A 98,171-nucleotide genomic window follows, 5' to 3' on the forward strand; every position below is an offset into this window, starting at 1 on the left:
GATGCGAGCGGCAACTTCTCAGTCGAAGTGCCAAACGCATTGGCTGAAGGGCCTTACAGCATTGAAGCGACTATTAGTGATGCGGCGGGTAACAGCACTGATATCACCGGCAGCGGTAACATCGATACCACCGCACCAAGTGTGAGTGTGGATGCACCAGCGCTCACCAACGACAGCACGCCAACTGTAACGGGCACCAGTGATGCACCCAACAGCACCGTCACGGTAACCTTTACCGATGCAGCGAACAACGTACAAACCCTAGATGTACAAACCGATGTCAACGGCAATTGGAGTGCGACACCAACCAGCGACTTAGCAGAAGGCAACTACAGTGTTAGCGCCAGCATCACTGATGCCGCTGGTAATACCGGTACAGGCACAGACAACGGCGAAGTGGATGTGACGCCACCGACTTTAGAGATCATTCCTTCGTTCTTACTTGGCAACCTAGTTTCTCTTTCTGGTGATTCTGATTTACCAGAAGGGTCAGTGGTCACCATTACCGAGTACCTTGTTGGCGGTGCTGTAGGCGCTACCTACACAGCAACAACGAATGCCGATGGCACATGGGGACTTGCCAACATAACAGTACCTCTGCTTAGTCTTGCGTATGTTACTGCAACTGCAAGTGATGCAGCCGGTAATGTTGTTACTGTCAACTCACTTGACTTTGATAATGAAGCACCAGCGCTTAGCGTTACTGTAGATGCATTATCGAATGATACAACGCCAGTGGTTTCTGGTACTACAGATATGGAGCAAGGAACCGAGATACAACTAACCGTTGTAGATAGTGAAGGTCAAAGCCAGCAGTTTACGGCCATTGTGCAGGCTAATGGAAGTTGGTCTGTTGAAGTACCAGCCGAGTTAGCGCAAGGGCAGTACACAGTTACCGCTGAGGTAAGAGACGATGTTGGTAATTTAACCTCTGAGCAAACACAAGGTGAAATAGACAGTATTGCACCCACGCTTAGTGTTAACCCTATTGACACAACTGCAGATACAACGCCAACCCTATCAGGCTCCAGTGATGCCATTGGAGCTGATGTAATAGTCAGCATTGACGGTCAAACTTTTGTTGCGGTAGTTGGTGTTGATGGCAACTGGCAGGTAGCGGTACCAGTTGCACTTACCGACGGTAATTATACGGCGCAAATTAATGTTGCAGACGATGCTAATAATATTACTAACACAACAATTGACTTAACAATTGATACCCAGATACCGATAGTCACTTTGGACGACATAACTGTGTTTAACACAGATACGCCAGTTATTAGTGGCACATCAACTGAACCTACTGGCACAAATGTAGATATTGTTATTACTGATAGTAATGGTGATACACACACGTTAGCAGCTACGGTTGATGTAGATGGTAATTGGCAAACAACAGCGCCTAATTTACCGCAAGGAAGCTACAGTGTTACTGCTAGCATTACTGATAATGCTGGTAATACTGGCTCTGCGACTGGAACAGGCCTTGTTGATACACAAGCACCTACTATTACCATTGATGCATTAGGTACAATTAATAACAGTACACCAACAATAACAGGTACCTCTAACGAGGGTGAGGGTACTTTAGTTACGGTAACAATTACTGATGGTGATAGCGTTGATACCTATACAACAACTGTGGGGAGTGGCGGACTATGGAGTGTTGATGTAACTACGCCGCTAATTGATGGACAGGTGACAGTCACAGCAAGCATTACCGATACTGCAGGGAACAGTACGCAAGTAGATACAACTGCTACGCTTAACACTAATGCGCCTACTATCAATATAAACACCATTGTTGATACAAACGATCAAACTCCAACACTTTCGGGTACAAGTAGTGCGGCTGATGGCGCTGAAATTACAATAGTTATAACGGATTTTAATAATGTTTCACACACATTAACTGCAACTGTGCTAAGCGGTGTTTGGAGTGTAGATGCGACAGATATACTTCCAGAGGGAGAGTTTACTGTTACTGCAAGCGTTACCGAAAATGGCTTAACAAGCAATACTACAACTAGTGGTGTTATAGACTTAACTGCACCAGCACTAAGTATTAACACGCTAATTACAGCCAATGATACAACCCCTACGATTTCGGGCACAACAACGGCACCACAAGGTGCAATAATTGTGATCTTAATTACTGATAGTTTAGGTGCTGAGCAAACAGTTAATGCCACAGTGGGAGCCAATGGCACTTGGTCAGTAGCTGTACCTACTGCACTTAGTGAAGGGGAATTCAGTGTAAATGCATCAACAACAGATACCGCAGGCAACCCTGTAAATACTAGCACTACCGGTGTGGTTGATATAACCGCGCCAGTGGTTAGCATTAACGATATTGTAGGCAGTACTGATTTAACACCTAGCGTGTCTGGCAGCGTAACAGGTGCAGCCTTAGGAGATGTGGTTGCTGTGGTATTTACAGACTTCCAAGGTAATGCGCATACTGTAAATACAACGGTGCAAGCCGGTGGGACTTGGTCAGTAGAGGCAAGTAATACTCTTTCACAGGGAGCATATTCAGTTGAAGTATTTATTACTGATAATGCCGGAAATACAGGTAGCAATACCACTAACGCTGATATAGATACAATTGCGCCAGAAATTAGTATTGATCAAAGTTCATTAATACTTACCCAAGACAGCACGCCATTAATTAGCGGCACATCAAACGAGCCAAATACAAACGTTATCGTTACGTTTACGGATTCAGTTGGTGCATCGCACCAAATTACTGTACAAACGGATGCAAATGGAGACTGGCAAGCCGCTGCCGATAACATTTTAGCTGACGGTGTCTACAGTGTTACGGCTACGATTACTGATAGTGCAGGAAATACCTCGGTAGATAGTAAAACGGGTGGCGAAGTAGATACAGTAGGGCCAGAGCTTACTATTGTGCCTTCGTTCTTGCTAGGGCAGCTCGTTTCTTTATCTGGTACATCTGATTTAGGTGAAGGCAAAACCGTTACGGTAACTCTAGAGCTTGCAGGTGATTTACTTGACTTAACATACGATGTTACCACCGATGCCAATGGTGATTGGGAATTACTAGGCCTGGCGGTTAATGTTATTGGCCTATCAGTTGTAGAAGCCTCTGCAACTGATGATGCAGGTAACACAACCACTATAACTACGGCTGATGTTGATGCGTCAACGCCATTACTTAATGCAGTGGTTGACTTTGTTACAGGTCAAGGGGATTTACCGATTATTAGCGGTACAACCGATCAAGCACCAGGCACCGAAGTACTTGTTGAAGTCATTGATAGTGATAACGTTGTGCAAGAACTCGTTGCGATAGTACAGGCAGATAACTCATGGGCAGTACAAGTTCCTCAATCACTTGCTGAGGGCGTGTTTACTGTAACTGTAAATGTATTAAGTGAAGTTGGGATCACAGCGACACAGCTAATTAGTAGTGTAGTAGATACCATCTCGCCAACACTTGATTTACAAGTAATTGGTACAACGTCAGATTCTACTCCAATCATTCAAGGAACCAGTGATTTAATTAATGGTGTGGTAGAGATTCAGTTAGACGGCGGCTCAGTACTAACCACAACAGTGAATGCAGCAGGTCTATTTTCACTAGAAGTCGATGCGCTGACTGAAGGGCAGCATGTTGCCAACGTGAGTATCACTGATGATGCTGGCAATGTAGTAACGCAAACGCTTGAGTTTGTTGTTGATACGTTAGTACCTGTGGTAAATATTTTACCGTTGAGCATTAGCAATACTGACATACTAACTATTTCGGGTACTTCAGAGGAAGCTCAGGGTACGGACATTGATGTAACTGTGGTAGATAGTAACGGCAACGCAACAGTATTTGATGCCCTTGTTGGGAGTGATGGCACGTGGTCGTTATTAACCACGAGTCTACCTGATGGTATATATAGTGTATTTGCAAGTATTACTGATGCTGCGGGTAATGTAGGCCAATCTGCTACTGAGCAAGTGACGATTGATACCATACCGCCATCGTTAGAAATAGATGCCTTTGGTGTACTTAACACGCTAACGCCAACTATTACTGGCACCAGTGACGAAGAGGCTGGTAGCTTAATTACGGTTAATATTACCGACTCTACAAACACACTTTATGAAGTTACTACAACAGTATTAGGCGATGGCACGTGGCTTATTGTTGCACCTGCACTTGCTGAGGGCGAATTAACCATAGAAGCCATTAGTATTGATGATGCAGGTAATATAGCAACGGTGACGCAAACGGGCGTTGTGAGCACCACTTTACCGAGTCTATTAATTAACCCAATAATAGATACAAGCGATACAACTCCTACTATTAGTGGTACTACCGATGTAATAAACGGTAATGTAGAGGTTGTTATTACAGATAGTAGTGGTAATGCAACAACCTATAACACTCAAGCTATTGCTGGTGTATGGACATTAATACCGACCACTCCATTAGCTGAAGGTGCGTTTACGGTTGATGCGACAGTCGAAAACTTAAACCTTACAAGTTCTACAAGCCTAAGTGGCACTGTTGATTTAACACCGCCAACAATTGAGGTTGACCAGTTATCCGTTACTAATAATCCGCTACCAACCATTACAGGTACAAGTGATGCACCAGCAGGTACAACACTGAGCGTGGTTATTACAGATGCTAATAATGATTCACAAACACTTACTGCCCAAGTTGCAGGCAATGGCACATGGTCAGTAACAGCGACTACTCCATTAAGTGAAGGTAGCTTTAGTGCTACAGCATCCATAAGTGATACTGCGGGTAACTCCGCTAGCGATACTATGGTGTCAAGTACAGACTACACAGCGCCAACTGTCGTCATAGACCCAATATCGGTAGGGCAAGATACTACGCCTACTGTTACAGGCTCAGTAACGGGAAGCTTCGCAGGCGCGTTAGTAGTCGTTATGTTTACTGATTCAGCGGGTGCCACTCACAGTGTTCAAACAACAGTTGGTCCTGATGGAACTTGGAGCGTGACCTCTGAAGAAGTACTTCCTGAGGGTAACTACAGCGTAGATGTAAGCATTGCTGATAGCGCAGGTAATACAGGTACGCAATCCACAAGTAGCGCAATTGACTCAGGTATTACAATTGACTCAGGGCTCGCTCTAACCGCGGATCAAAGTCCACTTGTTACAGGAACCGCTGGTGCTGGAGAAACGATATTAGTCACCTTTAGCGGCCCCATTGAGGTCACTAAGCAAGTAAACGCTGATGCATCCGGGGCATGGAGTGCTTCACCAGATACAGATTTAATTGATGGCGCATACACTGTAACAGCGGTAGCAACGGATACATCTGGCAATACAACTTCAAGCGGTAGCGTATCTGGGTTGGTTATAGATACCACACCAATTAACTTTACTGTTGAGCCTGAGTACTTACTTAATCTACTTGGTATAAGCGTATTAGTTGGTTACGAAGGTACATCTGATGGTGGAGAAGGAAGTAAAGTCTATATTGTTGACTCATTAGTTTTAGGCATTGATTTAGCGTTAACTTCAGCACCACATGCAGTAGTAGATGCACAGGGTAATTGGGATTCAGGAAACTTAGACTTAGGTGCTTTAGGGTTATTAGGTACAGGTCTTGAAAACACGTATTTCTACACTGTGGACGAAGCTGGTAATTACCAAGTTAAAAATGGTAATGATGTGTTTATAGAGTCCGGCAATATATATACCTCTGAATCAGGTGCTGGTGACACTATGCCTGCGTCATTTAGCGAAGAGTCAGCATTGGGTGATACGCAAGGTGAAGGTCTGTTGAGCACCGAAACCATCAACTTAGCAAACGCAGGGGCCATGACAAGTTCATCTGAGCAAGTTGTACAAGTAAGCGAAACAGAGCCACTTAATTTAAACGATGTAATTATTGACTCTGAAACAGAGCAATTGCTTGCATTAAATAACTTACTTGACGAAGAAGGCTCTGCAATTGCTTATAGCCCTGCACAAAGTGGAGGACGTGTTGATGAGGCAGCGCCAGCCGTTGATGTTCAAAACCAATCAGAGGAAATGATTAAACACTTAATTGAAAATGGTAACAATCAAACGGATATATAATACCAACCCGCAATAATACTTAATCATTTTGTGGGGCTAAACGTGTCGTTATCAGCGTTAAAAAATTCTCATTTAGAACAACTAAATAGCGAATTTTTTGCCTAGCTAACAACACGTTTTTCCAGCCTCAAAATAGATCACTTAATTACGCGGATTGGTATAAATGGAGTAACCACTTCAGTTAAATAACTGAAGTGGGGCACTAATACTCATTTTATTAAAAGGTGGTTTGTTTTACCTGAGAAACTTATAAAGCTGTTAGCGTTTTATTTAGCACGTTATAAAGGCTAAATATTTAAGACAACTGGTATTGTTTGGGTTAAATAGTAAACCTAAAAAAGCCCTTATTGAGACTTCAATAAGGGCTTTTTCAATAAATTTGGAAAAAGTAAAAACAGTTAAGCTTTTAGATTACGTACCAGCTTACTGTCGGTATTAACCACGCTACCGCCTTGATCGTAGGTCATACTAGTTGGGGCGCCTATTAAAATATCTTTAAGCTGTTTTACACTTAAGTGCGCTTGGCGGGCAGCGTGCGAGTTTACTTTATTTTGTTTTTGGCACTGCGCTAACTGCGCCTTAACTTGCGCTACTCGCTCAGTTACTTCAGGGGCATTTTCATGATTTGCAGCAAAAAGTTTATTCAACTCTTTATCAAGCTGCGTAAGCTTAGTTAAAAAAGACATTTTTTGTTGGGCAAGTTCTTTTAAACCTTCACCTCTACGAGAGGCAATAATACTAAGCTCTTCGTTTAACAGCGCATGCAACGAATCTAAGCAATTTACTTGTTCATTTAACTTAACGCTAATTAAACTATTGTGATCAGCCATATACGTTAAACTCAAAATCAGCCAAGTTTTTAGTCAGCTTTTCAGCATCGATTTGGTATTTACCTTCGGTAATCGCTTTTTTAAGCTCAGCAACTTTTTCACTGTCAAAGCCAGATGACTGCTGCGCTTTATCTTGCAGTGTTTTTAACTGCTGTGCTTGTGGTGTTAGACTCACTGAGTCACTCGCAGCTTTCGGCGAAGGGGTAGGTGCTGTCTGTGTACTTGCAGCATTATCTTTTTTAATATCAACTTGTTGCTGTTTAGCGTTAGTGAGCGCATTAGCTTGTTGATTACTGCCATTAACTTGATTAACCATAATAATAAACCTGTATATTACCCAACTTATGCCAAGTTATCGGCATATACATAGGATACTTTAGTATAAATCGAAATTAAATATTAACTTGCACAGACTCTACACCATCTACGCGTGCATTCAAAATTTTACCGGACTTTTTATTCTTAATCTGCACTTGTTCACCTAAAGTGCCATCTTCAAGTGCTATACCTGTTGTTTTTATCCTAAGTCCTTTAATACTCGCATAAATATTTACGGCATCGCCCTTACAAACCATGCAAATTTGATTAAGTAAAACGGGCATACCGCTGCGTATATTTCGTTTACTGCGGCTGCCAATAAGCATTAAAGGGTCATCTAAATATTGCACTCTAACAAATTGTGAAGGCTTCATTTGTACACTTAAATGAGACTCAGTAATAACCTCCCCACGGGCCAGGTTTTCCGTGGCAACCACAACGGGTGCCATTTTTACTATTCTTACATGAACATACTGAGTCCAGCTTTGCGCATCGTTACACTTTATTTGTACAGTCACCTGACGTGTAAATGGCGGCTCATTTGGCACAACCAACTCTGGGTCATTTTCGCACACTCTATCAGGAATACGGCTATCAAGCGCAAGCGCGGTGATCTCCACATTTTTCTCAAGAGGTACGGTAACTTGTTCAGCAATATGAGAAATTGCAATTTGTTGTAATAAATCTTTACTAAACACTTTTGCATGCAAAGGTGTTGCTAAGCAGAGGCTAGCAAGAAAATAAAAAACACTGTATCTTCTGACTTTTTTTAACAAACTCATAATGTTTCGACTATGCTTATGGTTTCAAACAGGGTATAAATATTTTGCGTCAAACTTTAGACGCTCCCGCGATGTTATGTAGCTTTATAAACAGAAAGCAATTATCGTTCCGCATTACTTGTTTTCTTTAGGAGATTTGAATGGCAGGCATTTTAGACTCAGTAAACCAGCGCACCCAGTTGGTTGGGCAGAACCGCCTAGAATTACTATTATTTAAGCTCAGAGGGCGTCAGCGTTTTGGGATCAATGTATTTAAAGTAAGAGAAGTACTGCAATGTCCTCCTTTAACGAGTATGCCAAAATCAAATGCATACATTCGGGGGGTTGCGCATATTCGTGGTCAAACTATTTCAGTTATCGACTTATCTATGGCCGTAGGCGGCCGCCCGATTGAAAATGTAAAAGATAGCTTCATTATAATTGCAGAATACAATCGTTCTGTGCAGGGCTTTTTAGTCGGCGGCGTTGAGCGAATTGTTAATATGAACTGGGAAAAAATAATGCCGCCCCCATCGGGTGCAGGGCGTTATTCTTATCTAACGGCTGTTACCGAAATTGAAAACGAATTAGTCGAAATTCTCGATGTAGAAAAAATCTTAAACGAAATTTGCCCGGTAAATACAGAGGTTAGTGCAGATCTGGCGGCCGATAGTGCTATACAAAAAGACTTAGGCGAGCGTATTGTATTTATTGCCGACGATTCAGCCGTGGCTCGTAACCAAGTAAAAAGAGCACTCGAGCCGCTTGGCGTGCAAACCGAGCTTGCAAAAAATGGTAAAGAAGCTTTAGTTAGGCTTAAAGAAATCGCCGAGCTTGATTGTAAAAATGATATTACTGAGCGTGTAGGTTTACTTATCTCTGATGTTGAAATGCCTGAAATGGACGGCTATACATTAACAGCAGAAATTAAAGCTGACCCTAAATTAGCGCCTCTACATGTTATTTTACACACTTCTTTGAGTGGTGTATTTAATCAGGCGATGATCGAAAAAGTCGGCGCGGATGACTTTATAGCAAAATTTAACCCAGATGAATTGGCAACAGCAGTTAAAAAATGGGTTCATTGTGATTAAGCAACAATAGGTGTTAATAATTTGAATAATAAAGATTTGCAGCAAAGTGACTACGATCAGTTCCGCTCTTTTTTAGAGCAGCAATGTGGTATTGTGCTAGGCGAAAACAAGCAATATTTAGTAAAAAGTCGGCTTGCTCCGCTTATGGCTCGTTTTAATGTTGAATCTTTATCACAGTTAGTGAGTAAAACGCTTGCCCCCCATGAGCGGCAACTTAGAGCCGCAGTGGTTGACGCCATGACCACAAATGAAACATTGTGGTTTAGGGATCAATACCCATTTGAGCTGTTAAAAAATAAATTGTTCCCTGAGTTCAAAGACACTCGCCGGCCAGTAAAAATTTGGTCAGCGGCCAGCTCTTCAGGTCAAGAGCCATACTCTATTGCCATGTCGGTTGCTGAGTTTCAAGCGCAGCAGCCGGGTGTGCTACGTATGGGCGCACAAATTATTGGTACTGATATTTCTAATACAATGCTCGATATGTGTAAAAATGCAGAATATGATGCGCTGGCATTAGCGCGAGGGCTCTCAGCAGAACGCCGTAAAAAGTACTTTATGGATAGCGGCAATGGAATGGCAAAAGTTGTCGATTCAGTCAGAAAGCAGGTGAGCTTTAGACATTTAAACTTGCTCGACTCTTATGCCTTAATGGGCAAGTTCGATATTATTTTTTGCCGCAACGTACTTATTTATTTTTCACCAGAGGTTAAAGCAAAAATTATTAGCCAGTTTGCCCAAGCACTAAACCCAAAAGGGTATTTGTTTTTAGGTGCATCAGAGTCAATGACTGGCTTAAGTAACGAGTTCGACATGGTTCGTTGTAACCCCGGAATCATCTACCAAAAAAAATAACGCCTCTTCCTTCCCATTAAAAAACGACGCTTTGTGCGTCGTTTTTTCTTTAATAACAACCTCCTATAAAAAAGTAACCTTATTCAAAACTACTGGCTTATTAATTGCTTTAACTTAGTTAAGTCAATTTTTTGGAGAATGTTATGGCTATCAGTTTTGATAAAGCATTAGGTGTCCATCCGCATGCGATGTTGATCCGCTCACAGCGGGCAGAAGTGCTTGCCACAAATATAGCGAATGCTGATACGCCTGGCTATAAAGCAAAAGATATTGACTTTGCCTCTGCATTAAAAGCGGCAAGGTCAACTCAGCAAAGCGGCAATAGCATGGTCACAACCAATGAAAAACACATTGCTGGCGGTACTCGCAGCGTAGGTGGTTCTGAATTATTTCGCACTCCAAATCAAGGAGATACAGGCGATGGTAACTCAGTTGATATACAGGTGGAACGAAACTTGTATACACAGAATGCGATGGAGTATCAGGCAAGCCTGCAATTTTTAAGTAGTAAATTTAAGGGCCTGAATAAAGCGCTCGGTAGTCAAGGGTAATAATTATGAGTTTATATAATGTTTTTGATATTTCAGGCAGTGGTATGAGTGCGCAAAATGTGCGCCTAAATACTACCGCGAGTAATATTTCGAATGCTAATACAATAAGTTCATCCCAAGACAAAACATACCGAGCTCGCCAACCTGTATTTGCTGCCGAGCTGACTAAAGCGTCTGCCTCAGCCAGTAACCCTCAGGGCTCCGCTGTTGGTGTTAAAGTGTTGGGGATTGTTGAGAGTAACAAACCACTACAAATTGAATATAACCCTAATCACCCAAGTGCGGATGAAAATGGCTATATCTATAAACCCAACGTTAATGTTGTTGAGGAGATGGCAAATATGATCTCTGCATCTCGCTCATATCAAACAAACGTGCAAGTTGCCGATGCAGCTAAGCAAATGTTAAGCAAAACGCTGTTACTTGGGCAGCGATAACCGAGGGTAGGTTATGAGTAACGATATTAGTACTAGTTCATCTTTTATGGACTCGATTACTTGGCAAGAGACTCAAGTAGCGACTTCCACTGAAGAGAGCGATGCGTTAACACAGGAAGATTTTTTCTCGTTGCTAACTCAGCAGCTATCGTATCAGGATCCGAGTAATCCGGCTGATAACGATCAGATGATTGCGCAAATGACTAATTTTACCATGGCGCAAGGTATCACAGATTTAAACACAAATTTTGAGTCGCTTGCCTCTTCAATGACTTCAAACTCTGCTTTACAAGCATCAACCCTGGTTGGTAAACAAGCGCTTTTAGAATCTAATACGCTTGAACTTGGCGAAAGCGGCGAGGCAAAAGGATCGGCAGTTGCTGAAGAAGCCGTTGATAATTTAAAAATTAAAGTCACAGATGCCTCTGGGCAACTGGTTAGAACTATCGATATGGGTTCGCAAGCAGCGGGGGCTGTGCGCTTTAGTTGGGATGGGAATAACGAATCTGGCGAACGCCTACCAGAGGGCGAATACACGATTACTGCAGAGGGCAGTACCAACGGCGAGTTTTCAAGCTTACCGGTAGCCACATTCAAAAACATTGAAAGCGTTAATATCAACGGCTCTAGTGGCATTATTATTAACACCAAAGAGGGTGCGGTTAGGTTGACAGATGTCGCAGAGATCGCATAACCATTTAAAAGTATTTCGCCTGCTAGCAGGCTATTAGATTAAAAGTTAGAGGTGAATTATGAGCTTTAATATCGCACTTACAGGCCTAGCTGCCGCTCAAAAAGACTTAGACGTAACAGCAAATAATATTGCTAACGTAAATACCACTGGTTTTAAAGAATCGCGGGCTGAATTTGCTGATGTATATGCTGCATCTGTGTTTAGCGCAGGTAAAACCAAAAATGGTGATGGTGTGCAAACTACCATGGTTGCACAGCAATTTCATCAAGGCTCACTGCAATTTACTAACAACTCGTTAGACTTAGCGATTACCGGCGAAGGTTACTTTGCAATGACCGATGATATTTCATCGCAAGATTTAACCTATACTCGTGCAGGTGCATTTAAGCTTAATCAAGACAATTTTATGGTTGACGCCAAAGGTAATTATTTACAAGCTTTTCCGGTTGATGCATCAAGTGGGGACACCACATCGGTAAGTCTAAGTACAACTAACCCAATTCAAATTCCTGATTCATCTGGTTCGCCTCGCGCTACAGAAAACGTATTTTTGTCATTTAATTTAGATGCAACAGCAGATGCTACAGGCCTTGCTTTTGACCCTACATCAAATGGTACGTATAACTCGTCAACGTCTACAACAGTTTACGACTCATTAGGTGAACCACATATTCTGCAATACTTTTTTGTAAAAGAAGAGGATGCCGCCTCGGGTGGTACTGATAACAGCTGGGAGGTATACGCAACCTTAGATGGGAAAGTTGTAGATGGTACATCAGGTGCAGAGCAAACTACTACACCTTATACACCGATTGCTACACTTGGCTTCGACTCTAGTGGTTTACCTGCGACAACCAACGGTATAGCAAATACTAACGCCACAACATTTGACGAAATTAATTTACCGGCAGGTGCAGGCACTGGTTTATCGTCAATGCTTGATAACGGCGCGACATTTCCAAGCACGGGTATTGAGTTAAATTGGCGCGATGAAAATAACACAGCAGGACGTATTCCCACTCAGTACTCAAGTGGTTTTGAAGTAAAAGCCCTTGACCAAGATGGCTCTACAGTCGGTCGTTTAGCGGGTATTGATATTGGCACAGACGGCAAAATTGTGGCCTCGTACAGTAATGGTGATTCAACCTACTTAGGGCAAGTGGCTATGGTACGCTTTCCAAACTCACAAGGTTTATCGCAAGTAGGCGATACCAGCTGGAAGCAAAGTATTGACTCTGGCGAGCCGGTAGCCGGTGAAGCAGGTTCGGGTACTTTTGGTAGTATTAATTCATCTGCACTTGAGCAATCAAATACCAACTTAACAAACGAATTAGTTGATTTGATTACCGCTCAACGTAACTACCAAGCAAACTCTCGAGCGCTTGAAGTTAACTCAACAATTCAGCAAAGTATTTTGCAGATTCGATAAGTTAACACTATTTTTGGTTAAGATTTTAAGGCTGCATTTTTGCAGCCTTTTTTATACCTAATACCACAAAAATAGCCTAGCTGAGCCGTTCAATACCTTCCTTATATTGCGTCAAATTTAATCTGGCACCTATTTTGCATTTATCAACTCAGAGATTTTTTATGTGAGTCGATGTTATGGACAAAATGGTCTACATTGCGGCCTCTGGCGCTAAGCAAAGCCTACAGGGGCTTGCACTTAAAGCCAATAATTTGGCAAACGCAAATACCACAGGTTTTAAAGCTGACTTCGCGCAAGCGCGTTCTATGCAAGCATTTGGCGAGGGCTTGCCGACCCGAGTGTTTTCTATGCAAGAGCGACCTGGTTCTAACATGACCTCTGGCGGCATAATAGAAACAGGGCGAGATTTAGACATTGCCATGAGCGATAACGCCTGGCTCGCTGTTCAAGATGAGTCAGGGAATGAAGCCTACACTAAAGTTGGTACGCTGAACATTACTGCACAAGGCATGTTAGTAACGAGCCATGGTCGTCAAGTTATTGGCGAAGGTGGCCCCGTAATTCTACCTGTCCCTATTGAAAAAATAAGCTTTAGTGCAGATGGCGCCATTCAGGTTCGCCCGCAAGGCGCACCAGCCAATTTTTTAGAAGAAGTAGACACGCTACGTGTTGTTGAAGGAAACAGCAGGCAGCTTGAAAAAGGTAACGATGGTTTATTTAGACCAGTACCTGGGCAAACCGTTGATACCTCTGAAAATGTAAAAGTATTAAGTGGTGCACTGGAAATGTCTAACGTTAATCCAGTTCACGAAATGGTCGATATGATCAACCACCAACGTCAATTTGAGTTACAAGTAAAACTAATGAAAACAGCTGAAGAGATTGACGAACGTCAAGATCAGTTGATGCGCATAGTTTAACTTTAAAATGAGGGCATACTTATGAATCCTGCATTGTGGATAAGTAAAACAGGGCTAGACGCTCAACAAACTGATATTTCAGTTATTTCAAATAATTTGGCGAATGCCAGTACCGTAGGTTACAAAAAGAGCCGCGCTATTTTTGAAGATTTACTGTATCAAAACATCAACCAACCTGGCGGGCGATCATCACAAGATACTGAGTTACCATCTGGCCTAATGCTTGGTGCCGGTGCAAAAGTGGTTGCTAACCAAAAAGAGTTTACGCAGGGCAATATGCTCACCACTGAAAACTCACTTGATTGGATGATCTCAGGCGAAGGCTTTTTTGAAGTGTTGCAACCTGATGGCAATATTGCCTATTCGCGTAATGGACAATTTACTACCGATGAAGACGGCCGCATTGTTACTTCAGGCGCTGGCTTTGTTGTTCAGCCCGAAATGAACGTACCGGATGATGCGCAATCAATTACGGTTTCTCAAGATGGTGAAGTATCTGTACGTGTTGCAGGGCAAGCCGATAATGTGGTGATTGGTCAGCTAACAATTAGCGACTTTATTAATCCATCTGGTCTTGAGCCAATTGGTCAAAACCTTTACACCGAAACGGCTGTTAGTGGTGCGCCTGTGCAAGGTAATCCAGGCGTAGAAGGGTTGGGTACTATTATTCAGGGCTCGCTTGAAACATCAAACGTTAATGTAACAGAAGAACTGGTAAACCTTATCGAAACACAACGTGTTTACGAAATGAATTCAAAAGTAATCTCAGCCGTTGACGAAATGATGAGCTACATCAATCAACAGTTATAATCGTGCACAAGGGGATAGTTATGCGTAAAGTTATTTTATTTGCTGCAGGCACCTTATTTTTAAGTGGCTGTGTTTCTACGCAAAATAGTGAAGTGGTTCAAGACGACCCATACTACGCTCCCATGTACCCAGAGCCCGTAGCAGAGCCCGTTGTTGCAACAGGTTCGCTATTTAATACCAACACATTTAATGACCTGTACTCTGATAAAAAAGCGCTTAGAACAGGCGATATCATCACCGTCAAGCTTGAAGAGTCAACACAAGCTACAAAAGCCGCAAAAACTGAAACTGACAAAGAAACCGACGCCAGTTTGGACCCCATTATTGGATTAGGTGGCTTACCTGTAAATATAGGTGGCGACAGTATTCAGTTTGGTATAGGTAGTGATTCATCATTTACTGGTGACTCTAAATCAAATCAGTCAAACAGTTTAGTGGGTGATATTTCTGTAAATGTTATGCGTGTTTTACCCAATGGTAACTTAGTTATCCGTGGTGAAAAATGGCTAACACTTAACACTGGCGAAGAGTTTATTAGGCTCGAAGGGCTAGTTCGCCCGCAAGATGTAAGCGCCGATAACACGGTTGAGTCGAATAGAATTGCGAATGCCCGCATTCAGTATTCAGGCAAAGGGCAAACACAAGAGGCGCAAAGCCCAGGGTGGTTGACACGTTTCTTCAGTAGCTCGTTATTTCCATTTTAAAGGATAGTAGTATGAAAAACATTAAAGCGTTTATTTTGATCATACTGCTAGGCTGGCAATTTACTGCCAGCGCGGAACGAATAAAAGATGTTTCTATGGTTGAAGGGGTCCGTGCCAACCAATTGGTTGGCTATGGTTTAGTGGTGGGGCTACCTGGCACAGGGGAGCAAAACTCTTACACGCAACAAAGTTTTAGGGGCATGCTAAACAGTTTTGGAATTACCTTACCTTCAACGCAAAGCCCTAAAATTAAAAATGTAGCTGCAGTGGCAGTTCATGCTGAGCTGCCGCCGTTCAGAAAGCCAGGGCAAACAATTGATATTACGGTTTCTTCTATTGGCAGTGCAGGGAGTTTACGTGGCGGCACATTACTACAAACTTTCTTGAAAGGGGTTGATGGTAACGTATACGCGATAGCACAAGGCAGCTTAATAGTAGGGGGTTTAGGTGCACAAGGGCTTGATGGTAGCAAAGTAGTAATTAATACCCCAACCGTCGGCCGCGTACCAAACGGAGCTACAGTTGAGCGCGAAGTTAAAAGTCCTTTTATGCAAGGCGACTACATTACGTTTAACTTAAATCGTCCAGACTTCACTACTGCAAAACGTCTAGAAAAAACAATTAATGATTTAGTTGGTCCTAATAGTGCACAGGCGATTGATGCAGCCTCAGTACGCGTTATTGCCCCGCGTGATGCATCGCAAAGGGTGTCTTATTTATCAACGCTTGAAAACCTAGAGTTTAAGCCTGCTGACACCTCTGCAAAAATCATTGTTAACTCACGCACAGGCACAATTGTCATTGGCAAAAATGTGAAGCTACAGCCTGCGGCAATAACCCATGGCGGCCTAACAGTTACGATTGCTGAACAGCAAAATGTAACGCAGCCTAATCCGTTAGCAGAAGGCGAAACCGTTGTTACACAGCAAAGTATTATTGACGTTAACCAAGATGATTCTCGTGCGTTTGTATTTAACCCAGGCGTCAGCTTAGATGACTTAGTGCGTGCTATAAACGAAGTAGGTGCAGCACCTGGCGATTTAATGGCTATTTTAGAAGCCCTTAAAGAAGCGGGTGCAATTAACGGACAGCTTGTTGTTATTTAAATTATTAAAAGCTCGGTGTTACAACAATGTAGCCGAGCTTTTTTAATAAAACCTGCCTTTAAAATGCCTTTGGCTTAATTTTTGCATTTATCGAAGTATTATTCATTTTTGTGTCAAAAAGCTGATGGAAACAAATCACCTCGATAAGCAAAACTTTTTTGATTTAAGTAATCTTAATACTTTACGTCAAGACGCCTTAAACAGCGGTGATGCATCTACTGATGCCTCTAAAGCGGCGCTTAAAAAAGCAGCGGCACAATTTGAAGCTATTTTTACGCAGATGCTTCTAAAAGGCATGCGTAAAGCTAACGAAGCATTTGAAGATGAAGACAGCCCATTTAATTCTAGCGGCGTAAAGTTTTTTGAAGAAATGCACGATCAGCAGCTCTCTTCTGAGCTTTCATCAAATGGGTCTTTAGGTTTGGCTGATTTAATTGTGCAGCAGCTCTCTCCAGAGGCTGAAAACTTTATGCCTGGCTCAGTGTTAAGAACAACCAACGACTTTATCAGTGATAAACGCGCAGGCTCTGAACTACCCCACGAAGAACTGAATAATGTTGAGCAAGTAAATAAAGACGACTTAGCCCTCAGCAGCGAAGCAACAGACACTAAAACCCCAACACAGCCTGTACAGCAACCGACATTTAATAATGCTGGAGAGTTTGTGAGTGCAGTGTGGGAGCATGCCAAAACAGCGGCCGAAAAAATAGGTTTAAACCCTGCAGTGATGGTCGCTCAGGCGGCCCTTGAGACTGGTTGGGGCAAGCATATTATTAATAAAAGTGACGGTAATAGCTCAAATAACCTGTTTAATATTAAATCAGATAAAAGCTGGGAAGGCGACAAAGCAAGTAAAGTAACGCTTGAATTTGAGCAAGGCACGCCTGTTAAAAAGCAAGCAAGTTTTAGAGCTTATGATTCTATAAAAGAAAGCGTAAACGACTTTGTCGATTTTTTAACGCAAAACCCACGTTACGAAGAAGCATTACAAAAAACAGCACAGCCAAACGAATTTTTAGATTCGCTACAAAAAGCAGGCTATGCAACGGACCCTAATTACGCGAGCAAAATAAAAAAAGTGCTAAATAGTAGTGAGCTTAAAAATATTGCAACAAGCGCGTTTACCCAAGGAGTGAAGTAATATGTCGTTTAGTTTATTAAATATTGCCAGTTCAGGGGTGCGTTCAAGCTCTGAACTGTTGCAAACGACCAGTAAAAACATCACCAATGTAAATACCGAAGGCTACGTACGTGAGCGCACTGAATTTACCACTATGGTAGATAACCAAGTAGGGCGCGGCGAAACATATCGGTTATTGAACGAATTTGCCCAGTCGCAGTTAAACCGCGATACGTCAAATAAATCGTTTTTTGATCAATTCGTAACAGAAGCCAACCGTGTTGATACTATTTTTTCGGAAGAGTCTAACAACTTATCAACCGGCATAAATTCATTATTTAATAACGTGCAAGAGGCGCTAAATCAGCCGTCTTCATCAGTTGCTCGTTCACTCGTAATGACCGATGCGCAAAGTTTAGTTGATCAAATGGACAGGCTCTCAGGTATTGTGCTTGAGCAACAAGGTATAGTGAATGAGCAGCTTGAGGTTTTTTCTGAAGAAGCCAACTCACTCATCCAAAATATAAATACGTTAAACCAAGAAATTGCAGTCGTAAATGGTACTAATAACGCATCAGACGCGAGTTCTATTTATAACCAGCGCGACTTAGCTATTCGTGAATTATCAGAGCTCGTAGATATAGAAACACTCGATGGCCCTAATGGCGAAAAACTCGTATTTATGGGCAGCGGTGAGTCTTTAGTTATGGAAAACGGTACATTTAACTTGTTTTCTTTGTCGGGCGACCCCGATCCTAATTTTAAAGAATTGACGCTTGATGTTAATGGCGGCAAAGCCGTGCCGCTAGAAATAGATGCAAGCAAATTAAAAGGCAAAATTGGCGGCTTGCTGGCTTTTAGAGACGACATACTTGTGCCTGCACAAAACCAGATTGGCCAAATGGGATTGGCAATTGCAGATGCGTTCAACGAGCAAAATAAATTGGGTATGGATGCTAACGGTGAGCTAGGCGGTGATATTTTTACCATACCTACCGTGGGCGCTTATGCATACCAAGATAATACCGGCGGTGCCAGTTTAACTGCCACGCTTGAGGCCGGTAAGGGCAGTGAACTGCCTGCCAGCGACTTTATTGTTACTTATACCGCTAATGCAAATGAAGTGAGCATTCAGCCCGTTGATAATAAAGGGGAGCCGATAGGCAGCGCTTCTTTAGCGACGATACCGCCATCTGGTGTTATTGACTCAGACGACATTACAAGTGGGGAGTCGTTTGGTTTACAAATTAATGTAACGGGTACAGGTAATACTGGCGATCAGTTTCAAATTAAACTTAACTCTGAGGCGGCGACCAGTATTTCTCTTGCGACAAGCCGCGGTGAAGACTTAGCTCTGGCATCGCCTATTCGTACAGCTAACAGTATAGATAATGTAGGCACTGCCACTATTTCAGCTGGAGAGGTAACAAGCGTTACATCGGGTGGCTTTACCACCGCCCCTGGTTTAGCCAATGGTGATATCACTCTTGTTAAAACGGGCGCTGCAAATGAATACCAAATTACAGATGCAAATGGCACCACAACCTTTACTATAACGCCACCGGCAGAGGGTATACTGGCTCAGGCTGGTGCACCTTATAGCAACTATGGCTTTGACTTTGACATTGAAGGCACGCCAGCCACTGGAGACACTTTCACCCTTGAATTTAACGAAGGCGGCTTTGATGATAACCGCAATGGTTTAAAGCTCGCTGATTTACAAAATGGCGAATTAGTGCGTAAAAATGTAGTGACAACAGCAGCAGCTGATAATCACGACACATTTAATCAAGCCTATTCGGGGTTAGTGAGTGATATTGGTGTAGTCACTGGTCAAGCCATTACCAGTGCCAGTGCATTTGATGCATTAGCCCAGCAATCTGAAGCCTGGTATGAATCACTATCGGGTGTAAACCTTGATGAAGAAGCTGCCAATTTACTACGTTTTCAACAATCATATTCGGCATCAGCTCAAGTATTGGCTGCTGCCCAAGAAGTTTTTGACACCTTATTAAGTGCGGCGAGGTAATTATGCGTTTATCAAATAACTTAATGTATCAAAACAACATTAATAAAATACTCGATAACCAACAAAGTGTTGCTAATGCACAAGAGCAAGTAACAACAGGTAAAAAATACTTAACTACCTCAGAAGCACCTGCCGCTATCTCGCAAGGAATGCTGTATTCAAATAAAATACAAACAAATGAGCAATATACTAAAAATATTGACCAATTAACTGGCCGACTTGAGACTGAAGAAACCATTTTACAAAGTATAAATACCAATATCCAACAAGCGCAAGAGCTAGCGATTCAAGCAGGTAATGGTGTTTATACTCAAGATGATTTAGAGTCAATCGCGGCTGAGCTGAGTGAAATACAAAAAACACTCGTCAATTTGATGAATACCCGCTCAGAAGATGGTAAGTTTATATTTTCAGGCTACCAAGACAGCACTCAACCCTATCAGTTTGACTCTACAACAGGTGAGTACACTTATAATGGGGATCAAGGCCAGCATGTTATAACCATTGCTGAAGGGGTGAGTATTAAATCAAGCGATAACGGTTTTGATACATTTGAAAAAAGCGATGCAAGGTTAGATGTTACAGATAATCAAGCTGCTATCCCGGTAACTACCCCTGCAAATAATATTACAGCGGGCACGGTTTATGTAGATGGTCAAACAGAGTTCGACCGTTTCCATCAAGATAATTACAATGCTGACCCAACCGCTGCGGCAACAGCGAACACGTATAATGTTATAATAACGCCAGGCGCTACCGCTAATGACCCCGATACTTATGAAATATTGCGTGACGGTGTGTCGCTAAGCCCTGCACAAGTTGGCGAGATAACGGATGAGCCAATCGATTTTGCTGGAATGAAAATCGAATTTGAAGGCGAAGCACCAGGCCAGCTTGATTTTACCCTCGAAAAGCCGCACAAAGAAAATGTGCTTAATACATTACAATCACTCATTACAGGGCTTAATGATGGCACACTGGATAACAATGATTTTCAGCAAGTGCTAGCTGATGGTGTAGTACAGCTTCAAAATGCAAGTGAGCAAGTCGTGTATACGCAAGCGAGCTTAGGCGGGCGTATGAATGCGGTTGAAAGTGTAAGCGACTCAAACCTTGCGCAAGATATACAAAACAAAAGCAACCTTTCTGATCTAGTAGAAGTAGATATGGCAGAAGCTATTAGTGACCTCACTAAACAAGAAACCGCACTTCAAGCCTCGCAAGCCACATTTGGCCGTTTAACTAACCTTTCATTATTTGATTACTTGTAAATAAATTATAAGCAGAAATACCTTGCCGCTTTAGTTAGCATAAAGCGGCAAAAACCTCCCTCATTAGCGTGGCAATAATTTGTCACTTTAATACCTAAACATTTAACGCTTCGTTAACTCTCCAACACTTTTAAAAAAGCCACTTAAAAACAACCGCTTAAATGTTTTTTAAAGTTGGCACAGTAAATGCTTTTCTAATGATAAGAAATTATCGAATAGTGGTTCCTGTTAAAACGTGTTGAACCACACTCTGTTTAAACCTAGGAGATGGTCAAATGGCATTAACAGTAAATACTAATGTGTCGTCACTAAACGCACAACGTAACTTAACAAAATCTGGCGAAGGCCTAGCAACTTCAATGGAGCGTTTATCATCAGGTATGCGTATTAATAGCGCAAAAGATGATGCGGCGGGCTTACAAATTTCAAACCGCTTAACCTCTCAAATAAATGGTTTGTCAGTGGCTCAACGTAATGCCAATGATGGTATTTCAATGGCGCAAACCGCTGAAGGTGCGATGAGTGAGTCGACCAACATACTTCAGCGAATGCGTGAACTTGCGCTGCAAGCGGCTAATGGTTCAAACTCAGCAGAAGATAGAGAAGCACTGCAAAAAGAAGTATCAGCACTTCAGGTTGAGCTAACCCGTATTGCAGAAACCACCTCATTCGGTGGTCAACAGTTACTAGATGGTAGTTACGGTAGTAAAACTTTCCAAGTAGGCGCTAATGCTAACGAAACCATTAATGTATCACTTTCAAGCGTTGCAGCTGAAAAAATTGGATCAAACCAATTAAACTTACAAGGTGTTGCAAATACAGGCTTTGGTACTGCCGTAGCGGCTGGCGCTACTGCACCTGCAAACTCAGTCGCTGCGGGTACATATACGATTTCAGGACGTGATGATTCAATAATTAATATTGAAGCAGGTACCACAGCAAAAGATGCCGCAGCTAAAATTAACCAAATGACGGGGACTACCGGCGTTACTGCGCAAGCGCGTACTGAGGCTGTTCTTGATATTGGTGGTGCAGCTACCGTTGCTGATGAAATAGTAAGCTTTGAGCTAAATGGCGAAAAAGTATCGTTTGTGGCCACTGCTAATGTAGACAGCGATGAGCAAGCAATGGCTGAAGCGATAAATGCGCGTACAGATGAGCACGGCGTTACAGCTGTAATTGAAAATGGCGTGCTAACTATCTCTAATAATCAAGGTGAAGACGTCGTAATCGAAGATTTTGAAACGACGGATGCTACAGGTACGCCGGTTGCTGCTACTTTAGCTGTTACCGCAGCTTCATATGATGGTAACCCAGATACCGCAGTAACACTTACCAGTGGTACTGGTACAGACTCAACACGAGTAATGGGAAGTATTCAGCTTAATTCTGCAGAAGTGTTTACTGCTACTGCAGATGATACATCTTTAGCTGCGACTACTAATGAGACCACCAGTAAACTTGAAAATGCAGCTGATATTGATGTGACTACTCAAAAAGGCTCTCAGGATGCGCTTTCAATAATTGATAATGCCATTGCCAATATTGATGAGCAGCGTGCGGGATTAGGTGCGGTACAAAACCGCTTTAGCTTTACAATTAACAACCTTGCAAACATTGAAGAAAATGTAACCGCATCGCGTAGCCGTATTCAAGACACCGATTTTGCAACGGAAACAGCAGAGATGACTAAAAACCAAATACTGCAGCAGGCAGGTACATCAATCCTTTCGCAGGCAAACCAAGTACCACAGGCTGCGATTAGCTTGTTAGGTGGTTAGTAATAAACGCTATTAATGAAACTGATAAAAAAGCACACCTTGATAGGTGTGCTTTTTTGTTTTTTGTCCAAAAATAGCACGCTGTACGTGAATTAAAAACTTTTTTAGGGGGAAGGTGAATTTATTATTTCCTTTAAAATTAGTTGTTTAGGTTTATTTTATTAATAACTTTAAAAATAAATCAAAATAACGCTAAAGATAAATTTTCTCCTGCCGTTAACTTAACCAGTACAGAGCTTGAACATACAATTGTGACAGCTCTTGGTTAAATCTAAACAGTCACATTACGAAAGTAATCAGGAGTTTTATTATGATTTCAGTAAATACAAATGTATCTTCATTAAACGCTCAGCGTAACCTTTCTACTTCAGGCTCTGACCTTGCAACGTCAATGGAGCGTTTATCATCAGGTATGCGCATTAACAGCGCAAAAGATGATGCGGCAGGCCTACAAATTTCAAACCGTTTAACATCGCAAGTAAATGGTTTAGCAGTAGCACAACGTAACGCTAACGATGGTATCTCAATGGCACAAACCGCTGAAGGTGCAATGAGCGAGTCTACAAGTATTTTACAACGTATGCGTGAGCTAGCACTACAATCTGCTAACGGCTCAAACTCTTCAGAAGACCGTGAAGCACTACAAAAAGAAGTGTCTGCATTACAAGTTGAATTAACACGTATTGCAGAAACAACATCATTCGGAGGTCAACAGCTTTTAGATGGTAGTTTTGGTTCTAAGTCTTTTCAAATTGGTGCTAATTCTAACGAAACAATTAATGTTTCACTTTCAAGTGTTGCTGCTGATAAAATTGGCACAAACCAAATAAACCTTCAATCAGCAGCAGCTGGAGGCTTTGGTCAAGCGACTACAGCAGCTGCAACGCTACCAGCAACTAGTGCTGTAGCAGGTAGTACAATTGCTATTTCTGGCCGTGAAGATTCAACAGTAAATATTGCAGCTGGCGCAACCGCAAAAGAAGCGGCTGCGGCAATCAATAGTGCGACAAGTACAACAGGTGTTACAGCGCAAGCAAGAACAGAAGCTAATTTAAGTTTTGCTGTAGCTGCTGCGGCTGATGAAACAGTAAGTTTAGATTTAAACGGAGAAAAACTTTCTTTTGTAGCAACGGGTAATGCTGATGGTGATAATCAAGCTTTGGCTGAGGCAATAAATGCTAAAACAGACGAACACGGTGTTTCAGCTTCTATCGATAACGGTGTGCTGTCTATTTCAAACAACGATGGTGATGACATTACTATTGAGAATGTTACAGATACTGCAGGTACTCCAACTGTTGACATTGCAGTGACACCTCAAGGTTATGATGGTACTGATGGAATAGCAACAAACTTGACTGATGCAACTGGTGCTACGCGAATTACTGGCGGTGTTCAAGTGAATTCATCTGAAGTATTTACTGTAACACCAGGTGATGCGTCTTATGCTCCAGCTGCAGAAACTACAAGTAAACTAGTTGATGTTGATTCAATTGATATTTTATCACAAAAAGATTCACAAGATGCACTAGCAATTATCGATAACGCAATTGCTAACATCGATGCTCAACGAGCTGGTTTAGGTGCGGTTCAAAATCGTTTTGACCACACTATCAGTAACCTTGCTAACATTGAAGAAAACGTATCTGCATCACGTAGCCGTATTCAAGATACAGACTTTGCAACTGAAACAGCAGAGATGACTAAAAACCAAATCTTGCAACAAGCAGGTACGTCAATCTTATCTCAAGCAAATCAGTTACCACAAACAGCACTTAGCTTATTAGGTTAATAAGTTAAACGTTATAGCTTAATGAATAGCTAGCTAGTACATAAAGTCAGTATTAGTTTTAAAACAAGGAGGTGGCTTTAGCTACCTCCTTTTGTGGTTTAAGGGTATAAATTAAGCTATTGTTAGTCTAATAATTATACAAGTTCGGCAGCTCTAGGAGGCGTTATGAACACCATTACTTCAAACGCAGAAGTTACGATAGCATCAACATCTTTAACTGGTGAAGATAAACAAGTAGGGCAGAGTGGATCAACATTGACTCAGCGCGCTGTTGATGACGTAAATAAAATGGATGAACAAGGCTCACAAAACCAGCTAAATAAACAATATACACAACAAAGCTCGGAGGACAATAGTCCGAAAAACCAACAGCTTGAACGTGAGCAGCTTGAAAAAGTGGCGCAGCAATTGCAGGAGTTTATGGGGGAGATGAACCGTACTCTGCAATTTCAAGTTGATGAAGACTCTGGGCGTGATGTAATTAAGATACTTGATAAAACAAGTGGTGATGTAATTAAGCAATACCCTTCGGAAGAAGTATTAAGTTTAGTGTCTAAACTATCTGAGTCTGCAGGTATTTTAATCGACCAAACAGTATAATCGCCGTAGTGTTGATATATTATTAGTTAAGTTTTTTGGGTTTAAAGAGGTGAAGTATGTCTATTTCGTTTAATGGTTTAGGCTCTGGTTTAGCGGTATCAGATATAGTTGATGCGCTAGTTAATGCTGAGCAGGCTCCAGCTGAGGCTCGTTTAAACACTCAAGAAAGTACACTAACTACTGATATTTCTGCTGTAGGTGCTTTAAAGTCTGCGCTACAGCAAGTACAAACAGCAATGGAAGCGCTAGGTGACGCTGATAACTATCAAAAACGTAGTGCATCAGGCAATGATGATTTTATCTCTATCAGTGCTGATGAAGACGCCCAGCCAGGTGGCTATTCTGTAAAGGTTAATAACCTTGCTACAGAGCATAAAATACTATCAGAAGCATTCGATGCTGACGCTGCAGTGGGTGAAGGTACTATGACATTCAGCTCCGGCGAGAATAGCTTTGATATTGAAGTATCAGATACCGCTACCTTAAGTGAAATAAGAGATGCAATTAACAATAGCAGCGATAACGACAGCATAAACGCAACAATAATAACGGATGATACCGGTCAGCATTTAGTGCTGGCAGCTAAAAATAGCGGACTTGAGAACGAGATTAAAGTCGAGGTAACCGATATTGATGGTAATAACACCGACACTAATGGATTGTCTCGTTTAGCATTTGATTCTGCTGGTGTTCAAAACGCCTCTGAAATTATTGCTGCAACCGATGCATCAATTACTATCGATGGCTCCCTCACAGTTAGTAGTTCTTCAAATACGTTTACTGATGTTATAGACGGTATAACAATCACCGCTAAAAAAGCTCAGGGTACTGACGATGATTTAAGTGATATATCGGTAACCGAAAATAATAACAATATCCAATCGGGCTTAAACAATTTTATTTCTAGTTACAATGAATTACTTGAACTTAGTAATAACTTAGGGGCATCAAGCGAAGATGGTGCTGGTGTAATGGCCGGTGATTCGTTACTACGCGGTGTAATGTCTAAGTTGCGAGAGCAGATTACCGACTCTGTAGATTTAGGCAATGGCAACTCATTATCACTTTCGCAATTAGGTGTTGAAGCCGATCGTTATGGAGTATTGACGCTTAATACCGAGACTTTAAATGAAAAAATTGATGAAGATGTCGACTTAGTGCAGCAGTTTTTTGTAGGCACTGATGAAGACGAAGGCGGCTTTGCCCAATCGTTTGATGAGTTAATGAGTTTTTATACTGACTCTGACGGCATTATCCAAAACCGTATCGACAGTAAAACAAATCAATTAGAAGATATTGATGAACAGCGCGAAAGCCTGACAAGTAAAATGGAATCGTTATCTGACAGGCTATACGCTCAATACAACGCCATGGATTTATTGGTAGCGAGCCTCAATTCGACAAGTAGTTACGTGCAAGCGCAGCTTGAAAATATGCCTGGTGTGGTGAGTAATAATTCTTAATTTTCCATATCAATTATGAACATAAAAAAACCGTTTAAAAACGGTTTTTTTATGTCTAAATATTGCCTTTAAGATGCCTAGTAAGTTTTAAAACTGCTAGAAGTAGCTATACCGATTTATAAGCCGAGATTGCTTTACCTGTTTTTTTTTGCTTAATTATGGCTTTAGATGATTCATTTTTTACAGCATTTGCCTGCTTGCTAATGTTGTTGATATTGGTTTGCACAGCCACAAGTTGCTCGGCGGTAGGCGGGTTATCGCTTTCGCACCAGCGCTTAAGCTCACTATTTAAAGTATCCATAATAGGGGGAGCTTCATCAGCGTTATTGCTTTGCACTAATAATTCGATTTTGCTGAGCAATTGATTAATATGCTCAGCTTTGCTTGTTTCCTCTAAAGCCATTAGCTTATACCGCAGGATTACGCTGATCGACAGGAATGCTATCCCACCCTTCTTTAATTTCTTTAATAATGCCAGCTACTTCAGAAATAATCTCAATATCATTATCAACATTTGCTTGCACAAGGCGTCTTTGGCAGTAGTCATAAAGTGCTAATAAATTATTTGAAATACTCGGATCTTGTTCCACTTCTAAATTAAGCGCGTCTTGTAATGCACCTAAGAGTAAAATACAGGCAGAGATGTTTTCGCCTTTTTTTTCTATTTCTTTGCGCTCAATAAACCCTTTAGTAGCGGCCAAGCGGCCAATTATGTTACTAAAAATAAGGTTAATTTGCTCATAGGGCGCCATTTCTGCGATGTTGCTGGCGCGCACTTGAGAATATTTTTTTAATGAAACATGAGCCATGGAAAATCCTAAATAAATATGTAAAATCGTCTGTACGTAACAAAAGCAATATTAATGCCAAGCATATTGCATTTATTTAGTTATCGGCATTGTTGCTTTCAACTTAAGTTAATTATAGTTTATATTTTTGACCTACGTAGATTCATACACTAAGAAAAAACAAGACATGGCATTAGCTTTAAGTATTAAACAACAAAACAATACTTAAGTTTTAATTATTAAGTATTATTGTTTTATAGCGATGTCTATTTTTTGGCGTTTATGTCAAAAAACCGCCGCTATTACTTGCATCCATACAGATCTCGCTTACAATTTAGCTAATAAAATGAATTAGTGAAATTATGGCTCGCTAACTATGATCTTGATTTTAGATAATAATAATAACCGTGCAATAGGATTACATGCATCACTTACCTTTATTGGGGAAGCTGTGCAGTTGCTTGATGAAAATGACTTTGAAGAAGTATGTAGTAAGTATCAACAGCAAGAATGCATTGTTATTTTAGGCGCATTACAAAGCTTAGATCATGAAGGCTTAATTAAACGCTACCCAACCCTGCCTTTTTTACTCATTGGTGAAACACTCAAGCCATTATTAAGCATTGCTAATGTAGTGGGACTAATTTGTGAGCCGTTTAATCACGAAGTAACCACACAGTTATTACACGACTGCCAACAGTACCAACGTATGCTTCCTGGAAGTCACAAGCATCATAAGCCACATAAAACATTTGATGGTTTAGTAGGGGAAACTGACGCGGTTAAAAACGTACGCTTTTTGATAGAGCAAGTGGCTAAGACCGATGCAAACGTGCTTATTTTAGGCGAGTCGGGTACGGGTAAAGAGGTGGTTGCGCGTAATGTACATTTATTATCTAAACGCAATACGGGGCCATTTGTACCAGTAAACTGTGGTGCCATTCCAGGAGAGCTTCTTGAAAGTGAGTTATTCGGCCATGAAAAAGGGGCGTTTACCGGCGCTATTTCTGCACGTAAAGGGCGGTTTGAATTAGCGCAAGGCGGTACGCTGTTTTTAGATGAAATTGGCGACATGCCACTGCAAATGCAAGTTAAGCTACTTCGCGTATTACAAGAGCGTAGCTACGAGCGTGTAGGTGGCACAAAAGCGATTCAAGCAGATGTACGTGTTATTGCCGCTACCCACCGCAACCTTGAGGAAATGATTGAAAAGGGCAGCTTTAGGGAAGATTTATATTACCGTTTAAACGTGTTTCCTATTGAAAACCCGTCACTTAATGAGCGTGCTGACGACATACCTTTATTACTTAAAGAGCTAATGCGCCGTGTTAATGAGCAAAGTGGTACGTCGGCTAAATTTACAGAGCGCGCAGTTGAGAGTCTCAAAGAACATGCTTGGCCTGGTAATATCCGTGAGCTTGCTAATTTAGTGGAACGCATGGTGATTATGTTCCCTGAAAAAGTAGTGGATGTACCCGATTTACCTAATAAATACCGCTACATCGAGGTAGATGCCTACGAGCCTGAATACCCTGAAGAGCTACTTGAAAAAGATGCCTTTAACGATATTTTTAGCTCAGGTTTTAGCGATTATGATAATGAACCAGAGCCTGAATTTAGCCAACAGGGATCTGGCGTATTACCCGAAGAGGGCATTGAACTTAAAGAGTATTTAGCCGAGCTTGAAATAAGCTTAATTACCCAAGCGTTAGAGCGTTTTGATTACGTTGTTGCGCGCGCTGCAGAAATACTAGGTGTAAGGCGTACAACACTTGTCGAAAAAATGAAAAAGTACAATCTGTCACGAGATTAGTAGTATGCAAATGCTGATAGGTTTTTCGTTATTTATTACTCATTTTTGAGGAATTAATTTACGGGCTTTGCCCGTCACGCAAGCAAGCTTGGCGTCTATAAGATAAACGCAAACTTAAACTTTGACGGTAGACGCTGAGCTTGCTCGCGTAAAAAGCGCAGCTTTTAATTACTTAGACCCAAAAAAACGAGGTTAAATGAGAAACCACAGTTAGCTTACACGTTAGTGCTCTAAAGCGAAGCGTCTCTTATCCTCTTTGTGAACAGATCACTTTTATGGTAATAAATCACTTATTAACCAAAAGCCTTTATAATTTCTTCTTTTCTAAAACAATCATTACTATGATCGTTTACCATGCCACAGGCCTGCATATGTGCGTACACCGTTGTAGGCCCTAAAAACTTGAAGCCTCGTTTTTTTAAATCTTTTGCAAATGCTTTTGATTCTTCGCTCATTGCAGGAGCGTCTTCATCACTATTTACATTATTAATAATTGGTTTATTGCCCACAAATCGCCATTGATAATGACTAAAGCCGCCAAACTCTTTTTGAATTTCGATAAACCGTTGAGCATTATTAATCGTGGCAGCTATTTTTAATCGGTTACGTACTATGTTCTTATCTTGCATTAACCGCTCTATATCACCGGCTGTAAAGTTAGCCACTTTTTGCACATCAAAGTTGGCAAATGCTTTTTTATACCCTGCACGCTTTTTTAAAATAGTGTACCAACTGAGTCCCGCTTGTGCTGACTCTAGCGTAATAAATTCAAATAATAGTGTGTCGTCATAAAGGGGCACCCCCCATTCTTCATCATGGTATTTCACATAGTCTGGTTTTGTGGTGTCGAGCCACGCACAACGGCATTTATTTTGCTCACTCATTATTATTCCTTTTTTTGTGCGTCATTTTTTTGTTACGCGTTATTGTAAGCTAACTAAATGAAAAATATATAAAATAATTTTGGTATAAATTCTGCATTAAGCCCTGTATCTACATCATTAAGAGATTTGATTATGGCCCTTGCGAGTGTACTTAAACCACAGTTTATTACTGCAAATCAGTATAACCCATGTTTACTTCAAGAAGAGTACATTGGTGAATTAAGTGATTTAAGACAACAAGCAAGTTGGCTGTCGCACTTAGTTGATACCATGCCAGCAGGTGTTGTTGTACTTGATGGCAAAGGCCTTATTGCAAAAGCCAATCAAATCGCGATTGATATGTTAGGCGAGCCGCTCGAAGGAGAGAAATGGTTTAACATTATTCAACGCTCTTTTCGTCCCCACCAAGATGATGGACATGAAGTGTCGCTCAAAGATGGCCGACTTATAAAACTTGATATTACTGCACTTGCGCCAGAGCCTGGTCAGCTTATATTAATGACCGATTTAACAGAAACCCGTCGTTTGCAAAAGCGTGTTGCACATATGCAACGTTTGAGTGCGCTTGGTAAAATGGTGGCATCGCTTGCGCACCAAGTGCGTACACCGCTTTCTGCAGCTATGTTATACGCGGCCAATTTGGGCTCTAAAAAGCTGCCTGAGTCATCGCGCGATAACTTTCAAACCAAGCTTATGTCACGTTTAAAAGATTTAGAAACCCAAGTTAACGATATGCTGCTTTTTGCTAAAAGTGGTGAGCAGCAAGTGGTTGAGCAAGTGTCTATGCAGCAGCTTTTAAACGAAGTAAAACTAGGTGCTGATGCAATGGTGGCCTTAAATAACAGTGAACTTGCTGTTGAGTTACCAGAGCCAGATATAGAAATCACCGGTAATAAAACTGCGCTGGCCAGCGCTATTCAAAACCTTATTCACAATAGTATTCAAATTATTGGCAGCCAAGCACAGGTGACATTAAAAGCGCAGCGCGATAGTAGCGAACCTGACACCGTACGTATTAGCGTATGCGATAACGGCCCTGGGGTAGAGCTGAGCCAAATAGAGAAAATTTTTGAACCGTTTTATACCACTAAAAGCCAAGGTACAGGGCTTGGGCTTGCTGTTGTAAGTTCTGTGGCAAATGCGCATCAAGGACGTGTTGAAGTGGTTAATAATGCCAATGGTGGTGCATGTTTTAGTTTATTGCTGCCCATATGCACGGCCTCAACGTAGGAGAAAACAGCATGAGCAATACAATACTGGTAGTTGAAGATGATGCAGGCTTAAGAGAAGCACTCATAGACACGTTAGAAATGTCAGGTATTGCCTGCGTTGCAGCGCAAAGTGCTGAGCAAGCCATGATCCAATTAAAGAAATCTGAGTTTTCATTGGTTGTAAGTGATGTGCAAATGGGCGCGATGAGCGGCCTAGATTTGCTCAGGAGCATTAAGCTTAACTACCCAGAACTCCCCGTATTAATGATGACAGCTTACGCAACGATTGATGATGCCGTAGAGGCAATGCGCTTAGGTGCAATTGATTATATGGCTAAACCATTTGCCCCTGAGGTGCTTTTAAATATGGTTAGCCGCTATTTACCCGAAAAACCAAAAGACACAGATGGCCCAATTGTAGCCGACCCCAGCAGTATTCAACTATTAGAGCTTGCAAGTAAAGTGGCTCGCTCAGATGCAAGTGTAATGGTGCTTGGCCCTAGTGGCTCAGGTAAAGAGGTATTAGCGCGATATATTCACGATAAATCAAACCGATGCGATGCGCCTTTTGTGGCAATTAATTGCGCGGCTATTCCCGAAAATATGCTTGAGGCCACCTTGTTTGGCTATGAAAAAGGCGCCTTTACTGGTGCAATACAAGCGTGCCCAGGTAAATTTGAGCAAGCCCAAGGTGGTACTATATTGCTTGATGAAATAACAGAAATGGACTTAGGGCTGCAAGCTAAACTATTAAGAGTATTACAAGAGCGTGAAGTTGAGCGTTTAGGTGCGCGCAAAACAATTTCACTCGATGTGAGAGTGCTCGCAACCAGTAACCGCGATCTTAAAGAAGCTGTTGCAGATAATAAGTTTAGAGAAGACTTATATTATCGCTTAAATGTATTCCCATTAATGTGGCGACCACTTAGTGAGCGCCCAGGCGATATAATTGTATTGGCTAAGCATTTAATAGAGCGCCATTTAGTTAAAAATAAAGAGCCGTTAGCAACGCTTGATAGCGATGCCGAGCAAAAACTATTGAGCCATACCTGGCCAGGTAATGTGCGCGAACTTGATAATGTAATTCAACGTGCGCTTATTTTGCGAACGGGCAGTGTAATTGGCGAGCAGGCTATTTTTATTGAAAATTTAATGCAAGCGTCGAGCACCACTGCGCCTACTCAGGTTATAGCGCCTGAGCAAGAGAGTACTCCCAGTGACGCATATTATGATGACAAAATAACGCCTGCAGAGGCGAGTAGCTCACTGCCGAGCGTAGATACTGGCAGCTATAAAGATGAGCTAAAAGATAAAGAGCATAAAATAATTTTAGAAACCCTCGCCCGTTGCCAAGGCAAACGTAAAGATGTTGCACAAACACTTGGCATCAGCCCGCGTACTTTACGTTATAAACTCGCACAAATGCGCGATTTAGGTATTTCACTACCCGCATAAACTAACTCTCCCTTCTGTACATAACCCTAAACTAACCACGCTTAGTTTAGGGTTGTCAAATCTCTGACTCTTAAAAATAATAGTTAACTGTATGTTATTAAAGGTTTATTTTTATGGCACGCTTTGTGCTTTAATCCCTTTATGAACGTTAACTGCATTTGCCAGAGAAAATTATGAAAATTCAAAACAGCGCGTTATTCCAAGAAATGCAATCAATGGCCTTAGAAGCAGGCCATACAAATCAAATTAATAAGCTACCCACGCAAGCTCAGCCAACGTCATCGGCTCAATTTGGTGACTTACTAAGCGATGCATTAAATACGGTTAATGGCCTACAACAAGATGCGAAACAAAAAGTCGTGGCTGTTGAAATGGGTGACAGAAGTGTATCGCTTGCTGAGGCAATGATTGCTTCGCAAAAATCATCAGTGGCATTTGAGGCTACAGTACAAGTAAGAAATAAACTTGTTGAGTCATACCAAGAAATTATGAACATGCCTGTTTAAGTAGGTAGTGGAGAATTATTGTGGCGCAATCTAATCAATCAACAGATCTTGCTCTTGCTGGCGGCGGTATTGACCAAAGTGAAGACAACGAGCAACAAGAACAAAAGTCGGGCTACTTAAGCGCCTTAAATGGGGTTGATGTGCTTCGCCAAGTTACCCTAATTATTGCGCTGGCTATTTGTTTAGCTATTGCCATATTTGTGATTATTTGGGCGCGCCAACCCGATATGCGTCCGCTTGGCAAAATGCCTACAGAAGAGCTGATCCAAACACTTGATTTTTTAGATGCACAAAAAATTGACTACGAGCTAGACGGCAACGTTATTTCGGTTGATGAAAGCGAGTATCAAAACATTAAATTATTGATGGCGCGTGAAGGCTTAGAGCAAGGTCCTACCTCAGGCACCGATATCATAATGCAAGATATGGGTTTTGGTGTGAGCCAACGGCTCGAGCGTGAGCGCTTAAAACATGGCCGCGAGCAACAACTTGCCCGCACTATAGAAGAACTAAACAACGTTACTCGCGCTAAAGTTTTATTAGCCATCCCAAAAGAAAACGTATTCGCACGCAGAGAGAAAAAGCCATCAGCCACAGTGGTATTGACTCTTAAACGTGGCCGTACGCTTGATGGTGAAGAGATTGATTCAGTCGTTGATATGATTGCCTCTGCAGTACAAGGTCTCGAGCCAGCACGTGTGACAGTAACAGATCAAAACGGCCGTCTACTTAATTCTGGCTCACAAGACTCATTAGCAGCACGCTCTCGTAAAGAGTACGACATTGAAAGAAAGCGTGAGCAAGAGTATTTAGAAAAAATAGACAGTATTCTTATTCCTGTAGTCGGCTTGGGTAACTACACGGCGCAAGTTGATTTAAACATGGACTTTAGCTCAGTAGAGGAAACACAAAAGCGCTACAACCCAGACTTACCAGCAGTCAGAAGCGAAACCACATTTGAAGAAAACAACATAGGTGGCTTAGCGGTAGGTATTCCTGGGGCACTTACTAATCAACCACCTATGAATTCAACTATCCCAGAAGTGGCAGGCCAGGGCAATGCTGGTACGGCAACCAATCCAAGCCGAGTGCATAAAGAGGCTACGCGTAATTTTGAGCTAGACACCACCATTTCGCATAAGCGTCAACAAACAGGGGTTATTCGCAGAATTAGCGTATCGGTAGCTGTTGATTATGTGCCCAAAGTAGGTGAAAACGGCGAAACAACCATGGCACCGCGCTCAGTAGAAGCTTTGTCAAATATACGTCGCCTATTACAAGGTGGGGTGGGTTTTGATATGCAACGTGGCGATGCATTAGAAGTGGTAACCGTACCATTTGTGCGTGAAGCAGTTGATTTAGACTTAGAAGTACCGCTGTGGGAACAAGATTGGTTTATGAAAATCATCCGCCTTGTGCTTGGCGCCTTAGTTATTATTGTATTAATTATGGCGGTTGTTAAGCCTATGCTTAAGCGCTTGATCTACCCAGATGATACGCTTGAAGAGTACGACGAAGATGCATTAAGCTCAGGGGTTGATATTGGCGATAGCACGCTAGATATGCTAAATAAAGACTTTGATTCTGCTGCTGTTGGTTTCTCAAGTGATGGTACACTGCAGCTGCCAGACTTACATGGCGACGAAGATTTGCTTAAAGCGGTAAGAGCACTTGTAGCGAACGAACCGGAACTCTCATCACAAGTAGTGAAAGCGTGGTTAACAGAAGATGACTGATCAAGAACAAAAACAACTCCCGCCAGCATTTGATGTTGACAAGTTAGATGGCGTAGATAAAGCCGCGATTCTTTTATTGAGCTTATCTGAAGAAGACGCAGCGCAAATCCTAAAGCACTTAGAGCCTAAGCAAGTGCAAAAGGTAGGTATGGCTATGGCTGCGTTAGATGACTTATCGCAATCTAAAATTAGCGCAGTTCATAATTTATTTATAGAGCAAATACAAAGCTTTAGTACTATTGGTTTCCAGTCAGAAGACTTTATTAAAAAGGCGCTCACCGCCGCATTAGGTGAAGATAAAGCAGCTAGTTTAATAGACCAAATTGTAATGGGCTCGGGCGCTAAAGGCTTAGATTCACTAAAATGGATGGACTCAAAGCAGGTTGCTAATATTATTCGTAATGAACACCCGCAAATTCAAACCATTGTTTTATCGTATTTAGAGCCAGAGCAATCGGCAGAAATCCTAGCGCAATTTCCTGAAAAAGTGCGCCTAGATTTAACCATGCGTATTGCAAACCTTGAAGAAGTGCAACCAGCAGCCTTACAAGAACTTAACGAGATTATGGAAAAACAATTTGCCGGCCAAGCAGGTGCACAAGCCGCTAAAATGGGTGGCTTAAAAGCTGCGGCAGATATCATGAACTACCTAGATACAAATGTTGAAGGGCAGTTGATGGATTCTATTCGTGAACACGATGAAGAAATGTCTCAGCAAATTCAAGATCTTATGTTTGTATTCGAAAACCTTATGGATGTGGATGACCGCGGTATTCAAGCCATACTACGTGAAGTACAGCAAGACGTACTCATGAAAGCAATTAAAGGCACTGACGAAGCGCTTAAAGATAAAATTTTGGGCAACATGTCTAAACGTGCTGCCGAAATGCTTGCCGATGACTTAGAAGCCATGGCACCAGTTAGAATAAGTGAAGTAGAAGCGGCCCAAAAAGAAGTGCTTTCAACAGCAAGGCGTTTATCTGACTCGGGTGAGATTCAATTAGGCGGCGGTGGCGGCGAGGAGTTCCTGTAAGCTATGTCTAAATTAAAAGGGCGCCCTTTGCATGCAGATGAAGCTGATGAGCTTTTAAAAAACTGGCCAATACCTGATGTTGCGCCTGATGAACGCAGTTTTGGCAATCGTTCGACGGCTTTTGGCACACCACTTTCTGATTTGTATAAAAAAGAAGTCGAAGAAGAAGCCATAGAGAACGAGCAGCCGCAAGAGCCTGAGCTGCCTTCTCTAACTATGGCGGAGCTTGAGCGCATTAGGCAAGATGCTTATGAGGAAGGCTTAAAGCAAGGGCACGAACAAGGCTATATAGATGGCTTTGAAAAAGGCGTTGGTGAAGGTAAAGAAGCAGGTTACAAAGAAGGGGTAGAGCTTGGTAAAACACAAGGCCAAGAAGATGTTAAGCCCTTAATAGAAGAGCAGTTAACCAGCTTGCGTAGTATTATCGATAACCTCAGCGCTCCGCTTGATAAAGTGGACGAACTGGCAGAAAAGCACTTAGTGCAATTAGCGGTTATGTTGGCTGAAGCTATAACCTATCAAGAAATAAAAACATCGCCCGATGTTATATTACATACACTTAAAAAAAGCATAGATGCACTCAATACTGAACAAGAAAAAGTTCGCGTGCATTTAAATCCGGACGATTTAGAGCTGGTAAAGCAAAGCTACGGTGAACAAACCATAGCAGAGAATAATTGGCAGCTCATTGCAGAGCCAACCCTTGAGCGCGGCGGTTGCGAAGTAAAAACGCCACAATCATCTTTAGATATGACCCTAAAAACCCGTGTCAAAGAAACGTTGGATAGCTTTTTGCATAATAGCGGTATCTAATCTTTTTTGTGGCGTGTTATGGCAGCTCAACGTGCACCTCTAAGCGAACGCTTAAATCAATACCAACAACATATTGCAGCGTTTAAACCTGCTGTAGCGGGTATTTTAACCCGAGTAGTCGGGCTAACCCTTGAGGCGAAAGGGCTACGTGCGCCTGTAGGCAGCCAATGTAAAATAGAAACTATGTCGGGCTTTGTGGATGCCGAGGTGGTAGGCTTTAGTGAGCAAACTCTATATTTAATGCCTAATGACCACATTTCCGGTGTGTTACCTGGTGCACGTGTTATTCCACAAGTAAATGATACAGGTTTACCCGTTGGTATGAGCTTACTGGGCCGTGTAGTGGATGGCTTAGGCCGCCCCCTTGACGGACTAGGAAAAATTAACGCAGAGCACTATTTAAAGTTTGCACAAAACCCTATAAACCCCCTCGCGAGAAGACCAATTAGCCAACCTATGGATGTAGGTGTACGGGCAATAAACTCAGTGATTACTGTAGGACAAGGCCAGCGTATGGGATTATTTGCAGGCTCTGGTGTAGGTAAGTCAGTACTCTTAGGTATGATGACCCGTGGCAGTGAAGCCGATGTTATTGTGGTTGGCCTAGTGGGAGAGCGTGGCCGTGAGGTAAAAGAGTTTATTGAAGAAATATTAGGTGTAGAAGGGCGCAAACGCTCTGTTGTGGTAGCCGCTCCTGCTGATGCATCGCCTCTTATGCGCTTAAAAGGTTGTGAAAGTGCAGTCACTATTGCTGAGTATTTTCGTGATCAAGGCTTAAATGTATTGTTACTGCTTGATTCTGTAACCCGGTACGCCATGGCGCAACGTGAAATAGCGCTTGCGGTGGGCGAGCCCCCTGCTACAAAAGGCTATCCGCCTTCTGTATTTGCCAAATTACCGGCGCTGGTGGAACGAGCGGGAAATGGCGGCGAAGGGCAAGGGTCTATTACTGCGTTTTTTACAGTGCTCAGTGAAGGCGATGATATGCAAGACCCTATAGCCGATGCAGCACGTGCTATTTTAGATGGGCATATTGTACTTTCGCGTGACTTAGCCGATAGCGGTCACTATCCTGCAATAGACATCGAAAAATCAATTTCTCGTGTTATGCCGCAAGTGGTATCTGAGCCGCACATGCAGCAGGCCCGCGTATTAAAACAAGTGTATTCAATGTATCAGCAAAATAAAGATATGATCACCTTAGGTGCGTATCAAAAAGGGGCTGATCAAATGCTTGACCAAGCTATTAATATGATGCCGCGCGTTAATGCATTTTTACAGCAAGGTATGCGTGATGTAATAAGCTATGACGATGGTTTACACGGCCTAGCTCAATTACTAGGACAAGCATAATGGCAAAAAACAAGCTCGATTTACTGCTTAAGCTCGAAAACGACAAAGAAGAAAACCTGCGCATGAGCTACTTACAAGCCAATCAAAATTTACAAGCTAACCAACAAAAGCTGCAAGGGTTAAACAACTTTAGATTAGAATACTCTCAGCAATTACATGTGAAAGGAAAGTCCGGTTTATCAAGCGCGGGCTTTGGCCAGTACCATGCCTTTATAGCAAAAATTGAAGAAGCAATTCGCCAGCAAGCCAGTACGGTAAATACTGCTAAGCAAGTTGTATCACAGCGTAAAGCTTTATGGTTAAAGCAGCAGGTAAAAGCAAAAGCCGTGGCAAAACTAATTGAAAAACAAAACCTAAAAGCGGAGGCGTTAATGGCAAAAAGTGAGCAAAAAATGCTGGACGAGTTTTCTGCTAATCAATTTTTTCAGCGCCGTAGAAGTTTATAACTCTGGCGCGTTTATTGCTTTATTGGTAGGTGGTAATTAATTTTGGCAAAGTGCGGTGGCAACTTGCCGCAGTGCTGTGTAGGTGAATTATGGCAATAAACGATATTTCAATGTTGGCAACAGCTGAAAAAGACTCTTTTTTAGCATTTAAAGACAATAACTTACCTGCAGGTAACGAATCTGGTGATGCTTTTTTAAGCCAGCTACAAGATGCAGATAAACCCTTTGTGTTGCCTGCTAATTCTGAGGCTCCTAACCAAACAGGTGCTTTATTGCCATCTGATGATAAGCAGCTAGCCAATGGCAAAAAACCGACAGATTCATCGAGTGATGACACACAAGATACGCTATTATCTGGCGACAGCGTTTTAGCACAAATAAACTCCTCGCAAGTGATTGACGTAAGTGTAAAAAAACACGGCAGTAGCGATAGTGACTTTAGCGAATTAAGTGCACAAAAGAGTGATAAAAGTGTTAGCTTTTTAGCTTCGCAATTAGGTGAAACTAATGAAACCGACGCCATAACGACTAAAGCCGATGATACTCTTTTAACTGATAATAATAGCAACGGCAAAAAAGGCGCGTTTACAAACGCTGAGCTTGAACCTAAAGCGACTAAGCAAAGCGCTGTAGAAAATTTAGCCCCTTCGTTAAAAAATGAGAGCCTAGCAAGTAGTGCTGCTAAAAACCCAGTAGCAGAAGCAGTGCAAACACAAATCAATAAAACTAATAGCAACGCGGCTATTGTAAATAGTGACGGTGAAGGTGCTGAAAATACAAAAGCGCCAGGCACTGCGTCAAATGCTGAAGGTGCGCTGCCTATAAGCGATGCAGACATAGAGCAATTAGCCAAAGAACTGACTCGTACATCTACGCAGTCAGAGCTATCAACGACATCTAAAGTACTGAACTCATTAAGCGAAGCGCAACGTGCACAGTTAAACGAGCAAGTTAAAAACTCATTTACTGAAACCACGCCAAGTGAAGGTGATGATCGCGCAAGCGCCATTAAACAATTACTTACAGAGTTTGTCGTACAAAACGAAAAACAGACAAGCACGCGCAGTGAGCTAATTCAATCTCAGTTAAAAAGCTTAAATAGCGATGAAAAGCAGGCACTACTTAGTCAATTAAAAAGCTATGTGAGTAACGAGCAACCGACAGGTGATACGCTCAAAAAAGTAAATGAAACAATAAGTAACTTACAAACTATGCTTGATACGCAGCTTAGTGAGAGCAAAGCGCAAAGTGTCTCAAGCTCTGCAAATGTGGCTTTAAATGCACAGCAAGCTAGTAATGCTGCAATAAATGCGAGTACACCGCAAAATAAAGCCATGATTAATGCTGACCCCCCTTCTAGTATTGAACAAGACGCTGTAACTCCAGAAGAGTTAAACACCTTAGAAGCCGAGCTGGAAAGCTTACTTAAAGAGGCTAAAACAAGTACTGGTTTGCCCCGTGTAGCCCAGGTGTTTACGCTGATAACCGATGCAATGAATAACACGCAGGCACAAATAAATGCTCAGTACGACAGCGCTCGTTATGAGCAGTCTATTTTAGAGAGCCAAGCTATACAGTCGCAGCAATTACAAAGTAGTAACGCGCAAATTAAGCAGGTGAATATAGATGCAAGTATGATGCAGGCTATTAATATTGTTAAAAGTGATGCAGCTAAAATGCTTCAAGAGCGTGTATCTTCAATGCTAAGTATTAGCAATAAAGAAGCTGAAATTCGCTTAGATCCACCAGAAATGGGTAGTATGCAAATTCGTATCAGAAGTGATGCTGAGCAAGCACAAATAAATTTTGTGGTGCAAAATCAGCAAGCTAAAGAAGCACTCGAACAATCAATGCCGCGTTTACGTGAAATGTTAGCCGAGCAGGGCATTGATTTAGGCGAAAGCTCTATTTCTTATGGGCAATCAGGTAATGAGCAAAGCGATGAAGGCGAGGAGCGCTCGCAAGGTCAATCGGCTAATAAAAATACACAGCACGATAAAAATGATGAGCAAGATGGGGGTAACCCACAAAGTTCTCGACAACAAACTTCATCATCAATAGATTACTATGCATAAGTACTGCTATTATAATAACTAAAACAAGCAAGTACCTTTGCTAAAAAAGGAATCACAATGGCCGAAGAAACAAGTTTAGAAATAGAAGAAACCGGTAAAAGCAAAAAAAAGCTGATCATAATCATAGTGGCAGTGCTGCTTGTTGTTGGCGGTGGTGCTGGCTATTTTTTTATGGCGGGCGATGATGCACCCGTTGAAACATTAGATGAAGAGACAACCACCGCGGCGCAAAGCGACTCGGCCGCTCCTTCAGGCTCTTCAGCTGAAATGGGCAGTGCTTTGTATGTTGCTATGCCAAGACCCTTCGTATTTAATGTACCTGGGTCAAGCAGAGATAGAATTGTACAAATTAAAGTGCAGTTACTTGTGCGTGGCGATGTAAATGAAGAAACCGCTAAAAAGCACATCCCTTTAATTGAAGGCACCTTATTAAGCGTGTTTTCAACCACCACCGCTGATGAGCTCAGCACAAGTGCTGGTAAAGAAACACTGCGCTTTACAGCGCTTGAAAAAGTGCAAGCCGCACTGAATGATGTTGAAGGCACGAAAGTAATTGAGCGGGTATTATTTACCGGCTTTGTGATGCAATAAGGGGCTAGCGTGAGCGATTTATTATCCCAAGACGAAATTGATGCACTCTTACACGGCGTTGATGAAGTCGAAGAGGAAGATATACACGAAGGTGAAGACAGCGAAGGTAGTACACTACAGTACGACTTTTCTTCGCAAGATCGGATCGTGCGTGGTCGCATGCCGACCCTGGAAATTGTTAACGAGCGGTTTGCTCGTCATATGCGAATAAGCTTATTTAACATGATGCGCCGCACTGCAGAGGTGTCGATTAATGGCGTACAAATGATTAAATTTGGCGAATATATCCATACCTTATTTGTGCCAACAAGTTTAAATATGGTGCGTTTTAGACCGCTAAAAGGCACTGGCCTCATTACCATGGAAGCACGACTTGTGTTTATTTTGGTAGATAACTTTTTTGGTGGTGATGGACGTTACCATGCAAAAATTGAAGGCCGCGAATTTACCCCTACCGAACGCCGAATTGTGCAAATGCTACTAAAAATTATCTTTGAAGATTACAAAGAAGCATGGGCGCCAGTTATGGACGTATCGTTTGAATACCTCGATTCTGAAGTAAACCCAGCAATGGCTAATATTGTGAGCCCTACTGAGGTTGTGGTTATTAGCTCTTTTCACATTGAATTAGATGGCGGTGGTGGCGATTTTCACATTGCACTACCGTACTCAATGCTTGAGCCAATTAGAGAGCTGCTTGATGCGGGTGTGCAATCGGATACAGAAGATACCGACTTGCGTTGGAGCAAAGCGTTACGTGATGAAATTATGGATGTTGAAGTTGATTTATCAACACAGCTTCTTGAGGTTGACTTGTCGCTCAAGCAGATAATGGAACTTAAAGCGGGCGATATTATTCCGGTAGAAATGCCAGAGCATATTACGGTATTTGTTGAAGAGTTACCTACATTTAGAGCTAAAATGGGTCGCTCTCGCGATAACGTTGCGCTGCAAATTAGTGAAAAAATTAAACGTCCTGATTCAGTTAAATCTGAGCTGCATGTATTTACCAAAGGCGGCAAGAAAATTGATTCAGATGCAGAATTAGCAGAACTAGAAGATGATCTACACCTTTCTGACGGTGTAGACTTAGACTGGTAATTGATTAAAAGGTTAAAAGTATGAGCGATGATCAAGACACAATGGACGAATGGGCAGCAGCCCTAGCTGAAGCCGAAGGCGGTGATGATGGCGCAGAGGCGCAAGTTGCCGAGCTTGATGAGTTAAGTGATGATAAACATGAACTTAGCGGCGACGAAAAACGCAAACTCGATACAATTTTAGATATTCCTGTAACAATTTCTATGGAAGTAGGGCGTTCTAAAATAAATATCCGTAATTTATTGCAGCTAAACCAAGGCTCTGTTGTTGAGCTAGACCGCGTAGCCGGTGAACCATTAGACGTACTGGTAAATGGTACGCTCATTGCCCATGGCGAAGTGGTTGTAGTAAACGATAAGTTTGGTATTCGTTTAACGGACGTTATTAGCCAGGTAGAGCGGATCAAAAAATTACGATGAATACACTTGTAGCTCTAACCAGCTCAGTATTTACCAAAGCAGACGCCGTAACGCCTACGGCCGATATTTTGTCTATGGTGCTGTCGTTGATAATGGTGCTAGTACTGATTGTGGTGCTGGCATTTTTTGTTAAAAAGCTTAATCCAAACTTAGCCAATAGCGACGAGTTTAAAGTAGTGCGAAGTTTACCACTTGGCTCGCGAGAGCGGTTAATGGTGGTTGAAATAGATAATGCACAGCATTTATTAGGGGTGACCCAACACAGCATTAACTACTTACATAAACTTGAAACGCCGTTAAGTGAAAAAGAGTTGCCAGAACTTGCTAAGCGATTTAGCAAACTACTTAACCCGCAAACGAATCAAAGTAAAAAGAATTAACCCTATGATAAAGTGGCTGCTGATTATTTTAGCTATGTTATTTGTACCTGCTGCAAGCAGTGCAGAGGGCATAGACGCACTAACTATTACAACCAATGCCGACGGGACGCAAGATTACTCTGTAACCTTGCAAGTACTGGCAATTATGACGGCGCTGAGCTTTATTCCTGCCGCCATAATTATGATGACCTCGTTTACCCGTATTATTGTTGTACTGGCCATTTTACGCCAAGCCATTGGTTTACAATCAACACCTTCAAACCAAGTTTTATTAGGGATGTCGCTATTTTTAAGTATTTTTATTATGGCGCCTATTTATCAGCAAGTTAATGAGCGCGCCATAGAACCCTACTTAAATGAGCAAGTTACTTCGGTACAAGCATTAGAGCTTGCAAAAGAGCCAATGAAAGCCTTTATGCTCTCGCAGGTGCGATTAAAAGACTTAGAAACGTTTGCCAAAATAGCAGGTTATGAGCAGCTTGACTCGCCAGAGGCTACGCCGCTAATTGTGTTAATACCTGCGTTTGTGACCAGTGAACTGCAAACTGCGTTTATTATTGGTTTTATGTTTTTTATCCCTTTTTTAATAGTCGATTTGGTGGTTGCCTCAGTACTAATGGCCATGGGTATGATGATGCTATCGCCCATGATTGTGTCTTTGCCTTTTAAAATAATGTTATTTGTACTGGTTGACGGCTGGAGCCTTGTAATGGGCACACTTGCTAAAAGCTTTGGTTTAGGGACATAAACCATGTTTTACATTCGCACTTTTAAACACTAGGGGTACAACATGGAACCGGAAATTTTTGTTGATATTCTCAGTGATGCACTGTTTTTAGTGATTAAACTGGTTTCAGCTATTGTGGTACCTGGTTTACTTGTAGGGTTAGTGGTGGCGGTGTTTCAGGCGGCAACCTCCATTAACGAACAAACCTTAAGCTTTTTACCGCGTTTATTAATTACCATAGGGGCACTTATTGTTGGCGGACACTGGCTAACCCAAGAGCTAATGGACTTTTTTAACCGCCTAGTATTACTCATTCCTGAAATTGCAGGCTAACTGTGGAATTTCCTTTTTCTGTTGTTATTCAATGGTTAAGTGATTTCTTACTGCCTCTAGTTCGCATCAGCTCAATGATCATGATTATGGCGGGCTTAGGCGCACAAAACGTACCTACACGCATTAAGATGGGGTTAGCGGTAGTGGTCACGTTTTTAGTTGTGCCTGCGCTGCCCCCTGCAACATTTACTAACTTATTTTCTTTTGAAATGGTGCTGGTGGTCATTCAGCAAATGTTGATAGGTGTTGCGATAGGGTTTGCCTCTACACTTATGCTAAATACTTTTGTGCTTGCTGGACAAATACTAGCAATGCAAACCGGTTTGGGCTTTGCTTCCGTTATTGACCCCTCAAATGGTGCAAGTGTGCCCGCAGTTGGCCAGTTTTATTTAATTTTAGCGACCTTGTTATTTTTTGTTTTTAATGGTCATTTAATGATGATTCAAATGGTTGTACATAGCTTTGAAGTACTGCCAATAAACGGCGATTGGTGGGCTGTTGATCATTACTGGGACATAGTAACTTGGGGCAGCTGGATGTTTACCACAGCACTAGTATTGGCTTTAGCGCCTCTTACTGCCATGCTCATCATTAATATTTCATTCGGTATTATGACGCGTGCAGCACCACAGTTAAATATTTTCTCAATAGGTTTCCCGTTCACATTAGTTGCCGGTTTGATGATTATTTGGGCTACCTTGGGCAATTTTGTTACCCAGTTTGAATTTCAATGGTTAAAAATGATTGAGCTTATGTGCAGCCTAGTTGGCTGTACGGTGTAGGAGGGGCGATGGCTGAAGATTCAGGACAAGAAAAAACAGAAGAACCCACCTCCAAAAAGCTCGAAGACGCTAAAAAGAAAGGGCAAATAGCGCGTTCAAAAGAGCTAGGTACTATGTTTGTACTTATTTTTTCTGCCATTTCGTTATTGTTGTATGGCCCAGAGATAGGCAAAGGTTTGTACAATATAATGGGGAGAATGCTGTCTTTAAATCGTACTGAGACTTACGATACCACTAAAATGTTTGCAGTGTGGAGTGAGGTGGCCAGTGCGCTGCTGTTTCCTATGGCGATGTTTGTTTTAATTATTGTTATTGCGGCCTTTATTGGTAATACCTTACTCGGCGGCTTTAATTTTAGCTGGGAAGCTGCAGCACCTAAGCCTAGTAAAATGTCGCCAATGAAAGGCTTTAAACGCATGTTTGGCCCTCAAGCCGCGATAGAGCTGGTAAAATCCATATTAAAGTTTTCGCTGGTGGCTATTTTTGCGGTGTTTTTAATTCAAACTTTTTTTGATGAGATTTTACATTTAAGTATTGAAAGTGCACCGAGCAATATAATTCATGCTCTTGAAATACTCTCATGGATGTTTTTAGGCTTGTCGTGCACTTTGGTGATTATTGCCGCAATAGATGCCCCTTATCAAAGTTATAACCACAACAAACAACTTAAAATGACCATGCAGGAGATCAAAGACGAGTACAAAAACTCAGAAGGTGATCCGCAAATTAAAGCGCGCATTAGACAAACACAAAGGCAAATGTCGCAGCGAAGAATGATGCAAGATGTCCCCGATGCCGACGTAATTGTAACCAACCCTACCCACTATTCTGTAGCGTTAAAATACGATACTGAGCGTGCAGGTGCGCCAATTGTACTTGCCAAAGGGATAGATGAAATGGCTATGCAGATTCGTAAAATAGCCAAAGGTAACGAAGTACCGATTGTAGAATCCCCAATGCTTACGCGGGCACTTTACCATACCGCTGAAGTGGGCCAGCAAATACCTGATCAATTATTTACGGCGGTAGCACAGGTTTTAGCTTATGTATTTCAGCTTAAACGCTTTAAAAAAGGACGTGGTAAACGACCTATTCCGCTTAAGTCTAAACTGCCTATACCCGATGACTTCAAATATGATTAGAGTGTGTTGAGCTAACTACACTTTAAGGGGGCGCCTTGGTAAACACCAACACGCCACTGCAAATTCAAACCAAAATGCCAATACGCTCTTGTCTCTAACCAGCTTTAAAATTTACATCAATAATTAATGAATCTATTGATGGCTCTATACTTGGAATAGTTATTGCAATTTCAGGCCAGTGTCAATTTATTGAATTGTAGAGTTATGGATTTTAAAGCGGTATTACAACAACTTAACAAAGACAAAAAAGAGTATGCCAAAGGCGTAGGCACACCGCTATTAGTACTTGCAGCGCTGGGTATGGTTATTTTACCGTTGCCACCATTTCTTCTTGATATCTTATTTTCATTTAATATTGCCCTTGCTTTGGTTGTTTTACTGGTGACAGTTTACACCATGAAACCGCTCGAATTTGGCATGTTTCCCGCGGTATTGTTAATCGCTACTATAATGCGTTTAGCCCTCAACGTTGCCAGTACGCGAGTTGTGCTTCTTGAGGGGCATAACGGGGGGGATGCCGCTGGTAAAGTAATTGAAGCATTTGGCTCAGTGGTAATTGGCGGGAACTACGCGGTTGGTTTAGTGGTGTTTTTAATCCTTATCATCATAAACTTTGTTGTAATAACCAAAGGTGCTGGGCGTATCTCGGAAGTATCAGCTCGTTTCACGCTAGATGCTATGCCGGGTAAACAAATGGCGATAGATGCCGACTTAAACGCTGGCTTTATTAGTGCAGAGCAAGCACGTGAGCGCCGTAGCGAAGTAACCCGAGAAGCTGACTTTTATGGCTCTATGGATGGGGCGAGCAAGTTTGTAAAAGGCGATGCCATTGCCGGTATCGTGATATTAATTATTAATATTGTTGGCGGTTTATTTGTGGGCATGATACAGCATGACTTGAGCTTTAGCCGCGCAATGGAGGTGTATACTTTACTTACCATAGGTGACGGCCTTGTTGCGCAGCTTCCTTCATTACTGCTCTCTATTGGTACTGCTATTGTTGTTACCCGCCAAAATGAATCGCATAACATGGGTGAACAATTTAAAACCCAGTTAGGTAACGAAAAATCTTTATTTATTGCCTCAGGCATTTTGATCATTATGGGTTTAGTCCCGGGTATGCCTCACATTGCCTTTTTAAGTTTAGGGGCATTACTTGGCTACTTAGCTTACTTTACGCAACAACAAAAACTAAAAGCCGCCGCGTTAGCAGAGCAAGAAGCACAAAGTGGTGCTGCACCCGGTACTGGTGTAGCGAATAAACAAGAACAAAAAGAGCTTGGCTGGGACGATGTACAACAAATAGATGTAATAGGTTTAGAAGTTGGTTACAGACTTATTCCACTGGTTGATCAATCTCAAGGTGGTGAGCTGCTTAATCGCATTAAAGGAGTGCGTAAAAAGTTATCTCAAGAGCTTGGTTTTTTGGTGCCACCTGTGCATATACGCGATAACCTAGAATTAGACCCTAATGCATACCGCATCACCATGATGGGTGTTTCAAGTGGTGAAGGCGAGCTTAAACATGGCGATGAAATGGCCATCAACCCTGGACAAGTCTTTGGTCCTATTAAAGGGGTTGAAACCAAAGATCCTGCGTTTGGCTTAGATGCGGTATGGATAAAGCCAGATCAAAAAGACGAAGCACAATCACTTGGTTATACCGTGGTTGACTCAGCCACTGTAGTAGCCACTCACATTAGCCAATTACTAACAAACAGTGCTGCATTATTGCTAGGCCATGAGGAGGTTCAAAACCTACTTGATATGCTAGCTAAAAGTCATCCACGTTTAGTCGAAGGCCTAGTGCCAGAAGTGCTACCACTGACAACTGTTGTAAAAGTGCTGCAAAATTTATTAAACGAAGGTGTGGCTATTCGTGATATGCGCTCTATTGTTCAAACCCTTGTAGAGTACGGACCACGTAGCCAAGATGCAGATGTATTAACCGCTGCAGTGCGTATTTCGCTGCGCCGTTTAATCGTACAAGACGCTGTGGGCATGTCATCAGAAATCCCTGTCATAACCTTGGCGCCTGAGTTGGAACAGATGTTGCATCAGTCATTACAAAATGCAGGCGACGAAGGTGCCGGAATAGAACCAAGCCTTGCTGAGCGACTTCAAACATCATTAAACGAAGCGCATCAGAATCAAGAAATGGCCGGAGAACCTTCAATATTGCTAACGTCAGGAATGTTACGCACTGTGTTATCTCGTTTTGTTAAGTACACCATACCGGGTTTAAGGGTGATGTCTTATCAAGAGGTACCAGATGAAAGACAGATCAAGATTGTCAGCTCAGTAGGCCAACAATAAAGATTTTAACAGGGGTTGAACCATGAAGATTAAACGTTTTTTTGCTAAAGATATGCGCACCGCACTGAAAGAAGTTAAAGATGAGTTAGGTGTTGATGCCGTTATTATGTCGAACAAAAAACTCGCTAATGGTGTAGAAATTGTTGCCGCAGTAGATTATGACAAAGCAGCCCCTAAAGCCGCAGCGCAACCACAGGCAGCGCCAGCTCCGCAAAGAGCTGTTCAACAAAACGCTCATAACTTTGTAAAGCCAGAGCCGCAGCGTGCGCAACCTGAGCCACAAGCAGCAGTCGCCGATAGCTTACAAGCGTTATTAGAGCGTCAGTCGCCGCGTCCTCGCTCTCCTGAGCTTGCTTCTATGTTTTCGCAATCAGGTATTGATACATCTGAGCATTATCAAGAGCCAGCACAGCCACGTACTACAAATATGTTTGCACGCGAAAATGAAGCGCCAAAACGCATGCAAACCCAAGCTGACAGCTTAGGCTTTGATGACCTAGATCAAGATTTTGACGAGCTAGATACGCCGGTTGCACCGCGTAGCCAAGCTAATAATAACGAAAGCGCTCAAATGAGCGCAATGCGTGATGAAATGAACGCAATTCGCCAGTTACTAGAGCACCAAGTATCGGGTTTAATGCAGCAAGATATGGCGCGTCGCGACCCAACACGTGCATGCATGATTGATCGGTTAGTTGGCATGGGGATAGATAAAGACGTTGCAGAGCAAATGGCGTGTTTTATTCCTGATGACGTATCCCGCCAGCAAGGTTGGAAGGCATTATTACAAATGGTTGAAGATCAAATGCAGACCACCAATAATGAAATTCTTCGCCAAGGTGGTGTGTACGCACTTGTAGGGCCTACTGGTGTCGGTAAAACAACCACAGTTGCTAAACTTGCAGCATTAGGGGCACAAAAATATGGCGCCGACAAAGTCGCCCTTATAACGACAGATACTTACAGAATAGGTGCTTATGAGCAGCTTGCTACGTATGGCCGTATTATTGGTTGTGGTGTTAAACAAGTAAAAGATGCCAATGAATTAGCTGAAGTTTTATATCATTTACGTAATAAGCGTCTAGTATTAATTGATACAGCGGGTATGAGTCAACGTGATTTACGCCTAACAGAACAGCTAAACACTTTAATGCGTAACCAACGAGTAGATATACGTAGTTATTTAGTATTAAGTGCTACTGCACAAATAAATGTTCTACAAGAAACGGTGAGACATTTTAAAAAGGTTCAGCTAAGCGGTTGTATTTTCACTAAGTTAGATGAATCATTAAGTTTAGGTGAGATTATTAGTATAGCGATTCAAAATCGTCTTCCGATAGGGTATCTTACTAATGGTCAGCGTGTACCAGAAGATATTCGCGTTGCAAATGCTGAAAAACTAGTAAAAAAAGCTGAGCAATTGTATTTAAAAAGAGCAAAAGCACAACATTCAAGGCACCAAGCGGTGGCGCCAAGCACAGTAGGGATGTATGATTAACACAGTATTAGATCAAGCAAGCGGCCTGCGCAAAATGAGTCAAAACAATAACAACGGCGTAAAAGTTATCGCTGTCACCGGCGGTAAAGGCGGGGTGGGGAAAACCAACGTCTCATTAAATACTGCGATTGCTTTAGGACAGCAGGGTAATCGTGTATTAGTATTAGATGCCGATTTAGGCCTAGCTAATTGTGATGTAATGCTAGGACTACGTGTTGAAAAAAACTTATCTCATGTCCTTTCGGGTGAGTGCGAACTTGATGAGATTTTAGTAGAAGGCCCAGGCGGCATTAAAATAGTGCCTGCTACATCCGGCTCGCAAAGTATGGTGGAGCTAACCCCTTCTGAGCATGCCGGCTTAATTCGTGCCTTTAGTGAGCTTAATACAGAATTTGATATTTTAATTGTAGATACCGCCGCCGGTATTTCTGACATGGTGCTGAGCTTTTCTCGTGCAGCCCAAGATGTAATGGTTGTTGTGTGCGACGAGCCGACCTCTATTACTGATGCTTACGCGCTTATTAAAGTACTTAGCCGCGAGCATGGCGTTTATAAATTTAAGATTGTTGCTAACATGGTGCGCAGCATGCGTGAGGGCCAAGAACTTTTTGCCAAGCTGTCAAAGGTAACTGACCGTTTTTTAGATGTGTCAATGGAACTTGTTGCGACCATCCCATATGATGAAAATATGCGTAAATCAACGCGTAAGCAAAAAGTCATTGTCGATCTTTTCCCTAACTCACCAGCAGCAGTCGCGTTTAAAACATTAGCGACAAAAGCAGTAAAGTGGCCTATACCTAATCAACCTTCAGGGCATTTAGAATTTTTCATTGAGAAGCTAGTAAACGGCTGATTATGACAACTTCGGTGAAAAGAGCTATGGGATATCAATCAACACAAAATTTAAATGTGATTGTTGAAAAGCATGCGTCGCTTGTCAAAAAAGTGGCATGTCACTTGATAGCTCGTCTTCCTCCTAGCGTTCAGCTCGATGATTTAATTCAATCAGGAATGATAGGCCTTATTGAGGCCTCAAAAAACTTTGATGCCAGTAAAGGAGCAAGCTTTGAAACGTTTGCGGGTATTCGCATTCGTGGCGCTATGCTTGATGAAATGCGCAGGGGTGATTGGGCTCCTCGCTCGGTGCACCGTAAAAGCAGATTAGTTGCAGAAACCATCACAGAATTAGAAAATAGCTTAAATAGAGAGCCAAAAGATACTGAAGTAGCTGAAAAACTTGATATTTCGCTAGAAGAATACCATCATATTTTAAATGATGTTAATTCCAGTAAAGTGCTAGGTATAGATGACCTTGGGGTAGATGAAGATGTTATTAGCCCTGCAGGTCAAGATTTAGCGCTAGACAAACCATTTAATAATGTTAAAAATGAACGGTTTAATAATTCATTGTTAGAAGCGATAAAGTCTTTACCAGAGCGTGATGCGATGGTGCTTTCATTGTATTACAACGATGAAATGAATTTAAAAGAAATTGGGCATATACTCGATGTAAGTGAATCGCGTGTAAGTCAGATACATGGTCAGGCGATGATTAAGCTCAAAGCAAAAATCAATGACTGGATAAACTAGTAGTAAGTAAATTATAGGTTAAGACCTCACCGGAGGATGTTTTGGATAAAAACATGAAAATTCTTGTTGTTGATGATTTTTCTACAATGAGACGTATTATTAAAAATCTGTTGCGTGACCTAGGGTTCACGAATGTTCAAGAAGCTGATGATGGCTCTACAGCATTACCTATGTTGCAAAATCAGGTTTTTGACTTTGTAGTAACCGATTGGAATATGCCAGGGATGCAGGGTATTGACTTGCTACGAGCTATTCGAGCTGACGATAAATTAAAACATATTCCGGTTTTAATGGTGACAGCAGAAGCTAAAAAAGAACAAATAATAGCGGCAGCGCAAGCAGGTGTTAATGGTTACATTGTTAAGCCATTTACTGCAGGTACTTTGAAAACTAAATTAGAAAAAGTGTTTGAACGCTTAGGTTAATGAGAGGAGAGGCTTATGTCAGCACCAGCTGCGCCTCAAATTACTTTAGAACAAGCTCGTCAGCTCGTTGTTTTTTTAGAAAACGGTGAGCAAGATAAAGCTGACCAATTAATTTTAGATACTGCCTCTCAAGAGCAATCGCAGCTTTTTGCCGAAGTAGGTAAGTTAACGCGTCAGTTGCACGAAGCCCTTAAAAGCTTTGAACTAGATACGCGTTTAACCGATTTAACTACTGATGCAATTCCGGATGCAAAAAAACGCTTAAATTATGTCATGGAAATGACAGAAAATGCAGCTAACAAAACAATGGATGCGGTAGAAGCAAGCCTCCCTATTGCACAGCAGCTAGCAGATGAAATTGCACATATTAAGCCTACTTGGGATAGGCTTATGAACCGTGAAATTGAGCTGGGCGAGTTTAAAACCTTATGCCACAGCATCGATAATTTTATGAATAGCTCTCATCACAAAACTGATGAGCTGCAGACTTTAATGACCAATGTACTCATGGCGCAGGATTTTCAAGATTTGACCGGCCAGGTTATCCGCCGAGTAATAGAGTTAGTCAGAGAAGTTGAAGAGAGTTTAATTCACCTTTTAACAGCATTTGCCGCACAAGATGACAGCACTGTTGAAAGTAAAGAACAACAAGAAACAGAAGAACTGGTTGCCGCACAAACATTAGCAGGTCCTGAAGGCCCTATTATTGATAAAGAGTCGCGAAGTGATGTTGTATCTGATCAAGACGAGGTCGACGACCTATTATCAAGTTTGGGCTTCTAAGAGGAGAGTAACTGCATGAGCTTTGAAGTCGATGAAGATATTTTACAAGACTTTCTTGTAGAGGCTGGAGAAATCCTTGAGCTTTTATCTGAACAGTTAGTTGAGCTAGAAAATAACCCAGAAGATACTGAGTTACTAAATGCTATTTTTAGGGGCTTTCATACCGTAAAAGGGGGAGCTGGCTTTTTAGCTATGACTGAGCTTGTAGACGCTTGTCATGGTGCTGAAAATGTATTTGACCTCTTGCGCCAAGGGGTTAGAACCGTTAATTCAGAATTGATGGATGTGATTTTACAAGCACTAGATACCATTAACGAAATGTTTGCTACTATTCAAAACCGCGAACAGCCAGACCCAGCAGATCCTCAATTACTAGAAACCCTTCATAAACTTGGTCAACCGCCTTCGGATGACGAGCTTACAGAAACAGTCCCTGAAGTTGTTGAACAAGAACCCGCAGCACCTGTTAATGCACCTGATGAAGAAGACCCATTTGCATTTGATGAATTATTTGATGTAGCAGGTTCAAGCCCTTCAGCAGATAGCACGCAGATTGATGAAATTACAGAAGATGAATTTGAAAGCTTATTAGATGAGCTTCATGGTAAAGGCCAAAGCCCGGTATCGCAACCAAGTGCAAGTGCAGAGCCAGACTCAAGTTCAGACATTACTGATGATGAGTTTGACAGTCTGTTGGATGAATTACACGGTGTGGGTAGTTTTGGCCCTGTTGCTGGCAATACTTCAAGCAAAGAGCCAGAAGTTAAAGATACTACACCACCTCCAGTGTCTGTTACAAATGATACTGGCGATGATGAAATCAGTGATGACGAATTTGAAGCATTGCTTGATGAACTGCATGGCAAAGGCGGAGCACCAGAATCAAAAGAAGCTGAGACACCTGCACCGCAGCCACCTAAGGCAGCACCTGTCGCACAAACGCCAGCAAAACCAGAGCCAGCACAAGTTGCTAAGCAAGCACCTGCGGCAAAAGCAGCACCGGCCCCTAAAACGGTTGATAAGCCAGCAAGCAGCGCAACTCCTAAAAAAGCGACGCCTCCGCCTGCTGAAACCACGGTACGTGTTGATACTAAGCGTTTAGATCAAATAATGAATATGGTTGGCGAGCTGGTATTAGTACGAAATAGGCTAGTCAGTTTAGCGACCAATACAGACAGTGAAGCGATGGGCAAGGCGATATCAAATCTTGATGTAGTCACCGCTGATATTCAAGGTGCAGTAATGCAAACGCGAATGCAGCCCATCAAAAAGGTATTTGGCCGTTTTCCTCGCGTTGTGCGTGATTTAGCACGCAGCTTAAATAAAGAAATTAACTTACAGCTTGTAGGTGAAGAAACCGACTTAGATAAAAACTTAGTTGAGGCATTAGCCGATCCGTTAGTGCATTTAGTGCGCAACTCGGTAGATCATGGTATTGAAATGCCTGCAGCGCGTGAGGCCGCGGGTAAACCTAGAACAGGTAATGTTACTTTATCTGCATCTCAAGAAGGCGACCATATTTTGTTAACCATTAAAGATGATGGTGCAGGGATGGACGCTGAAAAGCTGAAAAAAATAGCGATTAGTAAAGGCGTTATTGACCATGATCAGGCAAGTCGTTTATCAGACACTGAAGCATATAACCTAATTTTTGCGCCTGGTTTTTCGACCAAAGAAGAAATATCTGATATTTCTGGTCGTGGCGTAGGCATGGATGTAGTAAAAACTAAAATCACCCAGCTTAATGGCTCTGTTAATATCCAGTCTGAATTGGGCGTAGGTACAATTTTAGAGATAAAAGTCCCCTTAACGTTAGCTATTTTGCCTACACTTATGGTAATTGTTGGTGAGCAAACATTTGCGTTACCGCTTGCTGGCGTGAGTGAAATATTCCACTTAGATCTAACAAAAACCAATGTGGTAGACGGTCAGCTTACAATTATTGTTCGTAAAAAAGCGATACCCCTTTTCTATTTAGAGCATTGGCTAGTTAAAGGTGCTGATTGTTCTCAGCGAAAAGCACAAGGTCATGTGGTGATTGTACAAATAGGTACACAGCAGGTTGGCTTTGTGGTTGATTCATTAATTGGCCAAGAAGAAGTTGTTATCAAGCCTCTTGATGCGTTATTACAAGGTACGCCTGGAATGGCTGGTGCAACAATTACATCTGACGGTGGTATTGCACTGATTTTAGATGTACCTAACATGCTTAAGCATTACGCAGGATAAAATGTAGGCATACGTGTTTATGCCTACACATAAATTAATAAGAGAGCGCAATGGCCGTAAAAGTTTTAGTTGTTGACGATTCCAGTTTTTTTCGCCGCCGTGTAAGCGAAATTCTTGAACAAGATAGCGGTATTGAAGTGATAGGCTTTGCTGTTAATGGTAGAGAAGCCGTAGACAAAACAGCACAGTTACGTCCGGATATGATCACCATGGATGTAGAGATGCCTGTGCTTGACGGTATTAGCGCTGTGAAAGAAATTATGGCAAGCAATCCTACGCCAATACTTATGTTTTCTTCCTTAACTCGCGATGGTGCTACAGCAACGTTAGATGCACTTGATGCCGGTGCAATGGATTTTTTACCGAAAAAGTTTGAGGACATTGCCAGAAATAACGAAGATGCAATCAAGCTATTGCAAACTAAAGTGAAGGAAATTGGTCGTAGGCGTGCACCTCGTCCAATAAGGCCGTTAACATCAAGTAAGTCTGCTGCTTCACCAACGAGCAAACTAGCGACAACTAGTTCCTCAGTAAAACAACCCGATAGAAGCTTTCAACGAGCGGCCCCAGTGCCAGCAACAGCTACAGCCAGTATGCCCTCGCGTGCTAGTGGTAAACATTATCAAATAGTAGCTATTGGCACCTCAACCGGGGGGCCTGTTGCTTTACAAACTATATTAACCCAGCTACCTGCTAATTTTGCCCACCCTATTTTGTTAATTCAACACATGCCTGCAGCCTTTACGCCTGCGTTTGCGGCACGATTAAATAGCCTTTGCAAAATACGTGTAAAAGAAGCACAACAAGGTGACAGACTAGAAGCTGGCACAGCTTATTTAGCACCAGGCGGGCAGCAAATGATGGTTGAGGGGCGAAGTGGTAATAAAACACTGCGTGTGTTTGAAGATAACAGTGAGCGTATAAGTTACAAACCTAGTGTTGATGTGACGTTTGCAAGTGTTGCTAAAAGCTATCAAGGCGATGCACTTGCTATTGTTTTAACAGGCATGGGAGCCGATGGGCGCGATGGCGCTCGAATGCTTAAGCAAGCTGGCGCAACAATTTGGGCGCAAGATGAAAAAAGCTGTGTTGTATACGGTATGCCGCAAGCTATTGCAAACGCAGGGCTTGCCTCAGAACATTTAGCCCTTAGCGATGTAGCAGCAAGAATCAAAAGAGAGATAGGCTGTGGATAAGCTTTCTGTTTTAGGATTAGTCATTGCGCTGGGCGCCATAGCGATTGGTTATGCTTTAGAGGGGGGCGTTGTCACTGCGTTATTTAACGGCCCTGCACTTATTATTGTGCTTGGCGGCACCTTAGGCGCCGTTATGTTACAAACGGCTACAAGCACCTTTAAAAAAACGCTAAGTATAAGCCATTGGGTGTTTTTTTCACCACAAGACAATATTGAACAAGCCATAGAACAAATTAAAACGTGGTCGCACAAAGCTCGCCAAGAAGGCTACTTAGCACTAGAAAAAGAGGCACTTAGTCATCCAGATCCTTATGCAGCTAAAGGGCTTAGTTTACTTGTCGATGGGTGTTCGGAGCAAAAGCTTCGCGACACCTTAGAAATAGACTTAATGCTTGAACGTGACCGCTTACTTGAAGCAAGTAGAGTGTATGAAGCTATGGGGGGTTATAGCCCAACAATAGGTATTTTAGGGGCCGTACTAGGTCTTATTCAAGCTATGTCATTTATTACCGACCCTCAAAAGCTAGGTGCAGGGGTTGCGACCGCTTTTATTGCAACAATATATGGGGTGGGGTTAGCTAACTTATTATTTTTACCTATGGCCAATAAACTTAAACAGCGCGTAGAGCAAAAAATGCTTTACCATGAAATGATGGCCGAAGGGGTAATAGCGATAAGCCTTGGCGAAAGTCCTATTAACATAGAATTAAAGCTTGAAGCTTATCGCACAGAGCGCCCTAATGTCGTGGTAGAGTAACTTTTATGTTACGCCGGCGCCTACGTCAATCAGCAGAAAAAAATCAACATACAGAACGTTGGTTGGTCTCTTATGCCGATTACATGACCATTATGTTTGCTTTTTTTGTGGTTATGTATGCCATTGCCATAAATAAAGAAGAAAGTTTTCAAATCCTCTCCGACTCTTTAGAACAGGTTTTTGACAAATCAGCAAGGCAGCAATCGCAACAAGGTGAGGGTGTTACGGGTGAAGGGTTACTTACAGACCGTGTCACCCCGGAGCACGAATTATTATATGGCGAGAGCATTCAAAAACAGGAGTCTGGCCCAGAGTTGCTCGATGGACAAAGTGATACCAGTAATATAAAACAAAAACATTTAGGTAAGCCGCTAGATAGCTTATTAACTAAATTACATTCAGCACTTATAGATGAGATTCGTGATGGAGAAGCAAGTTTAGAGCTCAACCAAGATTGGCTTATTATTGAACTAAGCTCAGGAATGTTGTTCTCAAGTGGCAGTTCCGTAGCCCACGCGCGCGCTAAACAAGTCGTAAAAATTGTAAAAGATATTATTGCCCCAGTAGATAACTACATAAGAGTAAGAGGCTACACAGATAACGAAAGTATTCGTAATGAAATGTTTCGCTCTAACTGGGAGTTGTCTGTTGCACGTGCGACCTCTATTTTAGTTGAATTAGAAACGTTAGGAATTAACCCAGCGAGAATGGCAATAGAAGGGTATGGCCAATATTCACCTTTTGCCGATAACGACACTGCAGCGGGTCGTGCAGAGAATCGAAAAGTTGTTATTGCCCTTTCTAAGTATGGCTTAGTACAGCAAACCACCGAAAATGAAGCCGAGCCTGATGAGCAAGCGCAAAAAGCAGCGCCTGAGCCAGAGGTCGAACTTCCCTCTGATGATAACGCAATTAAAATAATTCGTTTACCTCATGGTGGCATCAGGATCACCACGCGCAATGAATAGTAATTAGGACTTAATGTGAAGATTTGGACAGTAGCAAATCAAAAGGGCGGTGTAGGTAAAACCACAACGGCTGTTAGTCTTGCGGGTATTTTAGCATTGCAAGGTAAACGCGTATTACTTATTGATACCGACCCTCACGCTTCACTTACGTATTATTTTGGTATTGATTCTGAAGATTTAGAAGTCAGTGTGTACGATATTTTTGCTCGCGGCACCTCAATGCAAAGTGAAGAAATATTGCAAGCTTTGTGCCCCTCTACAATGGAAAACCTAGATATATTGCCCGCAACGATGGCTATAGCAACTCTCGATAGAAGTATGGGCAATAAAACGGGGATGGGCTTAATTTTAAAAAAAACACTTGCAAAAATTAGTGAACATTACGATTATGCGTTGCTTGATTGCCCCCCTGTTTTAGGTGTTCTAATGGTAAACGCATTAGCTGCCAGTGAACGTATTTTAGTGCCTGTGCAAACTGAGTTTTTGGCGCTCAAAGGGCTTGATAGAATGATGCGCACTATGGAATTAATGCAAAGCTCTCAAGCGAAACAGTACCAATATACTATAATCCCTACTATGTATGATAAGCGCACAAAAGCGTCGCTTGAAGCCTACAAAACGTTGCAAAATACATATAAAGATAAAGTATGGCCAGGGGTGATCCCCGTTGATACAAAGTTTAGAGATGCAAGCCTTGCACAAAAGGTACCCATAGAGTTTTGCCCACGTTCGCGTGGGGTATACGCTTATAAAGCGTTATTAGATTATTTAATTGGACAAGGTTAATGAATGAGTAAGCAATTATTTGCTAATGAAAAAGTAATGACTCAATACTTAGGGGCGCTCTTATGCGAAGACGAACCTGAGGAAAACCTTGAGCCTGTAGCTAAACTCCTTGAACAAGTACCTAGTGCCATACAAAACGACGAGGTACTTTTAAAACCCAAAGCGCAATTAAGCGTAACCGAGCAGCTATATTCTGAGCAAGTAAAAGAGGCTATTAGTGAGGTTGAGCCCGTTTCCTCTCAAACAGCGCCTATTGAACCTGAGCCAGTAAATGCACCTGATGTGCAAACCTTGCAAAGTACAGAGCCTGCGCCTTTACTACATAGCCAAGAAGATTACTTTGAAGGAGAATTTCAGGCTCTATTTTTTGAAGTGGCTGGCTTAACATTGGCTGTTCCTTTAAAAGCGCTTGGGGGTATTCATCAATTAGGTGAGGTAAATCATTTATTTGGTAAGCCAAAGTGGTTTAAAGGCGTTATGCTTAATAGAGATGAAAAGCTAAACGTAGTTGATACCGCCCGTTGGGTAATGCCAGAAAAGTACGATGAAAAGTTAGAGGCTTCTCTTAATTATCAGTATTTAATCACCCTTGGGGATAGTAACTGGGGGTTATTGGCCGAAAAGTTAATAAATAACATTACATTGAGTAAAGAAGATGTAAAATGGCGAAAAAACAGCGGCAAACGTCCTTGGCTTGCTGGTGTTATTAAAGAAAAAATGTGTGCTTTAATAGATGTAGATAATCTAAATGCACTATTAGAAAAAGGCTTAGATAGCCGTCAGTAGTAATGACCATTACGGGGTAACAGCATGAGCGAAGATAAACTATTATCAGCGAATAAAAACGCAGATAACAACGATGAAATTTTACAGTGGGTAACGTTTAAGCTTGAAGAAGAAACCTACGGCGTAAACGTAATGCAGGTACAAGAAATTTTACGTTATACCGAAATTGCCCCAGTACCTGGTGCGCCTTCTTACGTTATTGGTATTATAAACTTACGTGGTAACGTAGTTACTGTTATTGATACTCGAGCTCGCTTTGGCTTACCAGCTGCAGATGCGACTGATAACTCTCGCATTTTAATTATTGAAGCAGAAGAGCAAGTAATTGGTATTTTAGCTGATAGTGTATCTGAGGTTGTGTACTTACGCAGCTCTGAAATAGACAGCGCGCCAAATGTTGGTACTGAGGAAAGCGCTAAATTTATTCAAGGCGTGTGTAACCGCGATAACGAATTACTTATTTTAGTCGATTTAAATAAATTACTTAGCGATGACGAATGGGATGAGTTAAGCGATATTTAAGCTTTACCACTAAAATTATGTTGTTACTTAGTATCGCAATAATAGCGCTAGGGGCTGGTTTAATATCGCTGGCGCTAATTGTTGCATTAAAAAATAAACAGTCGGCAGAGCTTAATGCAGTATCACAGCAATTAAAAGATACCTCAGAGCAAACGCATATATTACGTAGTGAAGTGTCTGAGCTCAGAACAGGGCTTTTAAGTATTGGTAAGCGTGTACTTGAAGTTGAGCAACAAAATCAAGAGTTGATGCAACAACAAGCTGCTCAAAAATATGACGACCCAGACGCAAAAATATATTCTCGAGCTGTTAAAATGGTTGAGCTTGGTGCTGATTTAGATGAAGTGATACGCGAGTGCGAGCTTCCTAGGGCTGAGGCTGAACTATTATTTTCGTTACATAAACAAAAAGACGCCTAGCGTCTTTTTTGCTTTAAACTACACAATACCAATGTGCAGTAATACTTAATAAGAGGGAGATAAAATTCACCCATCTGTTTATGCCTTTACATTTAGCTTACCTTGAAAGTCTTGCCAGCCAGGTGGGAACTGCCCACGAAGCACGTACGAAAAAGCAATCAATTCAGCAATAACATAATAAAGCTCTTTGGGTATTTCCTCTCCCAATTCTAAGTGTGAGAGTGTTTTAGCAAGTGCTTCATCTTGGTGGATCATAATGCCTTTTTGTTTTGCAGCTTTGATTATTTCATCAGCCAACTCCCCAAACCCTTTTACACTTACTGCTGGGGTACTTCCCGCTTCATATAACAGGCCAATCGCTGATTTATTATTTGCTGCAAAATTAGAGGTGTCAGTCATGTTAAACCTTAATATTTATAATGGCATGCGATTGATAAAACGCTTGATGACGCGCATCTCCACGTTTTAAGTTTAGCTCGCCTACTTGCAAGCCATGTTGAGCTAATTTAGCCCTGAGGCTATCTAAGTGAGGATGTGCAATTGCACTTACTTCTTGGCTAGAGGCAAGCAGCTGGCAATCGAGCGCTTTGTCCATAAGCTCTGCCACTATTTGTAATTGCCCTTGCTGTGCATAATCAAAATTTAACCTAACAAACCACACATTTTTTTCAGTTTTATTTACACTCGCTTTTTTATACTGCCCTAAGGTTATTTCTGTTTGCCCCGCTTCAGGCGGAAGTTTCATTGGAAATAAAAACTGTGCTAGCGGATTTGTGTCGTTTTGCTGGTTTGGTGTAGTTACTTGCACTTGGCTAAGGGTATTTTTAACCTGTAGTAGCTCTGGAGCAAGTTCTTGTATGTGTGTTTGTTGAAGTTGTTCTAATAGTTTATCCGCGCCATTACCTACTTTAAATGTGGGTAAAAGTACGTTAAGTAGGGCATCCACTCCAGTGTGGTTATTAAACGTTAGCGAAGTACTCGACTGGCTTATTATTGGCGCCGCTAAAATAGTCACTGCAAGCTGTTCAAGTCCTTTTGTAAAGCTACTTTGTAGTGTGTCATTTGGCGTGGTAAGCGGTTGTAAGGTACTTAAAAGCTCTCGCTGTATGGTTGCTGGGTGAACATTATTACTAGAGACCATTCTATTAAAAGCTTGATTTACCAGACGTGTTAGATCAGGTGTATTTTGAGTCGCTTTACTTGCTATGTCAGTAATTCGGCTACTCAACAATGCTGTAGGGTTAGAAGCGCTATTTGGGCGCTCACTCTCTGTTGGTAAATTTAAAAGCGAAGTTAAAAGCTTGGCTTCAATCGGTTGTAATTGCTGACTTGGTGCGGTTTTAAAAAGCGAGTGAGGTAAACCGGGTTGATTCGAAGTATTTACCTGTGAAGTTGTGGTATTTAATGTTTTTAAACTCAGGGGCCCAGAAGGAATGCCTTGCGTACTTATATTTGTTGGTTGAGCGCTCACTGCTTGTGGCTGAGCCATGTTGTTTGCTGATTGCCATAACGACACACTCGCCTTTAGTTGCTGGGTTATTTGCACTAAAGGAGGAAGCTGCGCAAAGTGTTTAGCTAAAGGGCTGTTAGGAGTAAAAGAATGATTAGCAACTTCAGCGGTTATATTTAGCTTACTTAAATTAGGGTTTGCTAACGTGTTTATTTGTGTAGGCGTTTTGTTTACATCAAGATTAGCTTGTTGAGCTTGCAAAGGTGACGTTTTACTCGCAAAGGGTTTGCTTTCAAAGTATTTAACGGCATCGTTAATTCGCGTTTTTAAATCACTAAAGCTGCTTTGTAACCATGATTTTATAGGGCTCTGTGCACTTAACTGCGGGCTTGTTTTATCAGCGGGGGGGCTGGCTGCATTTTGCTGCTGTGATAAAACCAAGTCGGTAAAGGGTTTACTAAATGAGTTATTAAGTGCGACCTGCATATTGGGTAAATTAGTTTTAATGAACAGCTTATCTGCTTGATGAGTAATATTTACTGCCACGGGCTTGCTGGGCAATTCACTAAGTTGTTTATTAGTGATTGGAGTGGTGAACGAGCCGCTATGCTGAGGGTGAGAAATAATAGCTAATTTAGGCGTTGCTTGTAGTTTCGCGCTGGGTAGTAAGTTAGTTAATAGCTGCGTAATTTTATGTTGGCTAAGAGTTTGAGTATGAACGGAATCAGCAAAGCGGTTAATAACATTTATTTGTGCGCCTTTATTAGTGGTATTAATAAGTACCTGTAATGGCTGCTCGGTATTTAATAGTTGTGCGGTTTCTTTGTTAATTGCAATACTGGCATTAAGACTAGGTATTATAAGCTGTGGTGACGGCGAAAGCTGAATATTAACAGGCAAGGGTTTGCTTTGTATTTCACTACCGGTACTTACATAATTTAAAAAACGCTGCAGTTGAGATGCGTTGCTAAGTGTAATATTGGTATTGTTGGGAGTTATATTTAGCTGCTTTCCATCAGCGCTGAGCTGTATGTTAGCACTTGCTATTTTGTCTGTGTTTTGAGGGGCATGGGTAATGCCTAAACGTAGTGTTTGCCAGTGTTTATCAATTAATACATCGAGTGTAATTGAGCCTTTTGAAAACTGAATATTTTTAGCCGCAAGTACCTGCTCGGGTAATTGTACTAATTCGTCTGAAGTGCTCGGGGCGCTTTGGTTATTAACCAATGAATTAGATAATGTGATTTGCGTTGGATTATTCATTATTTTAAATCAAGTTTTCGCTAATTTTCGTGAATCGATTTTAAAGCAATATTCGTATTACACTATCATTATGGTAGACTAACGCCTAATTTTTGGCATAGAGAAACGTCATCTTGTTACACATTAAGTCCGTCACCTGCATCAAGCAAGAACGTTGTTTGTTTGCGGATCTTAATTTTAGCCTAAATAGCGGTCAAATCATGCAATTAGCGGGTCCTAACGGGGCTGGCAAAACATCATTATTGCGTATTGTCGCAGGCTTTAGTGTGCCTGATGAAGGCGCTATTTTTTATAAACAGCAAGCTATTACCAAACATTATGAAGAGTACGCCAGAGACTTACTATTTATAGGCCACAAAACCGGTGTTAATGCACAGCTCAGCGCACTGGAAAACGTACGCCATTGGTTACACATTAATGGCTATACAAATGAGCCCGACCTATATCCAATGTTAGCTAAGCTTGGCTTAGTGGGCCTTGAAGATGTGCCAGTAAGAATGCTCTCTGCAGGGCAGCAGCGTCGTGTCGCTTTAGTGCGTTTATGGTTAAGCGATGCAAAACTATGGGTGCTTGATGAACCCTTTACTGCACTTGATAAAAATGGCGTTGCATTTTTACAACAACGTTTTTCTGAGCATTTAAAAAGTGGTGGCGCTATTTTACTCACAACCCATCAAGATTTAACAACACAGTTTGAAAACCTACAAACGGTGACCTTGGAGTATCGTTACTGATGACTCGTCAACATTCATATTGGCTGCTGTTTAGTGCGGTATTTAGTAAAGATGTAAAGCTTGCGTTTCGCCAGCGTGCTGAAATTATCAATCCTATCTTGTTTTTTCTCATTGTTATTTCGTTATTTCCGTTAGCAATTGGACCAGAGCCCGGTCTATTAAACAGAATGGCTCCAGGTATTATTTGGGTAGCCGCTTTGCTCTCTACCATGCTTGGACTCGATAAATTATTTAGAGACGACTATAACGATGGCTCGTTGGAGCAGTTAATAGCTTCATCGTATCCGCTATCACTCACCGTGTTGGCCAAAGTCGCGGCACATTGGGTTGTTACCGGTTTACCATTAGTATTAATGACACCGTTATTTGCTTTATTGCTTAATTTAGAGAGCTCAGCGCTGTTAGCCACCGTATTAACATTATTATTAGGCACGCCATTATTAAGCTTTATTGGTGCTATTGGGGCTGGCCTTACTGTGGGATTACAAAAAGGTGGTATTTTAATGAGCCTGTTAGTGTTGCCTTTGTATATTCCTGTTTTAATTTTTGCAACGTCAGCCATTGATACCAGTACTATGTCGCTGGATTATAGCGGGCAGCTTGCCATTCTTGGGGCCATGTTAGTAGTTGCTATTATGTGTGCACCCATCGCCATATCGTCAGCATTAAAAGTGAGTGTAAGTTAATATGTGGAAGTGGTTACATCCCTACGCAAAAGCAGAGCGCGCATATCAATTATGTAATACGTTACTGCCTTATTTTGCCGTTGCTACGGTTATAAGTATGCTTGTTGGTTGGATTTGGGGCTTAGGTTTTGCGCCAGCTGATTACCAACAAAAAGACAGTTACCGTATTATTTTCATTCATGTACCGTCGGCTATTTTGTCTATGGGTGCATATTCTTCTATGGCTATTGCAGCCGTGGTTGCTTTAGTGTGGCAATTACGTAACGCCGAACTTGCAGTCATTGCTATTGCCCCGGTGGGAGCATGTGTAACCGCTATTGCGTTAATTACTGGCGCAGCATGGGGTAAACCTATGTGGGGCGCTTGGTGGGTGTGGGATGCACGTTTAACCTCTGAGCTTATTTTATTATTTTTATATTTAGGTGTACTTTCGCTTTATCATGCATTTGAAGATAAAAAAGCAGCAGGGCGAGCGGCGTCTATTTTGGCCATTGTTGGGGTTATTAACCTACCTATTATTCATTATTCTGTTGAGTGGTGGAATACCCTACACCAAGGCGCAACAATCACAAAATTTGATACTAAAGCTATTGACCCTAGTATGTTTTGGCCACTAATGGTGAATATTTTAGCGTTTGGTGCTTTTGTTGGCACTGTAACGTTAATTCGTTTAAAAAATGAAATATTACAACGTGAAAAGCATCGACCGTGGGTTCGAGCCTTGTTAAGTAAGGGGTAAATTATGCAGTTTGACTCTTTTTCTGATTTTATTGCAATGGGGGGCTACGGGTTTTACGTGTGGCTTTCCTTTGGTACGTGCGCCTTAATTTTGTTGGGCATTTTATTTAGCTCTTTACGTGATACAAAACGTATTATGGCCTCAGTAGAGCAGCAAGTTGCGCGCGAAGCGCGAATTAAAAAAGCGAAGCAGGAACAAATATCATGAATCCAAGACGTAAAAAACGCCTATTGGTAATCATTGCTGTGTTGTTTGGCATTGGTGCTTCTATAGGCTTAGTACTTTATGCACTGCAAGAAAACATCAACTTGTTTTACACACCGAGCGAGCTAATAGAAGGCAAAGGCCCAGATAAAGAAAAACCGCAAATAGGGCAAAAGTTGCGTATAGGCGGTATGGTTGTGCCAGGTTCTGTTATTCGTAATGAACAAAGTTTGCAAGTCAGCTTTAAACTAATAGATACAGGGCCATTGGTTACAATTAAATACCAAGGCATTTTGCCTGACTTATTTCGCGAAGGCCAAGGTATTGTAGCGCAAGGTGTGCTTGTAGAGCCAAACGTGATTGAAGCTTTTGAAGTACTAGCTAAGCATGATGAAGAATACATGCCAGCAGAAGTAGCAGAAGCCGTAAAGGGAATTAAACACGAAAAACCAAAATACAACCTAGATAGCGGTAGCTAATATGATCCCAGAGCTTGGTTATTTTTCTTTAACGCTTGCCATGGTGTTAAGCGTTTTACTGTGTATTTTCCCGCTGTGGGGCGCACATACCGGTAATCTTCGTTTAATGCGTGCGGCCCCGTCTTTAGCCGTAGGGCAATTTTTATTTGTCCTTCTCTCGTTTGCTGCGCTTATCTATGCCAGCTTAACAGATGACTTTACGGTATCTTATGTAGCGTATCATTCAAGTAGTACCTTGCCTTGGTATTATAAAATCACCTCTACATGGGGTGGGCACGAAGGCGCTATTTTACTGTGGCTTGTAATGCAAGCAGGGTGGACCGCCGTGGTTGCTATGCGCTCTAAAGCACTGCCTTGGGTATTACGTGCACGTGTTTTAGGCGTGCTTGGCTTTTTAGGTGTGGGTTTTATGATGTACACACTACTGCTTTCGAGCCCGTTTGAGCGTTTACTGCCGTATTTCCCTGTTGAAGGACGTGATTTAAATCCACTATTACAAGACCCTGGTATGATCATTCATCCACCGTTACTTTATATGGGATATGTAGGATTATCGGTTGCGTTTTCCTTTGCTATTGCAGCACTTTTAACCGGTAAACTTGATAATACTTGGGCTAAATGGTCACGCCCATGGACGATGACCGCTTGGGGCTTTTTAAGTTTAGGAATAACGATAGGTAGCTGGTGGGCTTACTCTGAGCTTGGCTGGGGTGGCTGGTGGTTTTGGGATCCGGTAGAAAACGCATCGCTCATGCCTTGGCTTGTTGCGACGGCTTTATTGCACTCTCTGAGCGTGACAGAAAAACGCGGTGTATTTAAATCGTGGACTGTGCTGCTTGCCATCGCTGCATTCTCGCTGAGCTTATTAGGTACCTTTATTGTTCGCTCGGGCATCATTGTATCGGTGCATGCATTTGCCACAGACCCCGATAGAGGTTTATTTATTTTAGCCTTTTTAGGCATTGTGGTTGGTGGCGGTTTATCGTTGTATGCGCTGCGCGTATCACAAGTTAAGAGTGAAGGTCGTTACAAGTTTGTATCTCGCGAAGTAGCGTTGTGGTTAAACAATATATTCTTAGTCGTGGCTACATTAATAGTTCTTTTAGGTACTTTATTACCTATGGTACACAAAGAAATGGGCCTAGGCAGTATTTCTATCGGCGAACCGTTCTTTAATAAAATGTTCGCCATTTTATTAGTACCTTTTGCCATATTAATGGGAATAGGGCCTTTTCTTCGCTGGAAACAAAATAAGTGGGCTGTACTACAAAATAAATTATTCGTAGGCGTGCTAGTAAGTGTTGTTATTACCTGTGCGTGGTTGTTCTCAAGCTACGATGTAGTAAAACCGCTTACATTACTAGCCACCACCTTAGGTGTGTGGGTTGCTGTCTCTACTGCCATAGATTTATATGCTAAGGCGTCGGTTCACGGAACACTAAAAGAAGGCGTTAAGCGTTTAGGTGTCAGCTACTGGGCGATGGTGCTAGGTCATGTTGGTTTAGCATTTGTTATTGCGGGCGTTACGCTTACTTCGGCGTACTCGGTAGAGCGTGATGTGTCTATGAAGCAAGGCGATATTGTTACGCTAAACCAATACGAATACCGATTTGATGGTGTTAAATCAATACGCGGCCCTAACTACAGTGGTCATGCTGGTGTCGTGTCGGTATTTAATGACAATGAGCTAGTGACTGAGCTGCATGCAGAAAAGCGTAAATACGATATTGGTATGCAATTTATGACCGAAGCGGCAATTGATGCTGGTTTTACTCGTGACCTATATTTAGCGCTGGGTGAGCAATTAAGCAAAGGGGCATGGTCACTGCGCATTTATCACAAACCGTTTGTGCGTTGGATGTGGATAGGCGGTGTACTTATATCACTTGCAGGGTTTATGATTTTATTTGATAAACGCTACCGTACCTCAGCAAGTACACGTAAAAAAGCGTTGGAGAATGCGTAATGAACCGTAAAATTTTAGCTTTAGCGCCGTTATTAATATTCATATTTTTATGTGTATTCTTATATCAAGGTTTGTTTGCCAACCCGCGTGAAATTCAAACCGGTCGACTTGGGCAAACAATGCCTGCGTTTAACCTTCCGGATTTAATGCAAGATGATAAGCGCTGGACCGATGAAAGCCTAAAAGGCGAAGTTTATTTGCTTAATGTTTGGGGGACTTGGTGTCCTACTTGTTTGGTAGAGCTTGGCTATTTAACTAAGCTACGCGAGCAAGGCGTAAAAATAATTGGTTTGTACTATGTGCAAGGTTACGATGCCGATTTTGATGGCCCATTTGATATGCAAGCGCTGCGTACTGATGTGAGCGATATGCTTAGCCGTGCTGGCGACCCATACCAATTTAATATTTTAGACTTGCACCGCACCTTGTCATTAGATTTAGGTGTATCGGGTGCCCCTGAAACATTTTTAGTGGATAAAACGGGTAAAATTTTATTACACCATACGGGAGATTTAAACCCGCGCGTATGGCGTGCTAAATTTGCCCCGGTTATGCAGGAGCTAAATTAATGCGAGTGTTTTTATTAACCCTGAGCTTTTTTATAAGTATGGCAGTGTATGCCGAGCAAGATCGCTATCAGTTTGACAATAACCAACAAGCCGTGCGCTTTGAAGAGTTAACTAAAGAGCTTAGGTGCCCTAAATGTCAAAACCAAAATATTGCAGACTCTGATGCCATTGTTGCAAAAGATTTACGCGACAAGGTACTTGCGCTGGTAAAAGAAGGTAAAACAAAAGACGAAGTTATCGATTACATGATAGACAGATACGGTTATTTTGTTCATTACGACCCGCCTGTGACACCAGCTACATTAGTACTGTGGGTTTTACCTGTACTTATTGTAATTTTGGGGTTTGGTTTTATTGTAATTCGCCAACGTAAGGCGTCAGTTAAGCAAACCTGGAACAGCGACGATGAAGCAAGACTTGCTAAATTAATTGCAGAAAATAAACGCCAGGAGCAAATTTAATGATTTTAATGTGGGCGTGTTTTGCCTTACTCATACTCATTGCACTGGCGTTTATTATGGTGCCTTTTTTAAAAAAAGAGCGCGTTCAAACCATTACTCACAATGCTAATGCAGAGTTGATCAGCATTTACGAGCAGCGTTTAGTTGAGCTGCAAAATGACTTAGATAATCAACGTATTGATGCACAAAGTCATAACGAATCTGTTATTGAATTAAAGCGTCGTTTATTGAACGAACTATCACCAGAAAAGTCGCTTAATAGCAAAGGTAATAATCGTATTTTTGCTTTAACTGGCGCAGCATTTTTATTAGCCCTCACCGGTGTTTTTTACACCTTTACAGGGAGCCAACAACAAATAGCCGCGTGGTATGATGCAATGGATAACCTTGCTGATTATGGCGAGCGTGCTGTAATGCAAAAAGGTGAGCCTCTAACCCAAAACGAGTTACAAGCGTTTGCTTTAGCTTTGCGTACTAAACTTAGCGAATCTGGTGATGACGAAGTTGCGTGGATGTTGCTTGGGCGTGTAGCTATGTCGTTAAACGAATTTGATATGGCACAGCAATCGTTTGATAAAGCACTGCGAATGAACCCAGACAACATGCAAGTACTCATTAGCTACAGCCAAGTTTTACTGCTTGAAGGTAGTGAAGAGAATATGACGCGTGCAGCGGGTATGCTATCTAAAGTGCTAAAGGTTGAGCCGACAAATCTTGATGCTATTTCCCTATTAGCGCTCATTGCTTATGAGCGCAAGGACTGGCCGCAAGCTAAAGCGGCGTTCGAGGTACTACTTGCTAGCATGGATGAAAGCGATACGCGTTACTCAATGATAGCGCAGCGTATTTCTGATATTGAACAACAAATGCAAAATGAGGGTTCTGTAATGCCTGTCTCTGCTAACAGTGCTATTAATGTTACTGTAAGCTTAGCAGATGAGCTTTTAGATAAGCAGCCACAGCAGGGGACTTTATTTATTTTTGCAAAGGCTGCTCAAGGCTCTCCTATGCCGCTAGCGGTTGTTAAACTTAATGAATACAGTTTTCCGCTCACAGTGCAACTCACTGATGCTAATGCAATGGTTGATGGGTTAAACTTATCAAGTGCAAAAGATATTGTGATTACAGCGCGGATCTCAATAGATGAGTCAGTTATGCCAAGTAGTGGTGAGTTAGAGGGTCACTCTGAGGCACTGCAACGTGAAAACGTAAGTGACTACCAACTTCAAATTAATACATTAATACCTTAAGGACAGTAGATGTTAAAGCATAGTTTTACTTTTTTATGTTTATTGGTGCTAGCCGGATGTGCACAAGTGCCAGAAAACAAAGTTGATGAGCGAGACCCGCTGCAAAGCATTAACCGTCCATTGTACGACTTTAATATGGACATTTTAGATGCTTATATTTTACGCCCTGTCGCTGTAGGGTATGTAGAAGTAACCCCTGTACCTGTACGCAATGGTATTGTTAACTTTACCGATAATATTAGTGCGCCTGTTGATATGATAAACGCGGGGCTGCAAGGTAAGGTGGGTAACGCAGGCGTGAGTTTAGCGCGTTTTTTAGTTAACTCTACGGTAGGCGTATTTGGTATTTTTGATGTTGCAAGCTCATTAGGACTTGAGCTTGTAGATGAAGATTTTGGCCAAACATTGGGCGTGTGGGGTGTTGGCGACGGCGCATATATTATGTTGCCAGCAATGGGACCGACAACGGCACGCAACTTAACAGGCGATGTAGTCGATAACTTTATGTTACCAGAAATAGCGCTGACTACGCCGCAAACTATTTTGGTGTTTGCGCTAAAAGCGGTTGAAGCTCGTGCGGCACTTATCCCGCAAGAAGGCCTACTTAATGACTCACTTGACCCGTACTTGTTTGTTAAAGACATATACTTTCAGCGTCAGCTTTATGAGCTATACGATGGCAACCCGCCAATTAAAGAAGAGCCTGAAGACTTTGATGAAGACTTCTTAGAAAGCTTATAAATAATAGCCATAAAAAATGCCAGCAATTGTTGGCATTTTTTTTATGTGTAATTTGAGCTTAAATAAACGAGCACGTGTTTATTATTCTTTAACCATCAGCTGCATTTGCTCATTTACCCAGGTTAGGGCGTCATGGTATGCATTGGCCACTTCTTCGCCTAAATTTAACTGTTTAGCAATTTCATTGGCGGCTTCCCAGTCTGCGTGCTCATAAAACTTAACCAAGTTTAGATACTGAGCAAGCAGGCCTTCGTCATTTAAGAGCGCAGCTTTAATCTCTGCAGAAAGCGGAAGCTTTTGCATAACGCTTTCCATGGTTTCATCTAAAATGGCATCCATAAGCGACATCATGCCGGTTAAAAAGGCCATACCGGTGTCTTTAAACTGGCCATGTGAAATAGCTAGTAGTTCGCCAAACCGTGCACGCGTTAGCGAAAGCCTGATTAGCTCTACGGGCTTATCCGCCGATACTTGCGCTGCAAATAGCAAAGATAACAGCTTTTTAATTTCGTTAGCGCCAAGTACGATGAGTGCTTGTTTAATTGTGTTTATTTCTGCTCTGCGTGCAAACGCAGCTGAGTTTGAATAACGCAATAACTTGTATGATAGATTTACATCACGTTCAAACACATCGGTGATCTTTTTAAGATCCATTTCAACAGATGAGGTTTCGTAAAGTAGCTCTGCTAATGCCATTTCTGATGGTGGCAGTGCTTTACTTTGTACCATTTCAGGCTTTGAAAAAAAGAACCCCTGAAAATACTCAAACCCAAGCTCAAGGGCTAAGTTATAAGCCTCATAGGTTTCTACTTTTTCAGCTAAAAGCTTGATGTGTGGATAGGCTTTAATATCGTTAATTATGGTTTTTATTGCACTTTCGTCAGTGGTTAAAAAGTCTATTTTTATAATATTGATAAACGGGTAAAAATGGCGCCATACAGGCTGATGAACATAGTCATCTAGTGCCAGTGTATAGCCTTTTTCGTTTAGGTCTTTGACTATAGCGAGTAAACGTTTACCTGGTTGCACTGTTTCAAGGATTTCTACAACAACCGCCTCTTTCCCTAACATCGTAGGGTAACCTTTTAATAATGTTTCCAGAGTAAAGTTAATATAGGCGGGCTTATTGCCAGTCAAATCTTCTAAACCAAAATTAAATTGACTCCCTTCGATTAGCTTCGTTGTTGCTTCGTCACCGTCTATGTCTGGAAATACATTATCCACGCCATCACGAAATAATAACTCGTAACCAACAAGCTCCTTTTCGCGGTCTAAAATAGGTTGGCGTGCAGCATAAAAATACATAAATAGTTCCGTACAAATTAATAATAAATAGCAATGGCTATAATATATGGGAAAACACTCTAAATAGCATTAGGTAATTATTATTGATTTAATGAATTGTTATTAAAAATTAGCTATATATGTAAATAAATTTACCATATATTGGGTGTTTGAGGGTTAAATAGTCAATAAGGCTGTTTTTTGTTCACTTCAGTGTAACAAGTTGGAGTTATCACCTTTAAGCATGATATAGTCAAGACGGATGGTTTTTACCCCAATAGTGTCTTTATTATAATATTTTAAGAGTCATTATTAGGATTAAAAGCCTGTTTTATACAACTTTGTGGAGGCGAATTTGGAAACAGGAATGATTATTTCACTGGCATTGTATTTTGTAGTCATGCTTGGCATTGGACTTTATGCATACAAACAGTCTACAAGTGATGTATCGGGTTATATGCTGGGTGGGCGTAGCTTATCTCCAAGTGTTGCAGCATTATCTGCTGGCGCATCGGATATGAGCGGTTGGATTCTAATGGGGTTACCCGGCGCAATGTTCGTTACTGGCTTTAGTAGCACATGGATAGCAATTGGTTTGGTTATTGGTGCGTGGTTAAACTACTTTTTAGTTGCGCCTCGTTTGCGTGTTTACACTGAAAAAGCAAGCGATTCAATCACCATTCCCGACTACTTCTCTAATCGTTTTAATGATAAATCAAACCTTTTACGTGTAGTTTCTGCGGTAGTAATTATTGTTTTCTTTACGCTTTATACATCATCGGGCGTTGTAGCAGGCGGTAAATTGTTTGAAAGCTCATTTGGCTTAAGTTACGAAATGGGTTTATACATCACCACTGGTGTTGTTGTTTTATATACCTTATTTGGTGGCTTTTTAGCTGTTAGCTTAACGGACTTTGTGCAAGGCTGTATTATGTTTATCGCCTTGATACTTGTACCAACTGTTGCTTACTCTTTATTAGAGCAACCGCTAGAGTCGACGCTTCATAGTGTTAATCCAGGTATGCTTAATTGGATAGGCGCAGGCTCTGCACTAGGTATTATTTCGGCAATGGCATGGGGCTTAGGCTACTTTGGTCAACCTCATATTATTGTGCGTTTTATGTCTGTGCGCAGCGTAAAAGACATGCCAACGGCTCGCCGTATCGGTATGACATGGATGATAGTTGCAGCGATTGGTGCTGTGGGTACTGGTTTATTTGGTGCCGCGTATACATACGAAAACAACATTGTTGTTGACGACCCTGAAACCATTTTCTTAATTCTTTCTGAATTATTATTCCACCCATTAATTGCTGGTTTTTTATTGGCGGCTATTTTAGCTGCAATCATGAGTACTATTTCTTCTCAGTTACTTGTTAGCTCAAGCTCATTAACAGAAGATTTTTATAAAACGTTTTTACGCAAAGAAGCAAGCGACACTGAGCTTGTTACTGTAGGGCGCGTTAGTGTTGCTGCGGTTGCACTGTGTGCGATTTACTTAGCGTATGATAGAGACAGCTCAATATTAAGCTTAGTAAGTAATGCATGGGCAGGTTTTGGTGCGGCATTTGGCCCACTGGTTCTATTTAGCTTGTACTGGAAACGCATGAACTTTGAAGGCGCTCTAGCAGGTATGATTGTAGGTGCTGGTACGGTTCTGTTTTGGATTTACTCACCATTTATGATTGATGGGCAAAGCTTAAGCAGTTACATGTACGAAATTGTACCTGGCTTTATTTTGGCAAGTATTGCAATTGTAGTGGTAAGTTTAGCGACGAAAGAACCAGCGCAAAACATTACTTCGCTATTTGATGAAGTTGAAAAGGAACTTTAATTAAATAGCGTACTATAAGTATAAAAAAAGCCACCAAATTTAATTAGGTGGCTTTTTTATTGCTCGTGTTTTATTGAGACACCATAATCAATAGTTATTTAGCGGGTAATACAGTACTTTCTACGCTGCCAAAGCCAATACGTGCAAAGCCTTCTCTTTCACACCAGCCGCGCATAATTACGTTATCGCCATCTTCTAAAAAGCTGCGTTGCTCACCATTACTCAGGGTTATTTTTTCTTTTCCACCACGAGAAAGCTCTAATAAAGAACCCGCTTCTTCATGTGTAGGGCCTGACTGCGTACCTGAGCCGAGCATGTCACCGGGCATAAAGTTACAGCCATTTACTGTGTGATGAGCCACCATTTGCGCCACTGTCCAGTATGAATGTTTAAAGCTTGAGGCAGAGACCTGCGTGGGTTGGTGGTTTTCATCACGCATTTTTTGAGTCTGAATTTTAACATCCATTTGAATATCAAACGCACCTTGCTCGCGGTTAGCTGCAGATTCTAGGTACGGCATTGGTTGCGGGTCGTTTTCATCACGTGTCCACGCCGTTCTAAAAGGCGCCAGTGCTTCAGTGGTAACAATCCAAGGCGATACGGTTGAGGCAAAGTTTTTAGCTAAAAACGGACCTAATGGTTGGTATTCCCATGCTTGTAAATCTCGTGCCGACCAATCGTTAAATACACAAAAACCAAATACATGGTTTTCAGCGTTTTCAATGGCGATAGCATCACCCAGTGCATTACCTTTGCCTAAGTAAATGCCAAGCTCTAACTCATAATCTAGGCGTTTACATGGGCCAAATGCGGGGGTATCTGCATCGGGTGCTTTAGTTTGCCCTTTAGGGCGGTGAAACGTTTGCCCCGATACATCAATAGATGATGAGCGACCATGATAGCCAATCGGCACCCATTTATAGTTTGGTAAAAGCGGGTTATCAGGGCGGAATAAGCTGCCAACGGCCGTTGCATGGTAAATTGAGGTATAAAAGTCAGTGTAATCACCAATACGACATGGCAGTGAAAACTCTATATCAGCTTGCGCAATAAGGGTACTTTGCATGTCTTTTTGTTGCTGTGCGCCTTCGCGTAATGCCTTTGAAAGCGCTAAACGAAGTGCTGACCAATACTGACTACCTAAACCCATAAATGTATTTAGTGTTGATTCGCTTGCTGCATCAAGGGCTGTTTTAGCATCACCTGTAAAAATGTTTAAGCGGCTCAATTTTGCTAAATCAATAACCTGATCGCCAATAGCAACCCCGCCTCTGAATTCCTCATTTGTGTTTTTAGTACGAAATTCTGCAAAAGGTAAATTTTGAATCGGGAAGTCACAGCCTTTAATATTGGCCGACTCTACCCAGCTGGTTATATTAATGTCGTGGGTTTCGTTAATTTGGCTCATTACTTATCCTTTAGGTTTGATGTGAGGTGCATGTATTTATTTAAGCATACTTGTAACTTGCACCCTACTTTTTAAATATTAAAACGACAAAAAGCAGCGAAGATCGCTGCTTTTAATTTACTCAAAAAAAGTTATAAAACGCCGCGACGCTCTTGGTCTCGCTCAATTGACTCAAACAATGCTTGGAAATTACCTTCACCAAAACCACCGTCATCTACACGCTGGATCATTTCTATGAAAATAGGTCCAAATAAGTTTTTAGAGAAAATTTGTAATAGGTAGCAATTTTCACTTTGGCTATCGACTAATATTTGATGCTCGCGAATTTTTTCTTTGTCTTCTGCAACCCAAGGCACACGGTCAAAAATAGTGTCGTAGTACTCAGGAATAATGTCTAAAGTAGCAATGGTCGACTTATCAAGCTTATCAAGCGAGCTTACTAAATCGTCAGTTAAAAACGCGAGATGTTGTACACCAGGACCATTATATTCGCCTAAGTACTCATCAATTTGGTTGTTGTTATTGCCTTTACCTTCATTAATAGGAATTGAGAAGGTGCCACAGGGTGATTTAAGTGCATACGATAGCAACGCTGTTTTTTGCCCTTTAATATCGAAGTAGCGTACTTCTGTAAAACCAAACACGTCTTTGTAAAAGTTTGCCCATGTTTCCATAGTGCCTTTATAAACGTTATTAGTTAAGTGATCTATACGAATAAAGCCTTTATCTTGAACTACATTTGGAGATGATAAATCTTCAAAGTCAGACTCATAAATAGACCCTTTATCACCAAATTGCTCAATAAAGTAAATTAGGCTGTCGCCAATACCGTAAATTGCGGGATAAGGTAAGTCTTTATGGGTAGAATCGGTTGCGGGTTTTGCACCCCTTGCCACAGCTGTTTCAAATGCATGCTGTGCATCGTTTACGCGCCAACCCATAGAGCAAATTGCTGGTCCATGACTTTTTGCAAATTCAGCAGAAAAGCCATCACGTTCGTTATTTAGTAAAAAGTGAATGTCGTTTTGGTTGTAGTAGACAATATCTTTGCCTTTAAATTTTTTTAATTTTGAAAAACCAAAATCAGTAAACACTTTATCCATGTAGTCTGCATCAGGTGTTGCGTATTCAGTAAACTCAATACCAACTAAACCTAGTGGATTATTTGCTTCACTCATTTTTATTACTCCTGCAATAAATATTGCTACTGCGATTATGTGTTGTTGTCGTGTTGAGCTAGATAATCAACTAGATTTTGGATTTGGGGAAGAGGGGGGGCAGATTTAGCATTTGAGTAAACTGTAAATTTAATAAGACGTTTAATGGGTCAGTAGGTTTATACCTTACGCTTTAGCGTAAACAAGTATAAATTAGCTTGATAATTTTAGTTTATTAAAGTTTAAGATGCTGATTTAAATAAATAAAAAAGAGGTTTTATAAAAATAAAACCTCTTTTAAAAATGTGGTTACGTATTGTTTTTTGTACTTAATTGTTTACACTTTGTGTGCGATTGTTAAAAAACGTGTTGCGCTGCTCGAGCCAAAGGTTAGGTTTTACCGTGGGTGCTGCTTGGTAATGGCGCTCAATAGCTTGGTTTAATACCCGTGTTGTAGGGGTAAACGTAAGCTTTGATTGAGCGCTGCCCATGCTTTTAATTTCGTCTCGACTCAGGGCGCGCCCAGCATATAAAAGGGCGTTTAAATAACCAGGTACTGTTTCAAAGTTGTTATCTGTAAAGAGTAAAACAGCTGATGTTAATGCCCAGGTGTTATTTATTTCACCGTCTTCTTTAACACCAGCAAGCTCGCCGTCAATGTACACTTCAAATACCCCATTGCTGGGGGCGGTATAAAATACAAATGCTACACGGTGCCAGTTTTCAGGCTCTGTTTGCCCAAAATAACCACTATCACTGGTTGATTTACCGTAACCGCCCGTTGGGTCGATAAACATATCGGCATCATCAGTGAGGTAATCTTGTGTGTTTGCTTGCATAATAGCGCGATAAATATCTTTACCTTCTTCAGGCCAGTATAAGTCCATTACTAAGGTGTAGTCAGAGACCATGCCTTCGCTTGCATAATCACCATTGGCAGGTGTATTGAGGGTTATTAATAGCCCCTCAGTAGGCGCGTGGCGTGAAAACGCCATTACCCCGGAGCTGCCATCAGCAAAATCAGAAATACCAAGCGCTTGCGTGGTACTATATTGAGTTTCCTCAGGGCCCCAGTTTGTTTGCTCAGGGTCAAAGTAGCTTAATACCGAAGGACCATAATCTGGTGTTAAAGGGTTGTTAGCATCGTCAAAATTCCACACTGTGATGTTGTTTTGTTCATCACATGAAAAGAGTCGATTATCGGTATCTAGGTATAGGCATTGGCTGGTTCTAAAGCGCGCATATTGATCAAGTAACCACCATGCTTCGTCAATGGCTTCTACGTTTAAAAAGTTGACGCCATTAAAAAATAATTCAGGATTAAGCGCTGCGCCTTTAAATAAAGCAACTTGATAGGTGCTCGACGCTTGTATATCGTCTGGTTTGAGTAAAAACCAATCGGGTTGACTGGCAAACATGGTGTTTAAATCGCTCCCAGTAACCGTTACGCTATATAACGAATTAAAGCCGGGTGTGTTAGAGGGCTGGCGCTCAACATAGTAGGCTTTATGAAAGTCTTCTTGTGTTACAGCCCCTGGTGTCCACCTTGTTTGTACTAACTCAGGGTTGAGCAGGGCGGCCGTTATATCACTAGCATGGGCTGCAGCTAATGCCGTTATTTCTGCAAGCTCGATACTACTTGGGTAATTTTCAGAAATAGCAATTTCTGTGTTTGCATCGGGCGCATAACGCCCCATAATTTCGTCGATGGCACGTTTTGTTGCTTCATCACGTTCGCTAACGCTGTCAGTTTCAATGGTGCTGTAAGCTATCGTTGGCGATGTTTTATCTTGCAGATTAAATGTCAGGGTAACATCGGTAATGCCTTTGGCATAAAAATCTGGCTGAATAACCACAGCGCCGTTCTCGAGCGTATTATAACTTTCTCCGCCATGAGTATGGCCGCCTAATACTAAGTCTATACCGCTTACATCGGTTGCCATATCAATATCTAAGCCTTCACCTAAATGGCTTAGCATTACCATATAATCAACGTCGTCTTGATACTGGCTTACTATACTTTGCGCTATTTGTTGCCACTGCCAGCTCATTTTAAATTGTTGGATAAAATCTGGAATAGGCTCATCATCTATCGGCTCATCTAGTTCGTTCCATGGTACAGAGGTCATGCCGAATACGCCCAAGGTCACACAGCCCACTTGTACTTTAGCGAAGCCTACAGCGGCAAAATCTTGTAATTGTTCACCTTCGTAGCGCGTATTGCTGGCAAGCACAATGGCATTGTCATCTTGTGAATAGCTTAATAATTTTTCAGGTCCCCATGCATAGTCGTGATTACCTACCACACGTAAATCAAACTGCATGGCTTTAATGGCCTCTTCTGTAGCGCTACCTTGTGATAGTTGCTCAGCAACCGTGCCTTTTTCGTAGTCATCACCCCCGTTGGTAAACAGGGTATGCGGCGTTTGTGCAAGTACTTGGTTGTAGTAGGCTTTTATGCGGCTAAAGTATTGCTCTTCATAACCGAATCGAGCATGTAAGTCGGCAACGTGAATAAACCTTACTGATTGCTCTGTTGCCGTGCTGTCACACGTTGGGCCAATAGCAGCAAAGGCCTCTTTACGCTGCATCATTATAGCGAAGGTACCCAGAGCTGTTACTTGTGCACTGACAAAGCCATCTTCAACAAAAGAGTTATCAATAACCGCCCAGCCATCGCCAGATTGTTTAGCAATAAATAGCTGGCCACCTAATTGGTAATCATCAGGTATTTTTATGGCGATCGTAATTGGGTTGCTAAAGGAAAGCGTACTTGGGGTCAGTAGGTGTATATCTGAGATAATATTTAACAGTGCATTGGCATCATCTAATACTGTTTTTTCGTAGGTAAGCTCAGTACTTTGAGAAACAGCATTGGCGGGTACAGTCAGCAAAAAACTTCCTTCATCAAGGCTGACATCTAAACCGGTAGTTGTAGATACGGTTAACTCGCTTGGCTCTGGCTCGACTGGATCGTTAGGGTTAGTTGTCACTTGATCGTCTGAACCACCACAGGCAGATAATAAAAAAATACAAAAAATTAAAAATGGGGTGCGATATAAAGTTAACAAGCGCATGTACTGCGTCCCTGAGACAAGTTAAAAATTAATCAGCAGATAATAGCAGTTTACAGCGAGGTGATATAGAAGTTTGAGAAAATTTCCCCCATAGCGGCTATGGGGGAAATTATAAGTAGTATTACGCGTAATTAAACGTGCAATATTATGCGGTTTTTTCTTCCAGACCTTGTTTTTCCCATACTTTCGCTTTAAAGCTCATTAGTACTAAAACAATACCAACACCAATGCTAAATAAGGCAATTTGTAAATATAAGTTAGGGATTTCTTGAACGTTATTCGGATCAAAGTTACCCGCAAGTATACCCGAGATAACATTACCAATAGAGTAGGTTAATACAAATACACCCATTAACTGACCTGTATAACGGCGAGGTGATAATTTGCTTACTGCACTTAATGCTACAGGGCTTAAACAAAGCTCACCCACTGTATGTAAAAAGTAAGTAGTAACAAGCCAATAAGGCGCCACTTTTAAGCCTTCAGCAGCGTACTGAGCAGCCATAAACATGACTAAAAAGCCAGAAGCCATAATAATCAAGCCAAGTGCACATTTAACGCTGTAAGTAGGTGATATCATTTTTTTAGATAAATTAATCCAAAGCGCTGCAAAAAACGGCGACAGTACAATAATAAACAGTGAGTTTAAAGATTGAAACCATGTAGTTGGAATTTCAAACGTACCGATAAGGCGGTCTGTGTAATCACGAGCAAATAGGTTAAGTGATGAACCCGCTTGCTCAAAACCAGACCAAAAACACGCAGAGGCAACACACACTAAAAATAGTGCCCACATTCTTTGTTTTTCTTCACCAGTTAAATTGCCTTTAAAGTAAATAAGGCCAAAATATACAAAAAATATAACAGTAAATATAACGGCTGTGTAACCAGCTACAACCGACGGGTTTATGGTAATAACACCCGTCATAGCGGCTACTGTAACGCCAGTAACAACAGCAACAAACAATGCTATAGCGCCCCATGTACGAGATGCGCCTTTAGCGCTTAATGGGTTGGCCGGTAATGCGCTATGCTCAGGAAGGTTGCTAAGTGTGCGCTTATATTGGATTAAACCAATAGCCATACCCACAGCAGCTGCACCAAATGCCCAGTGCCAGCCTACATTTTCCATAAAGTAACCACATACGTAGTAACCTATTAGCGAGCCCAAGTTAATACCCATGTAGTATATAGCGTAACCGCCATCACGGCGCTCATCAGCATCGCTGTATAGCTGACCTACCATTGCGCTGATATTTGGTTTAAGTAAACCAGTACCAGTAGCTACAAATATTAAACCAATAAAAAATGAATACTCATGAGGCACGGCCAAAATAATATGGCCACACATGATGATGATACCGCCATACCACACGGCTTTTTGGCCACCGAATAATCTATCGGCAAGCCAACCTCCTGGCAGGCCTAAAAAGTATACTGCACCTGTGTATAAACCGTATATTGCAGCTGCTGATGCAACAGTAAAGCCTAAGCCTTCTTGTTGTAAGCTTGCTGTCATAAACAATACGAGCATTGCTCGCATGCCGTAGTAACTCATACGTTCCCACATCTCAGTGAAGAACAATGTTGAAAGTCCTTTAGGGTGGCCAAACCAACCGCTATCTGGAGCTGAACTCATATTTACTTCCTAACTTTAAGAATTGTTGTAATGGCCTTATAATTTTTTGCTTTAGCTGTTTTGTGCTATGGGGCACTAATACCAATCTGCATTAATACTTAATCATTTTCAGGGGTTAAACGTGTCGTTATCTGCGTTAAAAAATTCTCATTTAGAACAACTAAATAGCGAATTTTTTGCCTAGTTATCAACACGTTTATCCATCCTCAAAATAGATCACTTAATTATGCGGATTGGTATAAAACGCTCGACCATCTGTATATTATTTGTAGCTAAGATAATGATTTGCTAAATGGTAGTAACACCACAAGGTAAGAGACACACCCTTATCCTAGTTACAATTGCGCTCAAGTATACATATACCTTAGTGCGAGGGGAAGCATTCGCGATGTATCACCTTGCGCTGCGTTAAAAGTCTGCATAAGGAACAATTGGGGTGCCAGGGAACTCTAACGTCCCGTACACAGGGTTGAAGTAATAGCGAATATAGAGCTGACCAAAGTTGGGTTCGTAAAAATCAGCACGGTCTATGGCTAAGTAGCCCCCAAAAAACCAATGCGGTGTTATACGGTACTCAAAGCTTCCTTCAAGATTGTATGAAACGCCTGCGCTGTCATCACCTGCAAATACTGGATCAACTCCAGTGATAAGCTCTCTGTCGTATGCCTGTAGTTGTAAATCAGTGTCATTGGGGTAAAAGTCAATCGCTTGGGTTTTCGTTTGCGAGTACGATATACCTGTTTTTAAGCGATAAACAAAATCATCGCCCCAGCGCGCATCGTAGCTTAAAGGCAGTGACAACCCAACGTAGTTTTGTGGGCTATAGTAACCGCCGTGACCCCATGTTTCTTCACTTAAATTATACTGATACGCCCAATGCAATAGGCTTGCGCCGACAGTAAATTCGCGTTCTTGATTGCTAATAACGCGATAATACGACCCACCCATAACTCTATAGCGTTGGTTATCTTTAACATTTTGACCTTTATAAAGTGTAAAGTCGGCGCTTGACCAAAAGCCCCAATCGCCACCTAAATCATGAGATAGATTGGCCGTTAGGCCAGTTGAGCGCACGCCGCCCCAAATTTCACCGGTATTTACATCCTCAAGGCCAGCATAAGAGAGCACAGAGCTAGTTACAGGGCGTTTTTCGAGCTCTAGGCTATAGCCAAAATCGCCAATGCTGTTTGCGTAGTTTACACCCCATACTATGTCTTCAATCAAAAAGCCAAGTGGGGTAGTACCCACATCAACACGCCAATTTTCATTTTGCCATCCAATACCTATATCGACCCCATCTTGCTCAGGGCTAACCTCATCAATGCCGCAGGTAAATATACACAGTGCACCTTGGCCGTAGCGGCTTCCAGCAAATTGCTCATCAAAGCGCGTTGTTTGTGCACTGATGCTAGTTGGATCTATTTTAATAAACCCTTGACCTTGCCAAAGTGGAAAATAGGCCTCAATAGGGACTAAGCCAGCGCCAAGCGTCGCTTCGCTTTCTGTACTTGTTTGGCCACTAAAGTTAACCCCAATGGCAATGTATGCTTGGTTTTTGCTTTGCTCATTTATAAGCTCGCGTTTAGCACCATTTATATACCACGCGTCATTTTCATCTATACGCGCAATTTGTTTGTAAAACGATTCATCGTTTAGGCCTTGCTCGCTCGATAGTGTTTTTAAATACCATTGCTTAGCTTGGTCTTGCTCATTAAAGTTTCGGGCAACTTCAGCGCCCAAATAACTAAGCTCTTTATCATTGGGTGATTTAGCTATTAATTGATTGGCTAAAGCTAACGCATCACCTGCGTAATTAAAGTCATTTAACGATGCCATAATTTGGCGCTGTAAATAGGCCTGCTGATCATCTGTTTGCGCTATTGCACGCTCAGTCACTTCTTTTGCTTGAAAGTCGTTACCTAATTCTCTATGAGCTTTTGCTATTGCTAGCATAGCTTGAGGGTCAATTGGCTGATTGTTTTTTAGTTTTTGTTGATAAACAATAATTGCCGACTCACGCTGCTCAAGGGTTAAATTAGCATTAATTAATGCCGTAGTAGTTGCGGGGGTACTAGGGTACTTTTGATCAAGCTGGTTAAGCTTAGCTAATAGTTCGCCGCCTTCGTAATACTCATTAATATATGTAGTGTATAAATTGACGTACTGCTCTATTTCGCCAGTACTGGCATTACTAGGTAAACTGTAATTGGTAAACCATTGCTCTACAGATGGGCGCTCATTTTGCTCGAGTAGCCATTCTCCATACAGCATATGCCAATAAGGTGATAAAGAAGGCTCAGTATTTAATGCATCATTAATTAACTTTATAGCGTGTTTTTTCTCATCTATTTGATACCAGCTACGCGATAGCTCGGCTTTCATTACGGGTGTTAAATTTTGCGCTTCTAAATTACTTAAATGAAAAATAGCCGTGGTTCTATTTTTGCTATTTAAGTGGCGCTCACTTTGTCTGAGAGATTCGTTCAGCCTAAGCTGTTGCTCAAGCGTAATTATGTCGTCATTTCGCTCATTAACTGGTACATACTCTAAGGTGTTTAAAGCACCTTGGTAATCATCTATTGAGCGCAAAAATAGGGCATGGCTGTAGCGTAACTGTGGATTAAGAGGAAACTGCCAAAGCACATTGTTAAATAACGTTTTTGCCTTTTGCGTTAACCCATTTTGTTGATAAATAAACGCTAAGTCATAATAAAGCCAAGGCTGCTCAGGGGCTAATTCTATGGCCTCTCTTAAAGTCTGCTCTGCAAGTCCTACCTCTCCCGAATCGGTGTACTGACGTGCTTTTTCGCGAAGCAGGCTACTCAATGAAGCTACATAAACGGGCTTTAGCTGTGCTTTTTGCGTATCGGATAAAGCATTGTAAAAGTTGATTAACGACTGCTCAGAGTTATCCAGTTCAGCGATTTCTAATAACCCGGTCAAGGCACCATTATTTAAAGGATCACCTTTGAGCACCGTTTGGTATATGGTTGCCGCCTGAGAGTAGTTACCTTGTGCGAATTGTAATAGCCCTCGGTTATACAAAACAGTAGCAGGGTCTTGTTCTAAGGTCTTGGCTAAATCTAGCTTTAGCTTGGCTGTTTTAAATTCACGCTCGTTTATAGCTTCTTTTGCTTGACGGATATAAAGCCAAAATTTAGCTGTAGTAGCTAACGCTTTTAATGTTTCGCGCTCAGCAAAATCGGCAGTGTTACTTTGCGCCCGCGTAAAATAATTATATGATTTTTGGTTTTCACCCATTCGCAGGTATAAGATGCCAAGGCTGCGCATAATCGCGCCATCTTTTGGGCGCCCTTTGAGTGCTTCCAATAAAATGGGCTCTGCGGCAGCTAACTTGTTTTTTTCAAGTAATGCTTCTCCTTTCACCCATAACTGATAGTGCGGATTAGCTAATAGCTTTTGTCGCGCTTTAAGATCTTTTTTGAAATCTTGATACTGTAGCTCACCTTTACTACTGAAAGGGTACACAGTGAAGTAGCGCTGAAATTGCTTATCAGTAGCGCTGTTTAATTGCATGTTAGATAGAGCACCTAACCAAATCGCTTCTACTTCATTACTATAACGAGAGGTAGCGCCATATTTGCTTAAAAGAGATAACGCAGTGTCATCAGTCGGGTTACTTCTGAGTAAGTGGCGAGCGTATGGGATATCTATAGCACCAATGCTTTCATAGGTGCGTAGCAGCCTTTCGTAACCTTTTTTTACATTTTGCCATTGGCTTTGATCTTGTGCATACCAACTTAAATGCTCTAACTCAAACGCTAGGCTTGGATAGGCATTTTTAAAAAGAGAATTGTAAATTAAGCGTGCTTGTTCAAAGCGACCCGCACGGGCAAGTAATTTAGCTTGCTGTATGTCCGCTTTATCTTCATTTTCTAATCTAGCAACTAATCGTAATTGCTCTATACAAGGGTGAACTTGTGTATTGCTATTATCTATTCTTCTTAATATTTGATTTGCTTCCCCCGCTTTGCCATTGGCAAATTCATAGCGAGCAAGCGCACACTGACTTTCTATGCGATTAGGCGCTATTGCCAATAGCTTTTGTAAGCTATCGGCAACTAAGTCTTTATTTTCTTGTACTTCACCAATGTTGATTTGGCTTAAAAGCCACTCAACAGAGCGTGTATCAATGTCATTATTTGTTTTAGCATGTACACTTGCGCTGACTGCTAACGTACAAACAACAGCCCATTTTAGCGACATTCAGTGCTCCACATTGGCTTGAGCGTCCCGTCTGCTGATATTGAAAAGCGTTTATTAAGTGCGCTACTACCAAATAGATTTAATACACTGTCGTAGTAGCGAGTTCGTGTAAATGATTTATCGACCATCAACTTTTGTTGAATAGCCATAACCTGCGAATCATCCCCTTTTTCTTTTAGCATTGGCAATAGGGCAGCATTAAAACCAACTGGGCCACGCTTTTGGGTTTTGCCAGAGCTTGCATAAGTGTTTAAAGGCACATAGCCGCGGCTGTTTATAGCCTCTAAAAAAGGACTAAATTGTTCGCTTAGCTGCGTTTTGTAAGGGGCATCCTCTGCCATCATACTGGCCCATAAGTAAACCCGAATGGCATTGTAGCTGCCTAAGTCAGTTGCTTTATTATTATGATAAAAGCCTTTTGCAGGGCTATACATTACCCAATCAGGACTAACGCCGTTTTTAGCGGTGTCTAAAATAAGCTTGGCAGACGCTTCATGGAGTTGCTGCCACGGGGAATTGGGGTATAGTTTGCTAAACTGCTGATAAATAAACAACGGAGAATAGCTAGGGTTAAGTTTGTAGGTGTTATTTTCAAACTCAAACCCAGCCGGTGCGGGTAATAAAGTCAGCCCTAAACCAGAGATATAAGCGGTTTCCTCTCGCATAATACGCTGCGCTAATACGGCAGCTAAAATACTATAACGGCGTTCATCCCATAAGATGGCTGCTTGCGATAAACTATATGCTATCCATAAATCAGAATCTGATGCTGGGTTTGAGTCTAAAATTCCAGTGGTGTCATTACCTGTTTTGCCCCATTGCCAAGCAGGTAAACGTGTACTTAAATCACCTTCAGAGAGGTGCTCTTGCGTCCAGTCTAAAATAGTATCAAACGCAGCTTTATCATTTGCCACTAGCGCAAAAAATAGCGCGTATGATTGACCTTCTGAGGTGGTAATATTTTGCTTTGAGCCTAAGTCGATAACGCGCCCTTCATCACTAACAAAGTGGTTTTTAAATACTTGCCATCCTTGCCAGGGCTCGCACTGCTGTGTTTGCGCTGATACAGAAAAACTAAAAAATGTGACTATTAATAATGCACGGTTAAGTAATGTCATTATTCATCTCCTTCAGCTAAACGTTTATGGGTAAGTGCTTGCAGTAATCGCCATAAAATAAATGAGATCAATAACAGCGTTAATATCGAAAGTAGAGCTAAAATAAACGGGTGGTCAGACAAATGGAACCACACCAGTGTATGTACAGGAATATGGCCTACAAAGTATTGCTCATCAGTTTTTATGGTTTTAACACCTTGTGAGTTTATAACTGCGGCACTGCCTTTTAATTGACTTAATGTTTGTGAGTCCATAAGGGTTTTATCAATTAAGCCAAAAGCTTTTTCGGTAGTTGCATTGAGTGACACGACAGAGCGCTCAGAATCAAAAGGAGATTGATACGCTGTAATGACCGCCATATCACCACTGCTTTTTACACTTACTTGGATTTTGTCGGGCGTTTGCTCATCGTATGCACCGTTATAAATTGCCTGCTTTATTTCGCGCTGATTATTATTTAAAAGTACATTTGTTTGCACATCTTCATCTAGTTGTTGTGCTGTGTTATTAGGCTTTGCAATAACTAGAATATCTTTATCGTCTAAGTCAACGTTCTCATTTAAATGGGCAACGACCATTCTATGGGTTGGGTAACCTGTTATAGCACCAAAATGTCCAGTAAGATTAAACAGTAACGTTAATGCTTTTGCAGAAGGTTGCTGATCAACAAGTACAAGTGTTTGTTGTAAGTCGGCATATTTAGTGTAAGGGAAACCACTATTAGCAAATACGTTTAAATCCGGCAGGGCAATGTAATGATCAAAACCACTTACATCAATGTGTGAATTACCATCAATAACACCAAACTCACCACCTGGCGGCGCTATCGCACATTCACCTTTTTTCAATACCGCAAATCTAAAATCAAAGTTTAGCTCGTTCCGAGTGGCTAAGTTGATGCCATTCAGTGAAAAGTTTTCTGCGTTTTGTGTGGTATCAGTATTGGCTATAAGTGGCAATAAGGTTTTTGTAGTATTAAGTGTAGAGTCGTCATTATCTAGCAAGTATCCACTAATAAACTTTTGATTAATCAACATATTCAATCGAGAGTCTAAAGACTCGCTCTCGGGCGTGCTGCGATACTGTAATGTGATGGGGATGCCTTTTTCGCGCCAGGTAAATAAATCGGGTGCAAAGCGCACGTTTAATTTCACGGGCCCGTTATTTAACCCCTGTGCTTGTAGTTGGGTATCAAAATCGATTAGTTCGTCAAAATGTACCGCTCTATCACCGCGTAACCAACGTGGGGCGTCGTAAGGCTTACGAAGCGGGAGTTGATTAATTGCTTCTATGCTTGCAGTCCTACCTGTCATTACTTTGTGCCCGAAAGCTAACCCAGTAACGGCTGTTTTTAAATCATCTTCATCACGACCCAAAATAAGCAACATTTTGCTGTATCTATGCAGTGGGTTTGAAATAATCTCAACGGTTGGCTTTTCAACATCTGGGTAATCTTTTAAAAAGTCAGGCTTTGAATCGTTGGTAATAAAAACTACGCTGTGCGTATCTAATGATTTATTAATGACTACCGGGAAATCAGCACCGCGCCAGTCAGCTTGTGCGCCAAACCAACTAGATAAAGTGGCTGCCGCTTCAATCGTTTTGGTGTTAGGTGTTTTTGCAAACACAAACGGTAAGCTTAACTTATTATAATCTTTGGCATCAAAAAAAGGCGCTGGTAAATATTCCAAACGACTATCTATTGCTAATTGCTTTTGATTAAGTGTGATATTGCTCGATTTATTAATTTCGGTCCAAATAGAGCGGCTAAAGTAGTCTTGGCAACGTAAATCATAATAGCCCACAAGCTCAAAGCGTACTTGGTTGTAGTCTTGTACATATTTAGCATTGAGTTTAAGGCTATGATTAACCGTATTTTTAACTACACTTAGTTGCTCATTGATGGGCAGTACAGTGACTAAGTTTTCATTAAAATACACTTTTAAATGCGATACGTTAGCAATTAATGATGGCGAGTTTGTGTAAGAAAAATTAAGCTGTAAATCGGTGCTTAATTTATCAATGCGGTTTGTAAAATCCACTCTTGAGTTATTGTTTATGCCATCTAGCTTGTAACCATTAAAACCTAAAGCAGCAAAGTCTAATCGTAAACTAGATACGTTGGCGCTCTCAGGGTAGCCATTTATAAACACAGATTTATCGTGCATTGGCTCAATAGCACATGCCTTATGGGCGCTGCATGTTATAAACAGTATTAGAAATGTATTAAGCAAATTTTTAATCATAATTATTATGCACTATTGGTTTTTTAGGGGTGAAAGAGTTTATATATACAACAATTTTTGTCATTAATTTTACAAACGGTTGTAACGGTTTAGGAGCATGAAACAATAAATTGCTAAATCCTCTTAAACTTGTTTTTTGTACTTCTTTAAAACTATAAGAAGGGCGGTCATGGCGAAAGTTATTTTGCCAATCAAGCCATGCATCCGCTCTTGAAAAGGTGCATTGTATAAATGCTTTTTGCTTTTCGAGCGAAAGATCTTTTAAGGTTAAGCCTATTTGTTTGTTTCGAGTGTTACAAACATACGTTGTAAACGAAAATTGCTTATTACCGCGGCTCATTAATAGCTCTATTTTATCGTTTACACGGCATAAGTGAGCATGTTCTGTTTCAATGCCCACCCCGTTATCAGAGTAATCAGTTATTTTAACTTTTAACGTATGGCCATTTGCTAAACGCACACCCGCTGGAAAGTGCGCCTTAATACGATGTGATTGCCTTACTTGTCTTGCTTCGGCTGCAACGGCTACCGCAGCGCCTAGAATAATAATATTGTAGATTGCCCACCCCATGCTTATCAGTAAAACGCCCACTTGGCTTGGGTCGCCAAAGCCTAAGCGTAAAATACCTACCAGCATGCCCACTAGGTTTATCAGCAAAAGCACCAAGTAAGGTTTAGATATTCCCCAATCGTAATGTTCTTTATCGTTTAAGCCACCTTTCTCGGTCACATTAAATTTACCCTTATTAGGGTTTATTAACGCAACGGTTGTTGGCTTTAATATGTACCACGCAAGCACAGACTCATACACTTCACCCCAAAAAGAGTAGCGATATTTACCCTGTATGCGCGAGTTGGTCGCTTTTATTTGTATTAACGTAGGCACTACGTAAATAAAAATGGCTAAAAATGGTGCATAAATAATGTACGCATTAAAGTATATAAGCGCTAAGGGGGCGGTTAAAAATACAATCCGCGGAATGCCTGATAAGAAATGCAACATGGCGTTTAGGTAGCATAAGCGCTGAGGTATATCGAGCCCTTTACCTAAAATTGGATTATCGAGTCTAAATATTTGCGCCATACCTCGCGCCCACCGAATACGCTGACCAATATGAGCTGAAAGGCTATCTGTAGCAAGCCCTGCAGCTTGAGGGATATTAATATATGCGGTTTTATAACCGGCACGTTGCATACGCAGAGCAGTGTGGGCATCTTCGGTTACTGTTTCAAAAGCAAAGCCACCAATATCATCCAGAGCTTGTCTTTTTAGTACAGCACATGAGCCACAAAAAAAGGTCGCATCCCACATGTCATTACCGTCTTGAATTAACCCGTAAAAAAGCATGTTTTCATTAGGTATTTGGCTGTGGTTATTCAAGTTACGCTCAAACGGGTCCGCAGAAAAAAAGTGATGCGGTGTTTGCACTAAACATACTTTACTATCTTTTAAAAATTGTCCCATGGTCATTTGTAAAAATGAGCGGGCAGGGACGTGGTCGCAATCAAAAATAGCGATGTAATCACCGTTGGTATAGCGCATGGCGCTGTTCATGTTACCGGCTTTAGCGTGGTTATTATCAGGGCGAGTTAAATAACCGACTCCCACTTTCTGAGCAAACTCTTTAAATTCAGGGCGTTTTCCATCATCAAGAATATACACGTTTAGTTTATCTGCGGGCCAATCAATACTCATGGCTGCAAGTGTGGTTGGCTGCACAACACTCAGTGGCTCATTATAAGTGGGTATGTATACATCAACTGTTGGCCATAAGTCGGTGTTTTCAGGCAACGGAACAGGTTTGCGCTCAAGCGGGTTTATAGTTTGGAAAAAGCCTAAAATAAGCACTAGCCACGCATAGGTTTCTGCCAGCAGCAAGCCTGCGCCCAAGGTAAGTGCTACAGGGTCATCCCAATTAAGGGTTTCTGTGTAGCGCCACCATAAATAACGCGATGAAGTGGTTACCGATAGGGTGATCATTACAATCGTGGCCATTTGCCCTTTTACGCGCTTAAGCCCATAAGCCACTATTAATATAAAACTAATAAACACAGCTTGTGCTTCTAAGCTAAACGGAATGGTGATAAAAATAGCCAGTAAAAACAATATAAAGGCTACAACCACATATTTGATTAGTTTGTTTTGCCAAATCTTAGCGTCAGCCATGGTTTTAAAAGCGCTTTTTTTAGGTCCCTTAGCATTTTTTGACAATAAGCGTTTTAGCATTCGCCCTAGCTTTAAATCAAACCAACGCAACTGTTTAAGTGAGTAGCTTACCCCATTATAAAACTGGTTAGAGAGCCGCTCCCTTACTGAATTTTTTTTGGGTCTGTTTTTAAAAAATAATAAATAAACACTTTGGATGATAAAGCGTAAAATATTTGAATAAATAAACGTACGGTACGGTAAGCGCAGATGCGGGTAGTAATCATATAAAATAAGTTCAAAGTTAATTTTGTGGTCTTTTATATTGATAAACAATGAACTGATTAGCGTAATAAAAGGCATTAAAAAGGCTTCTATTACGTTTACTTTGTGCTGATTAAAATAGCTATGAAACTTAAATAAAATATAACGGACAAGTTTTTCAGTAAATATAATGCTTAACAGTATATATAAAGTACTGTGTATTGGGCGCTTATAAAATAGAGAAAAGCTCATAATTACAAAGCCGACTTACTTACAAGCCAACCGGCAAGCGTTTCAAAGTCATCGTTAGCAACACTGTATGGCGCACAGTTAAGCGCTACATTTCGATAGGCTGTAGACTCTTTAATGACTTCATCACTGTTTATAAAAAAAGGCGCCATAAATGGTAAAGTAGATTGCCACAATGAAAACAGATCAAATTCAAGTGTTGATGCAGAGTTATAACGATTGACTAAAAAAAAGTGTTTCCACTGGTTGTCAGTCTGTTTTAACGTTTGTAGATTTTTGTAAATTAAGCTGTGACAAATAGCATCACAATTAACTATTTCAATTACTATGTCGTTTTTATCTAGGGGGTAATGGGTAATATCGACATGTGCAGGGCAATCGAATAGAAGCCAGGTATCTTTGTTATAATCCAGTTTATTGCAATTGTTAACAAGCTCAAATAACGCTTCACGACTTACGCAATTGTTGCCGAATGGCAAAAATACAATGCCATCACTATCTTGATGAAAGTGCGCTAAAGCGTCCTCAAAACGTTCCTCATTGCTCCAACCCTGGTTGTATTGCCAAGGCAGGCCAAAGTGCAGTCCCAAATCGCTTTTAGAATCTAAATCTATAGCAATCACATCTGAGCCTGATTTTTTTAATACGCAGGCTAAGTTGGCAACCATCGAAGTAGCGCCAGTACCGCCTTTAATGCCTTTTAGAAAAATTCTTTGCAAAGGGTTGTTTACCTGTCGTTTTAATTACACATTACGCATTTACCGCACGGTGTATTTCGTTTAGTAATGCGTATTTTTTTATTGTTTGTTTATTTTTCTGTTTATTAACAATTTCAACGTAATCTTCGCTTTTGCCACCAAAGCGTCGTGCGAGGTTCTCAATGTCGTTGGATGTTAAGGTTTCAGAGCTTTTTGTTGTTAATTTGTGCATTGATGCCTTTGTGCTAAAGTTTATTATTTTTATTTAAAGTGGACAATATTTGTCTATTATATATAGAATAGCGGTTAAAACTAGTAAAAAAGTATTTTTTATAGGCTAAATTCAGTGCAAAACTTTAACATTTCAGGCTTACAGCCCGCTGCTACAGAGCTAAAACCTGCATCGTTATATGCAATTTTAGCCCCTTTAGATCATTTTTCTACTGAACTGGCCCTACATGCAATTAATAAGCCCTCAACCTCTGATATTTATATTGTTTCTTCGCAAATAGAGACATTTTTTGAGGGTGCTTACAGCGATGCTTTAAATCACGCATTTGACCAGCACAAAGTGCACCCATTCAGGTTTTCTGCTGACACCCGCGACTGGCCCAAACAACAAATAATTAACAATACTTTAAAAGAGCTAAATGCTTATAAACAGTTAAACGAAGCGCTAGTTATTGTGCACTTTAGCACGACGGATTTAGCCTCGTTGGATCAGCGGCAACTGACAAATAGTATTCATGCCTTTAAGGGTTTTAGTAGAGATTCGGGGGCGACTACTTTATTTTTAGTTTCTGGCCCTGAAGTAACTAACTATCGTTTTCTATTCAGGCGGTTAAATGATGTTTTAGATGGGTTAGTTTATGTTGAGAATGATTCAACGGTGCGTGTGCTTGAATACGATTATTGGCACCACAGTACGGGTATTTTGGCCTCGGTGCAGTACCCTTTAATGAATGAAGATGGTCACTTTAAAGTCCAACAAGATACTATTACTGAAAAACAACCTTTAACTGCAGGTGTGTTTGCAGATGAAGATGAAGTGTGGATTGTGCAAGGGGCGATTCCTGAAGGTACTAAGCTTCCTGCAAAATATAAAATAATAAAAGACAACAACGCGCTTTTTTCAAAAGGTCCTAAACTTGAAGCGGCGACATTGGTGTTTGCAGTGTCGCGATATACCGATTTAGCTCTGCTTGCTAAGCAATGTTTTGAGCTTAGAAAAAACTGCGGTCGTTGGCTTAAATTAGTGATTCAAAACGTTGATGGTGTGATCCGCCATCAAGATGAATGCTTATTTTTGACTTTAGGTGTTAACCTCATTTTGTATAGTTTTTCAGAGCCTTCAAGGTTGCTTTCACAGGTTCAGTCAATTCAAGGGTTTCAGTTTTCAAGGCCCTTACCGCACTCTATTGAACATGTACTTCAATTTACCGAAAATACCTTTTCGAAAGGCTACTTACCTTTTATAGAGTTTACCAAACAGGTTGAAGTGCACAGCGATTCAGCTGTAAATCTAGGGGTTAGCGGGGTGTTGGTTAAACTTGAGCTTTTACCCCGAATTGACCCCATCCATCCATTGCATTTGTTTCATATTAAACGTGAAGGTGACGTTTTCAGTTTGGTAGAAAATACCGTGTACTTGTACTTGCATGCGTGTCGCGAAAATGATGTTAATAACGCGATAAAACACTTATTTAAATTAGAAACAAACGACTTTTTTGCACAGCAAAATATAATCTCCGATCATTTTTATATTCAGCAAGAATGTAAACAACTCAGGCGTTACTATGCAGGGCAGGATATAACGGATTACTCTGCCCAATTAACGGAAAATGAAAGCTATAAATTTACTCAAGCAATTGATGCAAGTGTTGCAGCAGATATAGAAACCCCTGAGTTTACTAAAAATGAGCGTGCAGATGCCGTGCCGTTTAAAATGGCTTTAAAGAGTAACTTATGAGTATTAATCAATTATTGATTACAGCAATTTTAGCGATGCTAGTTGGCGTATTTTTGTGTATGTCGGGGTCGCTACTACTGAATAAATTAAAAAAATACTATGCTCGGCTTACGTTTAAGCATGAAGTACTTGAACCTTACAAACCAAATAGAATAAAGAAGGGTAAATAGTGAAATTATCAGGCTTAGGGGTATGGAACCTTTATTTTTTAGTTAAGTTTGCACTTTTTTATTATGGTGCGATCGACTTTAGCTTATTGGCAAATGCGGCGTTAGCTGCTTTTTTTGCTATTTCTTACGCACACCCTTTACTCAATAAAGTTAAGCATTGGTTAGGCGCGGTAATGGCCATCGTTTTATTGTATAAAGACTCGTGGTTGCCACCAATAGAGCGTTTAACCCGTCAGGCCGGCAATGTACAGGACTTCAGTTTTGGCTATTTTTTGGAGCTCATGGCGCGTGTTATCAATGTTGACATGTTATTGGCTTTGTTTGTTATTACGGTGTGTTTTTGGTATTGCTCGCAGTGGATTCGCTTCACCACAGTAACCGTTGTTGGGTTAATGTTTGTAGCTTGGCAAAGTAATCACAGTGAAGATGATTTAATGACCCAGCCAGTAGCAGCTAATAACGTAACAACAGCTGCGCCTCGTGCACAAGCACAAGTAGTAACACAAGAAGCAAAATCACCAGATGAGCAGTTAAAAGCGTTTTATGAACAACAAAGTAGACTAATTAGCCAATTCCCACAGCAATATAACGGTGAGTTATTTGATGTTATTGTGTTAAATATCTGCTCTATGGCAGTGGCTGACTTGGAAACTATTGGTGTAAGTCTTGACGATTTATACAGCGACTTTGATGTGGTGTTTTCTGATTTTAACTCGGCTACTTCTTACTCTGGACCGGCTGCAATTCGTCTGCTAAGAGCAAGCTGTGGTCAAACAAGTCAAACGGCTTTATTTGAGAATGCGCCTGAACAGTGCCACTTATTTAAAAATTTAGAAAGCTTAGGGTATAAGAGTAGTGTGGTAATGAACCACGACGGCCACTTTGATGAGTTTAAGGGCTTAGTTAAAAGGTTCGGAAAAATAGATGAGCAGCCTTACGATATTACTAACTTACCCGTTGCTCAATATGGGTTTGATAACAAGCCTATTTATTCAGACGGTGCGGTACTTAATTCATGGCTAAATGAAAAAGGTGAAGACTGTGCGCCATGCGCTATGTATTATAATACAACCAGTTTGCACGATGGCAACCAATTAGCTAATCAGCCTCGCATGAGTAGCCTTGAAAGCTACCCGACCAGGCATAAAAACTTATTTAACGACATTAACGGGTTTATTAAAAATTTAGAAAAGCGTGGCCGTAATGTCATGCTAATGATAGTACCTGAACACGGTGCAGCTTTAAAAGGCGATAAAGTACAATTTGCAGGTCTTCGCGAAATACCAAGCCCAAGTATTGTATCTGTTCCGGTGGCGATTAAGTTTATTGGTAAAAATGTACAAAGCTATTCACAAACGCTTGTAAGCGAATCAACAAGTTACTTTGGTTTATCGGAGCTAATTAGTGGCGTGCTTAGCACAAACTTTTTTGCAGGTAATGGCAATATTGCTGACTTAGTTGATACGCTGCCTCGTGCACCTAAAGTAGCCGAAAACGCCGATACAATAATGATGTATGTTAATAAGCGCCCTTATATCCAATTAGATGGCGGAGACTGGACCCCATACCCGCAAAACTAATAGCATATAGGTATTACCCCTTTTTAAAACGCAGCTTACACGCTGCGTTTTTTACTTTTAAGCTGGGCGTTATTACAGTTTGATGTTTACAGGTGTAAGGTTACAGTAAAAAAGATCTGAGCTTGTCCAAATTTGTTTACAATTTACTGTATTGAATAACGCAGTTAGCGTATTATTCGGCTAATATAGTTTTTCCTTATTCGAGGATGTATGCGTCTAGATATTCATTGTGCCGACCGTGTGGGTATTGCCCAAGAAATCCTAAATATTTTAGTTAACTACGATGTTGACTTAAAAGGGATTGAGGTTGATTCGGTAAATTGCCGTATGTATGTAAGCTTTCCTGAAATTGAATTTGAGCAATTTCAAAAAATTATGCCTTCTATTCGTTTGATTGATGGCGTACATGATGTTCGTACCACTGCCTTTTTACCCTCTGAACGAGAGCATAACGAGCTCAATACACTGCTGCGCGCATTACCAGATGGAGTTATCTCGATTGACGCAAAAGGGTGGGTTCGTTTGTGTAACGATGCCGCCTGTAAAGACTTGCAACTAAGTGAAAAAGAAGTGGTAGGAGCCAATATTAATAACCTACTAAAAGGTTTTAATTTTACACGCTGGTTAGAAGGCAAAGAAGTACTTGGTCAAACAACCCGTGTAGATGTGGCCGGTGAAGACTTTATTGCCGATATTTTACCGATTGCCGTCCCGCAAGGTGGTGAAGGTGATGTGTTAGCTGGTGCGGTTATAAATATTAAATCGCAAAGCCGATTAGGTCAGCAAGTCAGTGCCTTTAGGCGTTATGGGCAAGAAAGCTTTGCAACTATTCACAATTTTAGTACTGCTATGCGCCGTGTTGTACGTGAAGCACGAAAAATGTCGCAGTTAGAAGCGCCCATTTTAATAACTGGCGAAACTGGCACGGGTAAAGAACTTCTTGCGCGTGCTTGTCACTATGCCTCTAACCGTTCGGTTAAACCATTTATCGCTCTATCGTGTGCATCGTTGCCTGATGATGTAGCCGAATCTGAATTATTTGGCTACGCCGGCTATGAAGAAAATACCGCGCCTAAGCGTGGGGTATTAGAACAAGCAGATGGCGGTACTGTATTTTTAGATGAAGTAGGCGAAATGTCTACACAGTTACAAACAAAGCTACTGCGCTTTTTGCAAGACGGTACATTTAGAAAAGTGGGCGATGAAAACGAAGTAAAAGTAAATGTACGTATTATTGCAGCCACACAAAAAGATTTACCAGCCATGGTACAAGAGGGCGTATTTAGAGAGGATTTATATTACCGAATTAATGTGCTCACGTTAGAGATTGCGCCACTGAGAGACCGTAAAGCTGATGTGGGTCCATTAGCCGAGCACTTTATCCAAAAATACGCACAGCAAAACGGCCATGCTATTCCGTTATTATCACAAGAATGCTTACGCTTTTTACAAGAATACCCGTGGCCAGGTAATGTACGCCAGTTAGAAAATGCGATTTACCGAGCTGTGTCGCTACTCGATGACAGTGAGCTGCGTGTGGAGCATTTACAATTGCCCACATTTACGCACGATCTAGGTTATTTAGAGTCAGATTTTGAGGGGACGTTAGATCAAGCTGTAAAACGTTTTGAAGCAACTTTATTACGTAAGTTGTATCCAGCTTACCCAAGTTCAAGGCAATTGGCTAAACGTTTAGGGCTGAGTCACACTGCAGTGGCAAATAAACTGCGTGATTATGGTATTAATCGCAAAACTGTTAAAGTTTAGTATCTGATTTACTGGGCGCTAGGGCGTGTTGTTCTTTGATGGTTGAATTTGCAGCAGTATGTTTGGTTTTTAGGCAAGGCAGGGCCTATGAAGTGTGGTTATTCCCCATAAATAGGCGATAACGCAGCATAAATACCAAACATGCGCTGCCCTTCGGGTTCTGCCTAGGGCGATCAACTCTTTGTTGCCTAGATGGATGTTGGTAAGGGGCGTGAGCAGGACGCGGAAGCTTTGCTCGGTTTTTACTTATTCTTACATGGATGTAAGTCATTAGAATAACGCAGGAGCAG

At 41.5% G+C, this 98,171-nt stretch carries 85 protein-coding genes and 1 pseudogene; 66 read left to right on the forward strand and 20 right to left on the reverse strand.

Annotated elements, in window-relative coordinates:
• The first annotated feature begins 39 nt into the window (after nucleotides 1-39).
• Nucleotides 40-6,081: an Ig-like domain-containing protein gene (locus tag AN393_RS10825; protein WP_235576198.1), complete on the forward strand. Its 6,042-nt coding sequence runs from the start codon at nucleotides 40-42 to the stop codon at nucleotides 6,079-6,081.
• 398 nt (nucleotides 6,082-6,479) lie between these two features.
• Here AN393_RS10825 and flgN read toward each other — a convergent pair whose 3' ends face one another.
• The 3 genes from flgN to flgA form a co-directional block, all read right to left on the reverse strand.
• Complete coding sequence (flgN, locus tag AN393_RS10830) at nucleotides 6,480-6,911, reverse strand: flagellar protein FlgN (RefSeq protein ID WP_055018048.1); 432 nt, start codon at nucleotides 6,909-6,911, stop codon at nucleotides 6,480-6,482.
• A complete protein-coding gene (gene flgM, locus AN393_RS10835) occupies nucleotides 6,904-7,227 on the reverse strand; it encodes a flagellar biosynthesis anti-sigma factor FlgM (protein ID WP_055016783.1) in 324 nt (107 codons plus the stop codon). The genes flgN and flgM overlap by 8 nt, the downstream gene beginning before the upstream one ends.
• Nucleotides 7,228-7,303: 76 nt before the next feature.
• Complete coding sequence (flgA, locus tag AN393_RS10840; RefSeq protein WP_055016784.1) at nucleotides 7,304-8,011, reverse strand: flagellar basal body P-ring formation chaperone FlgA; 708 nt, start codon at nucleotides 8,009-8,011, stop codon at nucleotides 7,304-7,306.
• A 140-nt stretch (nucleotides 8,012-8,151) separates the two neighbouring features.
• Here flgA and AN393_RS10845 point away from each other — a divergent pair, with 140 nt between their 5' ends.
• From AN393_RS10845 to fliD, 18 genes and pseudogenes are all read left to right on the forward strand, one after another.
• Nucleotides 8,152-9,084, forward strand: a complete 933-nt coding sequence (locus AN393_RS10845) for a chemotaxis protein CheV (protein ID WP_004588013.1) — start codon at nucleotides 8,152-8,154, stop codon at nucleotides 9,082-9,084.
• Nucleotides 9,085-9,105: 21 nt separating this feature from the next.
• On the forward strand, nucleotides 9,106-9,936 hold the full coding sequence (locus tag AN393_RS10850) for a protein-glutamate O-methyltransferase CheR (RefSeq protein ID WP_055016785.1): 831 nt from the start codon (nucleotides 9,106-9,108) through the stop codon (nucleotides 9,934-9,936).
• Nucleotides 9,937-10,079: 143 nt separating this feature from the next.
• The gene (flgB, locus tag AN393_RS10855; protein WP_029773927.1) at nucleotides 10,080-10,487 is read left to right on the forward strand and encodes a flagellar basal body rod protein FlgB; all 408 of its coding nucleotides are present in this window, start codon (nucleotides 10,080-10,082) and stop codon (nucleotides 10,485-10,487) included.
• A 5-nt stretch (nucleotides 10,488-10,492) separates the two neighbouring features.
• Nucleotides 10,493-10,924: a flagellar basal body rod protein FlgC gene (flgC, locus tag AN393_RS10860; RefSeq protein WP_004588016.1), complete on the forward strand. Its 432-nt coding sequence runs from the start codon at nucleotides 10,493-10,495 to the stop codon at nucleotides 10,922-10,924.
• A gap of 13 nt (nucleotides 10,925-10,937) precedes the next feature.
• A complete protein-coding gene (locus AN393_RS10865; RefSeq protein ID WP_055016786.1) occupies nucleotides 10,938-11,618 on the forward strand; it encodes a flagellar hook assembly protein FlgD in 681 nt (226 codons plus the stop codon).
• A gap of 58 nt (nucleotides 11,619-11,676) precedes the next feature.
• The gene (gene flgE / locus AN393_RS10870) at nucleotides 11,677-13,047 is read left to right on the forward strand and encodes a flagellar hook protein FlgE (protein ID WP_055016787.1); all 1,371 of its coding nucleotides are present in this window, start codon (nucleotides 11,677-11,679) and stop codon (nucleotides 13,045-13,047) included.
• 176 nt (nucleotides 13,048-13,223) lie between these two features.
• The gene (locus AN393_RS10875; RefSeq protein ID WP_055018049.1) at nucleotides 13,224-13,967 is read left to right on the forward strand and encodes a flagellar basal body rod protein FlgF; all 744 of its coding nucleotides are present in this window, start codon (nucleotides 13,224-13,226) and stop codon (nucleotides 13,965-13,967) included.
• A gap of 21 nt (nucleotides 13,968-13,988) precedes the next feature.
• A complete protein-coding gene (gene flgG, locus AN393_RS10880; RefSeq protein WP_004588020.1) occupies nucleotides 13,989-14,777 on the forward strand; it encodes a flagellar basal-body rod protein FlgG in 789 nt (262 codons plus the stop codon).
• A gap of 20 nt (nucleotides 14,778-14,797) precedes the next feature.
• Nucleotides 14,798-15,481 (forward strand): flagellar basal body L-ring protein FlgH, encoded by a 684-nt coding sequence (flgH, locus tag AN393_RS10885; RefSeq protein ID WP_055016789.1) that lies wholly within the window; start codon nucleotides 14,798-14,800, stop codon nucleotides 15,479-15,481.
• Between the two features lie 11 nt (nucleotides 15,482-15,492).
• Entirely contained in the window at nucleotides 15,493-16,587 is a 1,095-nt protein-coding gene (locus AN393_RS10890; protein WP_055018050.1) for a flagellar basal body P-ring protein FlgI, read from the forward strand.
• A 124-nt stretch (nucleotides 16,588-16,711) separates the two neighbouring features.
• Nucleotides 16,712-17,728, forward strand: coding sequence for a flagellar assembly peptidoglycan hydrolase FlgJ (gene flgJ / locus AN393_RS10895; protein ID WP_055016791.1), 1,017 nt, complete (start codon nucleotides 16,712-16,714; stop codon nucleotides 17,726-17,728).
• A gap of 1 nt (nucleotide 17,729) precedes the next feature.
• A complete protein-coding gene (gene flgK / locus AN393_RS10900) occupies nucleotides 17,730-19,736 on the forward strand; it encodes a flagellar hook-associated protein FlgK (protein ID WP_055018051.1) in 2,007 nt (668 codons plus the stop codon).
• A gap of 2 nt (nucleotides 19,737-19,738) precedes the next feature.
• A complete protein-coding gene (flgL, locus tag AN393_RS10905) occupies nucleotides 19,739-21,007 on the forward strand; it encodes a flagellar hook-associated protein FlgL (RefSeq protein ID WP_055016793.1) in 1,269 nt (422 codons plus the stop codon).
• 275 nt (nucleotides 21,008-21,282) lie between these two features.
• On the forward strand, nucleotides 21,283-22,788 hold the full coding sequence (locus AN393_RS10910; RefSeq protein ID WP_055018052.1) for a flagellin: 1,506 nt from the start codon (nucleotides 21,283-21,285) through the stop codon (nucleotides 22,786-22,788).
• Nucleotides 22,789-23,098: 310 nt separating this feature from the next.
• Nucleotides 23,099-24,019: pseudogene (locus AN393_RS20725) on the forward strand (flagellin hook IN motif-containing protein); the annotation flags it as partial.
• The gene (locus tag AN393_RS20730) at nucleotides 23,999-24,580 is read left to right on the forward strand and encodes a flagellin (protein WP_408003055.1); all 582 of its coding nucleotides are present in this window, start codon (nucleotides 23,999-24,001) and stop codon (nucleotides 24,578-24,580) included. The pseudogene AN393_RS20725 and the gene AN393_RS20730, both read left to right, overlap by 21 nt.
• 165 nt (nucleotides 24,581-24,745) lie before the next feature.
• On the forward strand, nucleotides 24,746-25,180 hold the full coding sequence (locus AN393_RS10920) for a flagellar protein FlaG (protein WP_055018054.1): 435 nt from the start codon (nucleotides 24,746-24,748) through the stop codon (nucleotides 25,178-25,180).
• Nucleotides 25,181-25,236: 56 nt separating this feature from the next.
• Entirely contained in the window at nucleotides 25,237-26,643 is a 1,407-nt protein-coding gene (fliD, locus tag AN393_RS10925) for a flagellar filament capping protein FliD (protein ID WP_055018055.1), read from the forward strand.
• 106 nt (nucleotides 26,644-26,749) lie between these two features.
• Here the strand turns inward: fliD and AN393_RS10930 are convergent, their stop codons facing one another.
• Nucleotides 26,750-27,046, reverse strand: coding sequence for a hypothetical protein (locus tag AN393_RS10930; RefSeq protein ID WP_055018056.1), 297 nt, complete (start codon nucleotides 27,044-27,046; stop codon nucleotides 26,750-26,752).
• 4 nt (nucleotides 27,047-27,050) lie between these two features.
• Entirely contained in the window at nucleotides 27,051-27,452 is a 402-nt protein-coding gene (gene fliS, locus AN393_RS10935) for a flagellar export chaperone FliS (RefSeq protein WP_055015914.1), read from the reverse strand.
• A gap of 355 nt (nucleotides 27,453-27,807) precedes the next feature.
• On the opposite strand from fliS, the gene AN393_RS10940 reads away from it, so the two are divergent.
• Entirely contained in the window at nucleotides 27,808-29,244 is a 1,437-nt protein-coding gene (locus AN393_RS10940; RefSeq protein WP_055015915.1) for a sigma-54-dependent Fis family transcriptional regulator, read from the forward strand.
• 293 nt (nucleotides 29,245-29,537) lie between these two features.
• Here AN393_RS10940 and AN393_RS10945 read toward each other — a convergent pair whose 3' ends face one another.
• The gene (locus tag AN393_RS10945) at nucleotides 29,538-30,128 is read right to left on the reverse strand and encodes a DNA-3-methyladenine glycosylase I (RefSeq protein WP_055018057.1); all 591 of its coding nucleotides are present in this window, start codon (nucleotides 30,126-30,128) and stop codon (nucleotides 29,538-29,540) included.
• A gap of 132 nt (nucleotides 30,129-30,260) precedes the next feature.
• Here AN393_RS10945 and AN393_RS10950 point away from each other — a divergent pair, with 132 nt between their 5' ends.
• From AN393_RS10950 to AN393_RS11100, 31 genes are all read left to right on the forward strand, one after another.
• Complete coding sequence (locus tag AN393_RS10950; protein WP_055018058.1) at nucleotides 30,261-31,358, forward strand: PAS domain-containing sensor histidine kinase; 1,098 nt, start codon at nucleotides 30,261-30,263, stop codon at nucleotides 31,356-31,358.
• 11 nt (nucleotides 31,359-31,369) lie between these two features.
• Entirely contained in the window at nucleotides 31,370-32,794 is a 1,425-nt protein-coding gene (locus AN393_RS10955; RefSeq protein WP_055015918.1) for a sigma-54 dependent transcriptional regulator, read from the forward strand.
• A gap of 173 nt (nucleotides 32,795-32,967) precedes the next feature.
• On the forward strand, nucleotides 32,968-33,300 hold the full coding sequence (gene fliE, locus AN393_RS10960) for a flagellar hook-basal body complex protein FliE (protein ID WP_004588289.1): 333 nt from the start codon (nucleotides 32,968-32,970) through the stop codon (nucleotides 33,298-33,300).
• Nucleotides 33,301-33,320: 20 nt separating this feature from the next.
• Entirely contained in the window at nucleotides 33,321-35,036 is a 1,716-nt protein-coding gene (gene fliF, locus AN393_RS10965; RefSeq protein ID WP_055015919.1) for a flagellar basal-body MS-ring/collar protein FliF, read from the forward strand.
• Nucleotides 35,029-36,069, forward strand: a complete 1,041-nt coding sequence (gene fliG, locus AN393_RS10970) for a flagellar motor switch protein FliG (RefSeq protein ID WP_004588291.1) — start codon at nucleotides 35,029-35,031, stop codon at nucleotides 36,067-36,069. Before fliF ends, fliG begins: the two co-directional genes overlap by 8 nt.
• Nucleotides 36,070-36,072: 3 nt before the next feature.
• Nucleotides 36,073-36,882, forward strand: a complete 810-nt coding sequence (gene fliH, locus AN393_RS10975) for a flagellar assembly protein FliH (protein WP_055015920.1) — start codon at nucleotides 36,073-36,075, stop codon at nucleotides 36,880-36,882.
• 18 nt (nucleotides 36,883-36,900) lie between these two features.
• Nucleotides 36,901-38,235 (forward strand): flagellar protein export ATPase FliI, encoded by a 1,335-nt coding sequence (fliI, locus tag AN393_RS10980; RefSeq protein ID WP_054982998.1) that lies wholly within the window; start codon nucleotides 36,901-36,903, stop codon nucleotides 38,233-38,235.
• Nucleotides 38,235-38,681: a flagellar export protein FliJ gene (gene fliJ, locus AN393_RS10985; RefSeq protein ID WP_055018059.1), complete on the forward strand. Its 447-nt coding sequence runs from the start codon at nucleotides 38,235-38,237 to the stop codon at nucleotides 38,679-38,681. The genes fliI and fliJ overlap by 1 nt, the downstream gene beginning before the upstream one ends.
• An 89-nt stretch (nucleotides 38,682-38,770) precedes the next feature.
• On the forward strand, nucleotides 38,771-40,756 hold the full coding sequence (locus tag AN393_RS10990; RefSeq protein WP_055018060.1) for a flagellar hook-length control protein FliK: 1,986 nt from the start codon (nucleotides 38,771-38,773) through the stop codon (nucleotides 40,754-40,756).
• A gap of 57 nt (nucleotides 40,757-40,813) precedes the next feature.
• Nucleotides 40,814-41,347, forward strand: a complete 534-nt coding sequence (gene fliL, locus AN393_RS10995) for a flagellar basal body-associated protein FliL (protein ID WP_055015924.1) — start codon at nucleotides 40,814-40,816, stop codon at nucleotides 41,345-41,347.
• Between the two features lie 9 nt (nucleotides 41,348-41,356).
• The gene (gene fliM, locus AN393_RS11000) at nucleotides 41,357-42,448 is read left to right on the forward strand and encodes a flagellar motor switch protein FliM (protein WP_055015925.1); all 1,092 of its coding nucleotides are present in this window, start codon (nucleotides 41,357-41,359) and stop codon (nucleotides 42,446-42,448) included.
• A gap of 20 nt (nucleotides 42,449-42,468) precedes the next feature.
• On the forward strand, nucleotides 42,469-42,867 hold the full coding sequence (fliN, locus tag AN393_RS11005) for a flagellar motor switch protein FliN (RefSeq protein WP_055015926.1): 399 nt from the start codon (nucleotides 42,469-42,471) through the stop codon (nucleotides 42,865-42,867).
• Nucleotides 42,864-43,247, forward strand: coding sequence for a flagellar biosynthetic protein FliO (fliO, locus tag AN393_RS11010; RefSeq protein ID WP_055018061.1), 384 nt, complete (start codon nucleotides 42,864-42,866; stop codon nucleotides 43,245-43,247). The genes fliN and fliO overlap by 4 nt, the downstream gene beginning before the upstream one ends.
• 4 nt (nucleotides 43,248-43,251) lie before the next feature.
• Nucleotides 43,252-43,995, forward strand: coding sequence for a flagellar type III secretion system pore protein FliP (gene fliP / locus AN393_RS11015; RefSeq protein ID WP_055018062.1), 744 nt, complete (start codon nucleotides 43,252-43,254; stop codon nucleotides 43,993-43,995).
• Nucleotides 43,996-44,037: 42 nt separating this feature from the next.
• The gene (gene fliQ, locus AN393_RS11020; RefSeq protein WP_055015929.1) at nucleotides 44,038-44,307 is read left to right on the forward strand and encodes a flagellar biosynthesis protein FliQ; all 270 of its coding nucleotides are present in this window, start codon (nucleotides 44,038-44,040) and stop codon (nucleotides 44,305-44,307) included.
• A 2-nt stretch (nucleotides 44,308-44,309) separates the two neighbouring features.
• Entirely contained in the window at nucleotides 44,310-45,089 is a 780-nt protein-coding gene (fliR, locus tag AN393_RS11025; RefSeq protein WP_055015930.1) for a flagellar biosynthetic protein FliR, read from the forward strand.
• 8 nt (nucleotides 45,090-45,097) lie between these two features.
• Nucleotides 45,098-46,231 carry a flagellar biosynthesis protein FlhB gene (gene flhB / locus AN393_RS11030; protein WP_055018063.1) on the forward strand — a complete coding sequence of 378 codons (1,134 nt, stop codon included), beginning with the start codon at nucleotides 45,098-45,100 and terminating at the stop codon, nucleotides 46,229-46,231.
• 204 nt (nucleotides 46,232-46,435) lie between these two features.
• Nucleotides 46,436-48,547: a flagellar biosynthesis protein FlhA gene (gene flhA / locus AN393_RS11035; protein ID WP_055018064.1), complete on the forward strand. Its 2,112-nt coding sequence runs from the start codon at nucleotides 46,436-46,438 to the stop codon at nucleotides 48,545-48,547.
• A 22-nt stretch (nucleotides 48,548-48,569) separates the two neighbouring features.
• Entirely contained in the window at nucleotides 48,570-50,045 is a 1,476-nt protein-coding gene (gene flhF / locus AN393_RS11040) for a flagellar biosynthesis protein FlhF (protein ID WP_055018065.1), read from the forward strand.
• Entirely contained in the window at nucleotides 50,038-50,898 is an 861-nt protein-coding gene (locus AN393_RS11045; protein WP_054983003.1) for a MinD/ParA family protein, read from the forward strand. Before flhF ends, AN393_RS11045 begins: the two co-directional genes overlap by 8 nt.
• A gap of 26 nt (nucleotides 50,899-50,924) precedes the next feature.
• Nucleotides 50,925-51,635 carry an RNA polymerase sigma factor FliA gene (locus AN393_RS11050; protein WP_055018085.1) on the forward strand — a complete coding sequence of 237 codons (711 nt, stop codon included), beginning with the start codon at nucleotides 50,925-50,927 and terminating at the stop codon, nucleotides 51,633-51,635.
• A gap of 41 nt (nucleotides 51,636-51,676) precedes the next feature.
• Nucleotides 51,677-52,060: a chemotaxis response regulator CheY gene (gene cheY / locus AN393_RS11055; protein ID WP_008132609.1), complete on the forward strand. Its 384-nt coding sequence runs from the start codon at nucleotides 51,677-51,679 to the stop codon at nucleotides 52,058-52,060.
• Between the two features lie 15 nt (nucleotides 52,061-52,075).
• Nucleotides 52,076-52,843, forward strand: a complete 768-nt coding sequence (locus AN393_RS11060) for a protein phosphatase CheZ (protein ID WP_055018066.1) — start codon at nucleotides 52,076-52,078, stop codon at nucleotides 52,841-52,843.
• Between the two features lie 15 nt (nucleotides 52,844-52,858).
• Nucleotides 52,859-55,072, forward strand: a complete 2,214-nt coding sequence (locus AN393_RS11065) for a chemotaxis protein CheA (protein WP_055018067.1) — start codon at nucleotides 52,859-52,861, stop codon at nucleotides 55,070-55,072.
• 50 nt (nucleotides 55,073-55,122) lie between these two features.
• Nucleotides 55,123-56,268: a chemotaxis response regulator protein-glutamate methylesterase gene (locus AN393_RS11070; RefSeq protein ID WP_055018068.1), complete on the forward strand. Its 1,146-nt coding sequence runs from the start codon at nucleotides 55,123-55,125 to the stop codon at nucleotides 56,266-56,268.
• A complete protein-coding gene (locus AN393_RS11075; protein ID WP_055018069.1) occupies nucleotides 56,261-57,025 on the forward strand; it encodes a flagellar motor protein in 765 nt (254 codons plus the stop codon). The genes AN393_RS11070 and AN393_RS11075 overlap by 8 nt, the downstream gene beginning before the upstream one ends.
• A 5-nt stretch (nucleotides 57,026-57,030) precedes the next feature.
• Nucleotides 57,031-57,993 carry a flagellar motor protein MotB gene (locus AN393_RS11080; RefSeq protein WP_055018070.1) on the forward strand — a complete coding sequence of 321 codons (963 nt, stop codon included), beginning with the start codon at nucleotides 57,031-57,033 and terminating at the stop codon, nucleotides 57,991-57,993.
• A 15-nt stretch (nucleotides 57,994-58,008) separates the two neighbouring features.
• Nucleotides 58,009-58,779 (forward strand): ParA family protein, encoded by a 771-nt coding sequence (locus AN393_RS11085; RefSeq protein WP_004588314.1) that lies wholly within the window; start codon nucleotides 58,009-58,011, stop codon nucleotides 58,777-58,779.
• A 3-nt stretch (nucleotides 58,780-58,782) separates the two neighbouring features.
• A complete protein-coding gene (locus AN393_RS11090; RefSeq protein WP_055018071.1) occupies nucleotides 58,783-59,565 on the forward strand; it encodes a chemotaxis protein CheW in 783 nt (260 codons plus the stop codon).
• 24 nt (nucleotides 59,566-59,589) lie between these two features.
• The gene (locus AN393_RS11095) at nucleotides 59,590-60,087 is read left to right on the forward strand and encodes a chemotaxis protein CheW (protein ID WP_055018072.1); all 498 of its coding nucleotides are present in this window, start codon (nucleotides 59,590-59,592) and stop codon (nucleotides 60,085-60,087) included.
• Between the two features lie 17 nt (nucleotides 60,088-60,104).
• Nucleotides 60,105-60,506, forward strand: a complete 402-nt coding sequence (locus AN393_RS11100; protein ID WP_055018073.1) for a DUF2802 domain-containing protein — start codon at nucleotides 60,105-60,107, stop codon at nucleotides 60,504-60,506.
• A 78-nt stretch (nucleotides 60,507-60,584) separates the two neighbouring features.
• Here the strand turns inward: AN393_RS11100 and AN393_RS11105 are convergent, their stop codons facing one another.
• Together AN393_RS11105 and AN393_RS11110 are read right to left on the reverse strand one after the other, a co-directional pair.
• Nucleotides 60,585-60,905: an EscU/YscU/HrcU family type III secretion system export apparatus switch protein gene (locus AN393_RS11105; RefSeq protein WP_055018074.1), complete on the reverse strand. Its 321-nt coding sequence runs from the start codon at nucleotides 60,903-60,905 to the stop codon at nucleotides 60,585-60,587.
• A 1-nt stretch (nucleotide 60,906) separates the two neighbouring features.
• Complete coding sequence (locus AN393_RS11110) at nucleotides 60,907-63,219, reverse strand: flagellar hook-length control protein FliK (protein WP_055018075.1); 2,313 nt, start codon at nucleotides 63,217-63,219, stop codon at nucleotides 60,907-60,909.
• A 113-nt stretch (nucleotides 63,220-63,332) separates the two neighbouring features.
• On the opposite strand from AN393_RS11110, the gene ccmA reads away from it, so the two are divergent.
• The 10 genes from ccmA to AN393_RS11160 are packed head-to-tail and all read left to right on the forward strand — an operon-like array spanning nucleotide 63,333 to nucleotide 71,048.
• Nucleotides 63,333-63,953: a cytochrome c biogenesis heme-transporting ATPase CcmA gene (gene ccmA, locus AN393_RS11115; RefSeq protein ID WP_146258074.1), complete on the forward strand. Its 621-nt coding sequence runs from the start codon at nucleotides 63,333-63,335 to the stop codon at nucleotides 63,951-63,953.
• A complete protein-coding gene (gene ccmB, locus AN393_RS11120) occupies nucleotides 63,953-64,639 on the forward strand; it encodes a heme exporter protein CcmB (RefSeq protein WP_004588321.1) in 687 nt (228 codons plus the stop codon). Before ccmA ends, ccmB begins: the two co-directional genes overlap by 1 nt.
• Nucleotide 64,640: 1 nt before the next feature.
• Entirely contained in the window at nucleotides 64,641-65,378 is a 738-nt protein-coding gene (locus AN393_RS11125) for a heme ABC transporter permease (RefSeq protein ID WP_055015943.1), read from the forward strand.
• A 3-nt stretch (nucleotides 65,379-65,381) separates the two neighbouring features.
• On the forward strand, nucleotides 65,382-65,585 hold the full coding sequence (gene ccmD, locus AN393_RS11130) for a heme exporter protein CcmD (protein ID WP_004588323.1): 204 nt from the start codon (nucleotides 65,382-65,384) through the stop codon (nucleotides 65,583-65,585).
• Nucleotides 65,582-66,061 carry a cytochrome c maturation protein CcmE gene (ccmE, locus tag AN393_RS11135; protein ID WP_055015944.1) on the forward strand — a complete coding sequence of 160 codons (480 nt, stop codon included), beginning with the start codon at nucleotides 65,582-65,584 and terminating at the stop codon, nucleotides 66,059-66,061. Before ccmD ends, ccmE begins: the two co-directional genes overlap by 4 nt.
• A gap of 1 nt (nucleotide 66,062) precedes the next feature.
• Nucleotides 66,063-68,027 (forward strand): heme lyase CcmF/NrfE family subunit, encoded by a 1,965-nt coding sequence (locus AN393_RS11140; RefSeq protein ID WP_055018076.1) that lies wholly within the window; start codon nucleotides 66,063-66,065, stop codon nucleotides 68,025-68,027.
• Nucleotides 68,027-68,596 (forward strand): redoxin family protein, encoded by a 570-nt coding sequence (locus tag AN393_RS11145; protein WP_029773820.1) that lies wholly within the window; start codon nucleotides 68,027-68,029, stop codon nucleotides 68,594-68,596. The genes AN393_RS11140 and AN393_RS11145 overlap by 1 nt, the downstream gene beginning before the upstream one ends.
• On the forward strand, nucleotides 68,596-69,057 hold the full coding sequence (locus tag AN393_RS11150) for a cytochrome c-type biogenesis protein (RefSeq protein WP_055015946.1): 462 nt from the start codon (nucleotides 68,596-68,598) through the stop codon (nucleotides 69,055-69,057). Before AN393_RS11145 ends, AN393_RS11150 begins: the two co-directional genes overlap by 1 nt.
• Entirely contained in the window at nucleotides 69,057-70,307 is a 1,251-nt protein-coding gene (gene ccmI / locus AN393_RS11155) for a c-type cytochrome biogenesis protein CcmI (protein WP_055018077.1), read from the forward strand. Before AN393_RS11150 ends, ccmI begins: the two co-directional genes overlap by 1 nt.
• A 9-nt stretch (nucleotides 70,308-70,316) precedes the next feature.
• A complete protein-coding gene (locus AN393_RS11160) occupies nucleotides 70,317-71,048 on the forward strand; it encodes a VacJ family lipoprotein (RefSeq protein ID WP_055018078.1) in 732 nt (243 codons plus the stop codon).
• A gap of 81 nt (nucleotides 71,049-71,129) precedes the next feature.
• Here the strand turns inward: AN393_RS11160 and AN393_RS11165 are convergent, their stop codons facing one another.
• Complete coding sequence (locus tag AN393_RS11165; protein WP_055018079.1) at nucleotides 71,130-72,353, reverse strand: EAL and HDOD domain-containing protein; 1,224 nt, start codon at nucleotides 72,351-72,353, stop codon at nucleotides 71,130-71,132.
• Nucleotides 72,354-72,687: 334 nt separating this feature from the next.
• On the opposite strand from AN393_RS11165, the gene putP reads away from it, so the two are divergent.
• Entirely contained in the window at nucleotides 72,688-74,166 is a 1,479-nt protein-coding gene (gene putP / locus AN393_RS11170) for a sodium/proline symporter PutP (RefSeq protein ID WP_055018080.1), read from the forward strand.
• A 94-nt stretch (nucleotides 74,167-74,260) separates the two neighbouring features.
• Here putP and fahA read toward each other — a convergent pair whose 3' ends face one another.
• The 10 genes from fahA to bcsR form a co-directional block, all read right to left on the reverse strand.
• On the reverse strand, nucleotides 74,261-75,574 hold the full coding sequence (fahA, locus tag AN393_RS11175) for a fumarylacetoacetase (RefSeq protein WP_055018081.1): 1,314 nt from the start codon (nucleotides 75,572-75,574) through the stop codon (nucleotides 74,261-74,263).
• A gap of 131 nt (nucleotides 75,575-75,705) precedes the next feature.
• Entirely contained in the window at nucleotides 75,706-76,752 is a 1,047-nt protein-coding gene (gene hppD, locus AN393_RS11180) for a 4-hydroxyphenylpyruvate dioxygenase (protein ID WP_055015952.1), read from the reverse strand.
• 308 nt (nucleotides 76,753-77,060) lie between these two features.
• Entirely contained in the window at nucleotides 77,061-79,808 is a 2,748-nt protein-coding gene (locus AN393_RS11185; RefSeq protein WP_055015953.1) for a metallophosphoesterase, read from the reverse strand.
• A gap of 145 nt (nucleotides 79,809-79,953) precedes the next feature.
• Nucleotides 79,954-81,447, reverse strand: a complete 1,494-nt coding sequence (locus AN393_RS11190; RefSeq protein WP_055015954.1) for a peptide MFS transporter — start codon at nucleotides 81,445-81,447, stop codon at nucleotides 79,954-79,956.
• 408 nt (nucleotides 81,448-81,855) lie between these two features.
• On the reverse strand, nucleotides 81,856-85,674 hold the full coding sequence (locus AN393_RS11195; protein WP_055018082.1) for a cellulose synthase subunit BcsC-related outer membrane protein: 3,819 nt from the start codon (nucleotides 85,672-85,674) through the stop codon (nucleotides 81,856-81,858).
• Nucleotides 85,665-86,792, reverse strand: a complete 1,128-nt coding sequence (bcsZ, locus tag AN393_RS11200; protein WP_146258075.1) for a cellulose synthase complex periplasmic endoglucanase BcsZ — start codon at nucleotides 86,790-86,792, stop codon at nucleotides 85,665-85,667. The genes AN393_RS11195 and bcsZ overlap by 10 nt, the downstream gene beginning before the upstream one ends.
• Nucleotides 86,792-89,038: a cellulose biosynthesis cyclic di-GMP-binding regulatory protein BcsB gene (gene bcsB / locus AN393_RS11205; protein WP_055018083.1), complete on the reverse strand. Its 2,247-nt coding sequence runs from the start codon at nucleotides 89,036-89,038 to the stop codon at nucleotides 86,792-86,794. The genes bcsZ and bcsB overlap by 1 nt, the downstream gene beginning before the upstream one ends.
• Complete coding sequence (gene bcsA / locus AN393_RS11210) at nucleotides 89,031-91,700, reverse strand: UDP-forming cellulose synthase catalytic subunit (protein WP_055015958.1); 2,670 nt, start codon at nucleotides 91,698-91,700, stop codon at nucleotides 89,031-89,033. The genes bcsB and bcsA overlap by 8 nt, the downstream gene beginning before the upstream one ends.
• A gap of 2 nt (nucleotides 91,701-91,702) precedes the next feature.
• Nucleotides 91,703-92,416, reverse strand: coding sequence for a cellulose biosynthesis protein BcsQ (bcsQ, locus tag AN393_RS11215; RefSeq protein WP_055015959.1), 714 nt, complete (start codon nucleotides 92,414-92,416; stop codon nucleotides 91,703-91,705).
• 31 nt (nucleotides 92,417-92,447) lie between these two features.
• Entirely contained in the window at nucleotides 92,448-92,627 is a 180-nt protein-coding gene (gene bcsR, locus AN393_RS11220) for a BcsR/BcsP family cellulose biosynthesis protein (RefSeq protein WP_055015960.1), read from the reverse strand.
• Between the two features lie 114 nt (nucleotides 92,628-92,741).
• Between bcsR and bcsE the strand changes: the two genes are divergently transcribed.
• The 4 genes from bcsE to tyrR all read left to right on the forward strand — a co-directional run bounded on the left by bcsE (nucleotide 92,742) and on the right by tyrR (nucleotide 97,881).
• Nucleotides 92,742-94,364: a cellulose biosynthesis protein BcsE gene (gene bcsE, locus AN393_RS11225; RefSeq protein WP_055018084.1), complete on the forward strand. Its 1,623-nt coding sequence runs from the start codon at nucleotides 92,742-92,744 to the stop codon at nucleotides 94,362-94,364.
• Nucleotides 94,361-94,534 (forward strand): hypothetical protein, encoded by a 174-nt coding sequence (locus tag AN393_RS20445; RefSeq protein WP_200909038.1) that lies wholly within the window; start codon nucleotides 94,361-94,363, stop codon nucleotides 94,532-94,534. The genes bcsE and AN393_RS20445 overlap by 4 nt, the downstream gene beginning before the upstream one ends.
• Nucleotides 94,534-96,114: a cellulose biosynthesis protein BcsG gene (gene bcsG, locus AN393_RS11230; RefSeq protein ID WP_055015962.1), complete on the forward strand. Its 1,581-nt coding sequence runs from the start codon at nucleotides 94,534-94,536 to the stop codon at nucleotides 96,112-96,114. Before AN393_RS20445 ends, bcsG begins: the two co-directional genes overlap by 1 nt.
• 210 nt (nucleotides 96,115-96,324) lie before the next feature.
• Nucleotides 96,325-97,881, forward strand: coding sequence for a transcriptional regulator TyrR (gene tyrR, locus AN393_RS11235; RefSeq protein ID WP_055015963.1), 1,557 nt, complete (start codon nucleotides 96,325-96,327; stop codon nucleotides 97,879-97,881).
• 85 nt (nucleotides 97,882-97,966) lie between these two features.
• Here tyrR and AN393_RS20555 read toward each other — a convergent pair.
• Nucleotides 97,967-98,171, reverse strand: a 205-nt coding sequence (locus tag AN393_RS20555) for a hypothetical protein (protein ID WP_235576199.1), incomplete at its 5' end; no start/stop codon positions are given.

The sequence above is a fragment of the Pseudoalteromonas sp. P1-25 genome, assembly GCF_001401805.1.
GTDB lineage: Bacteria > Pseudomonadota > Gammaproteobacteria > Enterobacterales > Alteromonadaceae > Pseudoalteromonas.

Excerpts from the sequence above, each read along its gene's own strand:
- flgN (WP_055018048.1), bottom strand. The coding sequence starts at position 6,911 with ATGGCTGATCACAATAGTTTAATTAGCGTTAAGTTAAATGAACAAGTA.
- flgM (WP_055016783.1), bottom strand. The coding sequence starts at position 7,227 with ATGGTTAATCAAGTTAATGGCAGTAATCAACAAGCTAATGCGCTCACT.
- flgA (WP_055016784.1), bottom strand. The coding sequence starts at position 8,011 with ATGAGTTTGTTAAAAAAAGTCAGAAGATACAGTGTTTTTTATTTTCTT.
- AN393_RS10845 (WP_004588013.1), top strand. The coding sequence starts at position 8,152 with ATGGCAGGCATTTTAGACTCAGTAAACCAGCGCACCCAGTTGGTTGGG.
- flgB (WP_029773927.1), top strand. The coding sequence starts at position 10,080 with ATGGCTATCAGTTTTGATAAAGCATTAGGTGTCCATCCGCATGCGATG.
- flgC (WP_004588016.1), top strand. The coding sequence starts at position 10,493 with ATGAGTTTATATAATGTTTTTGATATTTCAGGCAGTGGTATGAGTGCG.
- AN393_RS10865 (WP_055016786.1), top strand. The coding sequence starts at position 10,938 with ATGAGTAACGATATTAGTACTAGTTCATCTTTTATGGACTCGATTACT.
- flgE (WP_055016787.1), top strand. The coding sequence starts at position 11,677 with ATGAGCTTTAATATCGCACTTACAGGCCTAGCTGCCGCTCAAAAAGAC.
- AN393_RS10875 (WP_055018049.1), top strand. The coding sequence starts at position 13,224 with ATGGACAAAATGGTCTACATTGCGGCCTCTGGCGCTAAGCAAAGCCTA.
- flgG (WP_004588020.1), top strand. The coding sequence starts at position 13,989 with ATGAATCCTGCATTGTGGATAAGTAAAACAGGGCTAGACGCTCAACAA.
- flgH (WP_055016789.1), top strand. The coding sequence starts at position 14,798 with ATGCGTAAAGTTATTTTATTTGCTGCAGGCACCTTATTTTTAAGTGGC.
- AN393_RS10890 (WP_055018050.1), top strand. The coding sequence starts at position 15,493 with ATGAAAAACATTAAAGCGTTTATTTTGATCATACTGCTAGGCTGGCAA.
- flgJ (WP_055016791.1), top strand. The coding sequence starts at position 16,712 with ATGGAAACAAATCACCTCGATAAGCAAAACTTTTTTGATTTAAGTAAT.
- flgK (WP_055018051.1), top strand. The coding sequence starts at position 17,730 with ATGTCGTTTAGTTTATTAAATATTGCCAGTTCAGGGGTGCGTTCAAGC.
- flgL (WP_055016793.1), top strand. The coding sequence starts at position 19,739 with ATGCGTTTATCAAATAACTTAATGTATCAAAACAACATTAATAAAATA.
- AN393_RS10910 (WP_055018052.1), top strand. The coding sequence starts at position 21,283 with ATGGCATTAACAGTAAATACTAATGTGTCGTCACTAAACGCACAACGT.
- AN393_RS10920 (WP_055018054.1), top strand. The coding sequence starts at position 24,746 with ATGAACACCATTACTTCAAACGCAGAAGTTACGATAGCATCAACATCT.
- fliD (WP_055018055.1), top strand. The coding sequence starts at position 25,237 with ATGTCTATTTCGTTTAATGGTTTAGGCTCTGGTTTAGCGGTATCAGAT.
- AN393_RS10930 (WP_055018056.1), bottom strand. The coding sequence starts at position 27,046 with ATGGCTTTAGAGGAAACAAGCAAAGCTGAGCATATTAATCAATTGCTC.
- fliS (WP_055015914.1), bottom strand. The coding sequence starts at position 27,452 with ATGGCTCATGTTTCATTAAAAAAATATTCTCAAGTGCGCGCCAGCAAC.
- AN393_RS10940 (WP_055015915.1), top strand. The coding sequence starts at position 27,808 with ATGATCTTGATTTTAGATAATAATAATAACCGTGCAATAGGATTACAT.
- AN393_RS10945 (WP_055018057.1), bottom strand. The coding sequence starts at position 30,128 with ATGAGTGAGCAAAATAAATGCCGTTGTGCGTGGCTCGACACCACAAAA.
- AN393_RS10950 (WP_055018058.1), top strand. The coding sequence starts at position 30,261 with ATGGCCCTTGCGAGTGTACTTAAACCACAGTTTATTACTGCAAATCAG.
- AN393_RS10955 (WP_055015918.1), top strand. The coding sequence starts at position 31,370 with ATGAGCAATACAATACTGGTAGTTGAAGATGATGCAGGCTTAAGAGAA.
- fliE (WP_004588289.1), top strand. The coding sequence starts at position 32,968 with ATGAAAATTCAAAACAGCGCGTTATTCCAAGAAATGCAATCAATGGCC.
- fliG (WP_004588291.1), top strand. The coding sequence starts at position 35,029 with ATGACTGATCAAGAACAAAAACAACTCCCGCCAGCATTTGATGTTGAC.
- fliH (WP_055015920.1), top strand. The coding sequence starts at position 36,073 with ATGTCTAAATTAAAAGGGCGCCCTTTGCATGCAGATGAAGCTGATGAG.
- fliI (WP_054982998.1), top strand. The coding sequence starts at position 36,901 with ATGGCAGCTCAACGTGCACCTCTAAGCGAACGCTTAAATCAATACCAA.
- fliJ (WP_055018059.1), top strand. The coding sequence starts at position 38,235 with ATGGCAAAAAACAAGCTCGATTTACTGCTTAAGCTCGAAAACGACAAA.
- AN393_RS10990 (WP_055018060.1), top strand. The coding sequence starts at position 38,771 with ATGGCAATAAACGATATTTCAATGTTGGCAACAGCTGAAAAAGACTCT.
- fliL (WP_055015924.1), top strand. The coding sequence starts at position 40,814 with ATGGCCGAAGAAACAAGTTTAGAAATAGAAGAAACCGGTAAAAGCAAA.
- fliN (WP_055015926.1), top strand. The coding sequence starts at position 42,469 with ATGAGCGATGATCAAGACACAATGGACGAATGGGCAGCAGCCCTAGCT.
- fliO (WP_055018061.1), top strand. The coding sequence starts at position 42,864 with ATGAATACACTTGTAGCTCTAACCAGCTCAGTATTTACCAAAGCAGAC.
- fliP (WP_055018062.1), top strand. The coding sequence starts at position 43,252 with ATGATAAAGTGGCTGCTGATTATTTTAGCTATGTTATTTGTACCTGCT.
- fliQ (WP_055015929.1), top strand. The coding sequence starts at position 44,038 with ATGGAACCGGAAATTTTTGTTGATATTCTCAGTGATGCACTGTTTTTA.
- flhB (WP_055018063.1), top strand. The coding sequence starts at position 45,098 with ATGGCTGAAGATTCAGGACAAGAAAAAACAGAAGAACCCACCTCCAAA.
- flhA (WP_055018064.1), top strand. The coding sequence starts at position 46,436 with ATGGATTTTAAAGCGGTATTACAACAACTTAACAAAGACAAAAAAGAG.
- flhF (WP_055018065.1), top strand. The coding sequence starts at position 48,570 with ATGAAGATTAAACGTTTTTTTGCTAAAGATATGCGCACCGCACTGAAA.
- AN393_RS11045 (WP_054983003.1), top strand. The coding sequence starts at position 50,038 with ATGATTAACACAGTATTAGATCAAGCAAGCGGCCTGCGCAAAATGAGT.
- AN393_RS11050 (WP_055018085.1), top strand. The coding sequence starts at position 50,925 with ATGGGATATCAATCAACACAAAATTTAAATGTGATTGTTGAAAAGCAT.
- AN393_RS11060 (WP_055018066.1), top strand. The coding sequence starts at position 52,076 with ATGTCAGCACCAGCTGCGCCTCAAATTACTTTAGAACAAGCTCGTCAG.
- AN393_RS11065 (WP_055018067.1), top strand. The coding sequence starts at position 52,859 with ATGAGCTTTGAAGTCGATGAAGATATTTTACAAGACTTTCTTGTAGAG.
- AN393_RS11070 (WP_055018068.1), top strand. The coding sequence starts at position 55,123 with ATGGCCGTAAAAGTTTTAGTTGTTGACGATTCCAGTTTTTTTCGCCGC.
- AN393_RS11080 (WP_055018070.1), top strand. The coding sequence starts at position 57,031 with ATGTTACGCCGGCGCCTACGTCAATCAGCAGAAAAAAATCAACATACA.
- AN393_RS11090 (WP_055018071.1), top strand. The coding sequence starts at position 58,783 with ATGAGTAAGCAATTATTTGCTAATGAAAAAGTAATGACTCAATACTTA.
- AN393_RS11095 (WP_055018072.1), top strand. The coding sequence starts at position 59,590 with ATGAGCGAAGATAAACTATTATCAGCGAATAAAAACGCAGATAACAAC.
- AN393_RS11100 (WP_055018073.1), top strand. The coding sequence starts at position 60,105 with ATGTTGTTACTTAGTATCGCAATAATAGCGCTAGGGGCTGGTTTAATA.
- AN393_RS11105 (WP_055018074.1), bottom strand. The coding sequence starts at position 60,905 with ATGACTGACACCTCTAATTTTGCAGCAAATAATAAATCAGCGATTGGC.
- AN393_RS11110 (WP_055018075.1), bottom strand. The coding sequence starts at position 63,219 with ATGAATAATCCAACGCAAATCACATTATCTAATTCATTGGTTAATAAC.
- ccmB (WP_004588321.1), top strand. The coding sequence starts at position 63,953 with ATGACTCGTCAACATTCATATTGGCTGCTGTTTAGTGCGGTATTTAGT.
- AN393_RS11125 (WP_055015943.1), top strand. The coding sequence starts at position 64,641 with ATGTGGAAGTGGTTACATCCCTACGCAAAAGCAGAGCGCGCATATCAA.
- ccmD (WP_004588323.1), top strand. The coding sequence starts at position 65,382 with ATGCAGTTTGACTCTTTTTCTGATTTTATTGCAATGGGGGGCTACGGG.
- ccmE (WP_055015944.1), top strand. The coding sequence starts at position 65,582 with ATGAATCCAAGACGTAAAAAACGCCTATTGGTAATCATTGCTGTGTTG.
- AN393_RS11140 (WP_055018076.1), top strand. The coding sequence starts at position 66,063 with ATGATCCCAGAGCTTGGTTATTTTTCTTTAACGCTTGCCATGGTGTTA.
- AN393_RS11145 (WP_029773820.1), top strand. The coding sequence starts at position 68,027 with ATGAACCGTAAAATTTTAGCTTTAGCGCCGTTATTAATATTCATATTT.
- AN393_RS11150 (WP_055015946.1), top strand. The coding sequence starts at position 68,596 with ATGCGAGTGTTTTTATTAACCCTGAGCTTTTTTATAAGTATGGCAGTG.
- ccmI (WP_055018077.1), top strand. The coding sequence starts at position 69,057 with ATGATTTTAATGTGGGCGTGTTTTGCCTTACTCATACTCATTGCACTG.
- AN393_RS11160 (WP_055018078.1), top strand. The coding sequence starts at position 70,317 with ATGTTAAAGCATAGTTTTACTTTTTTATGTTTATTGGTGCTAGCCGGA.
- AN393_RS11165 (WP_055018079.1), bottom strand. The coding sequence starts at position 72,353 with ATGTATTTTTATGCTGCACGCCAACCTATTTTAGACCGCGAAAAGGAG.
- fahA (WP_055018081.1), bottom strand. The coding sequence starts at position 75,574 with ATGAGCCAAATTAACGAAACCCACGACATTAATATAACCAGCTGGGTA.
- hppD (WP_055015952.1), bottom strand. The coding sequence starts at position 76,752 with ATGAGTGAAGCAAATAATCCACTAGGTTTAGTTGGTATTGAGTTTACT.
- AN393_RS11185 (WP_055015953.1), bottom strand. The coding sequence starts at position 79,808 with ATGCGCTTGTTAACTTTATATCGCACCCCATTTTTAATTTTTTGTATT.
- AN393_RS11190 (WP_055015954.1), bottom strand. The coding sequence starts at position 81,447 with ATGAGTTCAGCTCCAGATAGCGGTTGGTTTGGCCACCCTAAAGGACTT.
- AN393_RS11195 (WP_055018082.1), bottom strand. The coding sequence starts at position 85,674 with ATGTCGCTAAAATGGGCTGTTGTTTGTACGTTAGCAGTCAGCGCAAGT.
- bcsZ (WP_146258075.1), bottom strand. The coding sequence starts at position 86,792 with ATGACATTACTTAACCGTGCATTATTAATAGTCACATTTTTTAGTTTT.
- bcsB (WP_055018083.1), bottom strand. The coding sequence starts at position 89,038 with ATGATTAAAAATTTGCTTAATACATTTCTAATACTGTTTATAACATGC.
- bcsA (WP_055015958.1), bottom strand. The coding sequence starts at position 91,700 with ATGAGCTTTTCTCTATTTTATAAGCGCCCAATACACAGTACTTTATAT.
- bcsR (WP_055015960.1), bottom strand. The coding sequence starts at position 92,627 with ATGCACAAATTAACAACAAAAAGCTCTGAAACCTTAACATCCAACGAC.
- AN393_RS20445 (WP_200909038.1), top strand. The coding sequence starts at position 94,361 with ATGAGTATTAATCAATTATTGATTACAGCAATTTTAGCGATGCTAGTT.
- tyrR (WP_055015963.1), top strand. The coding sequence starts at position 96,325 with ATGCGTCTAGATATTCATTGTGCCGACCGTGTGGGTATTGCCCAAGAA.